General features: G+C 69.9%; 112 protein-coding genes, 6 pseudogenes and 2 riboswitches (1 of these 120 running past the window's edge). Of the genes and pseudogenes, 46 read left to right on the forward strand and 72 right to left on the reverse strand.

Translation table 11 applies throughout. From position 1 onward, the window contains the following. Positions 1–57 precede the first annotated feature (57 nt). A complete protein-coding gene (locus ACGFI8_RS33220) occupies positions 58–318 on the forward strand; it encodes a hypothetical protein (protein ID WP_392810928.1) in 261 nt (86 codons plus the stop codon). 144 nt (positions 319–462) lie between these two features. Here ACGFI8_RS33220 and ACGFI8_RS33225 read toward each other — a convergent pair. The 6 genes and pseudogenes from ACGFI8_RS33225 to ACGFI8_RS33250 form a co-directional block, all read right to left on the reverse strand. Further along, positions 463–882: pseudogene (locus ACGFI8_RS33225) on the reverse strand (cobalt transporter); the annotation flags it as partial. Continuing rightward, positions 879–1,145: a hypothetical protein gene (locus tag ACGFI8_RS33230; protein ID WP_392810780.1), complete on the reverse strand. Its 267-nt coding sequence runs from the start codon at positions 1,143–1,145 to the stop codon at positions 879–881. The pseudogene ACGFI8_RS33225 and the gene ACGFI8_RS33230, both read right to left, overlap by 4 nt. Before the next feature lie 287 nt (positions 1,146–1,432). Next, positions 1,433–3,415 carry a multicopper oxidase family protein gene (locus ACGFI8_RS33235; protein ID WP_392810781.1) on the reverse strand — a complete coding sequence of 661 codons (1,983 nt, stop codon included), beginning with the start codon at positions 3,413–3,415 and terminating at the stop codon, positions 1,433–1,435. 339 nt (positions 3,416–3,754) lie between these two features. Then, positions 3,755–4,387: a cation transporter gene (locus tag ACGFI8_RS33240; RefSeq protein ID WP_392810782.1), complete on the reverse strand. Its 633-nt coding sequence runs from the start codon at positions 4,385–4,387 to the stop codon at positions 3,755–3,757. Between the two features lie 12 nt (positions 4,388–4,399). Continuing rightward, complete coding sequence (locus tag ACGFI8_RS33245; protein WP_392810783.1) at positions 4,400–4,747, reverse strand: ArsR/SmtB family transcription factor; 348 nt, start codon at positions 4,745–4,747, stop codon at positions 4,400–4,402. A 212-nt stretch (positions 4,748–4,959) separates the two neighbouring features. Then, entirely contained in the window at positions 4,960–5,160 is a 201-nt protein-coding gene (locus ACGFI8_RS33250) for a hypothetical protein (RefSeq protein ID WP_392810784.1), read from the reverse strand. A 73-nt stretch (positions 5,161–5,233) separates the two neighbouring features. On the opposite strand from ACGFI8_RS33250, the gene ACGFI8_RS33255 reads away from it, so the two are divergent. Genes ACGFI8_RS33255 through ACGFI8_RS33265 form a run of 3 tightly spaced genes read left to right on the forward strand, consistent with a single transcriptional unit; the run spans position 5,234 to position 6,783 of the window. Next, positions 5,234–5,572 (forward strand): PadR family transcriptional regulator, encoded by a 339-nt coding sequence (locus ACGFI8_RS33255; protein WP_392810785.1) that lies wholly within the window; start codon positions 5,234–5,236, stop codon positions 5,570–5,572. Then, on the forward strand, positions 5,569–6,594 hold the full coding sequence (locus tag ACGFI8_RS33260; protein ID WP_392810786.1) for a DUF1700 domain-containing protein: 1,026 nt from the start codon (positions 5,569–5,571) through the stop codon (positions 6,592–6,594). The genes ACGFI8_RS33255 and ACGFI8_RS33260 overlap by 4 nt, the downstream gene beginning before the upstream one ends. 45 nt (positions 6,595–6,639) lie before the next feature. Beyond that, positions 6,640–6,783 carry a hypothetical protein gene (locus tag ACGFI8_RS33265; RefSeq protein WP_392810787.1) on the forward strand — a complete coding sequence of 48 codons (144 nt, stop codon included), beginning with the start codon at positions 6,640–6,642 and terminating at the stop codon, positions 6,781–6,783. Between the two features lie 62 nt (positions 6,784–6,845). Here ACGFI8_RS33265 and ACGFI8_RS33270 read toward each other — a convergent pair whose 3' ends face one another. After that, complete coding sequence (locus ACGFI8_RS33270) at positions 6,846–8,198, reverse strand: MFS transporter (protein WP_392810788.1); 1,353 nt, start codon at positions 8,196–8,198, stop codon at positions 6,846–6,848. On the opposite strand from ACGFI8_RS33270, the gene ACGFI8_RS33275 reads away from it, so the two are divergent. Together ACGFI8_RS33275 and ACGFI8_RS33280 are read left to right on the forward strand one after the other, a co-directional pair. Next, entirely contained in the window at positions 8,089–8,427 is a 339-nt protein-coding gene (locus tag ACGFI8_RS33275; protein ID WP_392810929.1) for a CapA family protein, read from the forward strand. The two genes, ACGFI8_RS33270 and ACGFI8_RS33275, sit on opposite strands and share 110 nt — an antisense overlap. A gap of 262 nt (positions 8,428–8,689) precedes the next feature. Continuing rightward, positions 8,690–11,740 carry a hypothetical protein gene (locus ACGFI8_RS33280; protein ID WP_392810789.1) on the forward strand — a complete coding sequence of 1,017 codons (3,051 nt, stop codon included), beginning with the start codon at positions 8,690–8,692 and terminating at the stop codon, positions 11,738–11,740. A gap of 181 nt (positions 11,741–11,921) precedes the next feature. Here ACGFI8_RS33280 and ACGFI8_RS33285 read toward each other — a convergent pair whose 3' ends face one another. Further along, positions 11,922–12,692 carry a class I SAM-dependent methyltransferase gene (locus ACGFI8_RS33285; protein WP_392810790.1) on the reverse strand — a complete coding sequence of 257 codons (771 nt, stop codon included), beginning with the start codon at positions 12,690–12,692 and terminating at the stop codon, positions 11,922–11,924. A 352-nt stretch (positions 12,693–13,044) separates the two neighbouring features. Here ACGFI8_RS33285 and ACGFI8_RS33290 point away from each other — a divergent pair, with 352 nt between their 5' ends. Continuing rightward, positions 13,045–13,647: a GNAT family N-acetyltransferase gene (locus tag ACGFI8_RS33290; protein ID WP_392810791.1), complete on the forward strand. Its 603-nt coding sequence runs from the start codon at positions 13,045–13,047 to the stop codon at positions 13,645–13,647. Positions 13,648–13,785: 138 nt separating this feature from the next. Here ACGFI8_RS33290 and ACGFI8_RS33295 read toward each other — a convergent pair whose 3' ends face one another. From ACGFI8_RS33295 to ACGFI8_RS33310, 4 genes are all read right to left on the reverse strand, one after another. After that, on the reverse strand, positions 13,786–14,853 hold the full coding sequence (locus tag ACGFI8_RS33295) for a hypothetical protein (protein WP_392810792.1): 1,068 nt from the start codon (positions 14,851–14,853) through the stop codon (positions 13,786–13,788). 5 nt (positions 14,854–14,858) lie between these two features. Next, entirely contained in the window at positions 14,859–15,464 is a 606-nt protein-coding gene (locus ACGFI8_RS33300; protein WP_392810793.1) for a SigE family RNA polymerase sigma factor, read from the reverse strand. Further along, a complete protein-coding gene (locus tag ACGFI8_RS33305; protein WP_392810794.1) occupies positions 15,461–16,582 on the reverse strand; it encodes a hypothetical protein in 1,122 nt (373 codons plus the stop codon). Before ACGFI8_RS33305 ends, ACGFI8_RS33300 begins: the two co-directional genes overlap by 4 nt. Before the next feature lie 222 nt (positions 16,583–16,804). After that, entirely contained in the window at positions 16,805–17,431 is a 627-nt protein-coding gene (locus tag ACGFI8_RS33310; protein WP_392810795.1) for a Pr6Pr family membrane protein, read from the reverse strand. A gap of 48 nt (positions 17,432–17,479) precedes the next feature. On the opposite strand from ACGFI8_RS33310, the gene ACGFI8_RS33315 reads away from it, so the two are divergent. Both ACGFI8_RS33315 and ACGFI8_RS33320 read left to right on the forward strand, forming a co-directional pair. Then, positions 17,480–18,445, forward strand: coding sequence for a GNAT family N-acetyltransferase (locus ACGFI8_RS33315; RefSeq protein ID WP_392810796.1), 966 nt, complete (start codon positions 17,480–17,482; stop codon positions 18,443–18,445). A 37-nt stretch (positions 18,446–18,482) separates the two neighbouring features. After that, the gene (locus ACGFI8_RS33320; protein ID WP_392810797.1) at positions 18,483–18,938 is read left to right on the forward strand and encodes a hypothetical protein; all 456 of its coding nucleotides are present in this window, start codon (positions 18,483–18,485) and stop codon (positions 18,936–18,938) included. An 83-nt stretch (positions 18,939–19,021) separates the two neighbouring features. Here the strand turns inward: ACGFI8_RS33320 and ACGFI8_RS33325 are convergent, their stop codons facing one another. The 3 genes from ACGFI8_RS33325 to ACGFI8_RS33335 are packed head-to-tail and all read right to left on the reverse strand — an operon-like array spanning position 19,022 to position 22,548. Beyond that, on the reverse strand, positions 19,022–19,345 hold the full coding sequence (locus ACGFI8_RS33325; protein WP_392810798.1) for a hypothetical protein: 324 nt from the start codon (positions 19,343–19,345) through the stop codon (positions 19,022–19,024). After that, positions 19,342–19,866, reverse strand: coding sequence for a DUF6232 family protein (locus tag ACGFI8_RS33330; RefSeq protein WP_392810799.1), 525 nt, complete (start codon positions 19,864–19,866; stop codon positions 19,342–19,344). Before ACGFI8_RS33330 ends, ACGFI8_RS33325 begins: the two co-directional genes overlap by 4 nt. 57 nt (positions 19,867–19,923) lie before the next feature. Further along, positions 19,924–22,548 carry a CHAT domain-containing protein gene (locus tag ACGFI8_RS33335; protein ID WP_392810800.1) on the reverse strand — a complete coding sequence of 875 codons (2,625 nt, stop codon included), beginning with the start codon at positions 22,546–22,548 and terminating at the stop codon, positions 19,924–19,926. 155 nt (positions 22,549–22,703) lie between these two features. On the opposite strand from ACGFI8_RS33335, the gene ACGFI8_RS33340 reads away from it, so the two are divergent. Genes ACGFI8_RS33340 through ACGFI8_RS33350 form a run of 3 tightly spaced genes read left to right on the forward strand, consistent with a single transcriptional unit; the run spans position 22,704 to position 25,125 of the window. Further along, positions 22,704–24,041, forward strand: a complete 1,338-nt coding sequence (locus ACGFI8_RS33340) for a S8 family serine peptidase (protein ID WP_392810802.1) — start codon at positions 22,704–22,706, stop codon at positions 24,039–24,041. Between the two features lie 43 nt (positions 24,042–24,084). Further along, positions 24,085–24,648, forward strand: coding sequence for an RNA polymerase sigma factor (locus tag ACGFI8_RS33345; RefSeq protein ID WP_392810803.1), 564 nt, complete (start codon positions 24,085–24,087; stop codon positions 24,646–24,648). A 12-nt stretch (positions 24,649–24,660) separates the two neighbouring features. Then, a complete protein-coding gene (locus tag ACGFI8_RS33350; protein WP_392810804.1) occupies positions 24,661–25,125 on the forward strand; it encodes a hypothetical protein in 465 nt (154 codons plus the stop codon). A gap of 170 nt (positions 25,126–25,295) precedes the next feature. On the opposite strand, the gene ACGFI8_RS33355 is transcribed toward ACGFI8_RS33350, so the two are convergent. From ACGFI8_RS33355 to ACGFI8_RS33365, 3 genes are all read right to left on the reverse strand, one after another. Beyond that, entirely contained in the window at positions 25,296–25,535 is a 240-nt protein-coding gene (locus ACGFI8_RS33355) for a hypothetical protein (RefSeq protein WP_392810805.1), read from the reverse strand. A gap of 82 nt (positions 25,536–25,617) precedes the next feature. Further along, the gene (locus ACGFI8_RS33360) at positions 25,618–25,746 is read right to left on the reverse strand and encodes a hypothetical protein (RefSeq protein WP_392810806.1); all 129 of its coding nucleotides are present in this window, start codon (positions 25,744–25,746) and stop codon (positions 25,618–25,620) included. Positions 25,747–25,841: 95 nt separating this feature from the next. Continuing rightward, on the reverse strand, positions 25,842–26,135 hold the full coding sequence (locus ACGFI8_RS33365) for a metal-sensitive transcriptional regulator (protein ID WP_392810807.1): 294 nt from the start codon (positions 26,133–26,135) through the stop codon (positions 25,842–25,844). A gap of 283 nt (positions 26,136–26,418) precedes the next feature. On the opposite strand from ACGFI8_RS33365, the gene ACGFI8_RS33370 reads away from it, so the two are divergent. The 4 genes from ACGFI8_RS33370 (at position 26,419) to ACGFI8_RS33385 (ending at position 31,427) form a co-directional block, all read left to right on the forward strand. Next, positions 26,419–27,861 carry an MFS transporter gene (locus ACGFI8_RS33370; RefSeq protein ID WP_392810808.1) on the forward strand — a complete coding sequence of 481 codons (1,443 nt, stop codon included), beginning with the start codon at positions 26,419–26,421 and terminating at the stop codon, positions 27,859–27,861. A gap of 106 nt (positions 27,862–27,967) precedes the next feature. Then, entirely contained in the window at positions 27,968–28,174 is a 207-nt protein-coding gene (locus ACGFI8_RS33375; RefSeq protein WP_392810810.1) for a heavy-metal-associated domain-containing protein, read from the forward strand. A 2-nt stretch (positions 28,175–28,176) separates the two neighbouring features. Further along, positions 28,177–29,142 (forward strand): hypothetical protein, encoded by a 966-nt coding sequence (locus ACGFI8_RS33380; protein ID WP_392810811.1) that lies wholly within the window; start codon positions 28,177–28,179, stop codon positions 29,140–29,142. Positions 29,143–29,153: 11 nt separating this feature from the next. Next, a complete protein-coding gene (locus tag ACGFI8_RS33385; protein ID WP_392810812.1) occupies positions 29,154–31,427 on the forward strand; it encodes a heavy metal translocating P-type ATPase in 2,274 nt (757 codons plus the stop codon). A 52-nt stretch (positions 31,428–31,479) separates the two neighbouring features. Here ACGFI8_RS33385 and ACGFI8_RS33390 read toward each other — a convergent pair whose 3' ends face one another. The 3 genes from ACGFI8_RS33390 to ACGFI8_RS33400 form a co-directional block, all read right to left on the reverse strand. Beyond that, entirely contained in the window at positions 31,480–32,586 is a 1,107-nt protein-coding gene (locus ACGFI8_RS33390; RefSeq protein ID WP_392810813.1) for a sensor histidine kinase, read from the reverse strand. Beyond that, the gene (locus tag ACGFI8_RS33395; protein ID WP_392810814.1) at positions 32,583–33,272 is read right to left on the reverse strand and encodes a response regulator; all 690 of its coding nucleotides are present in this window, start codon (positions 33,270–33,272) and stop codon (positions 32,583–32,585) included. Before ACGFI8_RS33395 ends, ACGFI8_RS33390 begins: the two co-directional genes overlap by 4 nt. 723 nt (positions 33,273–33,995) lie before the next feature. Further along, positions 33,996–35,024 (reverse strand): NlpC/P60 family protein, encoded by a 1,029-nt coding sequence (locus ACGFI8_RS33400; RefSeq protein ID WP_392810815.1) that lies wholly within the window; start codon positions 35,022–35,024, stop codon positions 33,996–33,998. A 12-nt stretch (positions 35,025–35,036) separates the two neighbouring features. After that, a riboswitch (cyclic di-AMP (ydaO/yuaA leader) is annotated at positions 35,037–35,170 on the reverse strand. Between the two features lie 599 nt (positions 35,171–35,769). Here ACGFI8_RS33400 and ACGFI8_RS33405 point away from each other — a divergent pair. Then, the gene (locus ACGFI8_RS33405) at positions 35,770–36,720 is read left to right on the forward strand and encodes a hypothetical protein (protein WP_392810816.1); all 951 of its coding nucleotides are present in this window, start codon (positions 35,770–35,772) and stop codon (positions 36,718–36,720) included. Between the two features lie 211 nt (positions 36,721–36,931). Here ACGFI8_RS33405 and ACGFI8_RS33410 read toward each other — a convergent pair whose 3' ends face one another. Then, a complete protein-coding gene (locus ACGFI8_RS33410; RefSeq protein ID WP_392810817.1) occupies positions 36,932–37,900 on the reverse strand; it encodes a M56 family metallopeptidase in 969 nt (322 codons plus the stop codon). A gap of 5 nt (positions 37,901–37,905) precedes the next feature. Further along, positions 37,906–38,277: a BlaI/MecI/CopY family transcriptional regulator gene (locus ACGFI8_RS33415; RefSeq protein WP_392810818.1), complete on the reverse strand. Its 372-nt coding sequence runs from the start codon at positions 38,275–38,277 to the stop codon at positions 37,906–37,908. Positions 38,278–38,556: 279 nt separating this feature from the next. Between ACGFI8_RS33415 and ACGFI8_RS33420 the strand changes: the two genes are divergently transcribed. The 4 genes from ACGFI8_RS33420 (at position 38,557) to ACGFI8_RS33435 (ending at position 41,579) form a co-directional block, all read left to right on the forward strand. Beyond that, positions 38,557–38,958, forward strand: coding sequence for a hypothetical protein (locus ACGFI8_RS33420; RefSeq protein ID WP_392810819.1), 402 nt, complete (start codon positions 38,557–38,559; stop codon positions 38,956–38,958). A gap of 351 nt (positions 38,959–39,309) precedes the next feature. Beyond that, positions 39,310–39,454, forward strand: a riboswitch (cyclic di-AMP (ydaO/yuaA leader). 469 nt (positions 39,455–39,923) lie between these two features. Then, positions 39,924–40,505, forward strand: coding sequence for a C39 family peptidase (locus ACGFI8_RS33425; protein ID WP_392810820.1), 582 nt, complete (start codon positions 39,924–39,926; stop codon positions 40,503–40,505). Positions 40,506–40,535: 30 nt separating this feature from the next. Continuing rightward, a complete protein-coding gene (locus tag ACGFI8_RS33430) occupies positions 40,536–41,015 on the forward strand; it encodes a hypothetical protein (RefSeq protein WP_392810821.1) in 480 nt (159 codons plus the stop codon). Positions 41,016–41,033: 18 nt separating this feature from the next. Next, positions 41,034–41,579, forward strand: coding sequence for an FMN-binding protein (locus tag ACGFI8_RS33435; protein ID WP_392810822.1), 546 nt, complete (start codon positions 41,034–41,036; stop codon positions 41,577–41,579). A 12-nt stretch (positions 41,580–41,591) separates the two neighbouring features. Here ACGFI8_RS33435 and ACGFI8_RS33440 read toward each other — a convergent pair whose 3' ends face one another. The 7 genes from ACGFI8_RS33440 to ACGFI8_RS33470 all read right to left on the reverse strand — a co-directional run bounded on the left by ACGFI8_RS33440 (position 41,592) and on the right by ACGFI8_RS33470 (position 47,566). After that, positions 41,592–42,185, reverse strand: coding sequence for a hypothetical protein (locus ACGFI8_RS33440; protein ID WP_392810823.1), 594 nt, complete (start codon positions 42,183–42,185; stop codon positions 41,592–41,594). Beyond that, a complete protein-coding gene (locus ACGFI8_RS33445) occupies positions 42,182–42,349 on the reverse strand; it encodes a hypothetical protein (RefSeq protein ID WP_392810824.1) in 168 nt (55 codons plus the stop codon). Before ACGFI8_RS33445 ends, ACGFI8_RS33440 begins: the two co-directional genes overlap by 4 nt. A 68-nt stretch (positions 42,350–42,417) precedes the next feature. Then, entirely contained in the window at positions 42,418–43,038 is a 621-nt protein-coding gene (locus ACGFI8_RS33450) for a maleylpyruvate isomerase family mycothiol-dependent enzyme (RefSeq protein WP_392810825.1), read from the reverse strand. A 297-nt stretch (positions 43,039–43,335) separates the two neighbouring features. Continuing rightward, on the reverse strand, positions 43,336–44,409 hold the full coding sequence (locus ACGFI8_RS33455; protein WP_392810826.1) for an ABC transporter ATP-binding protein: 1,074 nt from the start codon (positions 44,407–44,409) through the stop codon (positions 43,336–43,338). Beyond that, positions 44,406–45,932, reverse strand: coding sequence for an ABC transporter permease (locus ACGFI8_RS33460; protein WP_392810827.1), 1,527 nt, complete (start codon positions 45,930–45,932; stop codon positions 44,406–44,408). Before ACGFI8_RS33460 ends, ACGFI8_RS33455 begins: the two co-directional genes overlap by 4 nt. A gap of 26 nt (positions 45,933–45,958) precedes the next feature. Then, positions 45,959–46,966: an iron ABC transporter substrate-binding protein gene (locus ACGFI8_RS33465; RefSeq protein ID WP_392810828.1), complete on the reverse strand. Its 1,008-nt coding sequence runs from the start codon at positions 46,964–46,966 to the stop codon at positions 45,959–45,961. A 408-nt stretch (positions 46,967–47,374) separates the two neighbouring features. Continuing rightward, complete coding sequence (locus ACGFI8_RS33470; protein ID WP_392810935.1) at positions 47,375–47,566, reverse strand: hypothetical protein; 192 nt, start codon at positions 47,564–47,566, stop codon at positions 47,375–47,377. Here ACGFI8_RS33470 and merB point away from each other — a divergent pair. The 3 genes from merB (at position 47,544) to ACGFI8_RS33485 (ending at position 48,817) form a co-directional block, all read left to right on the forward strand. Further along, the gene (merB, locus tag ACGFI8_RS33475) at positions 47,544–47,723 is read left to right on the forward strand and encodes an organomercurial lyase (RefSeq protein ID WP_392810829.1); all 180 of its coding nucleotides are present in this window, start codon (positions 47,544–47,546) and stop codon (positions 47,721–47,723) included. The two genes, ACGFI8_RS33470 and merB, sit on opposite strands and share 23 nt — an antisense overlap. Further along, a complete protein-coding gene (locus tag ACGFI8_RS33480) occupies positions 47,720–47,992 on the forward strand; it encodes a hypothetical protein (RefSeq protein WP_392810830.1) in 273 nt (90 codons plus the stop codon). Before merB ends, ACGFI8_RS33480 begins: the two co-directional genes overlap by 4 nt. Before the next feature lie 105 nt (positions 47,993–48,097). Then, positions 48,098–48,817 carry an ankyrin repeat domain-containing protein gene (locus ACGFI8_RS33485; protein WP_392810831.1) on the forward strand — a complete coding sequence of 240 codons (720 nt, stop codon included), beginning with the start codon at positions 48,098–48,100 and terminating at the stop codon, positions 48,815–48,817. An 86-nt stretch (positions 48,818–48,903) separates the two neighbouring features. On the opposite strand, the gene ACGFI8_RS33490 is transcribed toward ACGFI8_RS33485, so the two are convergent. Next, positions 48,904–49,851: a LysR family transcriptional regulator gene (locus ACGFI8_RS33490; RefSeq protein WP_392810832.1), complete on the reverse strand. Its 948-nt coding sequence runs from the start codon at positions 49,849–49,851 to the stop codon at positions 48,904–48,906. Next, positions 49,844–50,284, reverse strand: coding sequence for an HtaA domain-containing protein (locus ACGFI8_RS33495; protein WP_392810833.1), 441 nt, complete (start codon positions 50,282–50,284; stop codon positions 49,844–49,846). Before ACGFI8_RS33495 ends, ACGFI8_RS33490 begins: the two co-directional genes overlap by 8 nt. Positions 50,285–50,427: 143 nt before the next feature. Between ACGFI8_RS33495 and ACGFI8_RS33500 the strand changes: the two genes are divergently transcribed. From ACGFI8_RS33500 to ACGFI8_RS33515, 4 genes are read left to right on the forward strand one after another with little or no spacing between them, the layout of a single operon-like run. Then, on the forward strand, positions 50,428–51,267 hold the full coding sequence (locus ACGFI8_RS33500) for an SDR family NAD(P)-dependent oxidoreductase (RefSeq protein ID WP_392810834.1): 840 nt from the start codon (positions 50,428–50,430) through the stop codon (positions 51,265–51,267). 21 nt (positions 51,268–51,288) lie between these two features. Next, on the forward strand, positions 51,289–52,548 hold the full coding sequence (locus ACGFI8_RS33505) for a cytochrome P450 (protein ID WP_392810835.1): 1,260 nt from the start codon (positions 51,289–51,291) through the stop codon (positions 52,546–52,548). A 37-nt stretch (positions 52,549–52,585) separates the two neighbouring features. After that, positions 52,586–52,909, forward strand: coding sequence for a 2Fe-2S iron-sulfur cluster-binding protein (locus ACGFI8_RS33510; RefSeq protein WP_392810836.1), 324 nt, complete (start codon positions 52,586–52,588; stop codon positions 52,907–52,909). A 7-nt stretch (positions 52,910–52,916) separates the two neighbouring features. After that, the gene (locus tag ACGFI8_RS33515) at positions 52,917–54,161 is read left to right on the forward strand and encodes an NAD(P)/FAD-dependent oxidoreductase (protein ID WP_392810838.1); all 1,245 of its coding nucleotides are present in this window, start codon (positions 52,917–52,919) and stop codon (positions 54,159–54,161) included. Positions 54,162–54,207: 46 nt separating this feature from the next. Here ACGFI8_RS33515 and ACGFI8_RS33520 read toward each other — a convergent pair whose 3' ends face one another. From ACGFI8_RS33520 to ACGFI8_RS33530, 3 genes are read right to left on the reverse strand one after another with little or no spacing between them, the layout of a single operon-like run. Then, positions 54,208–55,590 carry an MFS transporter gene (locus tag ACGFI8_RS33520; RefSeq protein ID WP_392810839.1) on the reverse strand — a complete coding sequence of 461 codons (1,383 nt, stop codon included), beginning with the start codon at positions 55,588–55,590 and terminating at the stop codon, positions 54,208–54,210. Beyond that, positions 55,590–56,546: an oxaloacetate decarboxylase gene (locus ACGFI8_RS33525; RefSeq protein ID WP_392810840.1), complete on the reverse strand. Its 957-nt coding sequence runs from the start codon at positions 56,544–56,546 to the stop codon at positions 55,590–55,592. The genes ACGFI8_RS33520 and ACGFI8_RS33525 overlap by 1 nt, the downstream gene beginning before the upstream one ends. Before the next feature lie 23 nt (positions 56,547–56,569). Further along, complete coding sequence (locus tag ACGFI8_RS33530; protein ID WP_392810842.1) at positions 56,570–58,279, reverse strand: MFS transporter; 1,710 nt, start codon at positions 58,277–58,279, stop codon at positions 56,570–56,572. Positions 58,280–59,101: 822 nt separating this feature from the next. On the opposite strand from ACGFI8_RS33530, the gene ACGFI8_RS33535 reads away from it, so the two are divergent. Both ACGFI8_RS33535 and ACGFI8_RS33540 read left to right on the forward strand, forming a co-directional pair. Then, the gene (locus ACGFI8_RS33535) at positions 59,102–60,094 is read left to right on the forward strand and encodes a helix-turn-helix domain-containing protein (protein ID WP_392810844.1); all 993 of its coding nucleotides are present in this window, start codon (positions 59,102–59,104) and stop codon (positions 60,092–60,094) included. Between the two features lie 268 nt (positions 60,095–60,362). After that, positions 60,363–60,716, forward strand: a complete 354-nt coding sequence (locus ACGFI8_RS33540; RefSeq protein ID WP_392810845.1) for a hypothetical protein — start codon at positions 60,363–60,365, stop codon at positions 60,714–60,716. 257 nt (positions 60,717–60,973) lie between these two features. On the opposite strand, the pseudogene ACGFI8_RS33545 reads toward ACGFI8_RS33540, so the two are convergent. Both ACGFI8_RS33545 and ACGFI8_RS33550 read right to left on the reverse strand, forming a co-directional pair. Further along, a pseudogene (locus ACGFI8_RS33545) lies at positions 60,974–61,087 on the reverse strand (IS701 family transposase); the annotation flags it as partial. Positions 61,088–61,190: 103 nt separating this feature from the next. Continuing rightward, positions 61,191–61,694: an integrase core domain-containing protein gene (locus ACGFI8_RS33550; protein WP_392810846.1), complete on the reverse strand. Its 504-nt coding sequence runs from the start codon at positions 61,692–61,694 to the stop codon at positions 61,191–61,193. A 10-nt stretch (positions 61,695–61,704) separates the two neighbouring features. Between ACGFI8_RS33550 and ACGFI8_RS33555 the strand changes: the two genes are divergently transcribed. Then, positions 61,705–61,836, forward strand: coding sequence for a hypothetical protein (locus ACGFI8_RS33555; RefSeq protein WP_392810936.1), 132 nt, complete (start codon positions 61,705–61,707; stop codon positions 61,834–61,836). Positions 61,837–62,077: 241 nt separating this feature from the next. Here ACGFI8_RS33555 and ACGFI8_RS33560 read toward each other — a convergent pair. Both ACGFI8_RS33560 and ACGFI8_RS33565 read right to left on the reverse strand, forming a co-directional pair. Further along, positions 62,078–62,458, reverse strand: a pseudogene (locus ACGFI8_RS33560) (Glu/Leu/Phe/Val dehydrogenase dimerization domain-containing protein); the annotation flags it as partial. Between the two features lie 398 nt (positions 62,459–62,856). Continuing rightward, positions 62,857–63,201 carry a VOC family protein gene (locus tag ACGFI8_RS33565; RefSeq protein WP_392810847.1) on the reverse strand — a complete coding sequence of 115 codons (345 nt, stop codon included), beginning with the start codon at positions 63,199–63,201 and terminating at the stop codon, positions 62,857–62,859. Positions 63,202–63,285: 84 nt separating this feature from the next. Between ACGFI8_RS33565 and ACGFI8_RS33570 the strand changes: the two genes are divergently transcribed. From ACGFI8_RS33570 to ACGFI8_RS33580, 3 genes are all read left to right on the forward strand, one after another. Then, positions 63,286–64,152, forward strand: coding sequence for a sigma-70 family RNA polymerase sigma factor (locus ACGFI8_RS33570; RefSeq protein WP_392810848.1), 867 nt, complete (start codon positions 63,286–63,288; stop codon positions 64,150–64,152). A 237-nt stretch (positions 64,153–64,389) separates the two neighbouring features. Beyond that, positions 64,390–64,761 (forward strand): VOC family protein, encoded by a 372-nt coding sequence (locus tag ACGFI8_RS33575; RefSeq protein ID WP_392810849.1) that lies wholly within the window; start codon positions 64,390–64,392, stop codon positions 64,759–64,761. 116 nt (positions 64,762–64,877) lie between these two features. Continuing rightward, on the forward strand, positions 64,878–65,351 hold the full coding sequence (locus ACGFI8_RS33580; RefSeq protein WP_392810850.1) for a carboxymuconolactone decarboxylase family protein: 474 nt from the start codon (positions 64,878–64,880) through the stop codon (positions 65,349–65,351). 79 nt (positions 65,352–65,430) lie between these two features. Here ACGFI8_RS33580 and ACGFI8_RS33585 read toward each other — a convergent pair whose 3' ends face one another. Together ACGFI8_RS33585 and ACGFI8_RS33590 are read right to left on the reverse strand one after the other, a co-directional pair. Further along, on the reverse strand, positions 65,431–66,495 hold the full coding sequence (locus ACGFI8_RS33585) for a ScyD/ScyE family protein (protein ID WP_392810930.1): 1,065 nt from the start codon (positions 66,493–66,495) through the stop codon (positions 65,431–65,433). Positions 66,496–66,497: 2 nt separating this feature from the next. Further along, a pseudogene (locus tag ACGFI8_RS33590) lies at positions 66,498–68,369 on the reverse strand (FAD-dependent monooxygenase); the annotation flags it as partial. Here ACGFI8_RS33590 and ACGFI8_RS33595 point away from each other — a divergent pair. Both ACGFI8_RS33595 and ACGFI8_RS33600 read left to right on the forward strand, forming a co-directional pair. Further along, complete coding sequence (locus ACGFI8_RS33595) at positions 68,301–69,197, forward strand: hypothetical protein (RefSeq protein WP_392810851.1); 897 nt, start codon at positions 68,301–68,303, stop codon at positions 69,195–69,197. The pseudogene ACGFI8_RS33590 and the gene ACGFI8_RS33595 sit on opposite strands and share 69 nt — an antisense overlap. Before the next feature lie 122 nt (positions 69,198–69,319). After that, on the forward strand, positions 69,320–69,472 hold the full coding sequence (locus ACGFI8_RS33600; protein ID WP_392810852.1) for a hypothetical protein: 153 nt from the start codon (positions 69,320–69,322) through the stop codon (positions 69,470–69,472). A gap of 24 nt (positions 69,473–69,496) precedes the next feature. Here ACGFI8_RS33600 and ACGFI8_RS33605 read toward each other — a convergent pair whose 3' ends face one another. Then, positions 69,497–69,676 carry a hypothetical protein gene (locus ACGFI8_RS33605; protein WP_392810853.1) on the reverse strand — a complete coding sequence of 60 codons (180 nt, stop codon included), beginning with the start codon at positions 69,674–69,676 and terminating at the stop codon, positions 69,497–69,499. Positions 69,677–70,163: 487 nt separating this feature from the next. Next, positions 70,164–71,705, reverse strand: coding sequence for a carboxypeptidase-like regulatory domain-containing protein (locus ACGFI8_RS33610; protein ID WP_392810854.1), 1,542 nt, complete (start codon positions 71,703–71,705; stop codon positions 70,164–70,166). Between the two features lie 155 nt (positions 71,706–71,860). On the opposite strand from ACGFI8_RS33610, the gene ACGFI8_RS33615 reads away from it, so the two are divergent. Further along, positions 71,861–73,711, forward strand: a complete 1,851-nt coding sequence (locus ACGFI8_RS33615; RefSeq protein ID WP_392810855.1) for a hypothetical protein — start codon at positions 71,861–71,863, stop codon at positions 73,709–73,711. A gap of 184 nt (positions 73,712–73,895) precedes the next feature. On the opposite strand, the gene ACGFI8_RS33620 is transcribed toward ACGFI8_RS33615, so the two are convergent. Continuing rightward, complete coding sequence (locus ACGFI8_RS33620; protein WP_392810856.1) at positions 73,896–74,576, reverse strand: MFS transporter; 681 nt, start codon at positions 74,574–74,576, stop codon at positions 73,896–73,898. A 104-nt stretch (positions 74,577–74,680) separates the two neighbouring features. Here ACGFI8_RS33620 and ACGFI8_RS33625 point away from each other — a divergent pair, with 104 nt between their 5' ends. Both ACGFI8_RS33625 and ACGFI8_RS33630 read left to right on the forward strand, forming a co-directional pair. Beyond that, a complete protein-coding gene (locus ACGFI8_RS33625; RefSeq protein ID WP_392810857.1) occupies positions 74,681–75,409 on the forward strand; it encodes a tyrosine-type recombinase/integrase in 729 nt (242 codons plus the stop codon). 254 nt (positions 75,410–75,663) lie between these two features. Then, positions 75,664–76,140, forward strand: a complete 477-nt coding sequence (locus ACGFI8_RS33630) for a hypothetical protein (protein WP_392810858.1) — start codon at positions 75,664–75,666, stop codon at positions 76,138–76,140. 66 nt (positions 76,141–76,206) lie between these two features. Here the strand turns inward: ACGFI8_RS33630 and ACGFI8_RS33635 are convergent, their stop codons facing one another. The 4 genes from ACGFI8_RS33635 to ACGFI8_RS33650 form a co-directional block, all read right to left on the reverse strand. After that, positions 76,207–76,617: a DUF4279 domain-containing protein gene (locus ACGFI8_RS33635; protein WP_392810859.1), complete on the reverse strand. Its 411-nt coding sequence runs from the start codon at positions 76,615–76,617 to the stop codon at positions 76,207–76,209. A 485-nt stretch (positions 76,618–77,102) separates the two neighbouring features. Beyond that, complete coding sequence (locus tag ACGFI8_RS33640) at positions 77,103–78,173, reverse strand: hypothetical protein (RefSeq protein WP_392810860.1); 1,071 nt, start codon at positions 78,171–78,173, stop codon at positions 77,103–77,105. Further along, the gene (locus ACGFI8_RS33645) at positions 78,170–78,673 is read right to left on the reverse strand and encodes a SigE family RNA polymerase sigma factor (protein ID WP_392810861.1); all 504 of its coding nucleotides are present in this window, start codon (positions 78,671–78,673) and stop codon (positions 78,170–78,172) included. Before ACGFI8_RS33645 ends, ACGFI8_RS33640 begins: the two co-directional genes overlap by 4 nt. Positions 78,674–79,271: 598 nt before the next feature. Then, entirely contained in the window at positions 79,272–79,844 is a 573-nt protein-coding gene (locus tag ACGFI8_RS33650; RefSeq protein WP_392810862.1) for a hypothetical protein, read from the reverse strand. 219 nt (positions 79,845–80,063) lie between these two features. Between ACGFI8_RS33650 and ACGFI8_RS33655 the strand changes: the two genes are divergently transcribed. The 3 genes from ACGFI8_RS33655 to ACGFI8_RS33665 all read left to right on the forward strand — a co-directional run bounded on the left by ACGFI8_RS33655 (position 80,064) and on the right by ACGFI8_RS33665 (position 83,049). Continuing rightward, positions 80,064–80,597 carry a tetratricopeptide repeat protein gene (locus ACGFI8_RS33655; protein ID WP_392810863.1) on the forward strand — a complete coding sequence of 178 codons (534 nt, stop codon included), beginning with the start codon at positions 80,064–80,066 and terminating at the stop codon, positions 80,595–80,597. A gap of 7 nt (positions 80,598–80,604) precedes the next feature. Then, positions 80,605–81,012 carry a hypothetical protein gene (locus ACGFI8_RS33660; protein ID WP_392810864.1) on the forward strand — a complete coding sequence of 136 codons (408 nt, stop codon included), beginning with the start codon at positions 80,605–80,607 and terminating at the stop codon, positions 81,010–81,012. 213 nt (positions 81,013–81,225) lie between these two features. After that, positions 81,226–83,049, forward strand: coding sequence for a hypothetical protein (locus tag ACGFI8_RS33665; protein WP_392810865.1), 1,824 nt, complete (start codon positions 81,226–81,228; stop codon positions 83,047–83,049). Positions 83,050–83,528: 479 nt separating this feature from the next. On the opposite strand, the gene ACGFI8_RS33670 is transcribed toward ACGFI8_RS33665, so the two are convergent. The 4 genes and pseudogenes from ACGFI8_RS33670 to ACGFI8_RS33685 form a co-directional block, all read right to left on the reverse strand. Beyond that, entirely contained in the window at positions 83,529–84,428 is a 900-nt protein-coding gene (locus tag ACGFI8_RS33670; protein WP_392810866.1) for a hypothetical protein, read from the reverse strand. Positions 84,429–84,462: 34 nt separating this feature from the next. Beyond that, positions 84,463–84,957: a SigE family RNA polymerase sigma factor gene (locus ACGFI8_RS33675; RefSeq protein ID WP_392810867.1), complete on the reverse strand. Its 495-nt coding sequence runs from the start codon at positions 84,955–84,957 to the stop codon at positions 84,463–84,465. Positions 84,958–85,033: 76 nt separating this feature from the next. Continuing rightward, positions 85,034–85,162 (reverse strand): annotated as a pseudogene (locus ACGFI8_RS33680) (transcriptional regulator); the annotation flags it as partial. Between the two features lie 147 nt (positions 85,163–85,309). Next, positions 85,310–85,957: a TetR/AcrR family transcriptional regulator C-terminal domain-containing protein gene (locus ACGFI8_RS33685; protein WP_392810868.1), complete on the reverse strand. Its 648-nt coding sequence runs from the start codon at positions 85,955–85,957 to the stop codon at positions 85,310–85,312. A 164-nt stretch (positions 85,958–86,121) separates the two neighbouring features. Between ACGFI8_RS33685 and ACGFI8_RS33690 the strand changes: the two genes are divergently transcribed. The 3 genes from ACGFI8_RS33690 to ACGFI8_RS33700 all read left to right on the forward strand — a co-directional run bounded on the left by ACGFI8_RS33690 (position 86,122) and on the right by ACGFI8_RS33700 (position 88,934). After that, positions 86,122–86,673: a dihydrofolate reductase family protein gene (locus tag ACGFI8_RS33690; RefSeq protein WP_392810869.1), complete on the forward strand. Its 552-nt coding sequence runs from the start codon at positions 86,122–86,124 to the stop codon at positions 86,671–86,673. 56 nt (positions 86,674–86,729) lie between these two features. Next, positions 86,730–87,437, forward strand: coding sequence for a hypothetical protein (locus ACGFI8_RS33695; protein ID WP_392810870.1), 708 nt, complete (start codon positions 86,730–86,732; stop codon positions 87,435–87,437). A 141-nt stretch (positions 87,438–87,578) separates the two neighbouring features. Beyond that, on the forward strand, positions 87,579–88,934 hold the full coding sequence (locus tag ACGFI8_RS33700) for a VWA domain-containing protein (protein ID WP_392810871.1): 1,356 nt from the start codon (positions 87,579–87,581) through the stop codon (positions 88,932–88,934). A gap of 25 nt (positions 88,935–88,959) precedes the next feature. Here the strand turns inward: ACGFI8_RS33700 and ACGFI8_RS33705 are convergent, their stop codons facing one another. From ACGFI8_RS33705 to ACGFI8_RS33720, 4 genes are all read right to left on the reverse strand, one after another. Continuing rightward, positions 88,960–90,423 (reverse strand): Hsp70 family protein, encoded by a 1,464-nt coding sequence (locus ACGFI8_RS33705; protein ID WP_392810872.1) that lies wholly within the window; start codon positions 90,421–90,423, stop codon positions 88,960–88,962. 211 nt (positions 90,424–90,634) lie between these two features. Beyond that, positions 90,635–91,108 (reverse strand): SHOCT domain-containing protein, encoded by a 474-nt coding sequence (locus tag ACGFI8_RS33710; RefSeq protein ID WP_392810932.1) that lies wholly within the window; start codon positions 91,106–91,108, stop codon positions 90,635–90,637. Positions 91,109–91,388: 280 nt separating this feature from the next. Next, positions 91,389–91,511, reverse strand: coding sequence for a hypothetical protein (locus tag ACGFI8_RS33715; protein WP_392810873.1), 123 nt, complete (start codon positions 91,509–91,511; stop codon positions 91,389–91,391). A 278-nt stretch (positions 91,512–91,789) separates the two neighbouring features. Next, positions 91,790–92,035 (reverse strand): hypothetical protein, encoded by a 246-nt coding sequence (locus ACGFI8_RS33720; protein ID WP_392810874.1) that lies wholly within the window; start codon positions 92,033–92,035, stop codon positions 91,790–91,792. A gap of 740 nt (positions 92,036–92,775) precedes the next feature. On the opposite strand from ACGFI8_RS33720, the pseudogene ACGFI8_RS33725 reads away from it, so the two are divergent. Beyond that, a pseudogene (locus ACGFI8_RS33725) lies at positions 92,776–93,371 on the forward strand (IS6 family transposase); the annotation flags it as partial. Between the two features lie 270 nt (positions 93,372–93,641). On the opposite strand, the gene ACGFI8_RS33730 reads toward ACGFI8_RS33725, so the two are convergent. The 16 genes from ACGFI8_RS33730 to ACGFI8_RS33805 all read right to left on the reverse strand — a co-directional run. Beyond that, positions 93,642–94,256, reverse strand: coding sequence for a class I SAM-dependent methyltransferase (locus ACGFI8_RS33730; RefSeq protein ID WP_392810875.1), 615 nt, complete (start codon positions 94,254–94,256; stop codon positions 93,642–93,644). Between the two features lie 243 nt (positions 94,257–94,499). Next, positions 94,500–94,964 (reverse strand): nuclear transport factor 2 family protein, encoded by a 465-nt coding sequence (locus ACGFI8_RS33735; protein WP_392810876.1) that lies wholly within the window; start codon positions 94,962–94,964, stop codon positions 94,500–94,502. A 147-nt stretch (positions 94,965–95,111) separates the two neighbouring features. Then, complete coding sequence (locus ACGFI8_RS33740; protein ID WP_392810933.1) at positions 95,112–96,002, reverse strand: helix-turn-helix transcriptional regulator; 891 nt, start codon at positions 96,000–96,002, stop codon at positions 95,112–95,114. Between the two features lie 1,459 nt (positions 96,003–97,461). Then, positions 97,462–98,400: a hypothetical protein gene (locus tag ACGFI8_RS33745; RefSeq protein ID WP_392810877.1), complete on the reverse strand. Its 939-nt coding sequence runs from the start codon at positions 98,398–98,400 to the stop codon at positions 97,462–97,464. Then, positions 98,397–98,753 carry a cupin domain-containing protein gene (locus ACGFI8_RS33750; RefSeq protein WP_392810878.1) on the reverse strand — a complete coding sequence of 119 codons (357 nt, stop codon included), beginning with the start codon at positions 98,751–98,753 and terminating at the stop codon, positions 98,397–98,399. Before ACGFI8_RS33750 ends, ACGFI8_RS33745 begins: the two co-directional genes overlap by 4 nt. 25 nt (positions 98,754–98,778) lie before the next feature. Beyond that, positions 98,779–99,699 (reverse strand): allantoinase PuuE, encoded by a 921-nt coding sequence (locus ACGFI8_RS33755; protein WP_392810879.1) that lies wholly within the window; start codon positions 99,697–99,699, stop codon positions 98,779–98,781. Positions 99,700–99,745: 46 nt separating this feature from the next. After that, positions 99,746–100,612, reverse strand: a complete 867-nt coding sequence (locus tag ACGFI8_RS33760) for an aldehyde dehydrogenase family protein (protein ID WP_392810880.1) — start codon at positions 100,610–100,612, stop codon at positions 99,746–99,748. Positions 100,613–100,649: 37 nt separating this feature from the next. Continuing rightward, positions 100,650–102,086, reverse strand: a complete 1,437-nt coding sequence (locus tag ACGFI8_RS33765) for an aldehyde dehydrogenase family protein (RefSeq protein ID WP_392810881.1) — start codon at positions 102,084–102,086, stop codon at positions 100,650–100,652. 50 nt (positions 102,087–102,136) lie between these two features. Beyond that, complete coding sequence (gene deoC / locus ACGFI8_RS33770; protein ID WP_392810882.1) at positions 102,137–103,159, reverse strand: deoxyribose-phosphate aldolase; 1,023 nt, start codon at positions 103,157–103,159, stop codon at positions 102,137–102,139. After that, the gene (locus tag ACGFI8_RS33775; protein WP_392810883.1) at positions 103,156–103,929 is read right to left on the reverse strand and encodes a sugar isomerase domain-containing protein; all 774 of its coding nucleotides are present in this window, start codon (positions 103,927–103,929) and stop codon (positions 103,156–103,158) included. Before ACGFI8_RS33775 ends, deoC begins: the two co-directional genes overlap by 4 nt. Continuing rightward, positions 103,926–105,083 (reverse strand): SIS domain-containing protein, encoded by a 1,158-nt coding sequence (locus tag ACGFI8_RS33780; protein WP_392810884.1) that lies wholly within the window; start codon positions 105,081–105,083, stop codon positions 103,926–103,928. Before ACGFI8_RS33780 ends, ACGFI8_RS33775 begins: the two co-directional genes overlap by 4 nt. Beyond that, positions 105,061–106,959: a PfkB family carbohydrate kinase gene (locus tag ACGFI8_RS33785; protein WP_392810885.1), complete on the reverse strand. Its 1,899-nt coding sequence runs from the start codon at positions 106,957–106,959 to the stop codon at positions 105,061–105,063. Before ACGFI8_RS33785 ends, ACGFI8_RS33780 begins: the two co-directional genes overlap by 23 nt. Further along, entirely contained in the window at positions 106,952–108,067 is a 1,116-nt protein-coding gene (locus tag ACGFI8_RS33790) for an ABC transporter permease (RefSeq protein WP_392810886.1), read from the reverse strand. Before ACGFI8_RS33790 ends, ACGFI8_RS33785 begins: the two co-directional genes overlap by 8 nt. Beyond that, on the reverse strand, positions 108,064–109,533 hold the full coding sequence (locus ACGFI8_RS33795; RefSeq protein WP_392810887.1) for an ABC transporter ATP-binding protein: 1,470 nt from the start codon (positions 109,531–109,533) through the stop codon (positions 108,064–108,066). Before ACGFI8_RS33795 ends, ACGFI8_RS33790 begins: the two co-directional genes overlap by 4 nt. 122 nt (positions 109,534–109,655) lie before the next feature. Further along, entirely contained in the window at positions 109,656–110,672 is a 1,017-nt protein-coding gene (locus tag ACGFI8_RS33800; RefSeq protein WP_392810888.1) for a BMP family protein, read from the reverse strand. 97 nt (positions 110,673–110,769) lie between these two features. After that, positions 110,770–111,029, reverse strand: partial view of a GntR family transcriptional regulator gene (locus ACGFI8_RS33805; protein ID WP_392810890.1) — the end only. It continues 520 nt past the right edge of the window; only the last 260 of its 780 coding nucleotides appear in the window; its start codon lies off the right edge, out of view; its stop codon occupies positions 110,770–110,772.

Below are 111,029 nucleotides of genomic sequence, written 5' to 3' on the forward strand. Positions count from 1 at the left end.
CCGCAGGCCGACCAGCTCGTCTTCAAGGCCCTGCAGACCTACTCCGACGGCGACGTCGTGCGCTGGATCGACGAACCCGCGCCCGGCGCGGAAGCCGATCACCCCGCCCCGACGCTGAAGCTGGCCAAGTCCGCCACCGCCGGCGGTGCCGGCACCACGACCAGCACCGCGGCGCAGGACGCCGCCGCGACCATGAACAGCGGCAAGAACGACACCGATGGTACCGCCGTCGGGCTCGGCGTCGCCGGACTCGTCCTCGGCCTCGCGGGCCTCGTCGCAGGCGCCCTCGCCTACCGCCGCGCCGGCCGCACCGCTTAGCCCCGGCGCGCCGCCGACCGGCCGGACTCGTGGTTCGGCCGGTCGGACCGCAGTCTCGACAGCGCCGGACCCATCATCGATGGGACGGGTGAACTCAGCTGACGGCAGCAATACAAGGCCGGGCCGCTTAGCCTCGTCGTGGTCGTGGTCGTGGCTGTGACCGTGGTGATGGTGATGATGGCCGTGGCCGCGCACATGCCGGCGCACCATCCACAGGCCGGTCGCGAGGACAATCAGTCCGGCCGCCACCTGCAGCCAACTCGTCAGCTGCTCCATGCGCAGGACGTCGGACAGGGACAGGAACGTCCATGCAACGCCGATCACCAAGACCGACAGCGTGTGCATCACCGCGACCGAGCCGCCCAGCCAGGCGGCATCCCTGATGCGACCGCGGGAGCCGGCGAGGTACGCCGCGGCGAGGCTCTTGCCGTGCCCGGGAGCGACCGCGTGGCCCGCGCCGGCGAGGAACGCGAGCAGGAACGCCAGCAGCGGTACGCCTGGCGCGTGCATGAGCTCCTGCAGCCGGTCCGAGGCGGACGCGACGAACGTGGCGAGCGCGGTCATGCCAGCACCTCCCGCCGGCGTCCGCGGAGCCGGCGGCACACGAGGAGTGCGGCGACCGCGGCGAGCAGGACGCCACCGATTACGGCCGCGATCTGGCCGGCGGCGCTGCGGCCGAGGCCAGGACCGGTGCCGCCCGCCGCGGTCGCGCCGGCGAGGTTCCGGTCGGAGGCCGCGATGACCGCGGGGTCGGTGTACCGGTAGTCGACCGCACCCCCGGGGGTGACCCGGTCCTGCGGCAGCAGCCGGGTCGGCGGCCAAACCACGAGGTGCTGGCCGCCGCCGGCGCATGGGGCTGTCCAGCACCGGGTCGTCGCCGGTGCTGGCCGTGATCTGGTTGATCTCCGCGAGCCGCGTGTCCGGCACACAGGCGGGTGCTCGGCAGCCGTCGGCGACTGCGCGCCGGTAGAGGGCACCGTAACGCGGTGATCATGACCCAGACAGCTCTGAACCAGGGCCCGCCCGACCAGCGCTCCCACCTTCCAGCCGCCGCCCCGCTGGCACGTGGCCAGCAGTAGCCGCCTTCGACGTCGACGCGTGTGCAGCGCCAGGGTCATTCCGGGTGGTTGACGGTTCCGGACCCGGTCAGGAATGGGCTCGTGACCCCGGTGTAGCCGAGGTGCAGGATCATCCCGTTGGCGGCGTGTTCGAGGTTGTGGCAGTGATCCATCCACAGGCCGGGGTTGTCGGCGCGGAACGCCACCCGGTAGGTCTCGCCCGGGCCGACGTCGAGGGTGTCGACCCACCACGGGCTGCCGGTGGTCGCCCGGCCGTTGCGGGACAGCACGAGCATGTGATGGCCGTGCAGGTGCATCGGGTGGTGCTGGCCGCTGCGGTTGACGTAGGTGACCTCAACCAGGTCGCCATCGGCGACCATGAGCATCGGCACGTCCGGGAACGAGGCGCCATTCAGCGTGTACAGCACCGCCGGGTGGCCGTCGTAGAAGCCGAGCCGCTCGTCGACGCGCAGGGTGAACCGCCGGTCGAAATGGCTGCTCGTCCCGAACGCAGTCGCGGTCGGGGTCCCGTAGCGGGCCGGGTCCAGCACCGCCGGCGCGGCGGTACGGTCCGGGCCCGCGTCGCCGTGCGGGCTGTAGACGATGCTCGGCCCGTCCGCGCGCAGCGTCACCGGCCGGTCGGGCATGGTGAACACCACGTCGTAGCGGGCGCCGCCCCCGACGAGGATCCGCACCCCGGGCAGCACCCCCGGTTCGTGGACGTCGGTGCCGTCGATCGCCACGACGCGGACCGGGGTGCCGGTCAGGGTGAAGGTGGCGGGGTTGCCGTCGGTGTTGACCAGACGCAGCCGCACCTGCCGCCCGGCGGGCACCGACCGCCGTTGCACACCGGTGGCCAGGCCGAGCGTCGCCACACCGTCCTCGCCGCCCCAGGTGTGCCGCAGGACCGTCTCGTCGACCGTGTCGTCCTGCGCTGGAGCATCGGCGGGCAGCACAACCAGGGCGCCGAACAGGCCGCGGCGGACCTGGACCGAGGACATCTCGTGCGAGTGGTACCAGTACGTGCCCGCCTGTAGGGCGCGGAACCGGTACACGAAGCTGGCCCCGGGTGCGACCGCGTCCTGGGTCACCCCGGCCACTCCGTCCATCGCGTTGGGCACGTCCACGCCGTGCCAGTGCACCGTCACGCCGACCCCGGGCAGCCGGTTGACCAGCGTCACCTCTACCAGATCGCCCTGCCGGACCAGCAACTGCGGGCCGGGCGTGACGCCGTTGAACGTCCACGCCGTCACTCGCATGCCGGAGTCCAGCCGCACCGTGGTCTCCTGCGCCGTCAACGTGAACCGGCGCACCGCCACATCCCCACCACCCGCGGAAGCCGTGGTGTCCGCGCCGGTCAGGTCGGTCACGCTGATACCGCCATGGTGCTGATGCCCCGCCGCGGTACCGCCGCCGGTGTCCGCGGCACCGCCGGTCATGCTGCTGCGCGCCGGCAGGACGCTCGCCGCGGACAGGCCCACCGCCGCCGCGGCGACCAGAGCCATACCAACAGCTGCCCGCGCCGCAGTACGCCACCATCCGACACGCGCGGGTACGTGATCGCGCCGGAGCGTCCGGTACGCCCATCTCATCGCCGACGCCCCGAGGACGGCGAAGCCGACCACAACGGCGGCGCCCGCACCAGCCAACTGTGCCACGGCCGCGACGAGCACGACACCGACCGCGCCGACCACCGCAGCCACGCATGCCGGGCCACTCCCATACCGCACCGGCGCCTCGCCCGACGGCTTCCTGGCCGAGCGCAGCCACACCAGGTACAGCGTGGCCGCTACCGCCAGCGTCGGCGCCACAAACACCAGACGAGGCCCGGCGAATTCCCACCCCCAGGGCAGCAGCAGCACCCCGGCGACCAGCCGCAGCACAGCCCCACCGATGAACAGCGCGAACGCCGCCGCCAGCAACCGCGGCCTTGCGGTCTGCCCGACCTGCAGGCCTGGAGCGGCCCACCACGCCGCCACGGCGACGGGCAGCTGCAACAACGCGATCACCATGTCGGTGTAGTGAACCCACAGAAACACGCCATCGCCTCCACCCGCACGCCGCGGGTGCGCCCCGTGCCGCCCACGTCATGCGGACCATACCCCGCGGCACAGCACCGGCGAACCGATCCTCTGGGGCATTGGCGGCCGTCGAATAATCGGCCGCAGCGTACCTCACCACCGGGGACATGCTGGCGTGTCGACGTTCGCGATATTGGCCGAGGCCAGGTTCATGTCAACTTCGAGGACGGTGACCGATCCTTCCCGGCTTGCGCTTTCCGTCCCGGCCCTACCGCGCCAGCACGAATGGGAATCAGGCCGAGTAGCCCGACCCACGGCGACGGCAGCGGCGACCGTGCCGAGCATCTGATCCACGGCTCAGTCTTCGCCACGCCAGGCTTCGATGCCTTCCCACACGCACAGCGCGGCGATGGCCAGTGCGACGACTGGGTCGAGCCACCACCAGCCGAACAGGGTGTTGGCGAGCAGGCCGAGCAGGACGCCTGCGGCGAGGTAGCCGCAGATGAGGTTCTGGGTGCCTTCGCCGGCGACGGCTTCGGAGTCCAGTTGTGTGCCGAGCCGCTGCTTCATGATGCCGAGGATGGGCATGACGGCGAGGGAGAGCGCGGACAGGGCGATGCCCAGCCAGCTGGTTTCTGCGTGCTCGCGGCCGATGAGCTTGCTGATGGCTTCGTAGGCGACGTAGGGGGCGAGGAGGAAGAAGCTGACCGCGACCGCGTATTGGGCGCGGCGTTCGGCGGTTTCGGACAGGGTGCGGCTGCCGGTGAACCGCCACACGATGATGATGCTGGCGAGGGCTTCGATGGCCGAGTCGATGCCGAAGCCCAGCAGGGCAACGGATCCGGCGAGGATGGCGGCGATGACAGCGATGGCGCCTTCGAGGCCCATGTAGGCCAGCGACAGCCAGGACAGGTGCTTGGCGCGGGTCGCCGCGCGTTGCCATTGTGGGCTGCCGTGGGGCAGGGGGACGATGCGGGCTTCGGTGGTCACCGGTGTGCCTCCTCAGCAGTCTGGGGTGCCGTAGTTGGGGCACAGGCTGATCTGCTGGCCGGTGGTGGCGAGCAGCCGCTGCGCGGCGGCGAGCAGGTCGAGCAGTTCCGGTTGGGCCAGGGCGTAGAACATCTGGCGGCCCTCGGGGCGGGCGGTGACCAGACCGCAGTCGCGCAGGCAGGCCAGGTGCCCGGAGACGGTCGATTGGGCCAACCCGAGGATGCCGGTCAGGTCGACCACGCGGGCCTCGCCGCTGGCGAGGTTTCGCAGGATGGCCAGTCGCGTGGGGTCGGCCAGCCCGCGAAACAACGCGCCGGCGGCGGACAGGTCGGCACGGTCGCAGACGCGCGCAGGATTCATCGCCACAACCCGATGATATCGCCAGTCTCCGCTTCTGTGCGGGCTGGTGCGCCCGGGCTCAGGTCGGGTTGGCCAGCCGGGGTGCCCGCAGGTGCGCACGATCCGCAGCCCACAGCAGGTTCCTCCAGCAGGCGCGGTGCTTGTGAGGTGGTCGAGGGCCGCGAACGACGGCACGTCGGCGAGGGGTGAGCGCTCAACAGCGACATCGAACGTCACCTGAGGGCCGCCACCGCGGCGTCCGGGCCGCCGCGCCAGATGGTGCCGGCCTCGGCGAATCCGGCGTCGACGAACCGAAAACCGGCTACGGCGGGCCGGCCACCGCGCGCCGGGGTCGAAAGGTTGCAGCCCTCCGCCCTGCTTGTCGAGGCGACCGGCACCAGCAGGGACGCGGTTCCGTCCGGCGTGTACGACATCATCATCCCGGCCCCGCTGGACCAGCACAGTCCCCGCCGTTCAAGACCTTGCTACGCAAGGTATCTTGCTTGCATGGACAACGCGCGCGAGCGGATCACCACCAACATCCGCAAGGGCGTACTGGAGTACTGCGTGCTCGCGCTGCTCTCGCAGCGCGACATGTACGGCCTGGAACTGGCCGACTCGCTCGTCGCTCGCGGCCTGACCGCGAGCGAGGGCAGCCTGTACCCGCTGCTCGCCCGCATGCGGCAGGCGGGCAGCGTCGAAACCCACTGGCTGACCCCCGAACAGGGGCATGCCCGGCGGTACTACGCGATCACGGCCCAGGGACGGGCGCAGTTGCGCGTGTTCGCGGCGGTATGGCGCGACATCCAGCCGCACGTGGACGAACTGATAGCGGAGGAAGCATGACCAACGACGCCCTACCCGACGCGGCAGAGACCTACCTGCGGGCGCTCCGCGTGGAGTTGTCGGACGCGCCATCCGACACCGTGCGCGAGATCATCGACGATGTCCGCGCGCACATCGCCGACGCCCTGGACAGTGGGCGGACCATGGACCAGGCTCTGGCCGGTCTCGGCAGCCCGCAGGCCGTGGCGGGGCAGGCGCGCGAGGAACTCGCACTTCCGAATGGGGCTCTGGACCACGCGGCGCGTGCCGGCCGGACCCTACGCGCGGTCGCCGTGGCACTTGGCGTGCTGACCGCTGTGTGCGTGAGCTTCCTGCTGCGGTCCACGGCGCTGCCACTGCATCTGACCCAGGCCGGTCCTGACGAGCAGAGCATCATGCAACGGTACGGCCCCGGGCTCGCGATGCTCACCCTGCTGCCGGCGCTCATCGCGGCCGCGCCGTTCGCGCTGCCCGCCAGGGCGCGCGGTGTGGCCGGGGTCGTCGGCGCAGTGGTTCTCACCGCGCTCACGTTCGTCTCGGGCGAGATCGGCCTGTACTACTTCCCGCTCGTGCTCCTGCTCTGGGTGGCGACGATCGTGCCGTCGGCGGTGCGGCGTGGGATCGGCCCGGTCGCCGTACGGTCGTGGCACCTCGCCGCCGCGGCGTTCGTGGCCCTGCCCGGACTCCTGGCCGCGTCCTCGGCGGCCACCGGCACAGTCGGTCTGGACTGGGTCGGTGTGGCGCTGTGGGTCGTCGGGCCGCTCGTCCTCGGTGTGCTGTGCGCGTGCGCAATCCGGGCGGGGTACGCCGTGATCGCGCTGGCCGGTGCACTGGTCATGATCCTCGCGATGGTCGAGCCTGGCTTCCTGTTCGCGGCCTTCTGGCTATTCGGAGGGCTGTACCTGATGATCGGGGCCAGCGGTTTCGTCGCGGTGCGGGCCGGGGCGCGCAACCGGGTCGAGCAACGACCTCCGGCGGCTCGACGGCCCCGAACCCCCGACCGCCGCTCGTCGAACTGCGCTCCCTTCCAGGAACCCACGTAACCCGGCGACATCGGCTTGCGGTCTTCTGGAATTTCCGCCGGAGACTTGACCGGATGGGCCAGCGCCGATCCCGGAGTCGGCATCGGGGCGGTGGCGGCGCTACGCGCCGAGATGGTGGGCATGGCCGACGCGCTGCCCTCGGCGGACTGCTGCGACGATCCGGACTGCCCGCCGGACTGCGGCTGCTGACCACATACACCCTTGTGGTCCGTCGAGCGCGCCGACGGACCACACCTCGATGCCGAGCCGGCTCAGCGTGCCGGCCGGGCGGTGATCGTGGCGGCGACCAGGGAGGCGGCCATCCACACGGCGGCGTACCCGAATCCCACCGCTGGGGAGATGGTGGCCCACAGCAGGCCGACAACGGCGGACGAGACGAAGTCGCCGCCGGCCTGGACCACGCCGAGCAGCCCGAACCCGCTACCCCGCAGCCGATCCGGCAACGCACCGGCGACCAGCGTTGACTCGGCCGTTTCGGCCAACCCGATCCCGGTACCGGCCAGAGCGAACGCGACGGCCAACACCGGCCACACACCGGACCCGGCGGCCAGCACGGCGTACGCGGCAATGTAGACGGCGGCGCCGGCCGCGAAGACCGGACGGGGACCAACACGGTCGACCAGCGCACCACCGGCCAGCGAGACAGCGGCGGCGACCGCGTTGTGACCCGCGTATATCAGGATCGCCAGCGAGGTGGCCGCCGTCAGATCTCGGCCGTTGGCGTGCAGCAGGTCGGTGGCGCGTAGGATCAACAACGTCGTGGCGATGTTGCCGCACTCGAACAGTGCCACCGGTACCAACGTGCGGGCCAGCCCGGCCGCTCGCAGTTCGGTCAGGTTGAGTCGCAACCGCCGCCGTCCCACCGGCGCGGCCACCGCACGGCGGGCCTCCCGGGCGGCGAGGGTGATCGCGACCGCGGCGAACACACCCGGCACAGCGGCCAGCAACAGCGTCTCCCGCACCCCGACCACAGCAACCAGCACAGCCGCGAGCAGCGGCCCGACCAGGGCGCCGAGGTTGTCCCCGGCCCGTTCCAACCCGTACGCCTTCCCGTACCCGGTGGGCGGGGCGAGGGAGGCCAGCAACGCATCCCGAGACGGGGAACGCAGACCGCGAGCCACCCACGACCCGGCCCGCAGGATCGCGACCTGCCACACCGCCACGGTCAGCCCGATCGCCCCGCCAAGCACGGCGGTGCCCAGATAGCCGCCTCGCGCCAGACGGGCACGCATCGACGGATCGTCCGCCAGGGGTCCGCCAGCCAGCTTCGACACCCCGATCAGCGCATCAGACGCGCCCTCGATCAGCCCCAACGCGCCCGCACCGGCATGCAACGTCCCGGTCAGAAACGACGGCAGCATCGCCGTTGTGATCTCGTGGCCGGCATCGGAGAAGAAACTGGCCGCCCCCACCCCGCCCACACCCGGAGTCAGCCACCGCACCGATCCAGCGCCGACCTCGCCCGGAGCGGTGAGGTCCCCCGCGAGCGCGCTGATCTGGTGGTCGTGTTCAACCGTTTGGGGCACCGAACGCGACTCGTGCCCCAACGCCGACCAGAAGCAGTTCGCCGCCCCGCTCGCCGACGCCGGCGCCGACATGGTCATCAGCGCGCACGCACACGTGCTGCAGGGCGACGGGTGGCTGGGCCGGACGTACCTCACGGGAACATGCCCCCGACTGCCGACAGGATTCTGCCCGCTGTCGGGCGGTTGGACGGCCGCGGTCGGACGGCCGGGGTACACGGCGCCGCAGCCGCTTCGGCTCCACAAGATCCTATGTTTACCGATACGCCGTCGAACAAAAGCGACGGTTTCCGCGTTGATTGCCGGTTGACAACCGAGATACATCCAATGTCTACTCGACCACGTCGGCGTACATGGTTCATCCCTTCCTCGTTCGTCCCCCCACGTCTTGAGGAGCGTCGATGCAAATCCGATGGCGTCCCGCCGCGCTGGCTTCGCGGAGCGCGGCCGCAGTGCTCTCGTCCCTCGGCCTGGCAGTGACCACGGCCAGTGCCGCCACCCCGACCGTGCGGCACGCCGCACCCACCCGCGGCGGTCGAGGCGCTGCGGTCCGATATCTTCGGAAGGCAACGGTGGCCGGTGCGGTCTCCGTCGCCGCAGCAGCTGTGTTCGTCAGCGTTCAGGCACTCGCAGCCACCGGGGTGACGCTGTACGCTTCGCCGTCCGGAACGGGAAGTACATGCACGCAGACCGCGCCGTGTTCGCTGTCGGGTGCGCAGAGTGCTGTTCGGACCTCGCTCGCGGCCAACCCCGGCGCCGACGTCAGCGTCCTGCTCGCCGACGGCGTCTACCGACTGTCGAGCACGTGGCAGTTCGGGACCGCGGATTCGGGCAGTGCGGGCCATCCCGTTGTGTGGTCGGCGGCGCCGGGAGCGCACCCGGTCATCTCCGGCGCGACGCGGGTCACCGGGTGGACCCAGGTGGGCACGAGCGGTGTGTGGTCGGCAACGACTCCGTCGGCAAGTGCCAGCCGCCAGCTGTATGTCGACGGCGTGCAGGCGCCGGTCGCCCAGTCCACCCCCGCGGGGCTGGGCATGTCCGGCGGCTGGGTCGGCTCCTCGACCGGGTACAACATCGGCGGCGACTCGGCCGCGAAGGCATGGTTCGGCGGTCTCACCGCCGCGCAGGTCGCCAATGTGGAGTTCGCCTATCCCGGTGGCAACGGCGCGTGGACGGAGTCACGGTGCCGGGTGGCCTCGTACTCGGCGAGCGCGAGCACGTTGACGATGGCCCAGCCGTGCTGGACCAACGTCACGGACCGGGCGGGGTTCAGCCAGGGCAGCGGCGGCTTGCCGTCGATGTCTGTCAACACCATGCCCGCCCGCATCCTGAACGCGCGGAACCTGCTGCTCAGCCCGGGGCAGTGGTACCTCGATGGCCCAGTCAACACGCTGTACTACATGCCGCGCCCCGGCCAGTCGATGTCGGCCGCAGACGTCGAGCTCCCGCGGCTTGAGTCACTGGTCCAGGGCGCCGGTACCCTGGCGGCTCCGCTGCACGACATCACCTTCAGCGGCCTGCAGTTCTCGTATGCGACGTGGAACGCCCCGTCGGCCGGTGCCGGATTCGCCGAAGTCCAGAGCAACCTGCGCATGACCGGCGCCCGGAACCAGGGCATGTGCACGTTCTCCAACCCGGCCGGCAGTTGTCCGTGGGGAGCCCTGACACAGCCACTGGGGAACGTCGCGTTCACCGCCACCAAGAACCTCTCCCTCACTGGCAACAGGTTCTCCGAACTCGGTGGCGCGGGCCTGAGCGTGATGTACGGCGCCTCGAACACGCTGATAGACAGTAATGAGTTTACGGATATCGCCTCGACGGCACTGCTGTTGGGATGCACCTACGACCCGCTCCCGACCGACCCTGCGCAAGCCGCGGGGATCAAGCAGAACTGCACGCCGAACCCCTCGGCGGTGGCCGGCGACGCCATCGGTACCAACGAGATCCTGACCAATACGACCGTGTCCAACAACGTCATTCACCACATCGGCACGGACTATTCCGCTGCCTGTGGCATCACGTTGCTGTTCTCCCAGGGTACGACCATCCAGAACAACAACCTGTACGACTTGCCGTACACCGGCATCACCGCTGGCGTCATCCAGGGCCACGTCGACCAGGCGAGCACGCCGCAGAATTCGACAAACATCAACAAGAACAACACGATCAAGAACAACATTCTCCACGACTACCTGTCGGTGCGCAGCGACGGCGGCGCCATCTACGTCGAAGGCCATCAGGCCCAGTACGTGTTCCAGTCCGGCACCACGACGGTCGACCCGGTGGCCACGCTGGCGCAGGGCCTGCAGGTTACCGGGAACATCGCGTACAACGGCGGCAACACCAACTTCACGTACTACGACGACGCCGGATCGGAGTGGATCAACTGGCAGGGCAACGTCGCGTTCAACCACGCCGGAAGCGCGGCGCAGGGCGGATGCAGCCCGACCGGCCACTTCTGGATCACCGGAAACTTCTTCGCCGCCGGCACGCAGTCCTATCCCTGCGCCGCGCCGGTCGACTCGAACGCGAGCGGCAACACGACCATCGCCGACACTCCCGGGGTCGGCGTTGTCCCGAACGCCAAACTCACCGCCGCCGGGATCAGCCTCACCGGCACGGGTCCGGCTGGCGCACGCAGCCCGCAGATCTTCTACGTCTCGCCGACCACCGGCGTCACGCAGGTGCTCGTTGCGGGCGAGGGCTTCACGTCCAACACGCCCGTGTATGTCGGCAGCACGCAGGTCAGCAATGTGGCGCGCTTGTCGAGCGGCTTCCTGATCGTACCGATCACGCCTGGCACACGGGCCTCGCTCATCGGCGTGGGCCAGCCCGTCACGTCGGAACGGATCAACGACACCGACCCGTCGATCAGCTACACCAACTTCACCCTCGCCAGCAATCGGGGGCTCGGTGACTACCAGGATGACGTCCACTACGCCACAGCCAACGGGGCGACCGCGACGTTCACCTTCACCGGAACCGGCATCCAGGTCTACGGCGAGCAGAACACCGATCAGGGCAACATCGGTGTGCGCATCGACGGAGGCACCCAGACCACGGTCAGCACCGTTCCCAGCGACGGAACGCGACACTCCAACGTTGCCGTCTACAGCCTCACCGGCTTGACATCAGGGACGCACACCGTCGTGGTCACCAAGCTGTCCGGCACCTACAGCACCCTCGACGGATTCCAGGTCTCGGGGCAGTCCGGCCCGACGAACCCGCAGTCATCGATCAGTCTGCGATCGCACGCGAACAGCAGGTACGTGTGCGCCGACAACGCGGGAAGCCAGCCGCTCATCGCCAACCGCACGGCCATCGGGCCGTGGGAGACATTCGACGTGCTGGACGCAGGCAACGGCGCCATCGCGCTGCGCTCACACGCGAACAACCTGATCGTGACCGCAGAAAACGCCGGAGCGCAGCCGCTCATCGCGAACCGGACCACGATCGGGCCGTGGGAGACATTCCAACTCATCCACAACACCGACGGCAGCGTCAGCCTCAAGGCCATGGCCAACAACCAGTACGTCACCGCCGAGAATGCCGGCGCCCAGCCGCTGATCGCCAACCGGACCGCGATCGGCCAATGGGAGGAGTTCGATCTCATCAACGACTGATTCCCCAAGCCGCCGTACCGGCTTGAGGCTCGGTGACGATGTCGCGGAGGACGGGTGTGGGGAAGGTCGCCTGGTGTCCGATGAGGACTCGGTGAGGGCCTTCCCCGCCCTGCTCGTGCGCTGCGCCACCAGTGCACGCCCTCGGCCACCGTCCACCCCAGCTGCTTCGCCGGCACCCGCGCTACGCGCTGGTCCGCAGGATCGCGTAGTGGGCGGGCACCTCCACCAGCGGGCCGCCCGCGCGCAGCGGCACCGCGTAGATCACGGCGGGCCCGCTCTCCAGAACCCGCCACCCCTCCGGCGGAAAGTGGGCCGCGACCTCGGCCTGGCCGAAGTGTCTTGGTCGGCGGACACCCGCGGTGATCACACTGCGCATCGCCGGGGGTATGCCGGTCCCCGTGATGCCCTGGAGGCGCAGCAGGTCCAGCGGGTTGCCGCCAATGTTGGTCTCACAGACATAGGCTGTGCCGCGAGTGCCCAGCATCGCGGCAACGTTCCGCACGACGGCGGAGCAGGCCTTCGGCCCGACGATGTGCAGCATGCCACGGATGTGGACGTTGACATCACCGAACTCCGCATGGAGCCGCTCACCGAGCCCGTCCTCGGCGGCGTCGCCGACCCGGAACTCCACACCCTCGCCCGCGGTGGCGCTCGCCCGCGTGATCGCGGCGGCGGCACCATCGATGCCGATCACCCGAGGTGCGAGCTGGGTCAACGTCCCGATCTGGCCGCCGTTACCGCAACCAAGGTCGATGATCGGCAATGTCAGGTCGGCGTGTGCACGCAGCCGCGCGGCCAGCGCCTCCGCCTCCGCGCGCTCGCCGGCGTCCCAGAAGATCTCGCCGTCGCGGACCCTGGACCAGTACCGCTGCCAGGCCCGTCGCTGGTCACGCGGCGCAGCCAGGCCGTGCATCATCAATTGCGGGATCGACAGGTACGTGCGCCAACTCATCGACGGTCCTCCTTGCCGATGGGCTCGTGCCAAGAGCAGAGTGAGCTTAACCAACCATGGCCGCCCGCGGGCCCGGAGCTCACGGGCTGATGAGTGTGAGTGTCAGCGTGCTGGCTCCGGCGCAAAGACGGCGGTCGGCGGTTAGCGACGTTATGCCAGCAGGATCCGCTGTCGTAGGAGTGCGAAGCCGGCCGCCCGGGCTCGATCCGGCCGTCGGTCGAGGGGGATCACGACGTCCGGGTCGTGGTGGGGCGGGTGCTGGTCGAGGCTCTGATGTGGGCGGTGTTCGTTGAAATGCTGTGCGTGCTGAGCCGACCGCTCGTGCCCGACGGCGACGGATAGGATCTTCGGTATGAATGGTGCGCTGCGGATACGGCCGGCCGCTCCGGCCGACACCGATCTGGTTACCGGCATCATCACCGGCGCGTTCGCGGCCGATCCGCTGTGGTCGCATGCGTTGGCCCGCCCGGATGGCGACACCAGCTTCCATCCGGCGTACTGGCGGCTGTTTGTCGACGGCGCCTTGCGCTACCCCACCACCCGGTTGGCCGGCGATGGCCAAGCGGTCGCCGTCTGGATCCCACCCGGGGGCACCGAATTCACCGACGAGGGCGAGGCGGCACTCGAGGCGCTCGTCGCCGACCACCTGTCCGGCAAGGCAGCCGAGCTCACCGCGCTGCTCGAATTGTTCGCCGCGGCCCGCCCCGCTCAGCCGCACTACTACCTGACCCTGCTGGGCACCCACCCCCACCATCGCGGCCACGGCATCGGCATGGATCTGCTGCGGGCCAACCTCGCCGAATGGGACGCCGAGGGTGTGCCGGCGTATCTGGAATCGTCGAACCCGGCCAACAACAAGCGGTACGCCGGCGTCGGGTTCCGGCCCCGCGGCGGGTTCGCCTACCCCCACGGTGGACCGGTCGTCACCACCATGTGGCGCGAACCGGCCCACTGACGGAGGCAGGGCGCCGGCGGACGAGGCAGCGTGGCAACGAAAGCCCTCGGCCCACACCGTCACCCTGCAACCCGCCGTCCGACCGAGCCCGCGAACGTCCAACAGCGAGGACGCGGCGATGGCGAAGCAGCTCGGCGGCTATTTGCAGGTCCAGACCACGTTGCGCGGGTCGGGCGGGTTGTCGGCCTGCAGAGTGCTGGTGATCCGGGTGCCGTCGAGGCTGACTTCGCCCATCATTCCGAAGGGCCGCTCGGGATCGGTGGGTAGCCACGTGACGGTGCCGTTGACCCACACCGCCGGGTGCGGCGGGGCCAGGTCGGGCGCCTCGCCGAAGATCCGCCCGAACTTGTCGACCCTGCGCACGAGGATGCCGCTGACGTGGTCGAGCGAGCCGGTGCGCACGTTCCACCGGGCGGATCCGCCGACGATCCAGTCGCCGTTCACGTCGGCCATCGACGTGTCGCCCCCGACCGTGGGCAGGTCCCGGCGGCTGCCATCGGGCAGCCAGGCGACCGCGCCGCTCACCGTCCGGCCGTCCACCACGGTCTTGTAGGCCGCGGCGACCATGCCGTCATCGGTGATACCGCCGAGGGTCGCCGTCGCCCTGGGCAGCTCGAAGACGGTGAGGGCGGGCGGCATGGCCGCGGGCCACACCGCGACCCTCATCCCGGACAGCTCGCCGCTCGGGCCGGCGAAACCGAGCAGCACGACGACGTCGCCGCGCCGATTCATCCGGGCGTCGCGGACCTCGGACGTGCCGGCGGGCAGCGGCATTTCGTGGAAGGCGCCGTCGCGGTAGACCCACGGCTTGTACGAGTCGCCGCCGAGCACGTCGCCGCGGGCATTGACCGCAGTGAACGACGGCGCCAGGTTCGGCGGGGCGGTGACCCGCCGCGGGGCTCCGCCCAGGTACAGGTCGAAGCCGCGGCCGGCCGGGATGGCCCAGACCTTGCCGTCGCGGTCGCTGTGGACGCCGCTGCCGAGGCCGCCCGGCTCGCCCGGGATCGGCTCGTCCGCGAACGTGCAGGTGCCCAGCGGCGGCGCGGCGGGCGCCGGCCCGGTCCGCGCCGGGGCGGCCGACGCCGCCGGCGAGCCCGTCTCGGACCGCCCGTGCGCGCGGTGGATCAAGGTCACCGCGCCGACGACCGCGAGGACCGCCACGCAGCCGGTCACCGCCGCCAGCAGGCCCCGCCGGGGCCTCGTCATCTCGTTCACTGCCCTCTCCGCTCGTCGCCGGGCAGCCGAGCCGCCCGGTCCCCGAGGCGCCTGCGCAGCGCGGCAAGCCCATCGGAGGTCTGACTCTTGACCGTGCCTTCCGAACAGCCGAGCAGCTCCGCGACCTCCGCCACCGGCAGGTCGCACAGGAACCGCAGCACCAGCACCGCCTGCTGGCGCGGGGGCAGCCGGCGCAGGGCGGCCCGCACGACCACCCGCTCGTCGATCGGCTGCCCCGTGACAGCCGCTCGATCGGGCAGGCGCTCGCTGAGCAGCACCCGCGACCACAGCCGCCGCCGCTCCCGCAGGAACGTGTTGACCACGACCCTGCGCACGTAGGCGTCGACGTTGTCCGCCTGCCGGGCGTGCTTCCACCGGACGAACAGGCTGGTGGCCGCCGCCTGCACGATGTCATCGGCCCGGTCGTGGTCGCCGCACAGCAGCACCGCGAGGCGGCGCAAGCCGGGCAGGCGGGCCTCGAAGTAGGCGATGTACTCCCGCTCGAGCTCGTCGCCGTCCCCGCTGCCGGGTTCCGCCGAGCGCGGCGCCGGCTCCTCACGGGGCACCGAGGCGGAAGCGGCGGGCATAGCGCTGTCGGTCATCGGCACGACCACACCGCCGCGCGCCACTCGCCGGTCGCCTCCACGCCGATCCTGCCGACGATCCGCGACCCGTCGTCGCTGACCGCGGAGATCATCCCGACCCACTCGCGGCCGTCGACCGGCAGCACGCCGGCCTTGCCGTTGGCCCAGTAGCCCGGGTGCGGTGGGGAGAGCTGCGGCTGGTCGCCGTAGACCCGGCCCTGTGTGTCGACGAACCGGGCCCAGATGTCGTCGATCACGTCGATCGCGCCGGTCTTGAGGTTCCACCGCACGCCGCGGGCCAGCACCCAGTCGCCGGTGATGTCTGTCATCAGCAGGCTGCGGGCGTCGGCCGGGACGGGCAACTGGCGCAGCAGCCGGCCGGTGCGGTCCCAGACGACCGGCGCCGAGTCAGACAGCTCGCCGACCTTGCGGTTGACGTAGCCGGCGACGATGCCGTCCTCGTTGATGGCGATGGCGACCGCCGCGTATCCGGGCGGCGTCTGCAGCGACCGTAGCTCCCCGCCGGCCGGCCCGACCTCGCCGTCGGAGATCACGTCACCGTGGGAGTTCGCGCTCTTGACGGTCGGGAGCGGGGTGAACTTCCCGCCGCTGTAGCGGCCGTTGCGCGTCACGAAGTCGCCATTCGTGCCGACCGCGATGACCTCGCCGGTGTCGCCCTGCGGGGCGACGTGCTCGACCCGGCCGCCGACCGAGCGCAGGTAGTCGCCGAACGCGTGGTCGCCGACCGTCTGGCGGCCGACGCCGACCCGCCCTGTGGGGTCGAACACGAACGTCCCCGCGCTCGTGGCGTCGACGCCGAGCACGGTCTCGTCGCCGACGACGCAGGAGACGCCGGGCGTGGCGGGCGCCGTCGCGTAGCCCGTCACCGGCGGCTGTACCTCGAACGGCGTCGCCGACGTCGTCGCCGCGGGCCGCTGCGGCGGCCCGGCGGCGACGAAGGCCCGGTTGACCACCGTGACCGCGGCGAGCACCGCCACGCAGGTGAGCCCGGCGGCCGTTGCCGCACGGGCGCGCTTGCGGCGCCGGCCGGCCCGTACCGCCCGGCGCAGATCCACCTTGCTCGGTGGCAGTTCGTCAATCATCAGGGGCTGCAGCAGCCCCGGCCCGTCACGCATCGTGAGAGCCGCCTCCCCCGCTCCGTCGGATGATCCTGTCACCCTTCAGAGCCCACCGGTCCCCGTTCGGGTTGGGCGCGATTTTCCGCACCGCCGCCCGGCGTCAGGCGGCGCCGGTGGGCGGTGCGGTGGAGGGAACCGTTGCATTACTCGGCGATCCTGGCCCGTTCCGGGGCGACCACGGCCATGATCAACCCGCCCCGGAGCATCCCGGTCTTGATGTCAGCACGATCCGGCGCGGCAGCGGCAATGCCCCGCAGAACAGTAGTGAATGCATCGGTGCGCCCTTGATGAAGGCGTAGCCGCCGACGCCGACCGGCGTGCGACGCCGGCAGCGCCACCGCCCAGGGCCACCAGCAGCAGCGCAAACACCGCCGCGTTCACGGCGACCTGGCCGTAGCCGATCGTCGGGACGTCGAGGAACGGGTACAGGTAACGGTCGGCGGCGGTGCTCCACCATGTCGCCCGCGCCAGTACCACCGCCAGGTAGGCCAGCGGATACGCCAGCCACAGCAGCGAGGCCCAGCGCGGCAACGGGCGCGCCGGCCTGTTGCGGAACCAGTCGATGACCACGAACACCGGCACGGCTACGTGCAGCAGCAGGTTGGCCACGTCAGAGACCGGGCCGCGGGCGGCGGTCGTGTCGACCATCTGGTAGCCGCTCCACGGATTTGCCAGTACCAACACGAAAACCACCGCTGTGGAAGCGATGTAGGCGGTCGTCGCGGTGCGGATCCCGTCGCCCGCGCGCAGCGCGACGACCGCCAGGTAAAGCAGGTCGACCTGGATGGTGAAGAACAGCAGCAACTCGGGCGTAGGCGCGAACAGCACCGACAGCGCCAGCCCCACGACGATCGTCCCGACGGCCAGCCGTCGCCACATGCGCGCTACGCTACCATGATCGATATATCTGTCCTGGATGACATCCGTTCGGTTCTCGCCGCGACGGCGGACCGCGAGCCGGAATCCGGCCTGGCGTTGCTCGGCGACAAGCGTTTCCACTTCTCGCGGTCGCGGCGGACGTTCGTCATGTACGGCCACTGTGGACGGTCGTGGATCGCACTCGGCCCGCCGGTCGGCTCGTCCGACGCCTCGGCCTGGCAGTCCTTCAGCGCCGACGCCTTCGATGCGGGCCGCCGGCCCGCCGTGTACAACGTCGGCGCCGCCGAGATTCCGGCGCTGCGCCGGGCCGGACTGACCTCTCGCCAGGTCGGCCTGGCCGCGCACATCGACCTGCCGCGGTTCACGCCGCCCGGCCCGGCGCGGCGAAGCTGGCAACGCCTCGCCCGCGACCCGTCGGTCACGTTCGAGGTGCGGCCGGGCGACGCTGTCGTCGCCGAACTCCGACCGGTGTCCGATGCGTGGCTGGCGCAGCGCGGCGGGCGGGACATGGGGTTTTCGCTCGGCGGTTTTCTCGAGGCGTACCTCCAGCCGCTGTCGATCGGCGTAGCCCGCCACGACGGGACGGCGGTGGCGTTCGTGAGCCTGTGGACCACAGCGGGCGGTCGCGTGGCGGTGGACCTGATGCGCCACCACCCGTCCGCGCCCCGACGCGTCATGGACTATCTGTTCGTGGAGCTGTTCCGGTGGGCGCGCGACGCCGGGTTCCACACCTTCGACCTCGGCCTCGCCCCGCTCTACGGACTCACCGGCGGGGACCCCCTCGCCCGGGTGGGCCGCCTGGTGTACCGCTACGGCGAGCGCCTGCACCACTTCGACGGCGTTCGCCAGTTCAAGGCCAAGTTCCGCCCACAGTGGACTCCGCGGTTCATGGCGACGGTCAGCGCCCGCGAGGTGCCGCTGGTGCTCTCCCAGGTCGCCTACCTCAGTAGGTCGTCCGGCGCCGGCCGCAGCTGCGGGTAGGCGAGCCGGAACCCGTACCGAAGGAACCCACCTGAAGGTGGTGCCCGGCGACGGCGCGAAACCGATCGAGGTGCCCAGCTGCTACCGGCTGCCCTACCTGGTGCGGCTGCCCAAGCCCGGCACGTACCGGCTGGAACTGACCGGGACCGGCGACTACGCCTTCCACTTCGTCACGGTCAAGCCCCGCACGGTGCCGGCGCGGCTCGGTGAACAGGTCACCGGGCGACTGGAGGTGCCCGGCCGGGTGGACCGGCGAGAGTTCGACGCCGCCGGCGCGAGCACGGTCCGGGTCAGCGGCGGGACCGGGCTGTGCACGGCGATCACGATGCAGGTGTACGACGCCAGGACCGGCGAGCGGCTCGGCCTGGACGTGCCCGCCCCGCTGTGCGACGGGCTGTCCCAGCCGCTGCCGGACCCGGCTGGCCGGTACACCGTCGAGGTGTCCTCACGCGGCGGGGTGGTCGGCGACTACGCCTTCACCCTCGGACGTTGACACTAGCTACGAATAGCCCGAACAGTGACTGCGGGCCCTCTTCGAAGAGGGCCCGCAGTCCTGTCTGAGCAGCCCCGCGGCGCTCACATACCGAGCGCGGCCGTCACCTGACGGACCGCCTGGATGACCGGGGCGCCGACCTGGCCCACCACCATCGCCACCCCCGCGACCGTGCTCAACGCCCGGCGCAGCGTGCCCCGGTCCTGGTCCGGGCCGGCCGAGAGGACGCCCAGCTGCTCGTCGACGAGCTCCCGGTCCGCCGGTGAGACCTGCGCCCGCAGCGTCCGCACGGCCAGCAGCAGGTCGTGGTACGCGCGCGCCGGGTCGGCCGCGCCGTGGTGCTCGATACGGCCGATGCTGTGGGCGCCGTACTGGTTGTACTGGTCGCCGCCGACATAGTTCGTCAATGGGTCACCTTTCCCGTGCTGTTGCGGCCGTACTGGTTGTACTGATCGCCCATGACAATGTTGGTGATGGTGTGCGAGAAGGTCGCCGACGGATCGTTGATCGCCGTGACGATCTCGCGGACCAGGGTGGTGATCAGGCGCTTGTCGGCGCTGATCACCGCTCGGTGCGACGTGCCCGCAGTCTCGATGATCAGGGCCCACAGGCCGCGCCGCAGCAGCAAAGACAGCAGTGCGACGAGGCGGACCAGGATCAGCAGACCGACCACGCCGCCGGCCACCGTGATCGCGAGCTCGGTCTGCTCGTCGGTCTGCAGCACGCCGGTGACGAAGAGCGCCACCAGCGCGACGATGCCGAGCAGGATCCAGAACAGGGTGTACCCGACGAACCGCGCGACGGCGGCCCCCTTGCGGTACACGACCTCGGCGGTCGATACGCGGGCGATGTTCTGCAGCGGATAGGCCTCGGCACCGATCCAGAGGACCCGCTGGCGTACGCCGACCTCGATCGTTTCGGTCTTCATGCGCGCAACTCCATGCAGGACCGATGCACGGGCGCACGATCTGATACGTGCGGCGACTCAGCCCGCGCCGATCGCGGTGAACGAGCAGGCCGTCGCGTTGCCCAAGGGGTCGCCGGCCGCCTCCGCGCGCATCGTGCACAGCGCCTCGGCCATGCTCAGGCCGGACCGCAGGCCGCGGTGCAGGCTCTGCATGAGCCCCGCGGTCGCCTCGTCGTTCACCGGCACGACGCTCGCCACCAGCGCGGCGGTGCCCAGCGGCAGCAGTGCCGCCGCGAGCCCGAGCAGCTCGTCGGCGCCCGACGGGGCCAGCCGCGCGGAGTCGCAGCTGGACAGGACCAGCCGGTACGGCGCGGTCTGCAGCCGCTCGAAGTCGTGGACGGTGACCGGGCCGTCGACCATGTGCAGGGCCGAGAACAGGGGGCTGTCGGCGCGGAAGGTGCCGTGGGCGGCGATGTGCGCCAGCCGGGCGCCGTCCAGGGCGTCCAGCACGCGACCGGCCGTCGCCTGGGCCCGGTCCAGCAGCGTGGGCTGCTCGTACAGCTTCGCGATCGCCGCCACCTCGTCGGGACCGGTCGCCAGGCCCGGCCCGGAGACCAGCACCACGTCGTCGCGCTCCGGCTCGGGCACCGCGCGGGCCCGCAGCCAGGCCCGCGCGGACGGCGCGACGCTCACGGCCAGCGGCCGCAGCACCGGCAGCAGCGCCCACGGCATCCAGTGCAGCCAGCCGGGCGGCACGACGACGATCGGACCGTCCCGCAACCGTCCCGCCGCCGGCCCGAGCAGCAGCTCCTCCAGCCTGCGGCCGCTGGCCTCCAGCGCCGCCATGGTCTCCCGCGGCCGGCGGCCCGCGCCGAACGCGAGCCGCTGCAGACCCGCCCGCGCGAACTCCAGCTCGGCGGCGAGCTCAGCGGTGGGCCCGGCCGCGAAGCGGCGCACCCGGCCGCCACCGCACAACAGGACGTGGAACCGGCCGTCGATGTCGAGCAGCTCGACGAGCTGCCCCTCGCCCAGCGCGTCGAAGAGCACCGGCACCGACAGCGGCTGGTGCGCGCGCGAGCCGTCGCGGGTGCCGTCGCCGGGCCGCCGCAGCGCCCGGGCGCGGATACGGCGCTCCAGCGCGCGCTGGGCCCGCTGCAGTTGCGGCGCGGCCCGCCCTTCGGCCTGCACTTCCTCCAGGCGGCTGCTGATGCCGCGGTACCGCACCAGCTCGGCGCGCAACGTGCGGTCGGGCTCGGGCCGGGCCGGGGGGACGGCCAGCGCGATCGCCCGCCAGCGCTCACCCCAGACCAGCAGCCGGCGGGGCCCGGCGGTGCGCAGGCAGGCGCGCAGGGCGACCGCGGCCAGCTCGGCGCCGCGGGCGGTCGACTGCGCCCGCAGCTCCGAGCCGCCGAGGGTGAGCTGATGGCGCTCCAGGACGTCGAACCCGTGCCGGCACGCCCGCAGGGTGCGTTGCGGCCGGCCGGCGGCCTCCGAACGCAGCGCCTCGGCGAGCCAGCCGGTCGCCCGGGCCAGCGCCGGCCCGTGCGTGCGCGACCGCGCGGCCGCCGCCAGGTGCCGGTCGGCGTCGGCGGGACGGCCGAGCGCGACCGCAGCCCGTCCGGCCAGCAGATGCGCCTGCGCCGCCTCGGGCGAGCCGAGCTCGGCGAGCCGCTCGGCGACGGCGGCGGCCTGGCGCACGAGCGACGGCGCGACGGCCCCGGCGGCGAGGCGGCTCTGCAGGAGCACCAACCGGGAATGCACCGCCCACCAGTCCCGCCGCTGGGCCGCGAACAGCCGCCCCGCCGCGGCCGTGCGGGACTGCGCGGCCGCCGGATCCGCCGCGGCCAGCGCCGCCCGCCCCGCGGCCAGCAGCAGCTCCGCCCGGCGGGTCGCCTGCCCGCGCAGGGACTCCAGCTCCCGCACCCCGGCGTCGGCCACGTCGAGCGCCTCACGGGGAAGGCCGGCGGTCAGCAGTACCGCGCACCGGTCGATGCTCAGGTCGGGCGCCGGCGTGCCGAGCCGGCGATACCGCTGAGCGGCGTCGTCCAGATGCGCGAGCGCGGCCGGCAGGTCACCGGCGCGGAACGCGACGAGGCCACGGTTGTGCACGGCCACGGCCACGTCGTGCTCCTGCTCGGTCGTGGCGAAGAGCCGCTCGGCGACGCCGAGGTCGTCCTCGGCGCCGGCGACCGAACCCTGCGCCAGGTGGATCAGCGCCCGCAGGGTCAGCGCCCGGGCCGTCCAGATCGGGTCCCCGGCCCGGCGCAACACCGGCAGCGCCACGCGCAGGTCGTCGAGGGCGGCGGCGTGCCGGCCGAGCACCCACAGGACACGGGCACGCCGGAACCGTACCCGGGCGGCCTCACCGCCCCCGGCCAGCCGGACGGCGCGGTCGAGCGTGGCCAGCCCGGCCCGGGTCCGCCCGGCGTGGACGAGGGCCACCCCGAACGCGGCCAGGGCGTCGGCCTCCCGCGCCGCCGAACCGGACCGGTGGGCCAGCCGTACGGCGACGCGCAGCCGGGCGACCGCGGCCGAGGCGTCGCCGAAGTCACGCTCGAACACCCCGATCACCTGCTGGGCGATGGACGCGTCGTGCGGCGTCGGGTCGGCGGCCAGCACGCGATGCGCCCCGGCCAGCGCCTCACGAGGCCGGGCGAAGACCATCGGCAGCAGCTCGGCGGGGCCGCCACCGGCATCGGACACACGTCGGATGCGACCGGGCATTCGCCAATGCTATTGCTGTGACCGGAAACGTTGACCGGGTTTTCTGTCGTACCCCTGTGCTGCGGTGTATCAGACGGACAACTTTTCCATCATCACGTCGAGCGAACCGCGTTCATTTTCGAGAAGGGCCAACGATGGCGCGTCCCCTGCATGATCCGCAGCAGCGATTCTGGGAACAGGTCGAAGGCATCCGCGACGGCTTCGGGGCGACCGCGGTGGGGCCGCCCGGCACCGAGGAGGACCCTTCGGCCACGCCCCGGTACCTGATGGAGCCCGGCCACGTCCTGGTCCGCGCGCACGACCTGCCGCACGTCCGGTCCCTCGCGGCCGTCCGCAGTGACGCCGAACCCAGGGTGGTGCACGGCATCGCGCGGGTACCGGTCGACGGGGACGCGCCCGCCTTCGCCCGTCAGACGCCCATGGCGCACCCGAATCACCTGGTGACGATCACACCGGTGAACAGCTGCCCGGCGGACGAGCCGACCCTGCCACCGCCGGCCGGCCCGCGGGCGCGCTCGTTGCTGACCCCGCCGCGGCACCCGGACGAGCACGCGGGCCAGGGTGTGGACGTGCTGGTGGTGGACACCGGCCTGGTGCCCGATTTCCTGCACCACGAGACGCTCGCCGACGTCACCGGATTCCCCAACCAGCCGGTACCGCCGAACGTCGTCACGCAGTACTACGGGCACGGCACCTTCATCGCCGGTGTCCTGAAGAACACCGCGCCGGGCGTGAGTCTGCACGTGTCGAACGAGCTCATGCGCGCCGGCACCATCAGCGAGTTCGAGCTGGGCGAGAAGCTGCTGGCCGCGCTGCCCGAGCACGACGCCTGGCCGCACATCATCAGCCTGTCGGCCGGCGCCCCCACCGAGAGCGACGACCCGCTGATGGGGCTGGAGGAGTTCATCCGCCGGCTCGTCGAAGACCACCCGGAGACCGTCCTGGTCGCGGCGGCCGGCAACGACGGGGAGCCCAGCCAGCCGTTCTGGCCGGCCGCGCTGGCCCCGCGGTACGCCGAGTCCAGGGCGATCGTCGCCGTCGGCGCGCTGCGCGAGGACGGCGAGGGCCGGGCCTGTTTCAGCAACTACGGCGACTGGGTCAGCGTCTACGCGCCGGGGGAGCGGCTGGTCAACACGTTCGCGACCGGGACCTACCAGAACGTGCACGGCAACACCCGGGACTGCCGGTACTACCCGGGCTACGACCCGCTCTACCGCGACTGTACGTGCGTGACCGCCGGAGCCCAGGGTGCGACGGTGCAGTTCCACGGCCTCGCCCGCTGGAGCGGCACGTCGTTCGCCACCCCGATCGTGGCGGGGCGCATCGCACGCTGCATGGATCTCGACGGCCGCAAGCGCACGTCGCGGGAGGCGGCGCAGTATCTGCTCACCCGGCGGGTGCGCACGATCCGGGATCGCGCTGACGGCTTGCCATTGCCGGTACTGTTCGAGGAGGACAGCGCGCCGGCGTGACGCTCGACCCGGCATCCGGCAGGTGACGACGGGACGATCGACAGTGGACGTTGACGAAACCGGTGCGTGGGTGCGACTGGCGGCGACGGGCGATCGCACCGCATGGGCCGCACTCGTCCGGCGCTTCGGCGGGCTCGTCTGGTCGGTGGCCCGGTCCCACCAGCTCGGGCAGGCCGACGCCGAAGAGGTGTACCAGATCACCTGGCTGCGGCTCACCGAGCACATCGACCGTCTCAAACAGCCCGAGCGCGTCGGTGCCTGGCTGGCGACGACCGCCCGCAACGAGTCCCTGATGCTGATCCGGGCGGGTGGTCGCCTCACCGTCACCAGCGATCCGGAGCTGCTGGACCGGGGCAGCGTCGAGGACTCCCCGGAGCGGGTGGTCCTCGACGCCGAGCAGGCCGCCGCCGACGAGCAGCGCCTCCGGCAGGTCTGGGAGGCGTTCCGCGGGCTGCCGGAGCGTTGCCAGCAGCTGCTGCGGCTGCTGCTCGCGGCGCCCCGGCCGAGCTACGCGGAGATCGGTGCGTTGTTGAGCATCCCGGTCGGTAGCATCGGCCCGAACCGCGCCCGCTGCCTCAACCGCCTCCGCGGACTGCTTGCGGCTTGAATGGGGACTGGCATGTACGAGGACGACACCGACCTCGAACGCGACCTGGAGCTTGCGTTGGACCTCTTCGACCCGGTGCCCGACCGGCTTGAGGCGGTCGCCATGGAGACCTTCGACCGGCGCGTCGACGCGGAACTCGCCGAGCTCGTGTTCGACTCCCTGACCACCGCCGCCAGCGCGCGCGGCTCAGGGCAGCCGCGCCTGCTGACGTTCGAGGCCGGCCCGCTGAGCATCGACGTCGAGGTGACCTCCCGCCCGTCCGGCACGACGCCGGCGCGGCGCTTCGTGGTGCGGCTGGAGCCGGCGCAGCGGACCGAGTACCAGCTGTGGGCAGGCAGCGAGCAGCTGTCCGGCACCTCCGACGACCTCGGCCGCTTCGCCGTCACCGTGCCCGGCACGGGCCCGTTCCGCCTGCGCTGCCGCCCCGCCGGCAACCCGCAGGCCCGTTCCGTTGTCACCCAGTGGACAACCGCATAGGCGTACCAGGCGCTGCACCTCCGCATCTCACAGGAGCAGGAGAGGTGGAGCACAGACGACCGAAGCAATCCCCGGCGAGGTCGCGGACATGACCGCGCCACGCAACAGCCAGCCCGTGTGGGGCCCGAAACTACGGTCACCTCAGGCGGGCCGCCACCACCCCGCCTCGTTTACTGCATCGGGTGAGGTTCTCCTGTGAGTGCGGCGAGTGCGGCGGCGATCTCGCTGAGTTTGGCCCGCACGTAGCGGGCGGTGGTGCCGGCCTCGCTGTTGCCGTCGGCGTGCCCGGCGTATGCCTGCGCGATGGCGCAGCCGAAGTTGCGTTCCACCCAGGTGAGCGTGGTGTGTCGCAGCCAGTGGATGCTGACCTGCTGCGTGACCACCCGCGGGCTGGCGAAAGTCGGGCGCACCCGTCTTCGAGGCTGTCACCGGCTGGGCCCATCCGCACGCGTCGCATCACGGAGCGGCAATAGGCGTAAGTCGGTCAGAAGATCAGAGCGGGGTTGCGTTCCCGCGGGAGTAGATGGGGAACGGCGTCTGGATCGGCTTGGGCAAGGACTCCACGTCCTCGAAGTGGAGGTGCTTGCCGCCGAAGGTCGCGCGGGCGTCTTCGAACAGCACGCGCAGGGCGCGTAGGCCCTCGTACGTCAGCTCGGGTCGCGAGCGAGTCGTTGTCCTCGGCGAGGGCCTTCCGGGCGGCCGTGCGCCTGGCGGTGTCAGCCGCGGCGCAGCAAGCGTCCAACGGCGGCCATCATTTCGGTCGTCATCTCGTCGCTTTTGCCCTCCTCGGCGCCGTGGTGCATGCAGTGCCGGGCATGGTCGTCGAGGAGCCCCAGCGCGACCTTGTCCAGGGCGGCCTGGATTGCGCTGATCTGGGTGAGCACGTCGATGCAGTAGCGGTCCTCGTCGACCATTTTCTCCACGCCGCGGACCTGGCCCTCGATGCGGCGCAGGCGGCTCTGAAGCTGGTCCTTGGTCGCGGTGTAGCCGCGGGTGGGCGTGGTTGTCATACCAACCACTGTAGCGAACCCCCTGGGGGTATTCCCAGGTGCCGCCCGCTCGGTGGGCCGTCGGACGCCGAGGTGTGAGCGCGATCCCGGCCACACCGGGACGGAGTCACCGCTACGCCGATTTCCGCAGGTCGACACCGATCGGCAACTTGTCGGCACAGGCGGCTCGCCGCCGGTGCGAGCGCACCGCGAGGCCCCATCGGTTGACAGGGATACCCCTAGGGGGTAAGTCTGACGTCGACAGATACCCGTACCCCCTAGGGGCATAGAGGAGTGATGTGTGATGGCATCCCGATCCCGGCGGCGATGGGCATTGGGGCTCATCGCCTTGGCCCAGTTCATGGTCATTATGGACACGTCGATCATCGGTGTGGCGCTGCCACGGATGCGGCAGGATCTCGGGTTCTCGGCCGAAGACCTGTCCTGGGTGTTCAACGCCTACGTGGTGGCGTTCGGCGGGCTGCTGCTGCTCGGCGGCCGGCTGTCGGACCTGTTCGGCGCCCGGCGCGTGTTCGGCATCGGCTGGGCCGTTCTGCTGACCGGTTCCGCCGCGGCGGGCCTGGCCGACGGTGTTGCAGTCGAGCTGGCTGCGCGGGCGGTGCAGGGCGTCGGCGCGGCGCTCATCGCCCCGGCCGCGCTGACGCTGCTCATGATGCTGTTCGGTGCCGAGCCGAAGGAACTGACCAGGGCCCTGGCGCTGTACGGGGCGGCGGCGCCTGCGGGTGGGACGGCCGGGGTGTTCCTCGGCGGTGTCATTACTGAGTACGCCAGCTGGCCGTGGGTGTTCTACCTCAACATCCCGATCGCCCTGCTCGTCCTCGCCGCGATCCCGGCGGTGATGCCGGCCGGCGGCGCCCGCCGCGGCTCGTTGGACCTGTTCGGTGCGCTCTTGGTGACTGCCGGGCTGGGTGCGGCCGTGTTCGCGGTCGTACGGGCGCCGCAGGTCGGGTGGAGTTCCGGGCAGACGTGGCTGGTCCTGGCCGGTGCGGTGGCCGTGCTGGCGGCGTTCGTGGCGATCCAGGCGACTCGCCGGGAGCCGCTGGTCCGGCTGTCGATCTTCCGAGCGCCGCAGCTGGCCGCGGCGAACGTCGCCCAGTTGCTGCTCGGGGCGGCGTGGATCCCGATGTGGTTCTACCTCAACCTGTACCTGCAGCAGGTCCTCGGCTACAGCGCCTTCCCCAGTGGTGCCGCGCTGCTGCCCATGACCGTCCTCATCATGGCCGGCATGATCGCCATCGCGCCGCGGGCGATGGCCAGGTTTGGCCCGAAGCCGATGGTCGTCGCCGGCCTCGCGCTGCTGGCGGGAGGGCTGGGCTGGCTGGCGTTCGTCCGCCCGTCCGGCAGCTTCGTGGTTGACGTGCTGCCCGCCTCGCTCGTCGCCGCGCTGGGCATGTCCCTGGCGTTCATCCCGTCGCTGGGCACCGCGATCGGCGCCGCCCGGCCCGAGGAGGGCGGCCTTGCCTCCGGCATCGTCAACACCAGCTATCAGGTCGGCTCCGCGCTCGGCCTGGCCGCGATGACCGCGGTCGCCGCCGCGGCCGGTGCCGATCGCCTGGGCGACCTGCCCGCCCTCACCGACGGCTACTCGGCGGCGTTCACGGGCGCCGCGGCCATCGCCGCGGCTGGCGCGATCATCGCGGCCTTCACCCTGCGCACGGCTCGTGCCGCGGCGGCCGGGACGGCCTCGGCTCCGTCGGCCGAGCCGGAGGTTGCCAACCGATCCTGAATGTTGTACCCCTGGGGGGTACCGGTATGTTGGTGTCGACCGTGACGCCGAACCACTCGAAACCGCAGCCTCCGACACCGTGGGCCGACAACATAAGGAGATCGTCATGACGACGCAGACCTACACCGTGACCGGCATGACCTGCAGCCACTGCGTGCAGTCCGTCAGCAGCGAGCTCGGCAAGCTCGACGGCGTCCAGAACGTCCAGATCGACCTGGCCAGCGGCGCCGTCACCGTCACCAGCGAGCAGGCCCTCGACGACGTCGCGGTTCGCGCCGCAGTCGACGAGGCCGGATACCAGGTGGCGAGCTAGCCATGCGTACCCCGCTCAAGCTCGGCGCCTACGCGCTCGGGCTGGCGGCCGTATTCGCCGCCGCGGTCGGGGTCGGCAGTTTCGCCGGCCCCGCCCCGGCCCCGGCCGCCCACACCGACACCCACCACCCCGCCGCCACGCCCACCGGCGAACACCGGGACGGCGCTTCCGCAAGCCTGCCCGGTGGGCTGCAGGTCACCGAGGACGGCTACCGCCTGCAGCCGCTCACCACCACGCTGAGCACGACCACCGCGGCGCCGTTCCGCTTCCGCATCATCGGGCCCGACGCTGAGCCGGTCACGGGGTACGCGGTCAGCCATGACAAGGAGTTACACCTCATCGTGGTGCGCCGGGACCTGACCGGGTTCCAGCACCTGCACCCGCAACGCGACCCGGAAGGCACCTGGAGCGTGCCCCTCGCCGTGGCCGCGGCAGGGCAGTACCGCGTCTTCGCCGACTTCCAGCCGGCCGGGCACGGGCGCGGGCTGACCCTCGGCGTCGACATGCCCGCCCCCGGTGACTACCAGCCCGTGGCGCTGCCGGCGCCGCAGCGGACCGCGACCGTGGACGGCTACACCGTCAGCCTCGACGGTGCGCTCACTCCCGGTACCGCGTCGAAGCTGACCCTGACCGTGACCCGCGACGGCGCCCCGGTCACCGACCTGCAGCCCTACCTCGGCGCCTACGGGCACCTCGTCGCCCTGCGCCACGGCGACCTCGCCTACCTGCACGTCCACCCCGACGGCGCCCCCGGCGACGGCCACACCGCGGCAGGCCCGCAGATCACGTTCTTCGCCGAGGTGCCCAGCGCTGGCACCTACCGGCTATTCCTGGACTTCCAGCACGCCGGGACGGTCCGTACCGCCGAGTTCACCGCCGTCGCCGGCGCCGCACCCGCGGCCCCGTCCACGCCGGCCGCGTCGCCGTCGGCGGCAGACCATGGCGAGCCCGGCCACACGCACAGCTGAAGGAGGCATCGATGCCATCCCAGACCAGGCCGCTGATCGCGGTACCGAACCACATCGAGCTGTCTATCGGCGGCATGACGTGCGCCTCCTGCGCCATGCGGATCGAGAAGAAGCTCAACCGTCTCGACGGGGTCACCGCGAGCGTCAACTACGCCACCGAGAAGGCCGCCGTCACCTATTCCGGCGACGTGACCCCGCAGGACCTCATCGCGACCGTCGAACGGACGGGGTACACGGCGGCCCTGCCCGCCCTGGAGGAACCGGCGCCCCGGGAACGGGAGCGCGACGAGCTGCGCACCCGCCTGCTCGTCAGCCTCGTGCTCACCGTACCGGGGATCGTCCTGGCGATGGTGCCGGCGTGGCAGTTCACCTTTTGGCAGTGGGCGTCGCTCACCCTCGCCGCGCCGGTTGTCGTCTACGGCGGGTGGCCGTTTCACCGGGCCGCGTGGACGAACCTGCGCCACGGCGCGGCCACCATGGACACCCTCGTCTCGCTGGGCACGATCGCCGCGTTCGGCTGGTCGCTGTGGGCGCTGTTCCTGGGCACCGCCGGCACGCCCGGCATGACGCATGCGTTCGAGCTGTCGATCGAGCGCACAGACGGCGCCGGGAACATCTACCTCGAGGCCGCTGCCGGCGTGACCCTGTTCATCCTGGCCGGCCGCTACTTCGAGGCCCGCGCCAAGCGTCGCGCCGGAGCGGCCCTGCGCGCCCTGCTTGAACTCGGCGCCAAGGACGTCGCAGTGTTGCGCGATGGCGCCGAGATCCGTGTCCCGGTCGAGCGGCTGTCGGTCGGTGACCGGTTCGTCGTGCGGCCCGGTGAGAAGATCGCCACCGACGGGATCGTTGAGGACGGCACCTCCGCCGTCGACGCGAGCATGCTCACCGGCGAGTCCGTCCCGGTCGAGGTCGGCCCCGGCACCCCGGTGGTCGGCGCGACCGTCAACGCCGGCGGGCGGCTCGTCGTCCGCGCGACCCGCGTCGGCGCCGACACCCAGCTGGCCCAGATGGCCCGGCTCGTCGAGGACGCCCAGGCCGGCAAGGCCGCCGTACAGCGCCTGGCCGACCGCATCTCCGGCGTGTTCGTCCCGATCGTCATCGCGCTCGCCGTCGCCACCCTCGGCTACTGGATCGGCACCGGAACCGGGCTCACCGCCGCGTTCACCGCCGCGGTCGCGGTGCTCATCATCGCCTGCCCCTGCGCGCTGGGCCTGGCCACGCCCACCGCGCTGCTCGTCGGCACCGGCCGCGGCGCCCAGCTCGGCATCCTCATCAAGGGCCCGGAGGCCCTCGAGTCCACCCGGCGGGTCGACACTGTCGTGCTGGACAAGACCGGCACCGTCACCACCGGCCAGATGACCCTCCACGACGTCATCGCCGCCGACGGCACCGACCCCGGCGAGGTCCTGCGCGTCGCCGGCGCACTTGAGGCTGCCTCCGAGCACCCGATCGCCCGCGCGATCGCCGCGGCCGCAGCCGACCGGCACGGCACCCTGCCCGACGTTACCGAGTTCGGCAACGTCGAAGGGCTCGGGGCCCGCGGTACCGTCGGCGGCCGCGCCGTCACCGTGGGCCGGGCCAAGCTGCTGCTCGACGAGGGCCTACACGTCCCGGAGCCGCTGCGTGCCGCCCACGCCGCCGCCGAGCAGACCGGGCAGAGCGCCGTCCTCGCCGGCTGGGACGGGCATGCCCGCGGCCTGCTCACCGTCGCCGACGCGGTCAAACCGACCAGCCGTCAGGCGGTCACCGCCCTGCGCGTGCTCGGGCTCACCCCGATCCTGCTCACCGGCGACAATCCCACCGTTGCCCGCACCGTGGCCGACCAGGTCGGCATCGCCGAGGTCATTGCCGACGTCCTGCCTGCCGACAAGGTCGACGTCATCAAGCGGCTGCAGGCCGACGGCAAGGTCGTCGCGATGGTCGGCGACGGCGTCAATGACGCCGCGGCGCTTGCCCAGGCTGACCTCGGCCTGGCCATGGGCACCGGCACCGACGTCGCCATCGAAGCATCCGACCTGACCCTCGTCCGCGGCGACCTGCTGGCCGCCGTCGACGCGATCCGCCTGTCGCGGCGGACGCTGCGGACCATCCAGGGCAACCTGTTCTGGGCGTTCGCCTACAACGTCGCCGCCCTGCCGCTCGCGGCTTCCGGGCTGCTCAACCCGATGCTCGCCGGCGCCGCGATGGCGTTGTCCTCCGTGTTCGTCGTCACCAACAGTCTGCGCCTGCGGCGGTTCAAGCCGGCGCACCGCAGTACCGGCGGCACAGAGCCCGCCGGCATGTGACGAGTGGGTGGTGCCAGCCCCGGGCGATCCGGCGTCCGGCGCTGACCGTCGTTCAGCGCGGTACCGGCAGCTCGACGGTGAAGGTGGCGCCACGGCCGGGTCCGTCGCTGTCGGCGGTGACCCGGCCGCCGTGTGCCGTGACGATCGCGCGCACGATGGCCAGGCCGATGCCGGAGCCGCCGTGGTCGCGGTCGCGGGCGGTGTCGGCGCGGTAGAAGCGTTCGAACAGGTGGGGCAGGTGCTCGGCGGCGATGCCGTCGCCGGTGTCGGTCACCCGGATGCGTACGTCGCCGTCGTGGCGGTCGGCGGTGACGGTGACGGTGCCCCCGGGCGGGGTGTGGCGCAGGGCGTTGTCGAGCAGGTTGCCCAGGACCTGGCCGAGCCGCTCCGGGTCGACGTCCAGTGCCGGCAGCCCCGTGGCGATCCGGGTGGTCAGCGTGACGTTGTGGGCCGCGTAGCGGGGTTGCGCGGCGGCCGCCGCCGCGTCGACGAGGTCGGCGGGGGAGGTGGTCCGGCGGTGCAGGTCGAGGCGGTGTTCCTCGGCGCGGGAGACCGCGGTGAGGTCTTCGGCGAGGCGTCGTAGCCGGGTGGTCTGGGTGCGCAGCACGGTGAGGGTGTCCTCGTCGTCGACGCCGATGCCGTCTTCGGCGGCGTCGAGGTACGCCTCGATCGTGGCAAGGGGAGTGCGCATCTCGTGGCCGAGGTCGCCGAGCAGTCGCCGGCGGGTGTCTTCGACGTCGCGCAGCCGGCCGGCCATGGTGTTGAACGCGGCGGCGACGGTGTCGAATTCGGCGCCGATCCCGGGTGCCGGGGCGCGGACTTCGTATTGGCCGTCGGTGATGTCCGCGGCGACTCGGGCGAGCTGCCCGATCGGGTGGGCAACCCGGCGGGCGACGTAGGCGCTGACGGCTAGGGCGGCGGCCAGCGCGCACAGCATGGCTACGCCGAGCGACAGGGCACTGGCGGAGGCGTATGCCTCCTCGATGTGCCGGCTGGCCTCCGGGCTGATGGTCCCGGCGTGGTGCAGGTGGTCGCGGAAGATGGCCGGGCCGACGGCCGCGGCGACCAGTCCGGCGGTGACCACGCCGACGAACACCACGAGGGTTTGCGCGGCGAGCAACCGGCCGCCCAGCCCAACATGCCGCCCTGGCCGCCTCATCCGTCACCCATCCGGTAGCCGACGCCGCGGACCGTGCGGATGAAGCGTGGTGCGGTGGGGTCGTCGCCGAGCTTGCGGCGCAGGTGGCCGATGTGGACGTCAACGAGGTGTTCGTCGCCGACCCAGTCCTCGCCCCATACGGCGTCGATAAGCTGCCGCCGCGCGAATGCCATCCGCGGTCGGGCGGCCAAGGCGGCGAGCAGGTCGAACTCGGTTCGGGTCAGCTCAACCGCCGCGGCGGCGACGTGGACCTCCCGTGCGACCGGGTCGACCCGTAGGTCACCGAATACGCGTACCGGGTCCGGTTCGGCCGTTCCGGGCCCGCGGGGGCGGCGCAGCATGACCCGGACCCGGGCCACGAGCTCGCGGGGGCTGAAGGGCTTGGTCAGGTAGTCGTCGGCGCCGACGCCGAGGCCGACGAGCTTGTCCACCTCGTCGGCGCGGGCGGTGAGCATGACGACGTAGCAGTCGCTGAACGTGCGCACCTGCCGGCACACCTCGATGCCGTCGAGTCCGGGCAGGCCCAGGTCCAGCACGATCACGTCCGGCGGGTGCCGCCGGGCGGCGGCGACGGCGGCCGGGCCGTCGAAGACGCAGTCGACCTCGTGCCCGTCGCGCTGCAGGTAGCTGGCCACCACCTTGGCCAGGCTCTGCTCGTCCTCGACGACCAGGACCCGTGTGCTCATGCTCTCATCCTGCCCGCAAGCTGCCGGAACACGGCACGGGCGCCGCCGGGCTTCATCGAACCTTCAGGAAAGCCGCCGGGGTTTGCTCATCGACCGGGCGGACCGTGGCTGAGGGGGCTGACCGCCGGCCCCGGCGCCCAAGGAGGCCCGATGCCACCGACAGTCACGCTGGTTCACACCACGGCCTGCCACTTCTGCGCCGACGCCGAGCGGGCCCTGGCCGAGCTCGCCCGGCGCACGGCGTTGCGGGTGGAGCTGGTCGACGCCGGCAGCGACGCCGGCGCCGCCCTCGTCGCGGCGCACCGCCCCGCCACGTTTCCGCTAGTGCTGCTGGACGGGGAGTATTTCAGCGCGGGCCGGCTGCCCCGCCGCAAGCTGGCCTCGCCGCTGATCATGGTGCCGATCACGCTCGGGATGAGCCTGGTGGCTGGCACCATCGCCAAGTACCACGCGCCGTTCTACTACGCCGGCGGCGCGCTGATGCTGCTGCTGGCCGCGTACTCGCTGTCCGGGCACATGTGGAGCCTGCCCGCGGTACTGCGCGCGCCGGACACCGCCCGCGGCGACTCGGCGAGCTTCTTCGCCCTCGGCGTGTTCTCCGGCATCGCCTCCAGTTGCTGCGCCCCGGTCCTGGCCGGGGTGATGACGCTGTCCGCGCTGTCGGGTTCGGCGCTGGGGTCCGTTCCACCGGGCCGGGGCGCCCGGCCCGGCGGGATCGGTGGGTCAGGCGGGGCGGCGATAGCCGGTGATGGGTCGGCCGTCGAGTTTGGCCATGCGGACGTAGTCGCCGGTGGTAGGGGCATGGACCATCCAGCCGCCGCCGACGTACATGCCCATGTGGTGCAGGTCGCTGTAGAAGAACACCAGGTCGCCGGGGCGTAGGTCGGCGCGGGAGACGGCCTTGTTGTCGTCCCACTGCCACTTGGTGTAATGGCGCAGCGTGACTCCGGCGGCGGCCCAGGCGGCCATGGTGAGTCCCGAGCAGTCGTAGCCGTTGGGGCCGGCTGCGCCCCAGATGTAGGGCTTGCCGATCAGCTCGCAGGCCCTCTTCGCCGCGGTACCGCCGGGCCCGCCGAGGTACTCCACCGGGCAAGCGACCGGTTTGAGGGTGCCGGTGCCGCCGCTGCTGCCGTACGCCTGCTGGCGCAGCTTCTGCAGGGCGGCCAGCTTCGCCTCGATGTCCTTCTTCTTCGCCGCGAGGTCGGCATCCTGCTGGGCCTGCTGCGCGATGGCCGTATCGAGGGCCTGCTTGTCGCCGGCGAGCTTGTCCCGAGCGGCGGCCACGCTCTGGATCTGGGCGTGCTGGTTGCGGGCGATCGCGTTGATCAGGCCCAGTTGGTCCAGCAGCGCGGTCGGGGTGTCCCCGCGCAGTAGCGCGTCGAGGGTGGTCAGCCGCCCGGTCTTGTACTGCTGCACGGCGAGGTCGCTGACCTGGCCCATGGCGGCGTCGACCTGGGCCTCCAGCGGCTGCAGCTGCTGCTGCAGTGCCGCGGCTTTGGCCTGGTTCTCCTTGAGCTGGGCGTGGATCTGGTTGTAGTGCTCGATGATGGGCTCGAGCTGGTTCCACGCCTCGTCGATCTGCGCTTCGAGCTCGGCCGGGGTCGGTGCGGCCTGCGCCGCACCGGTGCCGGCGAGCAGCACTGCCACCGCGGCGAGGACCGCGGCGGCTGTGCGCGCCAGCGACCTGCTCCGGTCGGGCCGTCGCTGCGGGATGGTGATGGTGGGGACACGTCGCGGGCGGCGTGGCGGCACGTGCGGCAGGCTCCTTCTTCCCTCGACCGCCTACCGGGTTAGCTGACGGGTTCGGCCGGGAAGTGCGCCCTACCGCATGAAGCGGATACACCCCGAGTGCTGTTGCGTGGGTCCCCGGCTCGACATCGATTCGGCGGTGGCGGGCCTGTGCCCCGATCGGGGTGATCGGCGCCTCGCGGCCCGGCCGGTGCAGACCTTACGCACCGTCGATGCCCCACACAACCCCACATCCTATGTGTGATAGGAGGTAATCGGCACCGTTGTGCCGGTGTTTCGGCACGTCACCTTGCATGCACGCGGTGCTTCCGGGTGTTGTGACATGCGGGATAGTTGTTGCTCGAGGTCACGCCAGTACCGTTCGACCGTTACGTCGAGGCCTGTGGTGTGCACGGATGGTGACGGTGCTGACCGGGAGCGTTGCGGCCCGGTCCACGATGCGGGGTGAGCCTCACCGGAAGGCCTGTTCCCAGGTGCGTGCGTCGGCGATCGGCGACACGCATGGCCTACCCCAATGTGGAGCGAGAACCTGTACTCCATGGTTCCCTCATATACCCCTACCGGGTAGGGAATTTGGGGCTGACGTCTGACTACGTGCCGTAGTCGCAGGGCGGACGCCACCTCCTCGCTGAGAGGGATGCGGCGACGCGCGACCCGGATTCGGCGCGACGCGCTGTATGCGGTCGGATTGCCCGGGTTATACAGTTCGCGCGGATATGGGTGCCTGCTCGAAGGGCCGATCAAGCCGATGTTGAAGACGGTTCGCTTACTGAAGATCATTCGGGGCAGTGTTCGCGCGCGCCGACACCGGGTGCTGGCCGTCACCATGGCGACCGGCCTGGTCCTCGCCGCATGTGGCGGCACCAGCGGTCAGGCGCCCGCCGTGGCTGCCGGCGCATCCGCCGCCGGGAGCCACGGGGCGTCCGCCTCGGCGACGCCCGACCACGGCGGCATGCCTGGCATGAGCCACAACCACAACATGCCTACCGGCGACGGGCTGACCGCCTCGGTCCCGTCGTACCGGCTCGCTCCGACGGCGACGGCGGTGACCGCCGGGCAACCGGGCACCATTCGATTCCAGATCATCGGGCCGGACGGCATGCCGGTGACCACGTTCGCCGACGACCAGACCAAGCAGATGCACTTCTACGTCGTCCGCAGCGACCTGACCGGGTTCCAGCACCTCCACCCGACGATGGCGGCCGACGGCACCTGGAGCGCATCGCTGGCCGCACCGCCGCCCGGCTCGTACCGGATGTACGCGTCGTTCATCGCCGTCGCCGGCGACAAGCAGACCGCGTTGCTACTCGGCGAGCCGTTCACCGTTGCCGGTGCCGTCACCACGGTGCCGCTGCCGGCCGTGGCGAGCACCGCGGAGGTTGACGGCTACACCCTCACCTTCGCCGGCCATACCGTGACCGGACTGGACGGCAACCTGACCGCCACCGTCACCAAGGACGGCAAGCCGGTCACCGACCTGCAGCCGTACCTGGAGAGCTACGCCCACGTGAGCGCAGTGCACGCCGGCGATCTCGCCTTCGCTCATCTCCACCCAGAGGGCGAGGTCAACGGTGACCACGGCGGCCCGACGCTGTCGTTCAACACCGCCTTCGGCAAGCCCGGCGACTGGCGCCTGTTCGTGCAATTCCAGACCGGTGGCGTGCTGCACACCGCCGCCGTCACGATCAACGTGGCATGACAGCGACCGCCGGTCGCGGCAGCCCTCGCGGTCCGCGGGTCAGGGCTCGTCCCAGCCCCACTGCCGCCGCGGAGGGACGGCTGCGGCCGGCGCCGGTCGGGCCGTCGCGCCCGGTCGTGCCGGCTCGCGCTCAGACGACTCGCACTCCCGGATGGGCGCATCGTCGCGGCGACCTGGCGATATCTGCTGCCCGACGAGTAGCCGCCGCGTGTCAGCTGGGGAGCGTGTGCTCGACCGCGGCGATCACGACCGGCAGTACCGGCGCAAGCGCGAACCCCGCGGCGACCATGCGAGACAGCCCGGCGGGCAGAGGCCGGCGTGGCTGCAGCAGCCGGTGCAGCCGCTCTGTGGTGTCGCCGCCGTGCGCGGCCAGCAGCGGCGGCCCGTCCGGCGCAGCGAGCGGGCCGTCACCGCGACTACCCGGCCCGGCTGCGGCGTGTTCGGCCCGGGCTTCGGCCAGTGCGACGAGGGCGCCGGCCAATGCGATCGGGGCGCTGCTGCGGGCGGCGACATCGTCGGCGCGCAGCTCGACGAGCCGCTGCACCTGCCGCAACGCGGTGCCGAAGCACGACAGGCGTGGAAACGCACGGTGCAGCAGTTGTACCGTGCGCAGCAGCCGGTAGTGCCGGCCGGTGGCATGCGCCCGCTCGTGGGCGGTGACCGCTTGCAGTTGCTCGGCGGTGAGCCGGCTCACCGCGGCCGAGGTGACCACCACGTCCTGTTCTCCGCCGCCCGGCAGCAGATAGGCGTCGGGATGCTCGGCGGGCACCACGACCACGCCGATTCCGGGCAGGCGCCGGCCGGTCTGCTGTAGCAGGCCACGCAGCCGCCGCCGCTGCCGCCGGTCCGCCGAGGCCAGCCGCCATCCGGCAGTCACCAGCCGGCCGGCGAGCAGCACGAGCAAGGCGGCCCCGCCGCACGCCGTCAGCTGGGCGGCCGGGCCATGCGCTCCCAACAACGCATCGAGGCAGACCCGCCAGGCGCGGCAGACCACGCCGTGCGTGCGGTCCCAGTGCAGGGTCGCGGTCACCCCGGTCAGCACCGCGCTAGCCAGGACCGCCACACACCACATCTGCCAGGCGAAGATCCCGAGGCCGGGTGCGCGGGCCACCCATCGCGCTCGGGCCAGTCGCGGCCCGGCCGCCAGGACCAGACCGGCCGCGTACGCGGCAATCAGCACCGCGGTCAATGCCCGCTGATCTTCCGCTCATAGCTGTTCAGCGCTGCCCGCAACGCCGCTGCCTCCTCGAGGGTCATCTGGCCGACGAAGTGCAGCAGTGCCTGCTCCCGGTCGCCGCTGTCGGTCAGCGCCTCACGCATCAGTCCGGCCCCGTACTTCTCCCGGCTGGTCACCGGCCAGTAGACGTGCGCGCGGCCCTGCGGCTCCCGCTGCAGCCAGCCCTTGCGGTACAGCTTGTCCGTCACCGTCAGCACCGTCGTGTACGCCAGCACGCGCTGGCCGCAGAGTGCGGTATGCACTTGCCGCACAGTCACCGGCTCTCCCGCCGCCCACAGCTGGGCCATGACCGCAGCCTCCAGCTCACCGAACCCGCGCACCGCACCTCCCGACCGACATCCGCCATCCGATGCTACGGCCCGGCCGGCCGTCATCGCGACCACTGGCGGCCCCGGGCCCGGCTGCGACGCCCCGCACTCGTACGCCGGATCGGAGCACCACGCCGGGACGCGGCCCGTGCACGCTGCTCTGGACATCGCCGCGGCCGTGCCGATTCGACCATCTCCTATTTGGCATAGGAACAATACTTGCATGGACGCCGATGGAATGGGACGGTCTAGGACAACCCTCGATCCGCGCGGACATACAAGGAGCCGAACATGCGGATGCGACTGCTCGCGGCGGCGACCGCCGCTGCCCTGGCCGCACTTGGCGTGCTGACCGCTCCCGGAACCGCCGTCGCCAGCCACAGCTGGGGCGGTTACCACTGGGCCCGCACCGCCAACCCGTTCACTGTGGAGCTGGACAACAACCTCACCTCGGCGTGGACGTCGAGCAACGCACCCCAACGCCCACGACTACGCCGAGCTGGAGACCATCTACAGCCACCTCGACAGCACCAGCACCACCCTGGCGTCCAAGGACCCAGCCTCGCCGTCGGCGAAAGCCCGTCGACCTGGGGCACGCTCACTCGCGGCAGCGTCGACCGGCACGGCGCCGCCACCTACCATCGCGACCTCGGCAGCGGCCAGCAGGTCATCACCTTCGTCCTCTGGGCCTGAACGCCCGACCCGGAGACGCCCGACGTCGAACTCCGACAGCCGGTCGATCTCGTCCGGCCGGATACGCCCCGGTCCACCGCCGGGCGCGCAGGCGGCGACCGATTGTGAGCGCAACAGCAATCGGCCGCCGCCGCGCGGTCGGCTTCATGGCGATAATGTCCGTAGTCGGTTTACGACTAATTGCCGTGCGGCACCAGGCCGGTGGGCAAATCGCCGTAATCAACGAATACTGCGAACCCATATAGGCGGGCCGGAGTGCCGTTGGTAACAGGCGAAGGTCTTGGCAGCGTCTGTGCCCATCTGTAAGGTCAGGGAACATCTGACCCGGTCATTGGCCACATCAGGTGGCACCGGGACGGACCGCCGAGTCGCGCTTTGCGTGAGCCGGGGACCCACCGTAAGTCTGGGGTGAATCCGCGGGCCGAAGGCCCGTGGTAGGGCGACCTTTCGCGCCCGAATCCGTCAGCTAACTCGGTAGGCGGACGCGTAAGGAGATGTATCGGTGCACGCTTTCTCGGCTCCCGGCCGCGCAAATTTCCTCGCGGTGTCCGCATGCACGTGTCCAGCCGGTCGGCTCCGCGCTAATCCCTGACAGCGAGACCTTTGCCGCGTCCGCTCAGGCGCGACGCTGAGGCCCCACGTGGCCGAATGTTCGCACCTGCTGATCCGCATCGGGCCGTGCCCTCGTCATGCGGTCCGCGGACGCATCTCGACTTGTCTGTCCTTTGCTTGCATATCCGGGCCATCACGCGCGTCTGTCGCCATTGTGATGGCCCAGTTCGGCTTGGAGAATCACAGTGGATCGTGGACCATTGCTTCGGCATTTCCGGAATGTGACGAGTTCTCGTCCGCGGCGCCTGGCATTTGTTTCGGGTGGGCTTCTTGCCGTAGCCGCTGTGGCCGGTATCGCGCTGAGCCAGATCGACGGCGGGGCCTCGGCCGTGGCGGGGTCCGGTACTACAACAATGACGACCCAATCGCCCACGGGCCAGGTTTCGACGCCCGCTGAGTCGCAGATTCCTGCCCAGCCCGCGACGAAGATCCTCCAATACCAGTTCCAGTTACAGCCGAACTATTACTACTGCGGACCGGCGGCCACCCGGATCGCCCTCTCGGCGACCGGCCACACGGTGAGCCAGGATCAGGCCGCCGCGCTGCTGGGCACCACCACCAATGGCACGGACTCAGCCTTCGACACCACCCGCGGGCTCAACAGCGTCATCGGCCACGGGCGCACGGTCTATCAGACCCGTGAGATCCCGGCCTACCCTGCGACCCCGGCTCAGGCCGACCAGCTTCGGACCGACGTCCTGAACACCATCAACAGCGGCCGCGCCATCGTCGCCAACATCGCCGGCCACCTGACCGACACCGCCGGCACCTACCACGCCTACGAAGGCGGCCACTACCTGACGATCGTCGGATACAAGGACAGCGGCAAGACCGTGAAGATCGCCGACCCGGCCAACCCCAACGGTGACGGCACGTACTGGGTGACCACCACCAACATGGCCAACTGGATCGCCCAGCGGGGCTACTCGTACTGACCAATGGCGTCGACGGCCACGCCCCGGCGTGTGCCACACCTGCGGTCGGCAGGGCTGCGACCCGGCACGAGGGCGATCGTCGAGGGACCGTACGGGCGGCTGACCGCCGACCGTCGCACCGCCCCCCAGGTCACGATGATCGCCTGCGGGGCCGGCATCACGCCGTTGCGCGCGCTGCTCGACGAGCTGCCGTACGCCCCGGGCGAGGCGACACTGCTCTACCGTGCGCGCTGTGAGGCCGATCTGGTGTTCCGCGACGAGCTGGAGCACCTCGCGGCCGTGCGGGGGCTCCGGGTGCGGTACCTCCTCGGCCCCCGAGAAAGGGAGGGCTCCTGGCTGCCGACCGGCTGGGGCGACGACACGACGGCCCTGCGCGACCTCGTCCCCACTATCGCACACCACGACGTGTTCGTCTGTGGCCCGGACGGCTGGACGGCGGCGGTCGTGCAGGCGGCGCGGGCGGCCCGCGTGCCCGCCGCCCGCATCCACCTCGAGCGCTTCACCTGGTAACCCGCGGAAGGGCGCGACATGCGAAAGATCATCACGTGGTTCGCCGCCACCGCCGCGGTGGTCGTCCTCCTGTTCAATTACCGCACCTCGACCATGGGAGCGCCCCGCGCCGTCTCGGCGGTTGCCGCCACCGCCGGCGGTACGCCGGGCATCGTCGCCGGAACGCCGCCGCCCGCAGCCGGTGGTCCACCCGATCAGGCCGACCAAACCGCGCCGCAGTCCAGCGCCAGCGGCGCCACGAGCCCTCGGCCCAGCCCCGGAACCGTCTCGACCTCCGGCTCCACCCTCGTGGTCAACGGCTCGATCGTGACCACCCAGTGGGGGCCGGTCCAGGTCCAGGCCAGCATCAGTCGGGACCGGATCACCGACGTGACCGCCCTGCAGGTTCCCGGCGGATTCTCCCGCGAACTCAGCGACCTGGCGGTGCCGCGACTGCGGTCGCAGGCGCTCGCGGCGCAAAGCGCCAACATCGACGTGGTGAGCGGCGCGACCCAGACCAGCGAGGGCTACCGCACCTCCCTGCAAGCGGCCCTCGACGCCGTCCACTTCAAGGCCACCCGCTGACCGGACGATCGTTCACGTGCGCGAAGCACTCAGCGTACGGTCGTCAGCCATCGTGGTGGCCGCTGTGTCCCGTGCTGGCCGGCAGCGGCGTGCATGGTCGCGCGGTCGATACCGGCCGTCTCGCGACGACGGGTGTGACCGCACGGATTCAGACTCACCGGCCGGGTGCTGGGCAGCCGGCGTGGTTTGGCGACCTTCTGGGCCGGCGGCGGTGACGTGACCGTCGGCGACGGCGTGCTTGTAGAGGCAGCGCAGCGCGGCGATGAGCAGTTCAGCGGCGCTGCGCCCGCCGCGGCCGTTGCGGCGTGCGACGACGTTGGCCTTGACGTGCTGGGCGAGGCGTTCGATGTCGGATGGGCTGGGCTCGTCAAGCCGCCGGTCGGCCCAGTGCTCGACCACCCGGTTCCAGTAGGAGCAGTACGCACGGCGGCTGCCGTCGCTGACCGCAGCCGCGACGACCGGGACGTACTCGGCGAACGTCGGCGCCGGCCGGTGGTCGCGGCCAGCGCCGAGCAGGTCGGCCGGTGACACGCCGAGGCGGTCGAGCAGCAGCCGGGCGGCTTCCAGGTCGGCGCGTGCGGGCGACACCGGTGACAGGTCGGTCATGCGGCGCCACCGCCCAGCACGGTGGTGTGGAGTTGGGCGATCATGGCGTCGATGGCGGCCGGTGGATGGACCACGAGACGGTGCTCGGCCGGTTGGTCGAGCCCGAGTTCGTAGTGGCCGCGGCGGAGGTTCTGGATGAAGGCGTGTCCGGCGATGATCGTCAAAATACACAGCGATCCGCTACACCGACGCTCTCACCGGCGTGCGAATGCACGCCTGCACAGTGGAGGCGTCAGGTGCGGTCGCGGAGGATGGCGACGCCGTCGCCCGTGAGATCATCGAGCGCCTGGGTACGCCCGGTCATGGCCATCACCAGTGCAATCGCCGGTCCGGCGACCTCTGGTCCGGTGCCGTGGCTCCATTCGGCGTCAGTCGCGCGCAGCGTGACTCCGGCGATACGTTTCTTCGCGCCGATGAGCAGGTTGCTGCCGGCGTAGAAGTCGGCGACCGCGACCACGTGCTCGATCGGGTGGTCGCGGTACGGCCCGAGGGCACGGAAGATGTCCTCGCCGTGCACGATCGTCTCCCCAAGCCAGGACGTGGCAGGGCCGGGTGGCGCGTTGCGGGTGCCGACCCGGGACCGGAGCAGCTCGACCAGGTCGGCGTTACTGCGTCCCATGAGGATTTGTCGGATGTTGCTGGCTGTCATCACCTGGAACCGGAATCCGCTGGCGGCCAGCTTGCCGAAGAACGTCGGCGGCGTCATCTGCGCCGTCGCGATCATGTGCGCGACCACCTCCCGGACCTGCCAGCCCCTGCACAGCGACGGCTTGTCCCACGCCGCATCGGGCAGCCCCGCCAGGGCGTCGACCAGGGACGCCCGTTCGGTCCGAATCGCTTCCCATGTCTGCATGACCCCTCCGCTGCTGCGCGTAGAGTGGATGTTCCACCAGGTCATGATGCATACCAGGTGGGGGCCGCGTCCGCATATCCGCCCGAAGGTCGAGCAGCCGGCTGGGATCCCGCCTCCCAGCCACCCGACCTCAGTGGGCGTCTGTTGCTACGGCGGAGCGTTGGCCGGATCGACCCCGGCGACGCACCTCCTGCACGCCCTGCTGTGACCGGCCGGCGCTCATCCGTGCGTGAGGTGCTCCCACTCGCTCCTAGAAGATCAACGAAGGAGGGATACGCCGCACGCTCGGCCTGACGGTCACGGCACGGCGGCGTGGGCCGGCGCAGGCACGTCGGGCAAGGCGAAGACCGCAGCGAAGCCGCTGACGGCCAGTCGCACGCTCGTCGCCGGGGCGGGGATGGGCGTGCCCATGACGCGAGCGACCACTTCGGGGCCGGCCGGTTCGAGGTGCAGGCGGACGGTGGCGTCGTGGCCGAAGTAGGTGACCTCTGCGACCCGGGCGGGAACGCCGTCGCCGTCGCGGTCGGCCACGATCCGGATCTGTTCGGGGCGCAGGAGCACCAGCGCCGGCCCTTGCACGGATCCGGGCGGCACCGTGACCGTCCCGAGTGGGCATTCGGCGCGCTCGCCGCGCACGGTGGCCGCCATGGTGACCGCTGCGCCGACGAAGGCGGCCACCGCCGGGTCGGCGGGCCTGGTGTAGACGGCGTCGGGCGGCCCCGCCTGGACCAGCCGGCCGTCCCGCATGACGGCGACCTGGTCGGCCAGCGACAGTGCTTCGTCCTGGTCGTGGGTGACCAGGACGGCGGTGGCGTGAGCGGCACGCACCGCGTGCACGACGGCGCGGGCGGTGCCCAGGCGCAGGGCGGCATCCAGGGATGAGAACGGCTCGTCGAGCAGCACGACAGACGGTTTCGGCGCCAGTGCACGGGCCAGCGCGACGCGCTGCTGCTGACCGCCCGACAGCTCGTGCGGGTACCGCCCGGCGAGGCGACGGTCGAGTTCGACGAGGTCGAGCAGCTCGTCGACGCGCTGCCGGGAGCGGCGGGCGGCGCGCGGCAGACCGAACGTGATGTTCGCGGCGACGTCGAGATGCGGAAACAGCGCCCCTTCCTGTGGCACGTAGCCGACCCGGCGCCGCTGCGGCGGGACGTACCCGCCGGGGCCGGCCACCTGCCGGTCACCGAAGACGATCGTGCCGCTGTCGGGGGCGGCGAACCCGGCGACCAGCCGCAGCAGGGTCGTCTTTCCGCAGCCGGACGGCCCGAGCACAGCCGTCAGACGCTCAGCGGGCACATCGAGGTCGACCCCGGCCAGTGCCTGAACAGACCCGTAGCGCTTGGTGACTCCGCGGATCGTCAGTGCCGTCATGACGCGTACCTCGCACTTCGGGTGAGCAGGTAGGTGGCCGGCGCCGAGATGAGCACCATGAGGGCGGCGTAGGGGGCGGCGGCGCCGTAGTCGATATCGCTGCTGTGGCTCCAGAACCGGGTGGCCAGGGTCTGCGTACCGGTGGGGGCCAGCAGCAGCGTGGCGGTGAGTTCGGTGACCACGGCCAGGAACACCAAGGCAGCGCCGGCGCCGATGCCCGGGGCGATCAGCGGCAGGACCACCCGCCGCAGCGTGGCCGAGCCTCGGGTGCCAAGGGAGCGCGCGACGTCCTCGAGCACCGGCGGGGCCTGGGCGATCGCGGCCCGGGCGCTGACCATCGCCCGGGGCAGGAAGAGGATCGCGTACCCGGCCAGCAGCACGCCGGTCGTCTGGTAAACGGTTGGCACGAACCGGATCGACACCGTGACCAGCGCCAGCGCCACGACGATCCCCGGCAGGGCGTTGGCGACGTACGTGCTGCGTTCCAGCAGCGTGCTGACGCTGCCCCGGTGGCGTACCGACAACCAGGCGACCGGCAGCGCGAGCGCGGTGGTCAGCAGCGCCGCCACCAGCCCCAGACCGATCGAAGTGACGGCCGTCGCCACCAGGGACCCCACCGGGAACGCCGTCGACGCGCCGGCCGCCAGCCAATACACCAAGCTGCCCAGCGGCACCCCGAGGGCGAGCGCCACGGTGGCGGCCACCGCCGCAAGGGCGGGCACGGTCGCACCGCCCAGCCGTACCAGTTCGGCGCTGCGGGCGGCGCCGCGGCCCACCCGCGCGTACCGCCGCGACCCCTGCAGCCGCAGCTCGGCGGTGAGCAGCAGCACGCAACACAGCACCAGCACCGCCGCCAGCATGTTGGCCGCCGGCGCGTTGAACGCCGACTCGTACTGGTCGAAGATCGCGGTGGTGAAGGTCGGATACCGCAGCATCTGCAACGCGCCGAACTCGGCGAGCAGATGCAGCCCGACCAGCAGCGAGCCGCCCAGCACGGCCGGGCGCAGCTGCGGAAGCACCACCCGGGCGAACACCCGCCACGGCCCGTGGCCGAGCGCGCGGGCGGTCTCCTCCAGCGCCGGGTCGAGGCCGCGCAACGCCGCCGCGGCAGGCAGGTAGACCAGCGGGTAATACGACAGCGTGACGATGAGCAGCGCGCCCCAGTACCCCTCGACCAGCGGGGTGAGCGACACCCATCCGTAACTGGTCACGAACGCGGGAACCGCCAGCGGAGCCGCGAGCAGGGCGTTCCAGATCCGCCGGCCCGGCAGGCTGGTGCGCTCCACGAGCCAGGCCGCGGCGGTGCCCAGCACGGCCGAGAGCAGCATGCAGCCCAGGGCGAGCCGGGCGGTGTTGACCAGCAGGTCGCCGATGCGTGGTCGGACCAGCAGCCGCCACGCCTCGTCCCATCCTGTGCTGATCGTGTACGCGATGACGAAGATCAGCGGGATCGCGGCGATCCCGGCGACGAGGACGCAGACGGCGAGCAGCAGGGGCGGGTACGCCGCGGCCCGGCGCCCCACCCCTGCTCTGCGGAACGGAATGCCGCTCAGAGCAGACCTGCCTGCTGCATGAGCTCGACCACCTTCGGCCCGTTGAGCTTGGCGACGTCCAGCTCCGGCGGGCTGAGCTCGGACAGCGGCTTGAGCTTGGCGTTGGTGGGAACATCGGCCGAGATCGAGTACTCCCCGGACTTGCCCTCGGCGAGGATCTGCTGGCCGTTCTTGCCGGTCAGGTACTTCACGAGCTGCTGCGCCTGGTCCTGGTGCTTGCTGGCCTTGAGCACGCCGGCGCCGGAGACGCTGACGAAGGCGCCGGGGTCGGCGTTGCCGAAGTAGTGCAGCTCGGTGTTGGCGCTGTTGGCGCCAGACTCGGCCCGGTCGTTGACCCAGTAGTAGTGGTAGATGACGCCGGCGGAGATCTCGCCGGAGTTGACGGCCTTCATCACCGCGCCGTTGCCCTGGTAGATCTTGGCGTTTGCCTTCAGCCCCTTGAGCCACTCCGCCGCCGCGGCCTCGCCCTTGACGGCGAGCACGGCGCTGACGATGGCCTGGAAGTCCGCCCCGGCCGCGGCGACGCCGAACTTGTCCTTCCACTGCGGCTGGGCGAGATCCATGATCGACGCCGGCAGCTGCTCCTTGGTGAGCTTCTTGGAGTTGTACGCGAAAACAGTCGAGCGAGCGGCGAAGCCGGTCCAGTTGCCGGTGGACGGCACGTACCGCTTCGGGACCTGCGCCAGGGTCGCCTCGTCGAGCTTGACGAACCCGCCCTTGGTGTCCACGAGCGTCATCGCCGGGGAATTCTCGGTGACGAACACGTCGGCCGGGGACGCGGCGCCCTCTTGGACGATCTGGTTGGCCATCTCCGAGTCCTTGCCGGAGCGGATGTTGACCTGGATGCCGGTCTCCTTGGTGAAGCCGGCGACCAGCTCCTTCATCATGGCCTCGTGCTGTGCGTTGTACAGCGTGATGGTCTTGGCCTGTGCGGAGTCCGCCGACCCGGACCCGCTCGAACCACCGCACGCCGCCACGCCCATCGCCACGGCCAAGGCGGTCACCGAGACCAGTACATGCCGTCCAACTCTGCCGCCCATGCCGCTCCCTTAGGTAAGGCTTGCCTCTGTTAGGTGAGCCTAAGTTAACCATGAGGCATATGTGAAGGGGGCATCGGGTCGCTCACGTCGCCGCAATCCTTCACGGCAGTCGACGCGGCGGGCTCGTGGGCCGACCCGCCCTGTCTACGGCGCGGTGCGGACGCCTCCGTCGACATCAGTCGCCTGCGCCCGCTCAACCCTGCTCACATTGACCGTCAGTGTTGCTGCCCCACCACGCCACGGTGATCACGCGTGGGTTGGTGCGGCTATGCCAGGCGGCCGCTGCTGTGGACAGTTCGACGCAGCAGCGGCCGGGGTGCGGGGCGAGACGCGCCTGGACCCCTGTGGCGTGCAGGCCGTCGAGGAGTCCGGTCAGGAAGGCGTGGTTGAGTCCGCAGGCCAGCTGGTGTGGCGGGTGGCCAGGGCGTGGAACGGGCAGTTGTGCAGCAGCACGCGCCCGGTCGTGGCCTGTGGCTCGAAGCCGAGTCGGGTGAGCACGGCCATCAGGTCGGCGTCGTTCCCGGGCAGCAGCAGCCGCTCGGTGGACACCTGCTGCTCGACCATCAACTTCTTCGTCGATCCGGCCAGCGCGCGGGCGTGGACCCGCGCGCACGCGGGCCTGACCGCGACTGTCCTCGACCAAGACAGAGCCCTCAGGCTGGGCCGGGACATCTTCGGCCCGCTCCTGCACGACCCCACCCAGTTCGGGCGGCACCGGTGACCCGCACCATGCCGGCCGCGCGGCGGGTGCTGTCGACCACGCTGACCGCACTGGCCGGCACCGCGTGCGTGGCCTGTTGCACCGTCCCGCTGCTACTTGCCGCTGGTGTGCTCAGCGGCGCCGGATGGGCGGCCGCCGGACAGTGGATGCCGGGCATCGCCGTGTCGCTGGTCGCCTTGGCTGCGCTGGCTTGGTGGCGTACCACCCGCCTCCGTATCCACCGCATCGGCTGCGCCGGAAGCGCAAACTGCTCCTGCGCACCGCAATAGTCGCGGCGTCCAGCCCGTGCCAGTCCCCTTGTGACGTGGCCGAGAGCGAACACTGGCTGGGAAGCTCGAAGTGGCAACGTTCGCCTGAACCGAGGAGGAACCCGCGTGTCCACTCCTGACGACGAGGCCGCCGCGGTGGCGGCGGTGGTCGCGGCGATCCGCGGCGGTGACCTGGCCTCGCTGCGGCAGCTCATCCAGGATCACCCGTACCTACCGACCGCCCGGGTCAACGGCCGTACCGCGCTGCACGTCGTCACCGACTGGCCCGGCTACTACCCCAACGGCCCCGCCGTCGTGCGCATGCTCATCGCAGCCGGCGCCGACCCGAACGCCCGAACCGACGGCGACGCACCCGAGACACCGCTGCACTGGGCCGCCAGCAGCGACGACCTCGACGTCGCCGACGCGCTCATCGACGCCGGCGCCGATCTCGAAGTACCTGGCGGCTCGATCGGCACCCCGCTGGACAACGCCATCGGCTACGGCTGCTGGCACGTCGCGCGACGCCTGGTCGAACGCGGCGCCCAAGTGAACAAACTCTGGCACGCCGCCGCGCTCGGCCTCCTACCCCGCGTCGAGGAACTCCTCGCGGCAACCCCGACGCCCAGCCCCCAGGAGATCAGCACGGCGTTCTGGCAAGCCTGCCACGGCGGACAACGCCGCACCGCCGAATACCTCCTGCACCACGGCGCCGACATCAACGCCATCCCCGACTACACCAAGCAGACCGCCCTCGACGTCGCCGCTACCCCAGACACCCGCCGCGACCTTTTGACCACCTGGCTACGCGAAAAGGGCGCCCAATCCGGCACCGACACCGCATGACCGCGGCAATGACCAGGCGCACCAGGGGACGACGACGAGGCTGCACGGCGTGCGCCGGGACGATCCTGGTCTACCGCTGCTTCGGGTCAGAGTTCGCGATCGACGCCGTCGTCGGTTCCGGAGTCGGCGTTGGCGATTCCTGGAGCATAGACCGATCGGGCCGCCTCCACGGCCAGCTTCATCACGTACTCGACCGCTGGTGACAGCGTCCGGTGCGAGGGGCGATTGAGCGTGACGGGCGCTCCCTCAAGGTGGCCACCGCGATCGACGAGGGTGAGTTGGACGAAGTTGTCTTGGACGAGCCCGCGGCCTGAGACGAGAACTCCATCGAGGCCTTGGGCGATGTGGTAGGAGAGCCCGGTGTCGTCCACCTCGATCGTTGCCTGTAGATGACGGAGCGCTTCCGGTGGGACCATGCTCGGCAGCACCTCGTTCCACGCCGTGCCGCAGATCAACGGGTAGCGGCCGAGTTCCTCGATGGTGACCTCACGCTGTTGTGCCAGCGGGTGCGAGTGCCTGACGAAGAACTCCGGCGTTGCGTGCCCGATTATCGTCGTTGAGAGCTTCTCACTCCAGCTGCGGTTGGGTTCGCGCGAGATGACGAAGTCGAGTTCACCTGCCAGGAGCATGTCATACATTGTCGTGGCGGGTGCCAGCTCGATACGGATCGAGATGTCCAGGCCCGACTCGGCAACCTGCATGACTACGCCCGGCAGGATGGCGCCGCCGATGCTCGGGCCGACGCCCACCCGAACGTGACCGCGGATGCCTTGAGAACGTGCGGCGATGTCGGCTTCGATGCTTGCCGCATGGCGGAGCAGATCCTCAGCGTGTTGGAGGAGCTCTTCGCCGATTGCGGTCAGCGCGATTCCATTGCGGCCGCGGTCGAGCAGCCTCGCCCGCAGGGAGTGCTCGAGGCTCTGGATGTTGCGCGTGAGCGTCGGCTGCGAGACGTGGAGCGCGGCGGCGGCCGCAGTGTAACTGCCGCTGCGTGCGAGCACGGTGAACTGCACGAGCTTGGCGATGTCAAGCATGCCGCGCTTCAGTGTCGATCAGGATCGGGTCGAGCAGGTCACCTGGGTTGTATACGTCGCCGAGCAGGCGGGAGCCCTCAACCGTCAGCCGTGCGTTTGCGCGGAGCGCAGAACCCTGCGCCTCGATACCGATGAGGTGCGCGATGGTGGCGCGTGGGGCGTCCGGCCCGGTGGCGGTGGCGACGGTCAGCGTGGCCGGTTCGTTGTCGAGATCGACGATCGGGTCGCCGATCGTCACCGAGAGCATGCCGCCGTGGGCCTCGAAACGAGCGGATCCGCGGAACTCCCAGCGCGTCGGACCGCTCGACGTGCCTGGGAACACGAATGCATCGTCGCCTCTCGAGAGTTCCTCGGAGATCTCCGTCGTGCCACCCACTGTGTCGATGTAGCGGAGGAAGCTCTGCCGAATCGGCCAGGTCAGATTCACTTTCATTGGCATTCCATTCACAACTCGCATCAAATGGCCTTATTTTATTCTGTTCATGTATCTGAAACGAGCCTAGGGTACCGAACAAGCCCAGCACCCGGAAGCCCGTGTCGATGAGGACGCGACGGGTTGGGAGGACGGGAAGAGTCATGGCAGACCTCGACTTCACGGACGCTGGCGTCGTCATCACAGGTGCGGGAAGCGGCATCGGACGGTCGATGGCCTTGGAATTCGCGCGGCAGGGGGCACGAGTCCTAGTCGCCGACATCAATGGCGACGCGGCGCAGAAGGTCGTTGACGAGATCGAGGCTCAGGGGGGTACCGGCAGGTCGCGAGCCGTGGATGTGACTGACTCCGACAGCGTGTCCGCGCTCGCCGACGAGGCGTTCGAGTACCTCGGCCGCGTCGACGTGCTCTGCAACAACGCGGGCGTCACATGGCGTCCGTTCCGCGCCGTATGGAACGCGACGCTGGCCGACTTCCGCTGGATGACCGAGGTGAACTACTTCGGCGTCGTGCATGGCGTCTTGGCGTTCCTGCCCCGCATGCGGGCACAGGCGGGACACAAGCACATCGTCAACACGTCCTCGCTCGCGACGTTGTCCACCACTCCTGGCCACGCGCCCTACACCGCGTCGAAACATGCCGTCGACGGTCTGAGTGACGTACTGCGCGAGGAGCTCATCGACCACGGTGACGACTTCGGTGTCACCGTCCTCTACCCGGGCCTGATCACCACCAATATCGGGGAGACGAGCAAAGCGGTGCGCCGGCAGCAGACCGACACCGACCTCTCCGACGCGATCGCCTACGAGCAGATCCGCTCGTTCGATTACCCCCACAATCAGCCCAAGCCACCCGACAACGTCGGCAAGCAGGTCATCGAGGCCATTCGCCGCAACGACCCTTACTGCATCACGCACCCCGCTCCGGCCGACCAGCTCGAGGAGCGCAAGAACCTCTGGATTCGCGGGTACCGCGGCCACTGATCGAGACAAGGAGACAAGACAATGGCGCTGCCCGCCGATATCGACAAGAAGCTGGTGGATCCGGCGTTCTTCGCCGGAACCAGGTTCCACGAAGCCCTGAGGCAACTCCGGCACGAGGACCCCGTCCACTGGACCGATGCGCCGAGCTTCCAGCGCGGCTTCTGGACCGTCACCCGCTACGAGGACTGCCTGCGTCTGCTCCAAGAGCCGGACAACTTCAGCAATTCGGCGGGTACCCATCTGCCGCCGCTCGGCCGCGATCTCACCCCGGACGAGAGGTACAAGATGGGGTACGACGTCCAGCTCGTGGTCAAGGACCCGCCCGACCATGCCGTGCTCCGTCGCCCGTTCAACCCGCACTTCAGCGTTCCCGCAGTCGCAAAGCTGCACGAAGACTGCGAGTCCATCGTCGACGAGATCATCGACGAGATCGCCACGAGAGGCACCGCGGACGGTGTCCGGGACATCGCGGCGCTGCTGCCGGTCCGGCTCTTCCTCAACATGATGGCGATTCCGCGTGAGGACTGGGACAAGGTTCGCCAGATCACACTCACGATGCTGCACCCGGAGGACCCCCGGTTCGGTGTGCCGGACGCCAAGGACTTCAACGCCGTCATCGCCGAGGCGATGGGGCGGCTCTACGACTACGTGTCGAGCCACGTCCTCTCGCGTCGCGGCAACCCGTCGGACGACTTCGCGAGCCTCATCGCCAACAAGGACTACCGCGGGGAGTTGCTCAGCGAGCGCGAAGCCGGCTGGATGGGCTTCAGCGTCGTCGCCGGCGGCTTGGAGACCACACGCAACGCGGCCGCCATCGCGATCATGGAGCTCATCAGGCGGCCCGAGCAGGCTGCGCTCCTCGAGGACGACGCCACCGTGAAGACCGCCGTCGAGGAGGTCATCCGCTGGGTCACTCCGTCGAAGAACCGGCTCCGGGTGGCTACCAGGGACCTCGAGCTCGGCGGCAGGGAGATCAAGAAGGGCGACTGGGTGGTCGGCTGGATCGTCTCCGCCAACCGCGACGAGTCGGTGTTCGGGCCCACCGCGGATCAGTTCGACGTCACCCGCGATCCGAACCCGCATCTCGGCTTCGGGGACGGCGAGCACATCTGCCTTGGGCGGAATGTGGCCCGCCTCGAGCTGAGGATCCTGCTCCAGCGGCTGTTCGAACGCCTGCCCGACATGCGCCTGGCCGGCGAGGTCGAGTGGGTGCACTCGACGAACACCACCGGCCTCTCGTCGCTCCCGATCGCCTTCGAGCCCCGCTCGCTCGGGGCCTGATCCGGTCGGCTCTGCGGCACGGGAAAGGACACACGGAATGATGAAGATCACCTACATCACCCCTCGGGACGGGGCGGAGCACGAGGTCGAGTTCAAGGCCGGCGACAGCGTCATGGTCACCGCGGTGAACAACGACGTCCCCGGCATCGAGGGAGAGTGCGGCGGCGAAATGAACTGCGGCACCTGCCATGTCTACGTTGGCGAGTCCTGGCGCGACCGGTTCGCCGACGTCGACTGGGACGAGGGCGTGATGCTCGACATCGTCGACGACCGCCGCCCAGAAAGCCGGCTCGGCTGCCAACTCAAGCTGCGGGAGGATCTCGATGGCATCGTCGTGACCGTCGCGACCGGGGAAGCCTGACTCGGCCATGCGCGAGTACGACGTACTCATCGTCGGGGGCGGCCATGCGGGGGTCGCACTCGTAGGACAGCTCGCGAAGTCGGGCTTCGCCGGGAGCATCGCTGTCGTTGACGCGCAGGACGGGCTCCCGTACGAGCGGCCGCCCCTGTCCAAAGGCTTCGTGCTCGACGAGGCGGACGAGACGACGCTGCTGTTGCGCCACCCCGAGTACTGGACGAGCGGCGTAGCGGACCACCTTCCGAGAACGGCGATTACGAGGGTCGACCCGGATGCCCGGGTGGTCGAGGCCGACACCGGCGAACTTTTCCGGTACGGGTCGCTGGTCTGGGCCACCGGGGCTTCGGCGCGCCGTCTGGCCCTGCCGGGCGGGGATGCCGCCAACGTCCTGTCACTGCGTACGCTCGACGACGCGAGGCGACTCAAGAACCTCGCCGGGGAAGCCGCACGCATCGTCATCATCGGCGGCGGCTACATCGGGCTGGAGACGGCGGCGACGCTTGCCAAGCTCGGAAAGCAGGTGACGGTTGTCGAGATACAGGAGCGACTCCTTGCCCGAGTCGCGGGCGTGACCATCGCCGATCACCTCCTACGCGTCCATGCGGAGCACGGGGTCCGCGTGCTGCTCCGAACGGGTGTGGCCGGACTCGACCTCGTGGACGGCCACGTCAGGTCGGTGCTCCTCACGGACGGTGGGCTCCTCCCAGCCGATGTCCTGGTGGTCGGAATTGGGGTCGAGCCACGCATCGGTCCGGTCGCCGCAGCCGGCGCCGAAGTCGGCAACGGCGTCCTCGTCGATGAGTGGTGCCGGACCAGCCTGCAAGACGTGTACGCAATCGGCGACATCGCCGCACAGGAAAATGAGTTCGCCGGCGGCGCGGTGGTGCGGCTGGAATCGGTGCCAAACGTCACCGAGCAGGCAAAACTTGTCGCCGCCGCGCTGACCGGCACGGCACGCCCCATGAGGGGCGTGCCGTGGTTCTGGTCGAACCAGTACGACGTACGCCTTCAGATCGCCGGCCTCCTTGTGGGCTTCGACCAGGAGGTACGACGCGCCGCGGATGGCGCGTCGGGGTTCGTGGTGGGGTACTTCAAGGACGGCCGGCTGATCGCAGCCGATTGCGTCAACGCGCCGCGCGACTTCAACGCCGTCAAGACCCTGCTCGGCAAGCGGGTCGCAGTCCCGCCGGAGCGGTTCTCGGACTCCGCGATCCCGCTTCCCGAACTGGCGAAGCACGCGGCCGCGCCCGCCTGAGCGGCTGCGCCGACCGGGGCCGTAGCCGCTTCCTCGTTTGCTGCGGCTACCGGCCCCGTCCGCGTGGGATCAGTGCTCCCAGCACCGCCCCGATTGCCGTAGCGGCGATGCAGGCGAGTAGCGCCATGATGAACGCGCTCCGGGAAGGCTGACCGGCGATCGTCACGGTCGCGAGGATCGCACCGGTCACCGAGGCCGCCCCGGCCGTACCGAAGATTCGGATCTGGGCATTCAGGCCGTTGGCGGCGGCGACGTCTCCGGCCGGGACGGCGGACATGATGATCTGCGGGATCGCCGCGAAGGCGACCCCGAAAGCGACCCCGACGACGACGTTCACGGCGAGGAGTGCCCACGGGCTGCCCATGCCAAGGACGGCTGCGAGCACGCCGATGCCGACGAACGCCGACCCTCCCGTCACCATGAACTTGGGGTCGACCGCGCTGCTCAGCCGGGCAGCCAACGGCGTCGCGAGAGCCTGGGCCATCCCGTTCGCCATCATGATCATGCTTGCCAGGGTCGGTGCGAGCCCGAGCCCCGCCTCAGTGTCGACGGGCAGGGACAGGATCTGTGGGAACGCGACCATCGTCGACATCGTCGCGTAGTTCAGCAGGAGCGACAACGCGTTCGTCAGCAGCACGCGCGGTCGCATCGCCACGCGAACGTCGATGAGTGGCGAGCGGCTGCCCGCCATGACGATGTTGGCGGTCACGAGGATGGCCGTGCCGACACCGATCAGCGTGAGCGTGGTCGTTGACATCCAGCCGAGCGTCACCGCTTCCGCCAGGCCGACCAGCAGGGTGGTCGAGCCGACGACGTTGCCGCTGGCACCGACCCAGTCGAATCCGCCGGCTGCCCGATGCGCGGAGGCGGGCACCGCGGCCAGCAGCCACGGGACCGTGACGACCGCGAGGGCAAAGCTGACCCAGAACAGCGCGTGCCAGTCGAGCCATCGCGTGATCAGCGCGCCGAGTGGTATCCCGAGGGCTGCCCCGACACCCATTGTGCCTGCGGCGAGCGCGATGGCGCCGCCCAACTGCCGTGCGGGTACGACCTCCTTCATGATCGACATGCTGAGCGGGATGAGGCCGATGGCGAGGCCCTGCAGTGCTCGTCCAGCGATGAGCATCCCGGCATTCCCAGCGAGGCCGGCGAGCACCGATCCGAGCGCGAGCGCCAGCAGCAGGACGATCGCCATGCGACGGCGCCCCCAGAGGTCGCCGAGCCGGCCGGTGACCGGGGCGAAGGCACATGCCGAGGCGACCGTCGCGGTTACGACCCACGCCGTGATCTCGCGGGGCTCGCCGAGTATTCCCGGGAGCTCAGCCTGGATCGGGAAGACGATCGTCTGCACGAGGCTTGCGTTCAGGCACGCGAAGACAAGCGCGGCGACCGCATTGCGGTCACCGCGCCCGGACTGACGACTCGTCATCAATCGTGGATCGTGTTCACGTAGTCGCGCTGCTTCTCCGGCGGGTAGTACAGCTCCTCCCAGCGCCGCACGTCGTCATAGCCGGGCTTCACGAAGACGTCGCCGAAGCCGACGTAGTCGTCCTGGCCGAGAAGCTTGAAGGCCGCGCTGTTGTATTCGTCGATCGGGGTGAGCTCGCCGGCCTCCCGCAGCTTGAGCAGGAGGCGCCACACGTCGAGCACTCCCGGGAGGATGAACGGCGCGATCTGGATCGCCTGCCCCCACTCGCTCAGCTGGGCGATGGGGGGCGTTGGGCCGGCGTGGCGCGAGGCAATCGCGTACGCCGGCCCCGGGGTCTCCTTCAGGGCGATGCGCACTTCCTCCCAGGAGCGCAGGCCCTCGTAGAAGATGACGTCCACGCCGGTCTCCTGCTTGTACAGCACCCCGCGCCGGATCGCCTCGTCAAGGCTGCCGCCCTCGGCGCCATAGCCGTCGGTCCGCGCGACGATGACGAAGTCCTCGTCCAGTTCGTCGCGCGCATCGACGGCGGCTCTGAGCCGCCCGATGGCCTCTGCATCGGATACGAGCTTGATGCCCGCTTGACCGCCGGCCTTCTTCGGCTCCTCCTGATCCTCGATATGTATGCCGGCCACCCCGGCGCGGATGAACTCCAATACGGTGCGCCGGGTGTTGACCGCGCTGCCGTAACCGGTGTCCGCGTCGCAGAAGATCGGGATGTCGACCGATTCGGCGATCGTCTTGCAGTGCTGCACCACCTCCGTCATGGTCAGCCAGCCGACATCGGCGACGCCCCCCACCCACCAGGAACTCATCCCGCCCGATACCTCGAACGCGGGGAATCCCGCCCGCTCGGCCATCTGCGCGTGGATCGGCAGCGTCCCGAATGGCATGATCGTGGTTTCCGGGCTATCGAAGAGAGCGCGAAGCCTCGCGGTCTTCTTCTCGGACGTGGGCATAGCTGTCTCCGTTTCTTCTCGTGTCAGGGTGTCGGCACGGCGGCCGCGCCGGGCTCGCCGAACGGGACCTCGGCCTGCTGGGCCGCACGGGCGCGGCGGCCGAGCAGCCACACCGCCCCGACGCCGAGTGCGCCGGCCAGGTAGCAGGCGCTGCCGACGTAGATCGCGCCGGCGTACGACTTCGTCGTGTCGCGAACCACGCCGAACGTGTACGACACCGCCAGGGTCCCGATGCCGCTCATGGCGAAGCACAGCGCGTAGAGGGTCCCAAAGTGCTTGCGGCCATAGTCGCGGAGCATGAAGTAGGCGACGATGTCGCCCTCGGCGCCCTGGCTGAACGCGACGAACAGGGCCGCGACGCCGATGATCGCGATCGGGTAGGTGCCAATGTCGGTGAGGGTCAGGGCGCCGAGCGCGGAGAGCAGGAAGATCCCGATCGCGACCTTGTATCGCGACATCACGTCCAGCAGGGCGCCGGCGCCGAGACGGCCGGCGATCACGCCGGCGGTGAACAACGTGGTGATCGTGGTGGCGGTGGCGACGGCGAGGCCGCCGTCCAGCAGGATCGGCTGCATGTTGGCCAAGAACGCGTTCGCGCCGCCAGTCACCAGCAGCACCGACAGGGCCAGGAACCAGAAGCGCGGCGAGCGGAGGGCCGTGGACACCGTCTTGTCGGTCCCGCCGGCGACGCCGGCGTCCGGCGTCTCGACGACCTCCGCGTGTACCGGCGTGGCCGGCACCTTGATCCCGATCAGCGCCGCCGGCAGGGCGATGACAAGCGCGAAGCCGGCCAGGACCAGGTAGCCGGCCCGCCAGCCGACGTTGTAGATAACCAGCGACACGACCGGGATGGCGAGGAACGGCATGGCCGCCCCGCCTGCACCGACCAGCCCGAACGCCTTGCCGGCGCTCTTGTCGAACCAGGCCGCGACGGACCGGTTGTAGGGAATGGCGAACGCGTACGCGCCGAAGAAGCCGGTGAAGGCGGCGAGGCTGTAATACGTGGCCAGGTTGAGCGGTAGCGTCGCGAACAGGACCAGCAGCACGGCGTACGGGACCAGGCCGACGAGCACCGTGAGCTTGACGCCGCGCCGGTCTGCGAGCCGCCCGACCAGCGGCCCGAACAGCGCGAACAGCAGCGAGATCATCGGTGAGATGAGCACCTGCGTGGTGCTCCATCCGGTGGCCGCGATGGTGGGCTTGATAAAGAGGCTGGCGGTGGTGAGGAACAGTACGGGACCCGCACCGTATCCAACGGCGGCTGAGACGGCTGTTCGGCCGCCCCGGCGCCATTCAGTGCCCTCGGTGACCGGGGCGGGGGCTGCGGTCGCTATGGTGGGGGACATTCCATTCTCCTTACGCTGAGCCAGGTCAGGCGGGTGCCGGGACTCGGGGGGTGTGAATCGGACCGGGAGTCGTTTGAGGCTGGTCGGGTCGTCGGAGGCGACCCATTCGGCCTCGCATGCGGGCGACAGGTCGGGGAACGCTGTGAAGATCTCCTGCAGCAGTACCCGCAGCTTGAGCTGGGCGACGTTGCGGCCGAGGCGGATGTGCCCGCCGTCGCCGAAGCCGAGGTGCCACCCGCGGGGCACCGGTAGGTAGCCAGCGACCCAGGCGGCGGTGCGCCTGCGCAGGTTCTCGGCTGGTGCCGGATGGATCAGGCAGTGCGGCAGGTTGCGTTCGGCGGCGAGGGCGACCATCTCGGCGACGGCGTCCGGCTCGATGGCCCACATGTGGGCCTGGTCGGGTGCCGTGCATCCGGTAGCGCGTCCGGACGCAGGTGGCGGACCGGTCGGCCTCGGGGCGCAGCCGTTCGCTCGTCACGATCCGGGTCGTGGCCTGGCCCGGATACAGGACCTCGACAGCGCTATCGCACGGCCGATACCGCTGCCGCCGGTGATGACGGTGACCGCGTCGGCCCACTGGAATGCGCTCATGATCCCCCTTCCGGGGTGGGTGACGTTTCGGGTAAGCCGGGAACCGTCATCTTGCTGTGAACGAACGATGACGTACGCCAGATGAATAAGTCCAATGCAATGTTCAGCCGTTCAGCATGCATGACGCGTATAGATTGGCCCGCGAGGAGGGCAGGGAGCAGCGCCCGGGCCTGCGGCGCGGACAAGAACTGCTTCGCCCGGCTGCATGCCTTGCTGCTGACACGGGGCGGCAAACTGGCCCACCTCGCCCGGCAGGCCGATGCCGACGTGGTTAAGGGCTTTGTGTGGCGGTGACGCGATGTCACCGCGGAGCTGCTCGAGGCGTGCGGCAGTGTTTCGATCCAGCGAATTCCCCGGTCAGCCCTGTTGTCGACCACCTCGCCGATCTGGCCATGTGGGAAGCCGAGCTCGCCGTGGACCCCCTCGTCGCGGATGCGGTGGCTGCCGAGCCGTTGGGTACGTCTTCTACGCCAAGGGAAGTCGCTGGTACACCTCGCGATGTGAGCACGTCGGAACGCCGCTGGCCTATCAGGAGAGTCAGCCGGGCATCGACGACTTTGCACAGACCGACCGGTCCGCGATACTGGATCACCAGCCGAGCCAACCTTGGAGAGGGGCATGAGCGCGGCACGTCTCAGTACCTCGGACCTGCCAGTCGAGCACCGGTTCGAAGCCTGGTCCGAGATGGCGATCAAGGCCCACGTTCCCGTGGCCTTGGACACCAGCCAACGCGACGACTTCCTGGCCTCGATCGACGTCATCGACCTCGGGCCGATGACGCTGACCCGCACGTCCCACCCGCCGATCCAGGCCCGGCGCACGACGACCATGATCCGGAGCAACGATCCGGAGATAATGATGCTCACCTACGTTAACCGGGGTCTGATGACAGTCGACAGCAATGGCCGCGTGGCGGCGCTGGGGCCCGGTTTCCTCACCGTCGTCGATACCTCCCGACCGACCATGACGCTCAACAATGTCGACTCATCTGACATCACGCTCCAGTTCCCGAGGTCACTGCTCGGTCTGCGCAGATCACAGCTCGACGCTCTTCTCGCGGTGCCCGTCGCCGCCGCTGAAGGCATCGGTGGGCTGATCGCATACATCTTGCTGGATCTGTGTCGCAACGCGGGCAACTACGACGCGCCCCTTGTCGCGCGCCTGACCACGACGGTCACCGATCTGCTGGCGGGCCTTGTCCGCACGGCCAGCGGATCACGCAGGCCCGTACCACCCTCAGGACGGGACCGGATCCGGCACATGCGCATCTACGCCTACATCGAGCGGCACCTCACCGATCCGGCACTGACCCCGAACGCGATCGCCGAGGCCCACGGTCTGTCCGTGCGCCAACTCGACCGGATCTTCCAAGTCGACGGTGCGTCACCGTCCGGCTGGATCCGCCGCCAGCGCCTTGACCGGTGCCGCGCCGACCTGGTCGACCCGGCCCAGTCGTGGCAAGCAATCGCAGACGTCGGTGCCCGGTGGGGCTTTCCGGATCCGGCCGGCTTCAACCGCGCCTTCCGCCGCGAGTATGCGATGCCACCCGGCGAGTACCGCCGTCTCTTCACCGGCAGCGCCGCCGAGCGTGGGCATGACGTCGATCCATGACGCAAATCGGCAACACGACGGCGCGCGATGGCTACCCGGGTGAGCCGGACGCGGAATACCGTTCATGCAGGTAGACCACGCCGATCGTCTCAGACTATTCATAGGAGACAATCACGATAACAACTCGACGGCAGGAGAGTCTGTGCGCAAGACACTGAGCAGAGTCCGCAGTCTCGTTACCGCGTTCGTTACCACGGCAGCGATCGTGTTCGCTACCACGGCCGCGATCGTTTTCGGAGCCGCGGCTCCGGCGTAAGCCGGGGGAAATGTGGGGTCCGCACTCTACCGAGGCCAGGCGCTTTACTCCGGCGACTACATTCAGCGGATCGGTGCCGGCGGATGGTACTGCTGGCTCGTCATGCAGAGCGACGACAACCTCGTTCTGTACAAAGGCTACTCCAATCACGCCGTGTACAAGGCCTGCTGGGCCTCGAACACCGGAAACCGAGGGTGGAACAGCGCGTACGTGGTGTATCAGAACGATGGAAACTTCGTCATGTACGACTACCTCGGTTACGTGTATTGGGCCAGCAACTCGGTGGGCGATACCGGCACCACCGTCGACATCAACAACAAGGGCCAGTTGTACGTCGGCTACGAGGTGATGAACAGCGCTTGCTGATCGGGGGCGGCCGGCCACGATCCGTGGCCGGCCGTGGCATCGACGTTCCATGACGCGACGGGATAGCCGCGAACGAAGACCAGTCCCTGGCCGGCCAGACGCGCTGGTCACGGACTGTATCCCCAAGGTGTGGCGTGGTGGAGGTTCAATGCCGCGCAGCAACAACCCAATCACCTCGTGACCAGGGCCGAACAGGCAAGACGCGGCATAACCGCAGCCTCGTCATAGGGTGTCTTCTGCCGAGTTCGGCATTACCGGCCCTTCTTCAGGTCGCCGGTCTCGTCGGCCACCAGGACCGCGTTCGGGGCGGCGAACCGGTCCGCGATCACCTGCCGCAGGTCGTCGCGGACGGCGTCGGCGTCCCAGACCGCCCGCAGGTCTTGACCTCGATATCTGCCAGCAGCCCGGTCACGAACGCCGCCGCGGCGCGACGCGGCTCGACCCTGTGCCTGCCGGAAATGCCATCGGGGCAGCTCAGGCGGCATGCTTGTATTCGTGAAGCACTCCGCCGAGGCGGTCACGTCGGTGGATGTTCAGTTGGGCGAGCCGGTCCGAGTCGGTGATCGATTCGGGCAACGGTGCGAGTGGTCGGGCGTTGGCGATGCCCTGGTGCGGCCGGTGCTCGTTGTAGAAGATCTCGAACTCGCGCAGCACCTGCAGCAGGTGGCGTTGGTTCCAGATCAGCGTGCGGTCGAGCAGCTCCCGGCGACAGGTCCGCACCCAGCGTTCCACGACCGCGTTCATCCGGGGCATCCGGACGCCGCTGCGCACGACCGTGATTCCCGCGTCGGCGAGGATCTGGTCGAACAGCGCTGGGTACTTCCCGTCCCGGTCGCGGATGAGGTACCGAACGTTCGACGCGACGTCCTCCAGGTCCATGACGAGGTTCCGGGCGACCTGGGTCACCCACGCCGCGGTCGTGGCGCCGAGGATCCGGATGCGGCGGCTGGCGTGCTCGATCACCGCGAGGACGTACATCCTCGTGCCGGTGAGCGCGCAGGTGTCTGCCGATCCGTTCCCACAGGTGGTCGTAGCGGCGGTGGGTGATCGGCTGGCCGTCGCGGTACCGCAGCAGTTGCCCGCGCGGTGGTGCGTGGCGTTCGTCGGCGTGCTGGCGTAGGTGTCGCATCAGGGTCGGTGACACCGGCTGCCACCGCACCGTGTCGCCCTTCTCGCGCAGCATGATCAGGCACCGCTGTTCGTCGAGGTCGGCGGGCTGCAGCGCCAGTGCGCCGCCCCGGCGGCAGGCGGTCTCGGTGTGCAGTCGCAGGAGCAGGCTGTCCAGCACCGGGTCGTCGCCGGTGCTGGCCGCGATCCGGTTGCAGATCGTCACCCAGCCAGGCCAGGAACCGGCGCAGCACCGCGTCGGCGTCGGCCGCGCGGGGGTCGTAGTCGATGCCGCACTTCGCGCCGTCGACGTTGGTGCCGAGGACCCGCTGCTTGAGCGTCATCCGGGCGGCCAGCGCCACGAGGGTGTCGGCGGTGAGTCCGGGCTGCATCCGGCAACCGCCGGCGGCCAGCCGACAGTCGGAGCGGTCGTACACCAGGTAACCGTTGCAGCCGTTGCTCGGATCGGTGTACTGCAGAATGCGTGTCAAGGCGTCTCCCCGGATCGAAAACAGCGTCGGTTGCGCGCTGATCAAATGACCGGCGGCAGGAGGAAACCGCCTGCGGGCGCAGGACGGCCCACGGGGTTCGTCGGGAGTTTTGAACGGACCGGGATGCCGCTCACGCCGAACCATACGGAAGACCGGTTCGTTTGTCGTCGATGCTGCGGGGGCCTCTTGAGGCACCGGTGTTCAACCGGTGCGACCCCTCGGTTGAACACCCACACGGAGACCCGGCGCCGCGGGATGTTACGTTTCGATGAACGCGGGTATTTCCGGTTACTCCGGCGGGTCGTGGCCCCATTCTTGGGAGGAGTCCACGCGGCACAGTGTGGCCTTACGGTGGATGCCGGTGCATTGACGCCGGTAAAGTCAAGTGCTTCGGGCGCAGAATCGGGATCGGACAGGACAGCACGGAATTGGCCGAAAGTCCGTTATGGGAGATGCCGCCGGGCACCGCGGAGCCCCGCGGCCGTCGTGCGCTGGCCGCGGGGCTGGAATCGAGCCGGGACCCGGGTTGGGTTCGGGCGGGACTAGGCCGGCTGCAGCAGGCCGATGACGTTGCCGTCGGCGTCGGTCAGCGTGGCGATGAGCTTGCCGCCGCCGACGTCCTTGACATCGTCGGTCACGGTGGCCCCGGCCGCCGTGAGGGCGGCGACGCGGCCGCGAATGTCGGCCACGTGCCAGTAGCTCACCGGTCCGGTCATGCCCTTGGAGTGGCCGTTCGGGTCCAGGCCGAGGTCCTGGCCCTTGGCGTCGAACTGCACGTAGTAGGGCTGGTCCATGATCGGCTCGGATTCCAGTAGCGCGCTGAAGACCGCCTTGGCGCGCTCCAGGTCTCGAACTGGGTAGATCACGGTCTTGATGCCCTCGGACATGTAATCGCTCCTCCTGTAGGTGTCACATCTGTGGTGACAGTTCGGTCACCTGATACGACCGGTCTAGATGGGAGAATGTGACCGATGAGCCACGACGAATGGCTAGCTGAGCACTTCGAGCGGCATCGGCCCCAACTGCTGTCCGCCGCCCGCCGCATGCTCGGATCCAGCAGCGACGCGGACGATGCGATCCAGGACGCGTGGCTGCGCATCAGCCGCGCCGACACCAGCGGTGTGGAGAATCCGGCCGGTTGGATGACCACGGTCGTGGCCCGCGTCTGCTTCGACATGCTTCGGGCCCGCAAGGCCCGCCAGTTGGCCGGCGCGACCGACGCGGAGCCGGTGGCCGACCCGGCCGTGGCCGACCCGGAGGAACAGGCGGTCGAGGCCGACCTCGTCGGCGTAGCGCTGCTGGTGGTGCTGGAGACGCTGACCCCGCCGGAGCGGCTCGCGTTTGTCCTGCACGACGTCTTCGGGCTGCCGTTCAACGAGGTCGCGCCGATCCTCGGCCGGACACCGACCGCCACTCGGCAGCTGGCCAGCCGGGCCCGTCGCCGGGTCCGCGGCGCGGAGAACGAGGCGCCGCCGGACCCGACGCGCCGGGCCGCGGTCGTGCAGGCCTTCCTCGCCGCGTCGCGGGCCGGGGACTTCCAGGCGCTGCTGGACCTGCTGGACCCGCAGGCCGAGGCGCGCAGCGACGCCGCCGCGGTCAGCATGGGCTCGCAGGACCTGGTCCTCGGGGCCGACGCGGTCGCCGGCGTCTTCTCCGGCCGGGCCAAGGGCGCGAAGGCGGCCTTCATCGACGGCAACCCCGCCGCGGTGTGGTACGCCGGCGGCACGCTGCGGGTCGCGTTCCTGTTCACGGTCGTCGACGAGCAGATCGAGGCGATCGACATGGTCGCCGACCCCGACCGGCTCGCGGCCTTCGCCGTGGAGCTGATCGAAGCCTGATCCAACTGGCGCCGGCCGCGGTCTCCGCGGCCGGCGTTCGCCTGTCCGTACCCGGCCCGCGGGCCGCGGCGCACCGTCGGGACTTCGTCTCCGGGCGGCCCGCTGTGGCCCGCGGGCCGGGTACGTCACATTGTGCCCCGCTCTGCAGTCAATACAGACGAGAAGGCATTGCAGGCCGGCGTACGGGCTCGGGGTCCCCGGGCCGGCCGGTCCGACGGGCACGAAGGAGTACGGGCGATGAAGATGAGTAGCATCTCGGGCGTGGTCTGCTACGTCAAAGACCTCGACGAGACCGCCGCGTTCTACGAGAAGCTGGGATTCCGGCTCAAGCGCGAGGCGAAGCAGCTCACGGCCTACGTCAACTGGTTCTGGATCATCTTCCGGACCGAGGACGTGGAGGAGCGCGACGGCGCGACGGAAGAGTACCGCGCGAACCGCGGCTCCGGCACCTACCTCTACATCAAGGTGGAGGACATCCAGGAGTTCTACGAGGGCGTGCAGGCGCTCGGCCTGAAGCCCACGACCGAGCCGACGAAGAAGTCCGGCATGCTCGAGTTCGAGTTGCCCGACCCGGACGGCTACAACCTGGTCTTCTTCTGGAAGAAGTAGTAGCCGCGACACATCAACACACCGCCGGCGGGCGACGGCCGACCGGCGGTCCGGACGGGGCATCCGTCCGGACCGGACGTGTCGGCGGCGCCGCCGGCTCGGCAACGCACGATGCAATGCAAGACCTGGAGGCCCCGCTCATGTATCCGCGGATGGAGCACCCGGCGGTACTCGTGCCGGGTGCGCTCGATGCGCTCTACGCCCTCGGCGTGGCGACCCGCGACTGCGGCGTCTCACCCCGCACCATCGGACTGGTACAGCTGCGCGCGAGCCAGATCAACGACTGCGTGGTGACGATGGAGAGCCATCCGAAGTTCCTGCTGGCCGGCGGCGAGGCGCCGCAGCGGCTGGCCGAGCTGGCCGGTTGGCGCACGACGGACCTGTTCACCCCGGCCGAGCGCGCGGCGCTGGCCCTGACCGAGGCGGTCACCCGGATCGCCGACTCCCGCGACCCTGTGCCGGACGAGGTATGGGCCGACGCGGCCCGCCACTTCGCGCCGCCCGCCCTCGCCAGCCTGCTGCTCGCCATCGCCACCATCAACCTCTGGAACCGGCTCAATGTGGCGACCCGTCAGGTGGCCGGCGCCTGAACCTCTTCGACAGATCCGCTTCACCCACGCCGCGATGGCCCGGCCGGAGCCGGGGCATCGCGGCGTTCAGTCAGGTGCTTCAGATCCGGATGCGCCAGACCTGGCCGCTGCTGTCCACGTCCGGTAGGCCCAGGCCCGACTCCGGCGAGGTGGAGTAGGCCGAGACGTACAGCGAGTCGCCGGCGACGGCGAGGCCGCCCGGGAACGGCACGGGGATGTTGGTGCGGGTGCCGTCACGGTCGATGCGGGTCACCGTGTTGGCGAAGAGCTGGCTGGCATACACGCTGCCGTGCCGGTCGACGGCGATGCCGGCGACGCCGGTGAGGCCGTCCCAGGTCTGCAGGATCTGGCCGGTGCGGCCGTCGAGCTTGAAGACCCGGCCGCTGCTCGGGCTGAAGTTGCCCAGGCCGCTGACGTAGATCGAACCGTCGCGGTCGACGGCGAGGCCGGTCGGGACCGGGTCGCAGCCGACGGTGCCGTTGTCGTTGGGGAGCCCGGCGCAGTAGCCGCTGACGGTGTTCGGCAGCACGCTGAAGACGCTCAGCTGGCCGTTGCGCCACTGCAGGATGTCGTTGCCGGCCGCATCGGCGATGAGCATCCGGCCCGGCAGCGCCAGCAGCGAGTACGGGTTGGATTCGGCGAGCTGACCGTCGGGGTCGTGGGCGTACTCGAAGCCGGAGATGTCGGCGACGACCTTCGGCTTGCCGAGCCAGCGCGACTCCAGCAGCTTGCCGTACGTCGACTTGTCGATCGAGTCCGGCACCGCGACCCGCGGCACGTCGACGAGGGCGATGCGGATGTCCAGGACGCTGTGCCCGGACGGCCTGCGAGCCGGTCGCCGAGCCGCCCTTCGGATTGGCCCCGGACAGCAGGCCGGTGACGACCCGGATCGGCGTGGTGTTGTGCTGCAGCGCCGGCAGCGGCACCCAGCTGATCGAGCCGGTGTAGCCGATGCAGGTGATGTTGGAGGTCTCGCCGCCGGGGGCGGAGACGCACTGGTCGCCGCCGTGGCCGGCACTCGGCGACGAGCAGGCTGCCGGTGTCGGTGACGGCGATCTGCCGCGGGTTGTTCAGCCCGGTCACGACGACCGTTGGCGCGGCGGGCGCGTCGGCAGTGTTGTCGCTCGAGAGGTTGATCCGCCACGACACGCCGAAGCGGTCGTTGACCCAGGCGAAGCGGGCGCTAAAACCGTACGTGCCCGGCGCCATGAGCACCGTGCCACCGTCGGACAGCGCCCCGAAGAGCCGGTCGAACTCCTCGTCGGTGGCGCACTGCACGTACATCGCGGTGGCCGCGTTGAACCGCAGCTGCGTCCACTCGGCGTGGTTGTTGCCGCGGGCACCGGCGGGCGGCATGTTGATGCACATGACCTGCTGCCCGGCGAGCGTGAACAGCGCGTGCTGCAGGGTGCCCTCGACCCAGCCCGGCTCGTTGACCCGAGCCCGGATGACCTTGATGACGCGGGAGTCGTCGAAGAGGGACAAGTAGAGGTTCATCGCGTCCTCGGCGTCCTGCGGGAACGCGAGGAAGGTCGTGATCTTCTGCGGGGGTACGCTCTCCGTCTCCTCGACGGCGGCCGGCGCGGCGGCCACGACCCGGTGGGCGGCGGGCTCGCCGAACCAGCGCAGCAGCGCCGTCTCCAGCGAGCCGGTGCCGCCGGCGCTGCCGGTGCTCCACACGACGTGCCCGTCGGGGCGCAGCAGCACTGCGGCGGGGTGCTCGGCGGCGGCGTCGACCCAGCGGCCCGCCACGATGTCGATCCGGTCGTCCCAGGCGACTGCGGTCGCCGTCGGGCCGGCGTCGTCGCCGGTGGTGATGAGCACGCCGCGGCCGGCGCGCAGCAGCTCGAAGACGCGGGTCGCCCGCCCGCCCCGCAGGATCAGAGGGGTGTCGGCGAGGCGCAGCCCGGCGAGCGGGTCGGCGTCGTCGCCGACGTCGTAGCGGATGTCCAGGCCGCTGACCATCCCGGCGAGCAGCCGGGCCGGCTCCGGCAGGGAGACGATCTCGCCGAGGACCTGCCGCAGCGGGTCCATCTCCTCGGCGCTGAGGTACAGCAGGCCTTGCGCGCGGGTGTTGCGCAGCAGCCGCTCGCCGACCGGGTGTCGCTCGGCGTGGTAGGTGTCCAGCAGCCCCTCGGGCGCCCAGCCGGCGATCACGGCGGAGAGCTTCCAGCCGAGGTTGACGGCGTCCTGGACGCCGACGCTGAGGCCCTGAGCCCCGGCCGGCAGGTGGATGTGGGCGGCGTCGCCGGCGAGCAGGATCCGGCCCTTGCGATACTGCTCGGCCTGGCGGGCGGTGTCGGTAAACGAGCTGATCCAGCGGGCCCGTCCGCCGTGCAGCGACTCGCCGGTGAGCTTCAGCCAGGTATCGGCGAGATCCTCGAACGACGGGGTCGGCCCGTCCGGTGGCGGCGCGGTGTCCTCGTGGATGGTGATCCGGTCGACGCCGTCGTCAAGCCGGGCGGCCATGACCATGCCGTTGGCGACTCGCTCGCCGATGTAGCGGGGCCGCACGTCGCAGCCGACGACGTCGGCGAGGTACATGCCGCGGGTCGGCTCGGTGCCCGGGAAGCCGATGCCGGCGAGGCGGCGGATCAGGCTCCGGCCGCCGTCGCAGCCAGCGAGGTAGCCGGTGCGGTGCTCGAAGCGGCCGAGCGGCCCGTCGACGGTGATCGTGACGCCGGACTCGTCCTGGGCGACGTCCAGGACAGCGTAGCCGCGGTGGATGCGGGCGCCGAGCTCGGTCGCCCACGCCTCCGGGCCGTGCTCGACGCGGTACTGCGGCACCGCCCGCACGCCGAAGTGGTTGTCGGCGAGCCGGCCGAAGTCGATGGGCACCCCGCCGAAGTGTCCCTGCTCGCCCGGCTGGATGCGGCCGAAGCGGCACAGGACGCCGCGTTGGTCGAAGATCTCGGCGGCCCGGGCGGTGAACCCGATCCCGCGGGACTCATGCGCCGATGCGGCGCGCTGCTCGAAGACGACGACGTCGACGCCGTGCAGCCGCAGCTCGACGCGCACACCCCCTACGTCAACGTCGCCGCCGGCATGCTGCTGCTCGGCGCCGGCGTCGGCGCGCTGCTGCAGAACCTCGTCGTGCTCACCCAGAACGCGGTCGAGCCGATGAACATCGGCGCCGCGACCGCCTCCGTCACGTTCTTCCGCAGCCTCGGCGGCGCTGTCGGTATCGCCGCGCTCGGCGCGGTCATCCAGGCCAACGTCGCCGACCGCATCCGCCACAGTGCGGCCGCGCTGCCCTCGACGCAGCGCCTGGCGATCGACTCGCAGCTCGACCAGGGCGGCATCCTCGACCCCGGCGCCCTGCCGGACCGGCTGCGCAGCATCGCCACCGACGCCTACGGCATGGGCGTCGGCGCGCTGTTCCTGCTCATGCTCGCCGGCGCGTTCGCGGTCCTCGCCGCCGTCGTCGCGCTGCCGCCGGCCGTGCTCAGCCGCGCGACCGCGGTGCAGGGCCAGACCGCCGCGCCGGCCGGGATGCCGGTCGACCTGCCCGGCGCCGCCGGGTGGGAGGAGCCGTTCCTGTGGACCGGCGACACAATCCTGCTGCCCGTCTACACGCCGTCGCCCCGGGCCGTCACCCGGCCGCCCCGGTCGGCGCGTGGGGCCCGGACCGGCCCGGGCGGCATCGCCCCCGGCCACCCGGGCGCGTCGCGGCGCCAGGTCGCCCCGTCGTGGGCCGCCCAGACGGCCGAGTGGCCGCTCGTCACCGCAGCCGCCGGCGTCAATACGTCGACCGTCACCGCGGCGCGGCCCGCGATCCGCAACGGCCGGACCCATCCGACGGTCGCGATCCCGCGGACCTTCCAGGCGAGCGCCCGGGTCCAATAGGGTGTACTCACTCCAGGCGGCCACCTACCGTTGAGCCGGCGGGGCCGCACCACGACCAGGCCGAGTGGTGACGCGTTCTTGGAGTGGGTCGAGGACTTTTCGTAGGTCGGAGATGGTCCGGCGTGCTCGGCGAGCCACGCCTGTTCCGCGCCGACGGCGCCGTGGTCATCTCCGCACACCAGGCCAAGCTGTACGACAAGGACTGGCACCTGCTGCGCACCTACCCGCTCCCGGCCGCAGAGACCGGCGACACGTGGCTGTACTACTGGCCCTGACCCGGTCTGCCGACGACAGGATGGTCAACAAGGAATGATGAGCTTGCTGGCCGCGGCGACCTCGACGTGCTCCTCCGTGAGCCGGTCGAGGTCGATCTGTTCGCCAACGACGGGATTCCCGGGGCCACGTCGTTGCCAAATGGCCGGGAACGCCAGCCTGAGACTGCGGGCGACGGTCGCGCTGCTGCGGTCCCAGGTGGACACCCGCAACGCACCACCCGCCCCCGCCATGTCCTGGCTGGGGGAGACCATCGTCCACGGCGAGGACGTCTTCCGCGCCCTCGGGCCGTACCGCGACCACCCGGTCGAGCACGTGGTCGCGGTCGCCGACTTTTCTACGCCGGCAGCAACCTGCTCATCGGGGCGAAGAAGCGCATCACCGGAGTCACACTGCGCGCGACCGACGCCGAATGGAGCCACGGCACCGGACCGGAGGTCGCCGGACCGATGATCGCGCTGGTCATGGCCATGACCGGACGCGCGCAGGCCCTCGACGACCTCACCGGCGACGGCATCGCCGTCCTTCGCGACCGCACCTGACGCGGCCAGGCGATCCGACCGCCAGCGCCGACCCTCCGCCCGTCGCGCGACCGGCGCCGCCTCCCGATACGGAGGTTGTCTCCAGAGGCAACGTATGACGACTCGCGGCCCGCGCCCTCTCCAGGTGCGGGCCGCGATGTGGTGCGGTGCGTCAGGCGGGATCGGGCAAGACGATCTTTACCGTGACGGTGCGGTCGCTTCTCAGCTTGATGGTGTCCGCCGAGGCGTCGTCCGCGCCGCCGACCCAGCCTGCCCGCCAGGGCGAGTCCGGGACGTAGTGGATGTGCACGTTCTGCATGCCGACGCCATGGATGGTCCAGCCCTGATATGTGTCGGAGCTCCGGACGAAGTCGCCGGTGCGCGCGTTGTACACGTCCACCGAGAACCAGCCGGTGTACGCCTGCCCGTCCGCGCTCGTGACCTTCAGCGTGAAGGGCGCGTCCGCGTGGGTCAGCGTCGCGTCCAGAACTGTCGGCTGGTCCTTGCCCGCCTGGATCAGCGTCGCCGCCTTACGATCGGTCGCGTCGCCTGACCATTTGCCCACGTACGGGTTGCCGGCCCAGGTGTAGAAGTTGGAGAACAGCACCGGCCACTTGTAGGGGCCGAGGTTGGACAGCGTGTACGTCCCGTCGCCGGAGTACCCGCACGCCTTGCCGATCCCGTACGCCGTCTTGCTCGGCAGGACCTGGGCACAACCGTCGTTGATCGGCGCACCCGTGTCCGCGTCCCGGACCGTTCCTGTGATCGACGCCGCAGGGTCAAGACGCACCTGCGGCGCGACCGTCAGCGCTCCGGCGGTCGTGTGCAGGAGCTGCGCCTGGTACTGGCTGCCGGTGCCGCCCGTCGCGCCGACCCACTGGATCCCGTGCACGCCGTCTTCGGGCACGACCAGCAGCGTGTAGTCGGCGGCGGGCAGCTCGCCCAGGGTGACGCGACCGAGCTCGTCGGTGTAGTTCACGCCGTACTGGCACGTCTGGTCGTCGACGCCGCCGAAGGTGAGGGTCAGGGCCGCAACGCAAACGTACGGGACGGGATCGCCCGTTGCGCGGTCCACCACCGTCGTCGTGATCGCGACGGTCGGCTTCAGGGCGACATCCAGCCGCGTGACCTGGCCCAGCGTGATCGAGACGTTTCCGATTGCCTGCCTGGCGTGCAGCCCATCGGAGGACTTGATGTAGACCGTCCGCGGCCCGCCGTCAAAGTCGGTCAGGCGCATGACGCCCCCCGTCGCGCCGCACTGGTACGGGTCCTGGTACACACCGGCGCAGAACTTGTCGACGGGCCGGCCGGTCACGGCGTCCTTCGCGTGGATCTCGACGTAACCGGGCAGCAGCATGGTCTCGTCGACCACGACGTGGTCGCCCGCCGCGACGCTGACCACGGTTGCCGAGGAGAACCCCAGCTTCTGGTGCGCCCACTGGAATCGTCCGGCGAAGCCGAACTGCATCTTGTAGGTCCCGGGCGCCACGCCGGTGAAGGCGTAGTCACCGTCTGCTGTCGAGATCGCCTGCCCGGCCGCGATCCCGCCGGTGGTGAAGAGATTGACCGTCACCGCGCCGGTGGCTTCCTTGGTGACGTGGCCGGTGATCGTCGCCCCGGCTTCCTCGGCGTATGCGCTGGGGGCCATGGTCATCGAGACGGCCATGGCCGCGACGACCAAGGCTGCACCCCAGGTGCGCCCTTTATTGCTCATGTGTTCCCCGTTCAGTTGCGGAATGTCGATCCGGCATGGAGGCTACTCCACGCGCGCTTCCTTTGTGGTCCGCCAGGAATGCGGTCGGCGGCGGGTGCGAGAGATCGATACGATGCGGTCCAGGTCACCACCCGTTCCGGCAGAAGGGATACAACTTGATCACTGAGACCCGCGAGTTTCGGGGGCGCGGGCAGATCGCGGCGAAGGCCCTCGTCGTCACGGCGGTCGCTGCTGCGGCCATCCTGGCGGCGGCGCCGGCGAACGCAGCCGAGCCGCACTTCTCCTTCACCCCTTCCTTCCTCGCGTACACCGACTCGGCGACGCCCGGCACGACGAGCTTCTACCCCAGCGGCAACCTGCCGGTCGGGGCGAACGTCGTCGACGGGGTCACGCACAAGACCCGCGTCTACTTCGGCTTCGACATCGGGAACGTGCAGCGCGTACGCCTGACGACAGCAAAGCTCGTCGTCAGCGAACTCTCGGCCACCGACTGCACCAAGCCACGCGAGTTGAGCGCGAGGTCGGTCGCGGAGTTCACCGCTGCTAACACCTGGGCCAACCCACCCGCCACGAGCGGAAAAGCCGTGGCGGCGGTCGCTGACTCGGCGGACTGTGCTTCCCGCATCAGGTTCGATCTGACGGAGGCGCTCGACACCGCCCTGAAGGGCGGCAAGTCCCGGCTGTGGATCGAGCTGCGTGTGGCCGGCGGCGACGAGAACAAGCCGGCCTTCGGCCGCTACCTGTATCAGAACTCGTACAACTTCGAAGTGACGCTCACCAACACGCCGCCGAAGACACCGACGAGGCTGACCTACGGCGACGGGACGGCGTGCTCCGCCGGCACGTACTACACCGGCTACGACCTCTCCTTCAACGCCGACCAGACCGACGCCGACCGCAACCCCCCGGACGCCCTCAAGAGCGAGATCGAATATTGGCCGCTGAGCAATCCGGGTAACGTCACCTCGCTCCCCACGAGCCAGGGAAGCGGAGGCGACGGCGTCTTCGGCTCCGCCTACCTCCGGGTGAGCCAGGTCGCGGAGGGCGCGTACGCCTGGCACGCGCGCACATACGACCAGCGGGCATACTCCGACTGGAGTGCGTCGTGCCCCTTCACGGTGGACAAGACCAAGCCGAACGCGCCGACGGTCTCGTCGCCGGAATATCCGGAGAACCCTCCGGCACCCACGGGTGAGGCCGGCCACGAGGGAACGTTCCTGTTCACGGCGAACGGCTCGGACGACGTGATGGAATTCCTCTACGGCACGTCGCCCTACAGCCTTTACAACCGCGTGCCCGCCGACCAGCTCGGTGGGGCAGCCACCATCCAGTGGCGGCCGTGGGGCTCCGGTGAGCAGTCGCTGTACGTGGCGAGCCTCGACCGGGCCCACAACCTGTCGCCTGTGCGGGAGTACAAGTTCAACGTCCGCACCTACGGGGTGACGGTATGGCCGACCGGGCAGGCGCCCGATCCCGCCGGGTCCCGGGGCGTTGTGGTCACGTTGCACTTCACCACGCAGGTGGGCAACGGGCTCACGAAGATCGCGTATGCGATCGACGGGGGTGCCCAGCAGTTCGCTTCGGTGGGCGCCGACGGCGTCGTCGACGCCGTGACAACGCCCGTGGCCGCCGGCGAGCACACGCTGACGTACAGCGGGCTCGACGGTGCCGGTACATCGCACTTCGACTCCACCACCACCTTCTACGCGAGCGACGAGCCGGCGGTGACGTCGGACGGCGTCTACCCGATCGACGGCTCGGGCGGTGGCGTCGGGGTGGAGGGCGTCTTCACGGTCACGCCCTACCTTGGCGTGGACGTGCAGGACGTGCAGTACTTCACCACGGCGGACTCCACCAACGTGACGGTTCCGATCGACACCGACGGCAAGGCACGCATCCACTGGACGCCCACCCAGTCCGGCTGGACCTACTTCTGGGTGAAGGTTCGCTACACCGACGGCACCATCTCGTGGTACCACTCGTTCTCGGTGACCGTGAACGGCTGATCGCCATGAAACCATGGGCCCGGACGCAACAAGGTCCGGGCCCATACGTTTGACACCCGGTCCGGTCGGTCCTACGTCTGCCGCTGGACGAGTGCGGGCTCCTCCCCATCGGGGTGTGCCCGCGGCTGTGGGGATGCCTGGACATGGTCGGGAGGGCCTGACGCGGGGGGCTGCGCGGGGCGGGTCAGCAGCACAGCGCTGAACCGGCGGTCACCACCACGGTCGCCAGCAACCGCAACCGGTAGTCCACCACGGTGATCAACATCGCGCCGAGCGCGATGGAGACGTTCTGCGGGGTGAGGATCTGCAGGTTGCCGGCGGCGTTGACGCGGCCTTGCAGGCGAGGTGGGGTGTGGCGTTGCAGCGCCGTGCTGAAGCCGACGACGAACCAGGCCAGTGCGACGCCGTTGACAACGGCAGCGACCAACACGACGGGTGTGGACCGCGTGGTGAAGACGAGGCTGCTGGTCGCGAAGCCGGCCATGGCCAGGCCCACCAGCCGCGCCTCGCCGAGCGTGCGGCAGAGCCGGGCGACGGTCAGGCCGGCGGCGATCCCGCCGAGTCCCTGAACACTCGTCAGCACCCCGAAGAACGGTGGCCGGCCGAGGCCCTGGTCGATGATGGCGAACGCCACGGTCTCGTAGAGACCGAGTACGGCGAACGCGACCGCAGCTGCGGCAGTCACCTGCGCGAGGAGGTCGACCGCGCGGATGTGGCGGAACCCGGCTACGAACTCACGGCCGGAAGGCCCCCCGGGGCGGGCTGGCTCTTCTGGACTCGAATGCCGGCCAGGACGGTAACCGCGACGGCGAACGTTGCGGGTGCCGACAATGTCGTCCGCCCTGGTCACGGCTACTCTGACCACGAGGCCAGGATCTTGCGCAGGTCGACATCTGCGGATGCATCGGATCGCCGCCGATGACTGGGCGATGATGCCTGGCTGCGCTACTCCGACTGGCCTACCTCGGCGTGACCAACGCGCTCGCGCTGCTGCGGCTGCTACCCATGAGCGACAGCGCCAAGGATGCCGAGATCCTGGCCCTCCGCCACCAGATCACCGTGCTCGAACGGCACCTGCTGGTCCGCACGCCACGGACGTTGCCGCGCACCCTCGAACCGGGCCAGGTCGATGCGTTGCTGGCGGCGTTACGGACCTATCGGGACCGGGCGATGGCCGAGGCGATGGTGCTGGGCGGGCTACGCCGCTGCGAGGTGCTCAGGCTGCGGCTGACCGATGTGCAAGTGGCGGCGCGGCGGGTGTTCCTCGCCGAGGGCAAGGGCGGCCACCAGCGGCAGATTCCCGTGTCCGGCCGGTTCTTCGCCTCGGCGGCAGCCTATCTCGATCGGGAACGCCCTTCCGATGCTGTCAGCGACCGGGTGTTCGTGGTCCTCAAAGGGCCGCGGCGGGGCCGGCCGCTGCCCCCGGCAGGGTTGGACCAGGCTACGCCAAAATCGCCAACCGCACCGTCGCCGACGAATACTTCGCCGTCACAGAAAAAGTCGAAGCCCTCTACCAGCAAGGAAAACCACTGCCCGCGGACACGATCGGCCCGCGCATGGCACGCCTGCGCCGCGAACACCACCGGCTCCTCGGCAACGGCTACTGCACCCGCCCACCCGAACTCGACTGCGCCTTCGAAGCCATCTGCGAAACCTGCACCTTCTTCCAGACCAGCATCGAGTTCCGCCCCACCCTGATCCGCCAACGCGACCACGCCACCGAACACCACCAGACTCACCGCGCCGACCTGTTCGAACGGCTCCTCACCCACCTCGACGAACAGGCATCATGATCGACTTGACACGGATTACCTGCGTAATGCTGATGACCGGATGCCGAGGTGCATCGGCGAACCCATGATCGTCAGCAATGTTGCCGCCGCCAGCGGGCTGTCCGCCATCATGAGTGATTGGCCTTGCGCGCAGGGCCAGGGACGGTAGAGAATCTGAACGTGTTCAAAAGTTCGTCGACCAGCACGGCCGTGGGTGTCGCGATGGCGGGTCTCGTTGCTGCCTGCTGCGCGGTCCTGGCCTGCTGCGTCGGGGCGTGGGTCTTCCTTGGTCCGGTGAACTACTTTGGCTGCGGCGCCGAACGGCCCGACAACATTTCCGAGGCCGATCTCATCGGTACCTACGAGACCCGGGATGGTGCCCGTCTGGAACTCCAGACGGGCAACTTGCTCGTTGCGACCGCGCTCGCTACGGACTTCATGGACGGACCGCTGAATCTTTCTGGACCTGGGGAGTGGCACCTGCAATCGGCCAATGCATCCCAGGGCGACATCGACCTGAGCCTGACCGCGGAGGGAAGATCAGGCTCTTTTGGTACGTCCTTGTATATTTCCGGCACTCGGAAGCAGCCCTGGCTGTACTGGTTTGACGGCGACCCAGACGGATGCAACTTGTATCGCTTCGACAGGATTGCGTGACGTCGCATCGGAAGCGCCGACAACAGACGCGCTCCATCCTCATCTGCCGCGATGAGAGCGAGCGGTTCACTCCTCGTCGCTGTCGTAGATGTCCAGCATCAGCGGGGCGCCCACCTGCGTGAGGCGGGCCAGGAGCGGCGGTTCGATCCAGACCATGTTCCCCATGGGCTTGGCCGTTACCAGGCACGACCAGCGCACGGTGCCGCCAAGCGCTTCGAGCTGCCGGAGGGTATGAATCATCGGCTCGATGATGTCGAGCAGCGACTCCAGATGGGCGGCCAGCTGTTCGGTCTCGCCGATGTGACTCGTCAGCTCCCACGTCGCGTGTTCGCGCCGTTTGCCGTCAGGGAACCGTTGAGAGATCGGCTCTCCCCGCTCAACTACGTGTGTGGGCCGAATGCCAAGCCGCCGCGTAATTTCCTCGCCAGTAATGGCCTCACTGTGAACGACGAACGACGCACGGGCTCGGGACGGCACAGCGATATCCTGACAGACGTCACAGTTCCAAGCCGTCGCCGCCCTCGCCGACGTCCTCATCTTCCGCGATCAGCTCGCTGCGGAACGTCGCGGCAAGTTGGGTCGCCCGACTCCCTGTCGTGCCGATGACCGCGTGCCGGGTCGCGATGTGAGAAATTTCGTTGCAAGTCGGGTTTCTTCGGCGAACGATCGGGTGTCGTGTCGATCGTGGGTATGGACGCTGACATCCCGGCTGGTGGGGTGGTCGTGGTCATCGATGTCATTCGTGCCTTCACGACGGCCGCTATTGCCTTTGAGCGTGGCGTGACTCCCCGAGCCGCGCTTGCCGTCTTCGCGATCTGCGCCGTCGACGCCGCCACCCACACCACCGCTACCGACGTGATCGACCTGACCGTCAACGGGACCCGCCGCCTGATCAACATGCGTGTTCCGAGCGGTACCACGACGCGACCCGCCGGAATGTCAGCTCGCCCCGGGCCGCGGGGTCAGCCCAGCCAGCCGGTGTCGGCGCGCATGGTGGGGTCGACCGAGTCGGCGGCGCGCAGCAGTTGGTCCTCGGGCATCCGCACGCCGCCGGGGCCACCGGCGACGTAGTTGCACACGCTCAACCAGAGGCCGCCGGGCTGCTCGGCCGCCACGCACTGACGGGGAGCGGTCCCGTCCGCACCCTCCTCGACGACCAGCCGGCCCGGGCGCCCGCCGACCTGCACCGCCGTGCCACCCTCGGGCACGTCGGTGGTGCGCCCGAGCCTCACCCGCAGGGCGGCGGCCGGTTGGTCCGGATCGGACACCGTCAGATCGGCGTCCCAGTCCGCCGGGCCGGCGCCACCGTATTCATACATGGTGGAGCGCGGCTCGAACGGGGTCCAGCGGACCACCAGCGGCTGCGGCAACGGCGTCGGGTCCGGGCGGACGGAGGTGGCCACGTGCAGCAGGTCCGCCTGTGCGGTGACCGAGTTCGTCTCGATCTTGAGCTGGCCCCCCGTTCCGTCCGGCCAGGCCAGGCTCACCGCTGGGTTGTCGCCGAACGGGCCGCTGTACCAGCCCTGGACGCCGCCGACGTCGACCGGCGTGCCGCCGGTCACCTGCGGCGCCGGCATGCTGGTCACCCTGATGAACGGGACGCTGTCCAGGAGCTGGCCGCTGGGGCCGAGCGGCGCCTTGGCCCACGTCCGGAGCGTGAAGACGCCCGTACTGTTGCGTACGACCTGCCGGCGCCGCTCGTGGAAGCCGGCCGGCAGCCAGCCCGGCACGTGGGAGCGGGTGACGTCCGGCTGCGCCGACCGTACGGCCGCCGGGCTGGGGGAGGAACTGGGGGAGGAGGGCACGTCCGCCGGGAGCTTGCTGACCGCCCCGCCGCCGTGCGGCGCGAACACGAGCGCCGCCAGCACGGCCACCGCGGCGAGCACGGCGCCGCCGGCCATGCCGATGCGCCGCCGGCGGGCCTGCCGGACGAGCCGGGCCGGCAGCGCGCGCCGAACCCGGTCCGGGTCGGGCGCTTCCGCGGCGCGCCGTAGCTGCGCCTCGCGCAGCAACTGCTCGAGTCGGTCGCTCATGACGGCTCTCCCATCTGCGCGAGGGCGGCGGGCAGCGCCTCGCGCAGGGTGGTCATGGCCCGGTCCAGGTGCGTGCGGACGGTACTGACCCGGCAGCCCAGCTGGTCGGCGATCACCTCGACGGACAGATCCTCGTAGAACCGCAGCGCGATGACGACGCGCTGCCGGGGCGGCAGGGTGCTGACCACCCGGATGACGGCGTCGCGGTCGTCGTACTGGCCGGTCGGGTCCGGCAGCGGCGCGACGAGCCCGTCCAGCGCCTCGCTGTGGTGCAGCAGCCGCGCCCGCCGTCGCCGCCGCCAGGACAGGAACTCGTTGACCACCATCCGGTGCACGTACTGCTCCGGTGCCTCCAGCCGGTCGATGCGTGACCACCGCGGCTGGGCCCGGACCAGCACGTTCTGCACGACGTCCTCGGCCAGGTCGGGGTCCCAGGTGACGACGGTGGCATATCGGATCAGCGCACCCAGCCGCGCGGCCACGAACTCCTCGAACGTCACGGTCAAGAAACGCCGCGGCGGCGCCGGAACTGCTACCCGCGAGCCAAGATTTTTTTCCAGGACTGCACGAGCAGTCAGAACGCAACGCCGACGCCGGGCACGAGCAGGACGAGCCCGACCATCATTGCCCCGCCAACCTGGTCAAGACTCTTCTGACCGTATCCACCGGCGTCGCGCTGCCGGTGGATACGAGGGTGTCGGCTATGCAACGCGGCGAGGCGGCGAAGCCGGTTTCCCGGGTGCCCGTGCTCACGTGATGGCGTTGACTGCGTCGGGCCGCACCGCGTGTTGGTGCTGACCGGTGATCGACTGGCAGTCGTTGATCCCGAAACAGCCTTCTGGCTCGTAATGCAGGACGGTGCTGCCGTGCTGTGCACCGGGCGCGTAGCAACGATCCCGTCCTCAACCCCACAGCCGCAGCCGTCGCCCTGCTCGCACGCGAACTCACCGCGGCATTGAACGGGTAACTTGGCACCGACGCGCCCATCACGGATCGCGACCAGACAATCAATCGTCCCAGACGGGAGCGCATCGCTACAAGATCACGTGCACTGTCATGCCGCGATCCGGCGCACTGGGTCCAGGCGTCAGTGCGCCGTCAGCCCTGGTCCGTGAAGTCGACCGGGCTTGCGGACGTTCGCAGTGGCAACCAGGCTGGCCACCACGGAGGTCGACCGGCCGGACAGCGTGCGTGGATGTACTGGCCGTGCGGAGGGCTTACGTTCAGCACCAGGTCCGTGGTGAAGGCGCCGCCGAGCAGGAGTAGTCCGGCCAGGCATGCGGCGATGGCCCGGACGCGGCGGTGACGGGCTGCGAGGAACCGCCACGCCAGCCAGAAACCGGCCGGGAAGCAGCAGGGGTAGAGCACCAGGAACAGCAAGCCGCTGCCGACAAGGCTGAACCGAGGGGAGTCGGCGATGTCGTACGCTGGAGGCCAAGGCATGTTCATGCAGTACGTCCAGGCGTCTTGGATGATCCGGAAGGCCAAGATCTCAGCCGCGAATCCGAGCGGCACCCCGACGAGCCGGACTGCGCTACAGATCTGCTCGTCGCCAATGAGCGCAAGGACCGCGACCGCGTCGCCGCTGACAAACCGTCGCGATCTTGGTGTCCGCTCATACGGCTGTCCGCTCGCCCTCATGTGGTGTGAGGCGGCCAGGCTCACGGACATGCCGAGTAATAGTGCCCCTGATCTTGGCCAACGTTCGACGCACCCGACGTACGTCCAGCGAGGCGCTCAAAATCGCTGGTACGTCAGGTACCCGCCCAACAGCCCGACCGGGCTATACCGAAGCCGGTGTACGCCGCGATTGCACGCTCACGGGCAGGCGTGATTGCTGCTGGCGTGACGCGAGGCGGGCGGAGAGTGTGTGCGTGCTTTCATGTCCGGGTGGACGACGCGGAGCAGTGGTTTCGGCGGGGCGACGAGCTTGCCGATGAGGGTGGACCGGCCGAGGTCGAAGCGTTGGCGCTGCTGAGTGCGGCGGTGGCGGCAGGGCACGGGCCAGCCCGAGTGCGGCTGGCCGTGTTTCTGCTCCATCAGTATTCGGATGCCGATGCCGCGTCGCACACGGAGGCTTTGCGGCTGCTGGACGAGGCGGTGGCGGCCCATGTGCCGGGTGCCCGGAACATGCTCGGCGTCACGCTTTGGGACGACGGCGGGTTGGACGACGCCGAGGATTACCTGCGGGCCGCGGTCGCGGACGGGGATCCGGACGCGCCGATGAACTTGGCTGGGCTGTTACACCAGAAGGGTGACGACGCTGCGGCGTTTGCACTGCTGAGGCAGGCGGCTGAGCGTGGCGACGGGCCAGCCTACCGGATCGTGATGCGGTCGCCACTGTCCGAGCGCGCCGGTTGGACGGATCGCTGGCGGTCGGTGCGGCGTACAGGCCCCGGGCCGGCTGCTCCCGACGAGAGATGATCGGTGCATGGATCCGATCGTGCTTGACCGGCGATTCCGGGTGTGGCGCTACGGCGTAGGCCATTCACAATTGTTGCTGCACGCCCACGCCGGCGCCGCCGACGCCGAGCATCTCAATGTCCTGTTCGAGGACGTCCGCGCCGTCAAGCTGCGCTCGTCCTACCAGCCGCTGATCCTGCGGCCAGCCGACGGCCCGGCGCGCAACGACATCCTGGATTTCGCCGGTCTACCCGAGCGACATCAACACCGGTTCCTGAGTTTGACTCTGTCAACCCGGCCAGAGATCGGGTTCGTCCTGTGCGCGCGGGTAACTGTTCTGGCGGTAAGCAAGACCAACGGCCAAGCTCCGCTTCGTGCATGGCCGGACGAGGCGCGAGTCGTTCATACGCTCCACTACCGTGATCAGGTGTCCTGATCTGCCGCGGGTGGTGCGCGCGCTGGTCACGTCTTGAGATGTTCTGTAGGGCTGGCCGGCGAGGAGTTCAGAACCGGCGGCGTGGTCGTCAGCGGGGATGCCGGCTGGGACGTTCTGCGCCGCCGGTCAACGGTGGTCACCGTTGCACACGGGCCGACCGTGTTGGATCATGCAGCGGCGGTACGTCAGACGCCCGCCGAAAGGGGACGAGCCGTGGGACTTTGGGCGGCGTACGTGCTGGTACCCACCGCGGCCGCACCAGCTGACGCGGAGGATTGGGCGACCGGTGCCGGCACGGTCGAGGGCTGGTCGGTCTTCGTGCGCCGCCACGCTGATCCGACGGAACCGGCCGCTGCCTGGTCGGCGGTCCGGGGCCCGATGCTGACCGCCGTGGTCCAGGACAGCGATGTCGCGGCGCTGCTCGGCTGGTACGACGGTGAGGAATGGTTTGGGTGCCTGCTCAACGGCTCGGACGAGGAGGGGCCCGACGAGGCGGCCCGGGCTGAGCGGCGCCGGCCGAAGGTCGAGGCCATGCTCGCCTGGGCCGGGGCGGCCGGGCTCGCCGGCGCCGACGGCGGCCGGCTCGACGACATCCTCGCGCGGGGGTACGTCTTCGCGGAGCAGGGCCTCTTCGCCGCGCTGGCTGAGCTGGCGGTGATCGGGCCTGGGGCGGCGATCGAGCAGGTCAGCCCGCGGCCGCGTCGGACGAGGCCGCAACCGCCGGAGCCGGGCGGCGCCGAGGAACCGCCGCCGCGGTACCCGTTGACCATGGCCGACGGCGACGGGAGCGGCCTGCCGCAGCGGACGCAGACCGTCCACCTCGCGGCCGCGATCGACCACGCCGACCCCTCGTGGGACGCGTTCGTCGTCGCCAACGAGTTGGAGCGCTGGGGCCGGCCCGGCTGCGTGCTCGTGACGTCCCTGACGCCGATCGCGGCCGGCATGCTGGACAGCCGCGGGGGCTGGCAGACCGTGCTGGCCACCGAGCCCCCAGTCGACCTGTTCTGCACATACGGAGCAATCGGCACCGAGGACCGGCTGCCGGCGCTGGGCCCCTGGCACCTGGTACCGCCGGAGTGCACCGACGTGGCGACTGCGGTGCGGTGGGCACGGGCGAACGTCGCGGCCGACCTGGAGCCCCCGGCACCCGATCTCGAGGCCCTGCACACGCCCGAGGCGGCGGTATGGGTCGGGGAATCATTTCACGGCCCTGCGATGCCGCGGATCCGCCGATGCGAGTCGCGCCTTGGCTGCGTGCTGTACACGTACGCTGACCTCACGGAACGGCTCGCCGAGCTCGCCGGGTGGCTCGAGGCGGCGCATCGGGCGCTCATCGACCCGATGCCCTCCGGCGTTCGTCGCCGCATCACGACGCAGTCCGTGCTCGGGCGCTGGTCGAACCCCGCCGGCGACGCGGCACACTGGCAGCGAGCGCTCGAGCGGTTTCGCGCCGGGGAGCTGCTATATCTCGAAGCCGAGGCCGAGCAGCTCAGCGGGGCGGGCACGCCGTCGATGTACCGCCGCAGCAACCTCATCAAGGTGGAGCTCCGCCCAGCCCGCGCCGAGGTGGCCGGTCCACTGCCGGCTGACTGCCCGGCGAGCGTCGAGACCAGCGTCGCGCGGTCGCTGCTGGACCACGTCGATGGCGGGATCGACACCGTGCGGCGGCTGGCGAGCCTCGCCGCCCCCGCCGCCGAAGCGGTCACCGGCTACGCGCACGCCGGCGGCCAGTACTGGCAAGCCTCACCGTTCGAACAGCGCACCGGCGCCCGATGGCGCGGCGAGCGGCTGGACGCGATGAGCCGGGGCGTGCACTGGGGCAACCTGATCGGCCCCGGCCATCTGGCCGCGATCGGCGGGCTCCGCGTCCTGCAAGAGCTCCACGCGGAAGGCCGGATCACCCGACTTGAGCCATGGCCGGACGGCCTGTGGTGGTTCGAGGCCACCGACGACCCGTTCGAGCCCCGTATACATCACGTTGACGGCCTCGCCGGGTCGCTCGCGAGCATCATCGGCCAGGGGTTCACCCGTCCCTGACGCTGTCGGCGTCGTCTGTCGGCTGCCCCTGCCGACGGCGTGGCGGTGATGCCGTCCAGGGATGGCAGTGTCCGGGCCACGTGGCAGCCTTCCGGTTTAGTCCGTCCAGCCGTGTCAGCAGCGGGCATGCACGACGTTCCGGTCCGCTCTCGGAGGCCAAAAGTCCAGGCCACCACCGTCCTTTGAGCGCGGGGACCGGGAATCTCGGGTCGTTCCTGCCGGATGCCGGTGTTCAAGCCGGTGAGTTAGCGCTGGTGTGGTGGCTGTGGGCTGGTGCGAGGGGATGTGGTTGGCCGGTCAAGGCGACGAGGGCGGCGGCGACGCTTTGGAGGTCGGCGCGGATGTAGGTGGTGGTTGCTGGTCCGGTGGTGTCGCCGATCAAACTACGTGGGCGGCGCCGCGCCGACCTGAGAGTTTTGCCGGTACCTCGCGCCGCCCCGTACCCACGCGTGGCGGTCCGGGGCGGCGCGGATCGGCGGTCAGGAGGCCGCGACGTGGAAGGCCGGGTCCAGGGCGAGCGCGGCCAGCTGAGCGTCGTCGAACGGCAGCGCCGCCAGCTGCGGACCGCTGCTGGCGGGCGGGCCGAAGTAGCTCCGTTTGGACTCCGCGACGTAGACGACCGTGCCGTCCGGGTAGGCGTAGGCCGACCACTTGTCGATCCGCTGGCCGACCCGCTGGTCGGGCAGGTCGTTGACGCCGCCGCTGGCCACGGCGACGGCCTGGCCGCCGCTCGGCACCACGCCGCAGCCCGACGGCTTGGTCCAGAAGCCACTCGCGATGTCGCACGGGGTCGCGCCGGTGCGCAGGCCCGGCTCGTACACCTGCACGATCAGCCGCCCGGCGGCGCCGTCCTTGCGAATCTCGATCGAGGCCAGGTAGCTCCAAGCGTCCCGGTCGCCGACCTTGTTCTCGAACTGCGCCTGCTCGTCGCTTACCTTCGAGTCGGGCGAAATGGTGTACCCGGCCGGCACGAGCGTGGTCAGGTGTGCGCGCAGTGCCTTCGCGGCGTCGGCCTTCACCCCGGCCCGGGCCGTGTGGTCCTCCTGGGGCGAGCCGTTGGGGCCGGTGGGCGAGACGGGCTTGGTCTCGCTGCCGGCGGGCAGCGGGGAGGCGCTTGCATTGCCGGGCACCGGGGGGTTGATGGTGGGCGTGCCGCTGGCGCCGACCGGCTGCGGGGCGCCCGCGCCGGCCGAGGCGGCGGCGACGCCCACCGCGGTCAGCGCGGCCAGGCCGGCCGCGCCGACGGCGCCGCCCGCGAGCGTGCGGCGCCGGGCCGCCCGGCGGCCCGCGCGCAGGGCATCCGCCGGCGACATGCTGGGCGGGGCGGCGCTGTCGTCGAGGGCGTGCCGCAGCGACGCCCGGAACTGCTGATCGTCCATGATGTTTTTCGCGCTCTCTTCGTGGCTGCGGGTGTCAGTCGGTGGTGTACGTCGGGCTGAGGTGGGCGCGCAGGGTCTGCAGTCCCCGTGCGGCCTGGCTCTTCACCGTGCCCGCCGAGCAGCCCAGCAGCTCGGCGGTCTCCTCGACAGAGAGGTCCTCCCAGTACCGCAGGACGAGCACGGCGCGTTGCCGCGACGGCACGGACGCCAGCGCGGCGAGCACCGCGACCCGGTCCTCGGGCCCGGACTGCAGGGCGACCGGCTCCGGCGGCGACTCGCTCGTGCGCACGCGCCGCCACCACCCGAGCCGCCGCTCGTCGAGGAACGTCCGTACGAGCGTGCGCCGGACGTACCCGTCGAGCACCTCGTGCCGCGCGACCCGGTTCCAGGCGAGGTACAGCTTCGTGAACGCCGTCTGGGTGAGGTCCTCGGCCCGGTGCCAGTCTCCGCACAGCAGGAACGCCGTGCCGCGCATCGCGTCCGACCGCGCGGCGAAGTATTCGGCGAACGCCGTGTCCCGATCCGTCATGCGCTACTCACGGTCCCGGAGCCCCGCCCGGTTGCACCGCGCCCGCAAAATTTCAGGCGGGCGCGCGCAGCAGGTGCAGCAGGCCGGGGAAGCGGCGCTCCAGATCGTCGTGGCATAGCGTGACCAGCCGGCGGGTGCCGTGCACGCGGGTGTGGATCAGGCCGGCGTCGCGCAGGACCTTCACTTGATGCGACATGGTCGACTTATCGCGCGTAGCGGCCGGCCGCGGGGTCGTCCAGTTGTGGTTGAGCATGAGGTCGGTCAGCAGGTCCGGCGGACGATCGGATGCGGTCGTGCTGGTGGTTCGACCAGCCCGGACGCATCACCGGTGGACGGTGATGCCGCAAGGGGCTCAGGCTGTGGTCGGGCCGTAGGCGGCGAGGAAGACCTCAACGGCGGCGTGGGCAATCCGTTTCAGCTCGCGCGCCGATGGCAAGGACTCCGTGCCGGCGAACATCGCCTGGTTCATCGGCTGGTACATCACGAGGCCGGTGAACTGATACGCCGCTCTCCGCGGGTCGGTCAGCGGCCGCAATAACCCGCGGCCAGCCATCTCCTGCAGTGACTCACCGAGGATCACCACCGCCCGGTCGAACCCCCGCTCAAACCATGCTCCCCCAACCGCAGGGAACCGGTCCGCCTCTGCGATGACGAGACGCCGCAGGCGAAGCACGTCTGCCGAGAGAAGCCCACGCAGCCAGTCCTCAGCGACCGCGCGCAGGGCCACCTGGGCGTCAGTTGACCGTTCGAGCAGGGTCACGGTGGACGCGAGCCGCTCGACTGTGCCCAGCGTCATTTCCAGAATGACCTCGGCGAACAGCTTCTGCTTGTCGCCGTACATCTTGTAGACCGTCTGCTTGGACACAGCAGCAAGGGCGGCGATCTCGTCGGTGGTCGCCCCGACGTATCCATTGCGCGTAAAGACATCCGCAGCAGCCGCCATGATCGCCTGACGCTGCCGGGTGGCCCGGTCAGGCACTGCGCGTTGCTCGACGCCCACTTGGCCCCCAACGCTTCGGGTAGCGGGGTGGACAGGCCCACCCGGGTGTGCGTAGCGTACCATGCAGTACTCCTGGAACTGATCGGTACTACCGGTACCAGACGGTACTACTAGTATTGTGTTGGACCGAACAATGCTGTCCCTACTGGCATCAGGAGATCTGCATGGGTGAGATCAAGGCCGGACTGTTCGTGTCGCTCGACGGGGTCACTGAGGCTCCCGAGACGTGGCACTTCCCGTACTTCGACGACGAGATGGGGGCAGCCGTTGGTGCGTTGATGGCCACAGACGCCAACTTGTTCGGGCGGGTTACCTACGCCGAGATGGCGGCGCACTGGCCGAACGCCGACGCCGCTGACCCGATGACGGCGATGATGAACGGTGCTCGCAAGTACGTCGTCTCCAACACGCTCGCGTCGGCCGACTGGGAGAACACCACGCTGATTACCGGGGATGTCGCCGCTGAGGAACTCGCCAAGCTCAAGCAGGACAACCGCATCGGTGTCACCGGCAGCGGCACGCTGGTGCGCTGGCTGCTCGAGCAGCGGCTCCTCGATGAACTGCACTTGCTGGTGCACCCAATCGTGGTCGGCCACGGGAAGCGGCTCTTCCCGGACGGTGCCACGTTCCCTCTGAAGCTGGTCTCGTCCACCGCGTTCGCCAGCGGCGTGCTCCACCTGGTCTATGCCGCGGCCGACGAACCGGCCCAGGGCTGAGCACCCCGATGGCCTCTCCGAGCCCCATCGTGTCGCGGATCCATGATGAGGCGCCGATGCGCCAGGCCCGCAACTCCGCGGCATTCTGGGCCGCGACCGGAGAAGCTCGAGGACACGACGTCGTCAGCCGCCGTGCATTCCTCGCGGTGGTCGGCGACGAACGGTCAGGAACGCGGGTGCTGATCCAGGAGCCCGGTCTCGAGGCGGAAGAGGTTGCCGAGATCAACGACCTCGCCGTCCGCGCTGTAGGACCCGTTGACGTGGAGGATCCGTACTCCTCGACCGACCTGAGCCAGCTTGGGCTGCGTAGCTGGCAGATGCCCGTCATGGTGCGGCCGCCAGGGCCAGCCGCGCAACCCCCGACCGAAGTCCGCCGCGTGCGGAGTGAGGGGGACCTGTACGCCGCGGAGCAGATCGTGATCGGCAGCTTCGAGCTGACAACGTTCGAGCCTCATCGGCCCGCGGAGCTGTTCCCGGCAAGCCTCATCGATCATCCTGGCATCGACGTCTTCTTGGCCATCGCTGACGGTCGCGCCGCCGGAGCCTGTGTGGTCGTCGCGGCCGACGGGCTCGGCAGCCATTACTGGGTCGGCACGCCGGCAGTGTTCCGCTCCCGCGGGATCGGGCGAGCCGTCATGCTCGCGTCCATCAACTATCTCCATCACCTGCCCCTCACCCTCACCGCATCCAAACTCGGGCGTCCGCTCTACGAGTCGCTCGGGTACACCGTTGCCGGCACGTCGACCTGGTATTCATCGCGATGAAACGGGCAGTACCCCAGTGCTCCAGCCAGCCGAAGGTCCGCGCGGCGCGGCCGGGACGTACGGCAGTCGAGCACACCAGGGCCACGATGCCGGCTGCCATGAGCGCATGCATGAGCACAAAGAACACCTGTCCGAGCTGGAATGCATGCGTCGACAGCGGGTAGCTCACCCGGCGCCGAGGCGTTCGGCTGGCCGAACCGCGAGTTCGGGTGGAGCGACGTGCTGGCGCTGGCGTCCGATCCGCAGGGGTGGGGCCGGTACGGCCATCCCGAGTGGGGGCGCTTCTACTTCGGCAAGGACAACCCGCACCGGTCCACGTCCGGCCTGGCCGCGACGGTGGCCACGTACTACGCGGCGACCGGCCTGTCCCGCGAACTGACGGCGGCCGACCTCACCCAGCCCAATGTGATCAACTTCGTTCGCGGGGTCGAAGCCGGCGTCCTGCACTACACCGACGATGCGGTGAAGTTCCTCGCCAACTTGGCCGAAGCCGACGCCAAGGGCGCCGCGATGTCGTACGTGAGCGCCGTCGTGCATCAGGAGCAGCTCACCTTCCTCTACAACAAGGGCAACACCACCGGCGACCCGAAGGTGAAAGGCAAGGCGCCCACGGTGCCGCTCGTGCCGATGGTGCCGCGGGACGGCACGCTGATGCTCGACCACCCGTACGTGGTGCTGCCTTCGGCCAGTGACGCACAACGGGAAGCGGCCGCGGACTTCCTCGCGTTCCTGCAGCAACCAGCTCAGCAGGCCGTGTTCGCGGCGATGGGCTTCCGCGACCACCAGGGCAACGCCGGCCCCGAATTGGCGCAGACCCTGCAGATTCCGGCCGGGCAGAAGCTCAGCCTGATCCAGTCACCCGTCGGAGAGGTCCTGGACAAGATCCTCGCCGGCTGGGACGACCTGCGGAAGAAGGCGAGGGTGCTGCTCGTCCTCGACGTCTCGGGCTCGATGAAGGAGAAGGCGGCCGGTGACATCAGCAAGCTGGAAGCCGCGAAGAACGCGGCAATCGCGAGCCTCGACCTGCTGCATCCCGACGACGAGGTGGCACTGTGGACGTTCTCGGGGCAGCGACCAAACGGTGCGCAGCCCTACACCGAGCGGCTGCCGACGTCGCGCATCCGTGACGCGAAGGAGAAACTCACCGGCATCATCCGGGCGCTGAGCGCCGATGGCGGCACGGCCCTGTACCACACGACCCGGGCCGCCGATCTATACATGCGGGAACGGCTGGACGCCGACCGCATCAACGCGGTCGTGCTGCTCACCGATGGGCGCAACGAGTATCCGGCCGACAACGACCGGGCGAAGCTGCTCCGCGACCTGGACGGGTCACGCCTGGAGAACTCGGTTCGCATCTTCGGTATCGCCTTCGGTGGTGAGGCCGACCTGGACACGCTCGAACAGATCGCGAAAGTGTCGCGGGCAGCCGCCTACGACGCGAGCGACCCGGCCAGCGTCGACAAGATATTCAGCTCGGTGCTGAGCAATTTCTAGCGGGCAACGTCCGACAACCGCGTCTTCAGCGGTCGAACACGATACCGAGTGCCACCCGCACCGTATGCACGATCACGGTGACCACGGCTCCCGCAGTCAGCACGGCCGCCGCGCTCGCACCGGCGAGGCCGCCGACCATGCCGCTCAGGGCACCGAGCAGCACGGCCGCTACCACACTCCACGGATCGGTGAGGTGGCGGCGGATCGATCGTCCGCGCCCCGGTTCGACGGCCTCGTCGACGCGCGACGCGCGGCCTGCCGTCGTCGAGGCCGGCGATAGCTGCATGACCCGCTGCGGCGAGCCCTGCGGCACGGGTGACGGGCCGGCGGCCGTTCCATGCGCCTGCGCAACGTTCTCCTCCGACCCGGCACCGGCGGGTAGCATCATCGTGACGCCGGTCGGCGTGCGTTCCTCGCACGCGTCGAGCAGGATCAGTGAACCCTCCGCCACCACGAGCTCGGGCTGCTCCAGAACCGTCGGCGGCATCCCGAACGCGCGGTGCAGCAGCGTCGCAACGAGTGGGACGCGGCTCGACCCGCCGACGAGGAAGATGCCACCGACGTCTGACAGCCCTATGCCCGCGCTCCGCACCGCGGCGCGGGTGACCGCGACCGTCCGCGCGATGACCGGTTCGGCGAGCTGCTCGAACTCGTCCCGGCTCACCGGAACGGTGTCGTCCAGGACCGGCAGGTGCACCAGCGTCTGCGAACGCCGGCTCAACGACTCCTTGGCCAGCCGAACGTCCTCCCACAGCTGCCACCGGGCACGACGGTCGGCGGCGGTGGCCGGTCGTTGCAACCGGTCCCAAGCGTCCGGGGCCCGCTGCGCGATCAGCCGGCCCAGGTGCTCCACCAACGCGGCGTCCAGGTCCAGGCCGCCCACCTCGGGCAGTCCTTCACTGGCCAGTACCGTCAGCGCTCCTCCGGGGCCGCGCCGAACCACACCGGCGTCGAACGTGCCTGCCCCGAAGTCGTACACCACCGCGCACTGACCCGCGCCGACCCGGCCGACCTGGCCGAGGAAGTAGGCGGCGGCAGCGATCGGCTCCGACACGAGTATCGGGCCCGGCAGGCCGGCGCGGACGGCCGCAGCGGTCAACCGGCTCAACCGCGACGTGCCCCAGATCTCCGGATGCGTGACAACGACACGATCCGGGAGCTGGCCGACGACCTGCCGCGCCTCCGACGCCACACGTCCCAGCACGGCGGCGACCAGGTCGACCACGTCGGTCTCGTAGCCGCCGAGCAGGACGATCCCGTCTGCCATCCTTCGCTTCGGGTTGGGCTCGTATCGATCCGGATGCACCCGCGCCGACCGCACGGCTTCGGCACCGGACAACACGTCGCCGGGGCCTTCCAGGAGTACCGCCGACGGCAGTAACGGTGACCCATCGAAGAGCAGGGAACGTGCTTCACCGCCGCCGCGACGCACCATGGCCACGGTGTTGAAGGTGCCGAAGTCAATCCCGAGCAGCACGCCGTGAGACATCGTTGCAGCGTACGCGGCCGTCGCATTTCCGTCCCGCCTTGATCGGTGCGTCCTGATGGCTCGGGGCGCGTTCAGAAAAACGCGGGAGTACGCGACGGGCGCGTCTGACCCCACAATGGGCGTCGCGCGGACCGCATTGGCAGCAGCCGACTCACTCGCAGTCACTGACGACGAGGTCCGGATCGACCTGACCTGCGCACCGGGACGATGCCTACATCTCGGCCAGGATCTTCGCCTTCGCCTGTTCGTACTCGGCTGGCGACAGCGCACCGGAGTCCCGCAGAGACTGCAGCATGGTCAACCTGACGAGCGGGTCCATAGTCGGGGCGGGCTGCGCGGTGCCGGGCCCGGCCGTGAACAATTGCCCGTCGTTGATGGTGACCAGCGCGCCGAACGGCGGTGCCACCGGACCAGCGTTACCAACAGGGTGCGGGTGCGGCGGCGGGACAGGCGCCGGCTGCCGGAACCGTAGTCGGCCCAGGATGAAGCTGGCGAGGCTGCCGATGATGGCGAGGGGCAGGATGAACGCCCATTTGCCGGTCCCCGGCGGGCACTGCCGGGCAGAGACGTAGTTGCCCCCGGACGCGCAGGAGCCGCCCCGGACCAGCTGGAAGAGCGCGAAGAGCGCGACGCCCAGGCAGACGACGCCGAGCAGGAAGCCGATCGTGGAACGGACTCGATACATCACAGCGTGACCGTACAGATCAAGCGTTCCATCCGCGTCGTTGCGTACGGAATGCGACCCATCTTCACGACCACCCGCGTTGGAGTGTCGATGATGCTTGACGGCTTCGCCTCCGCAGAGGTCAGGCGTACGCGTCTTGGAACCTGATGTCGAGCGGTCCTGTCCACTGTGTACAGTGCCACAGCACATGCTCCAGGCTGTAGGGTTCTCACGACCACAGAGTCAGCCACGGTTGGGTGCACGAATCTTCCGCGATCAGGGTGGTCGGGAACGCCAGTGGTCACACGCCGGTGGGATACAGCTTGAGGTGCTCGGCCACCACGACAACGGCCGTTCCGGGTGGGACGTCGATGGAGCCGTCGTCAACCTGGACCTGCAGAAGTCCGTTGGCTATCCGGACCATCAGGAGCTCCTGCTCCTGCAGCTCGACGTTCCCTCGTAGCTGGGGCCCTCGCGCAGCGTCGCTTCAGCGCCGTCCATCGCGATCGAGCACGGCGTCGATGTTCAGCTCAACGTCGACGAGCTCGCCGGCGTTGGGCGGCAGGCCAACCCACTCGGCCTGCGTTCCTTCCGCTCCGCCGTGACGACGGCGAGACACTCGAAAGCTGATTCGGCAACGCATGACCAGCGCAAAACGCGAGGCGGGCGGCTCGGGCTGGCTACTGCCCGCACTGGGCGCGGCTACGCCGCCCGCCACCGCGGCTGCTTCTCCCCGGCCTTCAACGTGCACCGCATCTTCGTGCCGGCTGACGTGTACCCGATGCCACCTTCCGGCGAGCAGAACGCGCCCGGGTGCACGATCGGCCCCGGCGCTGGCGGCTGGGTGGTTTTCGGCGCCGGCGGTTTCGTCGTCTTCGTCGGCTCGGGCGTGGCCTTCTTGGTGGTCGCCCCAGGTGCCGGGACGCCGGGCGGGGCGACGGACGGCACGGTAGCCGTGTCGACGGGCGACGGCGATGGGCTCGGTGATGCGCTCTGGCTTGGGCTTTCGGACACCATGGGCCCGACCAGGTTGTTCTGCTCGGCCGGGGCGCGTCGGGGCCGCAGCCGGCGAGGGCGAGCACGGCGGCGAGGGCGATGAGACGGCGGATGGTCACCGCCGGATCGTCTACCCGGTGGGAGCCGGAATGTCATCGGCGAAGCGGCAGACGGTGGGTGCGGGTTTGGACTGCACGCGGCGGGTAGTAGGCGGAAGCCGGGGCGGGCCGAGCGGGATGTGAAGGGCCGCCCCGGCGGACGGGATAGTTGTAGGCAGTTCGGCGACAAGCGCCGGCGGGCAGAATCTGGGGGTTTCCCTGCCCGCCGGCGCCCACGAGTTCAAGGGGCGCCGCCCGGATGCGCACGGTGACTGAATGTGCACCGTACGGGAAAGATCGCCGTTCGCCACACCCGCGCCTTCAGCTTCGGGAAGATGTGGCCTGGGCCGGCGCGACGGCCAGGTGGCTCCATCGGAGTCGCCGCCTTCCGCAGCACGGCAGCCGTCGCGCCGGCCGTGAACGGCACGACGCCCCAGTCCGAAGGCCCGGGGCGAAGGCGGACGGCTCGGGGCGTCGCAACCGGACGGTGCCGGAAGGGCCCGACAGCAGGCCTGACGGGCTCTGTTGCATTGACCGTGGGCAAGATCGAGGCAGGCTTGAGCGATGAAGGTCGCTGCCCACCAACGCCCGATGATGCAGCCGAGGTCAGCGTTCGCCGGGTTCCGATTTCCGCCTGAGGTGATTGTGGTCGCGGTCCGCTGGTACCTGCGATTCGGCCTGTCCTACCGTGACGTTGAGGAGCTGCTGCTCGAGCGTGGTGTCGAGGTCGACCACGTGACGGTGTTCCGGTGGGTGCAGCGGTTCGTGCCGCTGCTGGCCGACGCGGCCAGGTTCTGCCGGCATTCGCCTGGTGACAGGTGGTCGTTGATGAAACATACGTGAAGGTCAGCGGGGTCTGGCGGTATGTCTACCGCGCCGTGGATCAGTACGGCCAAGTCATCGACGTGCTCGTCTCGGCCCGCCGCGACGCCGCTGCGGCACGCCGGTTCTTCCGACGTGCCCTGAAGATGCTCAACGTGAAGCCCAGCGAGGTCGTCTCTGATGCCGCGCCGGTCTACCCGGCGGTGCTCGATGAACTCGTCCCGTCGGCGTGGCACCACATCGAGCGCTACGCCAACAACCCGATCGAAGCCGACCACGGCCAGCTCAAGCACCGCCTGAGACCGATGCGCGGCCTACGCACCGACCGAACAGCCACTGTGATCATCGCCGGGCACGCCTTCCTGCAGACCGCGACACAGAAGCCGCCGATCGCCGCGCCGAAGTGGCCCTCCGCCAGGTAGTGCGCGGGCTCATCGGCGACGGCGCCGAACGCGACGACAAACGTCAGGTCGTAGAGAAGCTCTTGCGGGGTCGCGGTCCTGTGCGCCTCGTTCGGGTCGCGGCCCGACAGCGGCCAGCGTCGATGGTTCCTGCCGAGGCCCGTGTCAGCCATGCGGAATCCTCCCAGCCGCATCAGGAGCGTCGGCATGAGACGGTGAGCCTCGGGCGCAGAAACACTAGACGGTACGCCGCTGAACCGCAGTGTGTGGCCGCCGGCAGAAGTAGACGAATGCTGGTGGCAGGTTGCCCCACACTGTCCGGCCGGGCACGACCTCCTCGAATCCTGAGGCGAGGGATCGTCGGAATCGGCGGGCCGGCGGGGCCCACCGTGTGTGCGTGTACGCGAACGTGGTGAACACGCCGTCCGGGGCGAGGGTGTCGGTGACGGCGCTGAGCAGGTCGTCTTGTTGGGTCGGCGCGAACGCCGCCCACGGTAGCCCGCTCACGATCACGTCGGCGGAGCGGTGGCCGCGCTGCGCGAGCACCTCGCGCAGGCTCCGGGCGTCCGCGACGGCGACGTCCACCCGTGGATAGCGGGCGGCCAGCAGCCCGGCAAGCCGGCCGTTGATCTCGATGGCCAGGTGGTGGCCGCGGCCGGCGAGCCGTCGCTGGATGGCATTCGTGAACGCACCGGTGCCGGGGCCGAGTTCGACGACCACTGGGGTGCCGGTGCGTGGCACGGGAGCGGTGACCACGTCGGCCAGCGGCTCGCCGCTCGGCGTGACGGCGGCGACCGTGAACGGGTCACGGAGGAACTCCCGTACGAACACCACGCGGTCATCGGTACTCATGGGTCGGCTCCTCGGTTAGCTGGCGTTCGAGCGGGGGCCGGCGGACTGGGCGCAGTTGGCGGCGGCACCGGGATGGCGGGCTGGGGGAGACGGCCTGTCCTCGGTGTCGCCGATGGTCTGCTGCAGCTAGAGCGTCAACCGGGCTCCGGCGTAACCGCCGTGTCCGCTTGGTCCGGCAAACGCGAGGCGAGGTCGGTCACGGGCCGGCAGAGCCTGCGATTCGAGGGCCCGGCCTCGGTGGTCTTACGGGGTTGACGTGCGACTATCTGTCCAGTCGACGATGAGGTTGCGCTCGGCGAAGTACCAGGCGCCGTCGATCTTCACGAAGGTGTCCAGGTACCGTAGCGAGGCGATCATGATCTTCCGTTCGCCGTCGACCGTGAAGAGGTGGTGTGCGAGCGTGTAGCTTTCGCCGGTCGCCTTGTCGCCGTCGAGGGTGATCGTGCTCTGGCCGTTGAAGTGCGTTGTGGCCTCGTACTGACGCAGATCGGCGAACACCGGGGTCAGCGCTTCGCGACCGTCCAGGGCGTATGTCGGCTCTGAGCCTTCGCCGGCCATGTATACGACGAAACGGGTGTCCTCAGTGAACAGCGCCTTTTGGCCTTCGCTGTCGCGACGGTCCGCGCAGTGCGCGTAGGCATCGAACAGTTCGCGAATTGCGAGCCGGTCTGCCGCCTCGGCGGGGCTCAGTTCCGACGGTGTGGTCATAGGTGACGTGCCTTCCCAAATTTGCGTGACGGCACCAGGCGTCGCACATCGTCCAAGCTGATGTCCCAGATCTGATCCCGTTGCCGTTGGCGCCGGCCGCGCCGATGTCCAGCCTGCGGCAGTCAGCCGGCACAAGCCAGGTAGCAGCTATCCACGGATCAACGGCGACCCGTCAGCCAGCTCAGCGGGGATCTGGTTGGCGGTGGGACGCGACTGGGCTTCGACCATGGAGAGCAGTTGGAGGCGTTCGGCGCTATCGGTGCCGGGGGTCGCGGTGAGGACAATCAGGACCTGCGCCTGGCTTTCAGCGACGAGGGACTGGCACTCCAACTCCATCAGGCCGACTTCGGGGTGGACGATCCGCTTGTGGTCGCTGCGGCGGACCGCGACCTCGTGCTGGCGCCACAACCCGGCGAACTCCTCACTGTCGGCGATCAGCGCGCCGACCAGTGCCGTGACCTGCGCATCGTTGCCCCGCCGGGCCAGCACGGACCGCAGATGGGCGACCAACACCCGGCTCTCATGGTCGTGGTCGTCGCGCGGGTACCGCTGGCGGGCGGTGGCATCGGTGAACCACCGGTACAGCATGCTGCGGGCGGAACCGACGAACCCCCGCTGGTCGCCAAACAACGCCACCGCCAGCCGGTTCTGCACCAGCACCTCGCCGAGGTCGGTGGCGACCATCGACGGCGTGTCATCCAACCGGTCCAACACCCGCATCAGCCCGGGACTGACACGATCCGACGTTGCGTGCCGCCGCGGCACATCGTGCCCGGCCAGCCGGAAGAGATGGTCACGCTCCTCAAGGCTGAGCCGCAACGCCCGCGCGATCGACGCCACCATCTGCTCCGAGGGCTGCGAGGTCCGCTGCTGCTCCAACCGGGCGTAGTAGTCGACCGACATGTTCGCCAGCGCTGCCACCTCTTCCCGGCGCAACCCAGCCGTCCGCCGCCGAGCACCTAGCCGCAGCCCAACATCATCCGGGCGCAACGCCGCGCGGCGAACACGCAGAAACTCGGCCAACTGGGCCCTGTCCATCTCGTCCACCGCCCCAGCCTGACAGCACACCCAAACCCTATCCACGGAATGCTGTTCCCTGGATAAGACGTGTCCTATTTGCTCTGACGGTCTACGGTCAAACCGTCCATGAGGAGATTCGGCAATCGGTTCGCCTGGCCTCGCTGCTCGGTTCTGCCTGCGGCGAGCGCAATACCGGTGAGGCTTGCGAAGATGTCGGGGGCGGTTGATGTCGGCGCGAACCCCGACCCGCGCGATCAGCGCACGCGACATCGTCCGCGTGGCCACCATTGGCCCTGATGGCCCACGGGAACCTTCCAGGAAGACGACAGCGAGCTGGGTTGGCAACACCGATCATCCACATGGCTGGGCCAAACAGCTCCGACGCGTCCGCCCCGACGCCAAGACCATGGTCCTCAGCGCTTAGTTGTTGCCGGAGCCTGACCTCTACCGACCGCTCATCGGCACGACCGGACGCCAGCTCGCCTCGGTGCTCCTAACGCTGGGTAGCGCTCGGGCGGCGGCGCCGCACGTTCGTGCTCGGATGCTGAACACGCACATCGAGTTCACGTACGACGCCGGCAACCGGCCGATCCCGATCGACTGGGTGTCCCAGTGCCCTACATGATCCGAGCAGCGGCGTGGGGTCTCGACCTGCGAAGATCTCCGGGCAAGGCCGTAGCCCGCCAGCGGTGCTTGACGTCAACACGGCGACGAGTGGTACCCAGAACGTGTTCTGCACCCGCGCATGCCGCGCCTTCCCAGGAGGCAACTGCTTGAGATGCTCAAACTCACGACAGGTCATGAGCCGGAGCTCGTCCTGCGCCGCATCGCAGAGCTGTACGCAAGGAACCTCCCCGAATAGCGCGCCGACTTCCCACGCCCGCGCGGCCAGGTGGCCAACTGGTCGCCATCAACCCGCAACACCGCCTGAACAAACCGGCGCCACCAAGCCGCTCCCGGACTCCACGGTTCGTAGGCAAACCTCTCAGCCGACACGGGGCCGCAGTAATGCAGGGCCGGTTGACGGCGGCTGCCTCGACCGTCCGCTTCGCGCTGACCACGGCGACCGTCCACCTGCGCCGTCGATCGGCACCTTGAACGGCGCCCGCCCCTCACCTGGGCACCACCGGTCCGACGCGAGCGGTCCAGCACCCGCCGTCGCACCGATGCTCTGACAACCAGGCCCCGCGCCATCAACCCGTGGCGCTTCCGGCAACACCTCCGCAGCGCTTCCGCCAACGCCTGGACGCCACCCTCGGGTCGTCAGAACCCCACCCACCACCCCGGAAGCCATGGACGCCGTCCGCGTTCCCCGTCACGCCGCCCAGACAGGGGACCGGCCGGCTCTCGCCGAGCGCGATCAGAAGCACGCGATCACCCCTGGGCCAGCGAGACCTCCGGTGAAGTATCGACGCCAGCACCTCACACCTCGCCGGAAGTCTCCCTATTGATCAAGCCGACACGCCACCAACGACGCTCATGGGCACCATAGCTGGATCGAGTATCGCGCGAGTACCGCCCGTGCTGCCGCGCCGACGTCGCCCGGCAGGCAGGTTCCTGTCTCCGTCGCATACGTGGTGACGAGGGACGCGGGCACCGCGTCGAGTACGAACTGCACGGCGGTCCAGTTGCCGTCCAGTGCGATCTCGGCGGTCGGCCACGGATGCAACAGGCATGCGCTCAATGCGGCCTCGGTTACGGTGGCACGGTCGGCGTCGCACTTGAGGGTCTCGGCGGGGGCGATGACCGGCACCCCTGCCTCCCGGCAGAGCAGGCTCAGCATGCGGGTACCCACGGTGTTGGTCAGGGAACCGTCGGCGTAGAACGACTCCACCCCGGTGATGAAGCCGTCGACACTGTCGATGACCCTCGCGACCGACATGTCGGGAGCGTATGTGATCTTGTGGCCCCTCGCGGCGGCCTGTCGAGCCACGCGCGCCCCCTGGCCGAGGGGTTCGCCGGCCGTGACCACGATCCGGCGCGGGCGCTTGGTGGCGAGTCCGTCGAGAACACGCATCACCATGCTGCTGTAGTCGTGCACGAGCAGCGTATCCGCGTCCTCCAGGAGCGCCTCCGTGTGCGCGACAACGCTGGCCTGCGCCGCTCGTCTGTACTCGGAAAGTTCTCGCGCTGCTCTCTGCACCTCTCCGGCGCCGCCTCGGGCGGCCTCGCGCAAAGAGGCGGCGAGATTGCGGTACAACGCGGTGTCCGGCTTGAGCCCGCAGAAAAGCCGCCCCGCCCCGCCGACATCCCCGGCGACATCCCGCTGTCGTGACTGCGCCTCGACCGCGATGCTGACCAACGCCTCGGTGATGCGATCCGCGCAGGCGCTGGCACCGACCAGCCGGTACGCGACGAGGTCGTCGAAGCAGGCCACCGCGAGCGGCGGCCACCATTCCAGAGGGCCGGCGGTCATGGCTGCGTCGACCGATAGGTGCGCGTGGCGGGTGCCTCCGGGGCGGGGAAGGCGTAGAGCATCTCAACGGGCGCCTCGCCGGCCCGGATCGCATGCCAGCAACCCGCTTCGATCAGGATCGCGTCGCCCGGCGCGAACGGGTGCTCAGAGCTGTCTGTGACCATCCATCCCGAGCCGGCCAGGACATAGGCCACCTCCGCGGTGTCGTGCTGGATAAGCGGGCTGGTCTGGCCTGCTCGAACCTGTGTGACGCCCATCAGCAGCGGGCTTCCGTCGGACCGAGGTGCTCCGAGCAGGATCCGCTGCACGCCCACCTCGCCGAGTGGGACCGGTGCCGTGTCTGCCGCACGCACGGTACGAATGGTCGATCGGGCTGGATCAGCTGCCACCGGTGCCTCCATGGTCCGCCAGCCAGGCGTCGGCGATCTGGTCACGCGTCAGATAGGCCACGCCGTCGAAATCTTGGGTGTACGCGAGGAAGCGCTCCAGGCCGGCGATGCGGCCCGGTCGTCCGATCTGGCGGGGGTGCAGGCCGATGGACATCATCCGTGGGCGCCTGGCACCCTCGGCGTACAGGACGTCGAAGGAGTCCTTGAGGTACTCGAAGAACTGGGATGAGGTGGCGATCCCAGGGGACTGCCAGAAACGGAAGTCGTTGACGTCGGGGGTGTACGGCACCACGAGGTGGCGCTTACCCCGGACCTCGACGAAGTAGGGCAGGTCGTCGTTGTAGGCGTCGCAGTCGTAGTCGAAGCCTTCTTCGACGAGGAGCTCGCGGGTGTTGATGCTCGGCCCGTACCGGCAGTACCAGCCGCGTGGCTGGATGCCGAGTGTCCGCGTGAAGGACGCTGTGGCAAGGCGGATGTGTTCACGCTCCTGGTCGCGGCTGAGCCGGAAGGTCTCCTCCCACCGGTAGCCGTGGCTCACCACCGAGTGTCCGCCCTCGACGATCGCCCTGCCCACGTGCGGGTTCTGCTCGATGGCCACCGCGCAGGCGAAGAAGGTCGCCTTGACGCGGTACTTGTCGAGCACGTCCAAGATGCGCCAGATGCCGACCCGGGAGCCGTACTCGTACATCGTCTCCATCGCCAGGTTCCGGACTCCGGGCGGGAGCGCGTAGGAGTTCCATTCGGTCGAGGTTTCCTGGTCGGGATCGCCCATCGCGAACGACCGCTCGGAGCCCTCCTCGTAGTTGACCACCACCGAGATTGCGATGCGCGCGTCTCCCGGCCAGCCACCGGGTGGCAGGTCCCGCGCATAACCGACCAGGTCGCGCCGTGGTCCCGGCACATCCACCATGTGTTACTCCTCTTTTCCTATGTCCAGCAGCCGCCGCCAGCCGGCCTCACACCCCGGTGGGGTGCCAGACGGTCTTGGTTTCCAGCAGGGCGGTCATCCGCTTGATGCCCGGGTCGGCCGTCCAGCCCACGGGTGTTGACGGCGGGCGTAGCACCCGCTTCAGGTTGCTGACGGCGGCGCGCTCCAGATCAGCGGCGAGCGCCGGGTCGGCGACCCCGGTCAGGTCGATGGCGTTCACGTCCATGTGCGAGGCGAGCCACGGCGCGGTCTCGGCGACTCTGCCGGTGAGGAGGTTGACCACCCCGCCGGGCAGGTCGGAGGTGGCCAGCACCTCGGCCAGGGTGATCGCCGCCAGCGGGTGCTCCGGCGAGGCCAGCACGACGACCGTGTTGCCGGTGACGATCGCCGGCGCCACGACGCTGACCAGGCCCAGCAGGGCCGGCTCGCCGGGCGCGATGACGCCCACCACCCCGGTCGGTTCCGGCGCGGAGAGGTTGAAGTACGGCCCGGCCACCGGGTTCGCCCCGCCGTACACCTGGGTGATCTTGTCGGACCAACCGGCGTACCAGACCCAGCAGTCGATCGCCTCGTCCACCTCGGCGGCCGGCACGCCGAGCGCCACGAACTGCTCGCGGCGCCCCTCCAGCATCTCGGCCACCCGGTAGAGGATCTGGCCCCGGTTGTAGGCGGTCGCGCCCGTCCAGCCCTGCACCGCCGCGCGCGCGGCAACCACCGCGTCCCGGACGTCCTTTCGGGAGGCGAGTGCCACATTGGAGTCCTGCACCAGATACGACCGCCCCGACTCGCTGCGCGGGAACTTCCCGCCGACGAACAGCTTGTACGTCTTGCGCACCGCCACCCGCTGGGGTGGCGGTGCCGGCACAGCGCCCGACGCGGTCGGGCTCGTCGCCATTGGTGGGTCCGCGGGGGGCGTGGCCCCCTGTGTGCGTTCAGACATTGAGGTACGCCTCCAGCCCGTGCCGGCCGCCCTCGCGGCCGTAGCCCGATTCCTTGTAGCCGCCGAACGGCGAGGTCGGGTCGAACTTGTTGAACGTGTTGGCCCACACCACGCCGGCGCGCAGCCGGTCGGCCATCCACAGGATCCGCGAGCCTTTCTCGGTCCAGATCCCGGCCGACAGCCCGTACGGGGTGTTGTTGGCCTTCTCCAGCGCCTCGGCCGGGGTGCGGAAGGTCAGCACGGACAGCACCGGGCCGAAGATCTCCTCGCGGGCGATGCGGTGCGCCTGGGTGACCCCTGTGAAGATCGTCGGGGCGAACCAGAAGCCCCGCTCGGGCAGCTCGCACGGCGCCGACCAGCGCTGCGCCCCCTCCTGCGCGCCGATCTCGGACAGGGTCCGGATGCGGTCGAGCTGGGCGGCTGAGTTGATCGCACCGATGTCGGTGTTCTTGTCCAGCGGGTCACCGACGCGCAGCTGGGCCATCCGGCGCTTGAGCGAGTCCAGAACCTCGTTGTACACCGACTCCTGCACGAGCAGTCGCGAGCCGGCGCAGCAGACGTGACCCTGGTTGAAGAAGATGCCGTTGACGATGCCCTCGACCGCCTGGTCGATCGGTGCGTCGTCGAAGACGATGTTGGCGGCCTTGCCACCCAGTTCCAGGGTGAGTTTTTTGCGGGTGCCGGCCACGGCCTTGGCGATGGCCCGTCCCACCTTGGTCGAGCCGGTGAAGGCGATCTTGTCGACGCCGGGGTGCTCGACCACCGCCTGGCCGGTCTCCCCGGCCCCGGTGACGACGTTCACCACGCCTGGCGGCAGGTCGGCCTGCTGGCAGATCTCGGCGAAGAGCAGCGCCGACAGCGGCGTGGTCTCGGCCGGCTTGAGCACCACCGTGTTGCCGCAGGCCAGCGCCGGGGCGATCTTCCAGGCCAGCATCAGCAGCGGGAAGTTCCACGGGATGACCTGCCCGGCCACACCGAGCGGCCGCGGGTTCGGCCCGAACCCCGCGTACGGCAGCTTGTCGGCCCAGCCGGCGTAGTAGAAGAAGTGCGCCGCGACCAGCGGGATGTCCACGTCGCGCGACTCGCGGATCGGCTTGCCGTTGTCCAGCGACTCCAACACGGCCAGCTCACGCGAACGCTCCTGGATGATCCGGGCGATGCGGAACAGGTACTTGGCCCGGTCTCGGCCGCTCATCGGCCCCCAGACCTGCTCGTACGCGGCGCGGGCGGCCCGCACCGCCCGGTCGACGTCAGCCGCGCCGGCCTCGGCGACCTCGGCCAGCACCTCCTCCGAGGAGGGGCTGATCGACTTGAACGTCGAGCCGTCGATCGGGTCAACGAACTCGCCGTTGATGAACAGCCCGTACGACGGCTTCAGGTCGACGATCGCGCGGGACTCGGGGGCGGGGGCGTATGCAAAGAAGCCCATTGTCAGTCCAGGGGTCCAGTCAGTCGTCAGGTCAACTAGTCGAGGGTCGACTAGTCGAGGGTGAAGTAATCGGGGCCGGAGTAGACACCGGTGGCCAGCTTGGTGCGCTGCATCAGCAGGTCGTTGAGCAGCGTGGAGGCGCCGAACCGGAACCAGTCCGGGTGCAGCCAGTCCTCACCGGCGGTCTCGTTGACCATTACCAGGTAGCGGATCGCGTCCTTGCTGGCCCGGATGCCGCCGGCCGGCTTGACCCCGATCTGCCGTCCCGTGGCGGCGCGGAAGTCGCGCACCGCCTCCAGCATCACCAGGGTCACCGACAGGGTGGCCGCGGAGGCGACCTTGCCGGTGGAGGTCTTGATGAAGTCGGCGCCGGCCAGCATGGCCAGCCAGGAGGCGCGGCGCACGTTGTCGTACGTGGCCAGCTCGCCGGTCTCTAGGATCACCTTGAGGTGGGCTCGCCCTCGCCCCTGACGAGCGGCAGAGGCACGGTCGCAGGCCTCCTTGACGGCCACGATCTCGTCGTGGACCTCGCCGTAGCGGCCGGACAGGAAGGCACCCCGGTTGATCACCATGTCGATCTCGTCGGCACCGTCGGCCACCGCCGCCTCGGTGTCGGCCAGCTTCACCGCCAGCGGCGCCTGCCCGGACGGGAAGGCCGTCGCCACGCTGGCCAGATGCACACCGCTGCCGGCCAGCACCGCGGCGGCCTCGGCCACCATCGCCGGGTAGACACAGAGCGCGGCAACCGACGGGCAGGACGCATCGGCCGGATCGGGGCGCAGCGCCTTGGCGGCCAGTGCCCGTACCTTGCCCGGGGTGTCCGCCCCCTCCAGCGTGGTCAGGTCGACCATGCGGATCGCCAGGTCGATCGCCGTCGCTTTGGCGGTCGTCTTGATCGACCGGGTGGCGAGCATCGCGGCCCGCTGCTCCGCGCCGACCTGGTCGACGCCAGGCAGCCCGTGCAGGAACGTCCGCAGCGTCGCCTCGGCGCGCCCGACCTCGGACAGGTCGGTGTGGCCGCCGCTCGTCGCAGGCGCCGGCTTGCCAGCCCTGCCGAGAAGTTGGTTCGTCATGGCGTTTCCAACCGACGAAGGCTCTGTTCGTAGGCGTCGTACACCGACCGGTAGGCCTTCGTCTCGTTCTTCTCCGCCCGTACCGACTGCACGATCGGGTGTCCGGCCGCCACCAGGAGTTCGGCGGCGCGGGACACGGCGGCGAGTCCGGCGGCCATGGCCAGCACTGTCGTGGCCGCGCCGACTGGCTCCTCGAGTCCCTCGACGGGAACGAGAGCCTCTCCGCGCGGCGCGAAGGTGTCGATGGTGAGGTCGGCCAGGTCCGAGAGCTTGGCCCCAGAGCTGTGCCGGGCACTCGCCGCCGCGGCCTCCGACGAGGAGACTGCGATGACCGTCATCCCGCGGGCCTTGGCGTAGCGTGCCGCGTCGACCACCACGGCACTGGTGCCGCCGTGGGAGAAGACAACAAGGACGTCCCCGTCGTGCAGGTGCTGCCCGTCGAGCATCACCTCGGCGTAACCCTCGGTGTTCTGGAGGAACAACATCTCGGGGACGCCGAAGGAACCGAGCACGTTGAACCAGAACAGCCGCGGGTCGACGATCGGGTGCAGCCCGACGAAGCTGCCGTACCGGGGGAAGATCTCCAAGGCCGGCAGCATCGAATGCCCGCTGCCGAACAGGTGCACGATCCCTCCCCGGCCGATGCAGCCGGCCATCATCTGGGCGGCGGCTTCGATCTGTTCAGCCTGCTGGCGCTCGATCCGGTCGAGGAGCTGCCGCAGACCTTGAAGGTAGGCCGTCGATGCGGGTACCCGCGCTGCCTGATTCATCGTGATGCCTCCGCGGACGTAAGGGTGGGGTCAACGTGGTAGCGCTCCGGCCCCCACTGCGCCGAGTTGTCGATGAGGGGGCGATTGACCCACTTGTTCGCCACCAGATCGGGGTTCTCGCCCCGCTGCAGCGCCAGCCGCAATGCCAGCCACTGCAGCGGCAGGACCCCGACGAAGGGCAAGTCGTCCTCGTCGACGCCGTCAGGCAGACGCAGTGAGTAGGTCGCCGCGTCGGCGAGGCTGGGGGCGTTGGTGATGGCGATCGTGACCGCGCCGAGCTTGGCGAGCCCCTCCGCGAGCTCCACAGCGCGGGAGAGCGCACGACCAGCCGGGCAGATGATCACGACGTTCGTGCCGGGTCGGACCGTAAAGATCTCGCAGTGGATGAACTGTTCCAGCTCCACGCTGTGGGCCGGGAGCGTCGCCGCCTCGTACGCCTTCGCCATGCCGTACTCGGCGGCGGCGAGGCCGAGGCCGCTTCCAGTGAAGATCCACTGGTCCCCGGCCAGGTCGGCATCGCTGACCTGGCCGACCTGCTCCCGAGACTCCATGATGTACGGCACGATCAGCCCCGGGTCGAACGGGCGGACCGGACGGCCGGCGCGTGCGGCGAGAGCCTCGGCGAGCATCCGCATCAGCAGTGAGACGGCCTGGAAGCTGGCCGTGCGGCAGTTGGACCGCTCGTGCCGGACCGAGTTGTCGATCCACAGGTCGGCAGACGTGGCGAGTTCAGAGGCCGGATTCGCCGTGACTGCCACGACGAACGCGCCGCGTGCGCGTGCCGCACGAGCGGCTTCCAGGACCCGAGCGGTGGTCCCGGAGTGGGAGACCGCCAGGACAACGGATCGTGGGGTCAGTGCCTCGTACGTCTCCCGGGACAACTGCATGGCCTGTACCGCACGTAGCCGTCGGCCTGCGATCCGCGCGAACCAGACTTCGGCGCAGACTCCGGCGAAAAGGCTGTCCCCGCAGCCGGTCACCACCCAGTCGTCGACGTCTCGGCCGGCCAGTGCGTCCAGCAGATTGCTGATCGGGTCGGCGAAGGATGCCGCGGCCCGGCGAAGGACGTCGGGCTGGAGCGGGATCTCCTGCTCGAGCAGCGATGGCGCTGGTTCGACGACGGCCGTCTGGTCATCGGCTCCGGTGTTGGACAAGCTCTTCCCTTTCGGTGTTGATGGTGCTGGACGCCGAGCATTGGCGGTAGCGGGCGGCGCGTTCCGCGCCGGAGAAGATGTCAGGCACCTTCGCGCCGACCGCTTGGATGACGAACGAGGCGGATACGCAGCCGGCGACGGCCGCGGTGGCCGGTTGATCCCCGCGCGCGAGGCCCACCAGGAGCCCGCCGTTGAACCCGTCGCCGGCGCCGGTCGGGTCGACGACATCGAGATCGGGCACTGCCGGTACCACCAGTCCCTGCGGGGTGTCTGCGCCGAACACGACGACGCCCTCGCGCCCGCACTTGACGATGGTCAAGGCGCAGCCGAACGAGTCCACGAGAGGTTTCATGTCGGCGATGTCTGTGGAGTCCCGGTCGAACAGGTGCTGAATGTGTTCCCGGCTCGGCAGGAAACAATCAACGGCCCTGGTCAGCTCCCGCAGGCGCTCGAGCGCGTCGTCGTCGGTCAGGTAGTGCAGTTCCGTGTCGAGGGCCACGAGAGCGCCGGCTGCCTTGAGCGTGGTGATGAGATCACGTTGCTGCGGCAGGGTTGTGGGAGCCACGAGGACCCATCGCCCCTTGAGATCGAGGTCGGCGACGTCGGCGGGTTGCGGCGTCAGCTCGACAAGGGTGTCGAAGCTCTCGATGTCGAAGGCTCGCGCCCCGTCGGCCCGGTAACGGGCGATGTTATGGATGCTGCGTCCGGGCAGGACGGTGACCGCCTCGGTACGGACGCGTCCACCGTCCGTGTGGCTCAGCTGCAACTGCCCCATGGGGTAGTCCTGCCCGACCCGGGCAACGACGGCGATGTCCCCCTGCGCCAGAAAGGCGCCGAGCGCGGCGTAGGCCGCCGCCCCGCCGGTCGTGGCGGGAAGGAGATTGCCGTCGTCGAAACGGATCTCGTCGATCGTCAGGTGTCCGGCTACGACGATGCCGGCCGGTACCGCGTCCTGCGGCTCGCTGGGCGCGGCGTCAGGTTCGGGCCTGCGGATGCGCCGTCGACGCAGGGCGTCGCTGCTCGTGATCGCGATGATCGTCAGCACGTACGGGACCATCAGCATGAACTGCGATGGGAAGCTCGTGCGGATCTGCAACAGGCCGGCGAGGGCCTGGGCGATCCCGAACAGCAGGCAGGCGGTAGCGGTTCGGCTGACGAACCCGGCCCCGAAGATGACGGCTGCGAACGCGATGATCCCCCGGCCGGAGGTCATGTTCTCGCTGAACAGATGGACGGAGCCGATCGCCAGCTGCGCTCCCGCGATGCCGCAGAAGGCACCGCTGATGACGATGCTGGCGAATCTCACGCCCGTAACTCGGACGCCTGCGGCACGGGCCGCGAGCGGCGCTTCCCCCGCGGCTTTGAGCTGCAGGCCGAACATGGTCCGGCGGAAGATGTACATGACCCCGGCCGCCGCTGGGATCAGCAGCCACACCAGCAGGTCACGCCTGTCGAATATCGGCCCGAGTACGGGAACGTCTGCCAGCAACGGGAGGTGCAGCTGGGGGTAGCCGGTCGCGAGTTCGAGCTCCCGCCCGGCGTCACGGGCGTCGGCGAGCAGGAAGGTAGTCAGCCCGAGCGCGAACACGTTGACCGCGATGCCGACGATCACCTCGTCGGCGCGGAACGCGACGACGATCACCGCCATCACCGTCGCCGCCAGTGCTGCCGCGGCGACCCCGGCGACGGTACCCCAGATCAGTGAGCCGGTGCGGACCGCGATGGCGATGGAGAAGTACGCGGCCAGCAACATGAAGCCTTCGAGGGCGATGTTGAAGATCCCCGCCCGCTGCGTGAACAGCCCGCCGAGTGCGGCGTACAGGATGGGAGCGGCCAGCAGGATCCCAGGGCCGAGAAGGTTGACGACGTCACTCATTACGGGCTCCCCGGCCAACAATGGCCTTCATGCGCAGCCTGACCTTCATCCACGACTCGGGCAGGGACCGAGGCGCGATGAACAGGATCACGGTCGCGGTGAGGACCATGGCGATGTATTGCGACACCCCGTTGAAGATCTGCAGGCCCAGTCCGCCCTGGGCCAACGCACCGAAGAACAGCGCGGCCAGCGGCGTGAGCAGCGGTGACGCTCCGACGAGCAGGGCCGCGAGGATGCCGTTGAAGCCGATGTCGGGCGGGAACGGGGTGATGCCGGCGTGGAACACCCCACCGACCACGGCGGCACCCGCCATTCCGGCCAGCGCGCCGCTGAACAGCATGCCGAGGATCATCACCCGGGTGGTGCCGATGCCTGCGGATCGCGCCGCCAGCGGGCTGCTGCCGTGCAGGCGCAGCTCGTATCCCAGCGTCGTACGCCGGAACGCCCACCAGACCAGGACGGCCAACGCGAGGCCGACCGGTAGCAGGAATGTGACCTGGGAGTCAGGCAGCACGAGCGGGAACCTCGCACCGTCACGTAGGCTCTCGGTCTGCGCGTTCGCGCCAGGTTGCACGGAGGTCGCACGGAACGGGCCCTGGACGAGGTAGTCGTTGAGCAGGATCGCCACGTAGGTGAGCATCAGCGAGGTGAGGATCTCGTTGGTGCGCCACCAGACCTTGAAGAGGACAGGCGGCAGGGACCAGAGCGCGCCGCCCGCGGCACCGGCGAGCACGACCAGCGCGACCGCGAACGGCCGGGGCAGTTCCCCAAGGCTGGACGAGCCGACGGCAGCTGCGGCGAACGCACCGATGACGACCTGGCCCTGCCCGCCGGCGTTGAAGATGCCCGACCGGAACGCCACGACGAAGGAGAGCGCCGCCAGGATGAGCGGGGTGGTCTGCGCGAGCGTCGCCTTCGTCTCGGCAGATGTGCCGAAGGCGCCGTCGTAGAGCCCCTGGTAGGCATCCAGCGGGTCCTTGCCGACCGCGATGAGCACGAGCGCACCGACCAGTGCCGCCAGCCCGACCGCGGTGAAGACCGCCAGGACCCGCAGCGCCAGTGGGCGTAGGTTCGGGCGACGGACGATCGATTCGATCAGGGTCGTCATGCCGGTAGGCCCATCGCGAGTGACCCCAGCGACTCCTCGCTGGCCTCGGCGCGGCTGCGTTCACCGGCCACGGTGCCGTTGTACAGCACGATCGCGCGGTCGCACAGGTCGCACGCCTCCCGCAGGTCCGACGTCACGAGCAAGATCGACATCCCTTCGTTACGGAGCCGACGCAGGGTCGCCCGGATAGCGAATGCGGCGGCGACATCGACTCCCTGTGTTGGTTGCACCGCCAGCAGGACCCGGGGTTGCTTGCTGACCTCGCGAGCGACCACGACCTTCTGTGCGTTGCCTCCGCTCAGGGTGCCCACGGCGACACCCGGACCGGTCGCGACGACGTCGAAATCCTTGATCTGGCGTACGGCGAACTCACGTGTCGCGCGAAGCCGCCGAATCCCACGCCGGGCGAACCGCGGCCATCGGTGCTGCCCGAGCACCAGGTTGTCCTGGATACTCAGCTCGTTCGCCAGCCCTTCTGTGGGGCGTGACTCGGGGATGTGGCCCAGGCCGAGAGCACGGCGCCGCGCGACGCTGGATCGTGTGACGTCGGTACCGTCGAGCCGGATCCTCCCCGAATGCGCCGACTCGAGCCCGACCAACGCCGCGACCAGCTCCCGCTGGCCGTTACCTTCCACGCCCGTGACGGCAACGATCTCACCCGGCCGCACCGTCAACGAGATGCCGTTGACCCTACGGACCCCCAAGCCGTCGACGACGACGAGGTCCTCGACATCGAGGCAGGGGGGCGCTTCGGACGTCACCCCCGGGTCCGCTGGTTGCGGCTTGCCCACGGAGAGCGCGACGTCGCGCCCGACCATCAACCGAACCAGTTTCTTTTCGTCGAGCGTGGCGGTCGGCGCTTCCGCGACCAGGCGGCCGCCGCGTAGCACGGAGACGTTCCGGGTCACCGCCAGCACCTCGCGCAGCTTGTGGGTGACCAGCACTACGGTGGTGCCGCGGCTGGTCAGATCCCCCAGCACGGCGAACAATCGGCCCGCCTCCTTCGGGGTCAGGACCGTTGTCGGCTCGTCAAGGATGAGCAGCTTCGCGTCGTGGTACAGCGCGCCGAGAATCTCCGCGCGCTGGCGCATGCCGACAGACAGCTTGTCAACGGTTGCCCGCGGATCGATACCCAGACCGTTCTCCGCGCTCAGTCGCGCGAGCCGCTCGGCAACGGCGCGCCGGGAGGCCCGGGCCCGCCCGGCGAGCGACAGCATGACGTTCTCCGCCACCGTGAGGGAACCGACCAGCAGCGACGTCTGGTGCACCATGGCGACACCGCGCGCGAGCGCGTCGCGTGGGCTGCCGAACGTCACCGGCTGGCCGTTGAGGTGGATCGATCCGGAGTCCGGAACGTAAAGGCCGTACACCATGCGCATCAGCGTGGTTTTCCCCGCGCCGTTCTCCCCGACGACGGCGTGGATCGTCTCCGCAGGCACGCGCAGGCTGACCGCGTCGTTGGCCACCAGAGAGCCGAACCTCTTGGTCAGCGCAACGGTTTCTAGAGCGGGTGGGCGGCCCAGGGGGCGCCGCTCAGCGGCGGCGCCCCCTGCCACGCGAGGATCTGCAGTCATCTCGAAGGCTCGCCTTAGCCGCAGTTCGTCAACGAACCGGCCGACTTGTCGTCGGGAACCGTGATGGACCCGTCGATGATGCCCTGCTTGGCCTTCTCGACATCGGCCTGGACATCCTTGGGGACGAGCTTCTCGTTGAACGGCAGGATCCGTACCGCGTTGTCGTTCAGGCCGTACACCTGCAGGCCGGTCTTGAACGAGTTGCCGGCGAACTGCTCAACGGCGACCTTGGCGGCACTGGCGAAGTCCGGTCCGGTCGCGGTCAGGCCGTAGTTCGGGGCCAGCGGGAGCACGTCAACGTCGGCGCTGACCAGGTACTTCTTCTGCTCCTCGGCGGCCTGGTAGATGCCGAGCTGGGTGCCCGCGGTCGCGGCGTGGATGATGTCGACGTCCTGCCCGTACATGGTGTTCGCGAACTGCTTACCCAGTGCGGGGTCGCTCAGCGAGCCCACGTAGGCGAAGCACACCTTGATGGTGGGATCCACCGACTTCACCCCGGCCTGGAAGCCGACCAGGTAGCGGTCGACGACGTCCTGCTTGATGGAGCCCAGGAAGCCCACCTTCTTGGTCTGGGTGAGCCTGCCGGCGACGATCCCGCCGAGGTAGGAGGACTCGTTCTCCCGGAAGAACAGCTCCTGAACGTTGTCCAGCGGCTTGCTCAGCCGCGCGTCGAGAAGCACGTACTTGACCTTCTCGTGCTTCGGGGCGACCTTCTCCACCGCCTGGATCATCGGCGGGAACGTGGTGAACACCAGGTCGCTGCGCCCGGAAACGCTCTCCAACGTCGACTCGTACGTCGACGGGTCGGTCAGAACGACGACGTTGGACTGCATCCCGGCCTTCTCGGTCGCGGCCTTAAATCCCCCGACGAAGTCCTGCATGACACCCTTGTCGTTGACAGACTGGATGCTGACCAGGGTGGCGGTCTTGCCCGAGGTCGACGAGCCGCCTTCCTCGCTGGATCCGCCGGATCCGCCTCCGCATGCCGACAGGGCGACAGCCGAGGCGCACGCCAAGGCGCTGATGAGCACACGCCGGCGCGTGCTGCGAGGTTGCTTGTGTAACACGATGCCTCCCGGCTATCCAGAGGGGTGTTGAACTGCGGCAGAAACTGCCGCGGTACTGCGGCTAGCTGACCGGAGTCCTGCGGACGTGCACGCCCATGTACTCGAGGTTGAAGTAGTTCTCGCTGTAGAGGAAAGGAACACCGTTACGGTCGTAATGGAGCTGCTTGAGCACCAGTAGCGGCTTGCGACGCGATACGGCCAAGAGGTCCGCCACCCGGGGGCTGGGCAACGTGGGAAGGATGTCGGCGCGCGCGGCATGCACCTCCAGGTGGCACTCCCGCTGCAGGAACAGGAACAGCGACTCGTCACCGCGGTACTGCG

This window comes from Dactylosporangium sp. NPDC048998 (assembly GCF_043197855.1).
In the GTDB taxonomy this organism is placed as follows: Bacteria; Actinomycetota; Actinomycetes; order Mycobacteriales; family Micromonosporaceae; genus Dactylosporangium.

What these genes read in the sequence shown, in the direction of transcription:
- ACGFI8_RS33380 (WP_392810811.1), top strand. Translation starts at nt 28,177, where the DNA reads ATGCGTACCCCGCTCAAGCTCGGCGCCTACGCGCTCGGGCTGGCGGCC.
- ACGFI8_RS33455 (WP_392810826.1), bottom strand. Translation starts at nt 44,409, where the DNA reads ATGACGGCACTGACGATCCGCGGAGTCACCAAGCGCTACGGGTCTGTT.
- ACGFI8_RS33610 (WP_392810854.1), bottom strand. Translation starts at nt 71,705, where the DNA reads ATGAGCAATAAAGGGCGCACCTGGGGTGCAGCCTTGGTCGTCGCGGCC.
- ACGFI8_RS33365 (WP_392810807.1), bottom strand. Translation starts at nt 26,135, where the DNA reads ATGACAACCACGCCCACCCGCGGCTACACCGCGACCAAGGACCAGCTT.
- ACGFI8_RS33305 (WP_392810794.1), bottom strand. Translation starts at nt 16,582, where the DNA reads ATGCGTGACGGGCCGGGGCTGCTGCAGCCCCTGATGATTGACGAACTG.
- ACGFI8_RS33385 (WP_392810812.1), top strand. Translation starts at nt 29,154, where the DNA reads ATGCCATCCCAGACCAGGCCGCTGATCGCGGTACCGAACCACATCGAG.
- ACGFI8_RS33370 (WP_392810808.1), top strand. Translation starts at nt 26,419, where the DNA reads ATGGCATCCCGATCCCGGCGGCGATGGGCATTGGGGCTCATCGCCTTG.
- ACGFI8_RS33250 (WP_392810784.1), bottom strand. Translation starts at nt 5,160, where the DNA reads ATGTCGTACACGCCGGACGGAACCGCGTCCCTGCTGGTGCCGGTCGCC.
- ACGFI8_RS33520 (WP_392810839.1), bottom strand. Translation starts at nt 55,590, where the DNA reads ATGACGAGTCGTCAGTCCGGGCGCGGTGACCGCAATGCGGTCGCCGCG.
- deoC (WP_392810882.1), bottom strand. Translation starts at nt 103,159, where the DNA reads ATGACGAACCAACTTCTCGGCAGGGCTGGCAAGCCGGCGCCTGCGACG.
- ACGFI8_RS33595 (WP_392810851.1), top strand. Translation starts at nt 68,301, where the DNA reads ATGCGCCGATGCGGCGCGCTGCTCGAAGACGACGACGTCGACGCCGTG.
- ACGFI8_RS33765 (WP_392810881.1), bottom strand. Translation starts at nt 102,086, where the DNA reads ATGGGCTTCTTTGCATACGCCCCCGCCCCCGAGTCCCGCGCGATCGTC.
- ACGFI8_RS33450 (WP_392810825.1), bottom strand. Translation starts at nt 43,038, where the DNA reads ATGCAGACATGGGAAGCGATTCGGACCGAACGGGCGTCCCTGGTCGAC.
- ACGFI8_RS33580 (WP_392810850.1), top strand. Translation starts at nt 64,878, where the DNA reads ATGCAAGACCTGGAGGCCCCGCTCATGTATCCGCGGATGGAGCACCCG.
- ACGFI8_RS33570 (WP_392810848.1), top strand. Translation starts at nt 63,286, where the DNA reads ATGAGCCACGACGAATGGCTAGCTGAGCACTTCGAGCGGCATCGGCCC.
- ACGFI8_RS33735 (WP_392810876.1), bottom strand. Translation starts at nt 94,964, where the DNA reads ATGACCACACCGTCGGAACTGAGCCCCGCCGAGGCGGCAGACCGGCTC.
- ACGFI8_RS33285 (WP_392810790.1), bottom strand. Translation starts at nt 12,692, where the DNA reads ATGAGTTGGCGCACGTACCTGTCGATCCCGCAATTGATGATGCACGGC.
- ACGFI8_RS33525 (WP_392810840.1), bottom strand. Translation starts at nt 56,546, where the DNA reads ATGCCCACGTCCGAGAAGAAGACCGCGAGGCTTCGCGCTCTCTTCGAT.
- ACGFI8_RS33435 (WP_392810822.1), top strand. Translation starts at nt 41,034, where the DNA reads ATGCGAAAGATCATCACGTGGTTCGCCGCCACCGCCGCGGTGGTCGTC.
- ACGFI8_RS33425 (WP_392810820.1), top strand. Translation starts at nt 39,924, where the DNA reads ATGACGACCCAATCGCCCACGGGCCAGGTTTCGACGCCCGCTGAGTCG.
- ACGFI8_RS33245 (WP_392810783.1), bottom strand. Translation starts at nt 4,747, where the DNA reads ATGAATCCTGCGCGCGTCTGCGACCGTGCCGACCTGTCCGCCGCCGGC.
- ACGFI8_RS33790 (WP_392810886.1), bottom strand. Translation starts at nt 108,067, where the DNA reads ATGACGACCCTGATCGAATCGATCGTCCGTCGCCCGAACCTACGCCCA.
- ACGFI8_RS33470 (WP_392810935.1), bottom strand. Translation starts at nt 47,566, where the DNA reads ATGGTCGAGCAGCAGGTGTCCACCGAGCGGCTGCTGCTGCCCGGGAAC.
- ACGFI8_RS33490 (WP_392810832.1), bottom strand. Translation starts at nt 49,851, where the DNA reads ATGCTTGACATCGCCAAGCTCGTGCAGTTCACCGTGCTCGCACGCAGC.
- ACGFI8_RS33775 (WP_392810883.1), bottom strand. Translation starts at nt 103,929, where the DNA reads ATGAATCAGGCAGCGCGGGTACCCGCATCGACGGCCTACCTTCAAGGT.
- ACGFI8_RS33255 (WP_392810785.1), top strand. Translation starts at nt 5,234, where the DNA reads ATGGACAACGCGCGCGAGCGGATCACCACCAACATCCGCAAGGGCGTA.
- ACGFI8_RS33690 (WP_392810869.1), top strand. Translation starts at nt 86,122, where the DNA reads ATGGGTGAGATCAAGGCCGGACTGTTCGTGTCGCTCGACGGGGTCACT.
- ACGFI8_RS33575 (WP_392810849.1), top strand. Translation starts at nt 64,390, where the DNA reads ATGAAGATGAGTAGCATCTCGGGCGTGGTCTGCTACGTCAAAGACCTC.
- ACGFI8_RS33420 (WP_392810819.1), top strand. Translation starts at nt 38,557, where the DNA reads ATGCGGATGCGACTGCTCGCGGCGGCGACCGCCGCTGCCCTGGCCGCA.
- ACGFI8_RS33260 (WP_392810786.1), top strand. Translation starts at nt 5,569, where the DNA reads ATGACCAACGACGCCCTACCCGACGCGGCAGAGACCTACCTGCGGGCG.
- ACGFI8_RS33390 (WP_392810813.1), bottom strand. Translation starts at nt 32,586, where the DNA reads ATGAGGCGGCCAGGGCGGCATGTTGGGCTGGGCGGCCGGTTGCTCGCC.
- ACGFI8_RS33755 (WP_392810879.1), bottom strand. Translation starts at nt 99,699, where the DNA reads ATGGTGGATGTGCCGGGACCACGGCGCGACCTGGTCGGTTATGCGCGG.
- ACGFI8_RS33375 (WP_392810810.1), top strand. Translation starts at nt 27,968, where the DNA reads ATGACGACGCAGACCTACACCGTGACCGGCATGACCTGCAGCCACTGC.
- ACGFI8_RS33670 (WP_392810866.1), bottom strand. Translation starts at nt 84,428, where the DNA reads ATGGACGATCAGCAGTTCCGGGCGTCGCTGCGGCACGCCCTCGACGAC.
- ACGFI8_RS33715 (WP_392810873.1), bottom strand. Translation starts at nt 91,511, where the DNA reads ATGGTCCGGATAGCCAACGGACTTCTGCAGGTCCAGGTTGACGACGGC.
- ACGFI8_RS33505 (WP_392810835.1), top strand. Translation starts at nt 51,289, where the DNA reads ATGGCGCTGCCCGCCGATATCGACAAGAAGCTGGTGGATCCGGCGTTC.
- ACGFI8_RS33640 (WP_392810860.1), bottom strand. Translation starts at nt 78,173, where the DNA reads ATGAGCGACCGACTCGAGCAGTTGCTGCGCGAGGCGCAGCTACGGCGC.
- ACGFI8_RS33290 (WP_392810791.1), top strand. Translation starts at nt 13,045, where the DNA reads ATGAATGGTGCGCTGCGGATACGGCCGGCCGCTCCGGCCGACACCGAT.
- ACGFI8_RS33730 (WP_392810875.1), bottom strand. Translation starts at nt 94,256, where the DNA reads ATGAGTACCGATGACCGCGTGGTGTTCGTACGGGAGTTCCTCCGTGAC.
- ACGFI8_RS33440 (WP_392810823.1), bottom strand. Translation starts at nt 42,185, where the DNA reads ATGACCGACCTGTCACCGGTGTCGCCCGCACGCGCCGACCTGGAAGCC.
- ACGFI8_RS33695 (WP_392810870.1), top strand. Translation starts at nt 86,730, where the DNA reads ATGCGCCAGGCCCGCAACTCCGCGGCATTCTGGGCCGCGACCGGAGAA.
- ACGFI8_RS33395 (WP_392810814.1), bottom strand. Translation starts at nt 33,272, where the DNA reads ATGAGCACACGGGTCCTGGTCGTCGAGGACGAGCAGAGCCTGGCCAAG.
- ACGFI8_RS33405 (WP_392810816.1), top strand. Translation starts at nt 35,770, where the DNA reads ATGTTGAAGACGGTTCGCTTACTGAAGATCATTCGGGGCAGTGTTCGC.
- ACGFI8_RS33650 (WP_392810862.1), bottom strand. Translation starts at nt 79,844, where the DNA reads ATGTCCGTGAGCCTGGCCGCCTCACACCACATGAGGGCGAGCGGACAG.
- ACGFI8_RS33740 (WP_392810933.1), bottom strand. Translation starts at nt 96,002, where the DNA reads ATGGACAGGGCCCAGTTGGCCGAGTTTCTGCGTGTTCGCCGCGCGGCG.
- ACGFI8_RS33675 (WP_392810867.1), bottom strand. Translation starts at nt 84,957, where the DNA reads ATGACGGATCGGGACACGGCGTTCGCCGAATACTTCGCCGCGCGGTCG.
- ACGFI8_RS33700 (WP_392810871.1), top strand. Translation starts at nt 87,579, where the DNA reads ATGCATGCGTCGACAGCGGGTAGCTCACCCGGCGCCGAGGCGTTCGGC.
- ACGFI8_RS33535 (WP_392810844.1), top strand. Translation starts at nt 59,102, where the DNA reads ATGAGCGCGGCACGTCTCAGTACCTCGGACCTGCCAGTCGAGCACCGG.
- ACGFI8_RS33565 (WP_392810847.1), bottom strand. Translation starts at nt 63,201, where the DNA reads ATGTCCGAGGGCATCAAGACCGTGATCTACCCAGTTCGAGACCTGGAG.
- ACGFI8_RS33785 (WP_392810885.1), bottom strand. Translation starts at nt 106,959, where the DNA reads ATGAGTGACGTCGTCAACCTTCTCGGCCCTGGGATCCTGCTGGCCGCT.
- ACGFI8_RS33330 (WP_392810799.1), bottom strand. Translation starts at nt 19,866, where the DNA reads ATGAAGACCGAAACGATCGAGGTCGGCGTACGCCAGCGGGTCCTCTGG.
- ACGFI8_RS33350 (WP_392810804.1), top strand. Translation starts at nt 24,661, where the DNA reads ATGTACGAGGACGACACCGACCTCGAACGCGACCTGGAGCTTGCGTTG.
- ACGFI8_RS33710 (WP_392810932.1), bottom strand. Translation starts at nt 91,108, where the DNA reads ATGTATCGAGTCCGTTCCACGATCGGCTTCCTGCTCGGCGTCGTCTGC.
- ACGFI8_RS33270 (WP_392810788.1), bottom strand. Translation starts at nt 8,198, where the DNA reads ATGACCATGTCGGCGCCGGCGTCGGCGAGCGGGGCGGCGAACTGCTTC.
- ACGFI8_RS33295 (WP_392810792.1), bottom strand. Translation starts at nt 14,853, where the DNA reads ATGACGAGGCCCCGGCGGGGCCTGCTGGCGGCGGTGACCGGCTGCGTG.
- ACGFI8_RS33760 (WP_392810880.1), bottom strand. Translation starts at nt 100,612, where the DNA reads ATGGCGACGAGCCCGACCGCGTCGGGCGCTGTGCCGGCACCGCCACCC.
- ACGFI8_RS33660 (WP_392810864.1), top strand. Translation starts at nt 80,605, where the DNA reads ATGGATCCGATCGTGCTTGACCGGCGATTCCGGGTGTGGCGCTACGGC.
- ACGFI8_RS33530 (WP_392810842.1), bottom strand. Translation starts at nt 58,279, where the DNA reads ATGTGGGCCATCGAGCCGGACGCCGTCGCCGAGATGGTCGCCCTCGCC.
- ACGFI8_RS33745 (WP_392810877.1), bottom strand. Translation starts at nt 98,400, where the DNA reads ATGACCGCCGGCCCTCTGGAATGGTGGCCGCCGCTCGCGGTGGCCTGC.
- ACGFI8_RS33510 (WP_392810836.1), top strand. Translation starts at nt 52,586, where the DNA reads ATGATGAAGATCACCTACATCACCCCTCGGGACGGGGCGGAGCACGAG.
- ACGFI8_RS33515 (WP_392810838.1), top strand. Translation starts at nt 52,917, where the DNA reads ATGCGCGAGTACGACGTACTCATCGTCGGGGGCGGCCATGCGGGGGTC.
- ACGFI8_RS33300 (WP_392810793.1), bottom strand. Translation starts at nt 15,464, where the DNA reads ATGACCGACAGCGCTATGCCCGCCGCTTCCGCCTCGGTGCCCCGTGAG.
- ACGFI8_RS33500 (WP_392810834.1), top strand. Translation starts at nt 50,428, where the DNA reads ATGGCAGACCTCGACTTCACGGACGCTGGCGTCGTCATCACAGGTGCG.
- ACGFI8_RS33495 (WP_392810833.1), bottom strand. Translation starts at nt 50,284, where the DNA reads ATGAAAGTGAATCTGACCTGGCCGATTCGGCAGAGCTTCCTCCGCTAC.
- ACGFI8_RS33550 (WP_392810846.1), bottom strand. Translation starts at nt 61,694, where the DNA reads ATGTACGTCCTCGCGGTGATCGAGCACGCCAGCCGCCGCATCCGGATC.
- ACGFI8_RS33315 (WP_392810796.1), top strand. Translation starts at nt 17,480, where the DNA reads ATGATCGATATATCTGTCCTGGATGACATCCGTTCGGTTCTCGCCGCG.
- ACGFI8_RS33340 (WP_392810802.1), top strand. Translation starts at nt 22,704, where the DNA reads ATGGCGCGTCCCCTGCATGATCCGCAGCAGCGATTCTGGGAACAGGTC.
- ACGFI8_RS33705 (WP_392810872.1), bottom strand. Translation starts at nt 90,423, where the DNA reads ATGTCTCACGGCGTGCTGCTCGGGATTGACTTCGGCACCTTCAACACC.